The organism is Chitinophaga niastensis (genome assembly GCF_003014755.1).
Lineage (GTDB): Bacteria > Bacteroidota > Bacteroidia > Chitinophagales > Chitinophagaceae > Chitinophaga > Chitinophaga niastensis.
Genome location: NZ_PYAW01000004.1, coordinates 173,015 through 288,357 on the forward strand (window position 1 = coordinate 173,015; position 115,343 = coordinate 288,357).

At 44.6% G+C, this 115,343-nt stretch carries 95 protein-coding genes, 1 tRNA gene and 2 riboswitches (1 of these 98 cut by a window edge); of the genes, 58 read left to right on the forward strand and 38 right to left on the reverse strand.

What is annotated here, in order from left to right; all coding sequences use genetic code 11:
- Positions 1-1,216, reverse strand: the 5' portion of a protein-coding gene (locus CLV51_RS19605) for a hypothetical protein (RefSeq protein WP_106529780.1). It extends 401 nt beyond the left edge of the window; the window shows 1,216 of its 1,617 coding nt (coding positions 1-1,216); it begins with the start codon at positions 1,214-1,216; the stop codon falls past the left edge of the window.
- Positions 1,217-1,896: 680 nt separating this feature from the next.
- Here CLV51_RS19605 and CLV51_RS19615 point away from each other — a divergent pair.
- Complete coding sequence (locus CLV51_RS19615) at positions 1,897-2,985, forward strand: hypothetical protein (protein WP_106529782.1); 1,089 nt, start codon at positions 1,897-1,899, stop codon at positions 2,983-2,985.
- A gap of 1,354 nt (positions 2,986-4,339) precedes the next feature.
- On the opposite strand, the gene CLV51_RS19635 is transcribed toward CLV51_RS19615, so the two are convergent.
- The 3 genes from CLV51_RS19635 to CLV51_RS19645 all read right to left on the reverse strand — a co-directional run bounded on the left by CLV51_RS19635 (position 4,340) and on the right by CLV51_RS19645 (position 6,398).
- A complete protein-coding gene (locus CLV51_RS19635; protein WP_106529786.1) occupies positions 4,340-5,980 on the reverse strand; it encodes an AAA family ATPase in 1,641 nt (546 codons plus the stop codon).
- 92 nt (positions 5,981-6,072) lie between these two features.
- Positions 6,073-6,146 (reverse strand) — tRNA-Pro (locus CLV51_RS19640).
- Positions 6,147-6,233: 87 nt separating this feature from the next.
- Positions 6,234-6,398, reverse strand: a complete 165-nt coding sequence (locus CLV51_RS19645) for a phosphatidate cytidylyltransferase (protein ID WP_106530063.1) — start codon at positions 6,396-6,398, stop codon at positions 6,234-6,236.
- A gap of 105 nt (positions 6,399-6,503) precedes the next feature.
- Here CLV51_RS19645 and CLV51_RS19650 point away from each other — a divergent pair, with 105 nt between their 5' ends.
- The 6 genes from CLV51_RS19650 to CLV51_RS19675 all read left to right on the forward strand — a co-directional run bounded on the left by CLV51_RS19650 (position 6,504) and on the right by CLV51_RS19675 (position 17,585).
- Positions 6,504-7,115, forward strand: a complete 612-nt coding sequence (locus tag CLV51_RS19650; RefSeq protein WP_106529787.1) for an RNA polymerase sigma factor — start codon at positions 6,504-6,506, stop codon at positions 7,113-7,115.
- 67 nt (positions 7,116-7,182) lie between these two features.
- Complete coding sequence (locus tag CLV51_RS19655) at positions 7,183-8,217, forward strand: FecR family protein (protein ID WP_106529788.1); 1,035 nt, start codon at positions 7,183-7,185, stop codon at positions 8,215-8,217.
- 57 nt (positions 8,218-8,274) lie between these two features.
- Positions 8,275-11,829, forward strand: a complete 3,555-nt coding sequence (locus tag CLV51_RS19660) for a SusC/RagA family TonB-linked outer membrane protein (protein ID WP_106529789.1) — start codon at positions 8,275-8,277, stop codon at positions 11,827-11,829.
- Between the two features lie 27 nt (positions 11,830-11,856).
- On the forward strand, positions 11,857-13,671 hold the full coding sequence (locus CLV51_RS19665; RefSeq protein WP_106529790.1) for a RagB/SusD family nutrient uptake outer membrane protein: 1,815 nt from the start codon (positions 11,857-11,859) through the stop codon (positions 13,669-13,671).
- A gap of 66 nt (positions 13,672-13,737) precedes the next feature.
- Positions 13,738-16,347 carry a glycoside hydrolase family 2 protein gene (locus tag CLV51_RS19670; RefSeq protein ID WP_106529791.1) on the forward strand — a complete coding sequence of 870 codons (2,610 nt, stop codon included), beginning with the start codon at positions 13,738-13,740 and terminating at the stop codon, positions 16,345-16,347.
- Positions 16,344-17,585: an MFS transporter gene (locus CLV51_RS19675; RefSeq protein ID WP_245898853.1), complete on the forward strand. Its 1,242-nt coding sequence runs from the start codon at positions 16,344-16,346 to the stop codon at positions 17,583-17,585. Before CLV51_RS19670 ends, CLV51_RS19675 begins: the two co-directional genes overlap by 4 nt.
- Before the next feature lie 55 nt (positions 17,586-17,640).
- On the opposite strand, the gene CLV51_RS19680 is transcribed toward CLV51_RS19675, so the two are convergent.
- Both CLV51_RS19680 and CLV51_RS19685 read right to left on the reverse strand, forming a co-directional pair.
- Positions 17,641-18,366 carry a phytanoyl-CoA dioxygenase family protein gene (locus tag CLV51_RS19680; RefSeq protein WP_245898855.1) on the reverse strand — a complete coding sequence of 242 codons (726 nt, stop codon included), beginning with the start codon at positions 18,364-18,366 and terminating at the stop codon, positions 17,641-17,643.
- Positions 18,367-18,387: 21 nt separating this feature from the next.
- Positions 18,388-19,656, reverse strand: coding sequence for a hypothetical protein (locus tag CLV51_RS19685; RefSeq protein ID WP_106529793.1), 1,269 nt, complete (start codon positions 19,654-19,656; stop codon positions 18,388-18,390).
- Positions 19,657-19,796: 140 nt separating this feature from the next.
- Between CLV51_RS19685 and CLV51_RS19690 the strand changes: the two genes are divergently transcribed.
- On the forward strand, positions 19,797-20,864 hold the full coding sequence (locus CLV51_RS19690; RefSeq protein ID WP_106529794.1) for an NADH:flavin oxidoreductase/NADH oxidase: 1,068 nt from the start codon (positions 19,797-19,799) through the stop codon (positions 20,862-20,864).
- A 406-nt stretch (positions 20,865-21,270) separates the two neighbouring features.
- Here CLV51_RS19690 and mgrA read toward each other — a convergent pair whose 3' ends face one another.
- Together mgrA and CLV51_RS19700 are read right to left on the reverse strand one after the other, a co-directional pair.
- On the reverse strand, positions 21,271-22,263 hold the full coding sequence (mgrA, locus tag CLV51_RS19695) for an L-glyceraldehyde 3-phosphate reductase (RefSeq protein WP_106529795.1): 993 nt from the start codon (positions 22,261-22,263) through the stop codon (positions 21,271-21,273).
- A 116-nt stretch (positions 22,264-22,379) separates the two neighbouring features.
- Positions 22,380-23,288 (reverse strand): acyl-CoA desaturase, encoded by a 909-nt coding sequence (locus CLV51_RS19700; protein ID WP_106529796.1) that lies wholly within the window; start codon positions 23,286-23,288, stop codon positions 22,380-22,382.
- A 167-nt stretch (positions 23,289-23,455) separates the two neighbouring features.
- On the opposite strand from CLV51_RS19700, the gene CLV51_RS19705 reads away from it, so the two are divergent.
- Together CLV51_RS19705 and CLV51_RS19710 are read left to right on the forward strand one after the other, a co-directional pair.
- Complete coding sequence (locus CLV51_RS19705) at positions 23,456-24,034, forward strand: HdeD family acid-resistance protein (RefSeq protein ID WP_106529797.1); 579 nt, start codon at positions 23,456-23,458, stop codon at positions 24,032-24,034.
- Positions 24,035-24,223: 189 nt separating this feature from the next.
- Positions 24,224-26,836 carry a M1 family metallopeptidase gene (locus CLV51_RS19710; protein WP_158267076.1) on the forward strand — a complete coding sequence of 871 codons (2,613 nt, stop codon included), beginning with the start codon at positions 24,224-24,226 and terminating at the stop codon, positions 26,834-26,836.
- 53 nt (positions 26,837-26,889) lie between these two features.
- Here CLV51_RS19710 and CLV51_RS19715 read toward each other — a convergent pair whose 3' ends face one another.
- A complete protein-coding gene (locus CLV51_RS19715; protein WP_106529798.1) occupies positions 26,890-28,185 on the reverse strand; it encodes a cobyrinic acid a,c-diamide synthase CobB in 1,296 nt (431 codons plus the stop codon).
- A gap of 78 nt (positions 28,186-28,263) precedes the next feature.
- Here CLV51_RS19715 and CLV51_RS19720 point away from each other — a divergent pair, with 78 nt between their 5' ends.
- From CLV51_RS19720 to cbiB, 3 genes are read left to right on the forward strand one after another with little or no spacing between them, the layout of a single operon-like run.
- Positions 28,264-29,733, forward strand: a complete 1,470-nt coding sequence (locus CLV51_RS19720) for a cobyric acid synthase (RefSeq protein WP_106529799.1) — start codon at positions 28,264-28,266, stop codon at positions 29,731-29,733.
- Between the two features lie 12 nt (positions 29,734-29,745).
- Positions 29,746-30,768, forward strand: a complete 1,023-nt coding sequence (locus tag CLV51_RS19725) for a pyridoxal phosphate-dependent aminotransferase (protein WP_106529800.1) — start codon at positions 29,746-29,748, stop codon at positions 30,766-30,768.
- A complete protein-coding gene (gene cbiB, locus CLV51_RS19730; protein ID WP_106529801.1) occupies positions 30,753-31,697 on the forward strand; it encodes an adenosylcobinamide-phosphate synthase CbiB in 945 nt (314 codons plus the stop codon). The genes CLV51_RS19725 and cbiB overlap by 16 nt, the downstream gene beginning before the upstream one ends.
- Here the strand turns inward: cbiB and CLV51_RS19735 are convergent.
- The 3 genes from CLV51_RS19735 to CLV51_RS19745 form a co-directional block, all read right to left on the reverse strand.
- Complete coding sequence (locus CLV51_RS19735; protein ID WP_106529802.1) at positions 31,678-33,573, reverse strand: tetratricopeptide repeat-containing sensor histidine kinase; 1,896 nt, start codon at positions 33,571-33,573, stop codon at positions 31,678-31,680. The genes cbiB and CLV51_RS19735 overlap by 20 nt on opposite strands.
- A gap of 9 nt (positions 33,574-33,582) precedes the next feature.
- The gene (locus tag CLV51_RS19740) at positions 33,583-34,326 is read right to left on the reverse strand and encodes a LytR/AlgR family response regulator transcription factor (protein ID WP_158267077.1); all 744 of its coding nucleotides are present in this window, start codon (positions 34,324-34,326) and stop codon (positions 33,583-33,585) included.
- A gap of 135 nt (positions 34,327-34,461) precedes the next feature.
- Complete coding sequence (locus CLV51_RS19745) at positions 34,462-34,869, reverse strand: hypothetical protein (RefSeq protein ID WP_106529804.1); 408 nt, start codon at positions 34,867-34,869, stop codon at positions 34,462-34,464.
- A 192-nt stretch (positions 34,870-35,061) separates the two neighbouring features.
- Positions 35,062-35,252, forward strand: a riboswitch (cobalamin riboswitch).
- A 134-nt stretch (positions 35,253-35,386) separates the two neighbouring features.
- Here CLV51_RS19745 and CLV51_RS19750 point away from each other — a divergent pair.
- The 21 genes from CLV51_RS19750 to CLV51_RS19850 all read left to right on the forward strand — a co-directional run bounded on the left by CLV51_RS19750 (position 35,387) and on the right by CLV51_RS19850 (position 57,045).
- The gene (locus tag CLV51_RS19750; protein WP_106529805.1) at positions 35,387-35,698 is read left to right on the forward strand and encodes a (2Fe-2S) ferredoxin domain-containing protein; all 312 of its coding nucleotides are present in this window, start codon (positions 35,387-35,389) and stop codon (positions 35,696-35,698) included.
- A gap of 25 nt (positions 35,699-35,723) precedes the next feature.
- Positions 35,724-37,757: a TonB-dependent receptor gene (locus CLV51_RS19755; protein ID WP_106529806.1), complete on the forward strand. Its 2,034-nt coding sequence runs from the start codon at positions 35,724-35,726 to the stop codon at positions 37,755-37,757.
- A 1-nt stretch (position 37,758) separates the two neighbouring features.
- Entirely contained in the window at positions 37,759-38,598 is an 840-nt protein-coding gene (locus CLV51_RS19760; RefSeq protein ID WP_106529807.1) for an SDR family oxidoreductase, read from the forward strand.
- Positions 38,573-39,379, forward strand: a complete 807-nt coding sequence (cobA, locus tag CLV51_RS19765) for a uroporphyrinogen-III C-methyltransferase (protein ID WP_106529808.1) — start codon at positions 38,573-38,575, stop codon at positions 39,377-39,379. The genes CLV51_RS19760 and cobA overlap by 26 nt, the downstream gene beginning before the upstream one ends.
- Positions 39,336-40,268: a sirohydrochlorin chelatase gene (locus CLV51_RS19770; RefSeq protein ID WP_211302062.1), complete on the forward strand. Its 933-nt coding sequence runs from the start codon at positions 39,336-39,338 to the stop codon at positions 40,266-40,268. The genes cobA and CLV51_RS19770 overlap by 44 nt, the downstream gene beginning before the upstream one ends.
- Positions 40,265-40,978 (forward strand): precorrin-2 C(20)-methyltransferase, encoded by a 714-nt coding sequence (cobI, locus tag CLV51_RS19775; RefSeq protein WP_106529810.1) that lies wholly within the window; start codon positions 40,265-40,267, stop codon positions 40,976-40,978. Before CLV51_RS19770 ends, cobI begins: the two co-directional genes overlap by 4 nt.
- Positions 40,969-42,345: a precorrin-3B C(17)-methyltransferase gene (gene cobJ, locus CLV51_RS19780; protein ID WP_106529811.1), complete on the forward strand. Its 1,377-nt coding sequence runs from the start codon at positions 40,969-40,971 to the stop codon at positions 42,343-42,345. The genes cobI and cobJ overlap by 10 nt, the downstream gene beginning before the upstream one ends.
- A complete protein-coding gene (cbiE, locus tag CLV51_RS19785; RefSeq protein ID WP_106529812.1) occupies positions 42,342-43,538 on the forward strand; it encodes a precorrin-6y C5,15-methyltransferase (decarboxylating) subunit CbiE in 1,197 nt (398 codons plus the stop codon). The genes cobJ and cbiE overlap by 4 nt, the downstream gene beginning before the upstream one ends.
- Positions 43,535-45,397, forward strand: coding sequence for a precorrin-4 C(11)-methyltransferase (gene cobM, locus CLV51_RS19790; RefSeq protein ID WP_106529813.1), 1,863 nt, complete (start codon positions 43,535-43,537; stop codon positions 45,395-45,397). The genes cbiE and cobM overlap by 4 nt, the downstream gene beginning before the upstream one ends.
- Before the next feature lie 9 nt (positions 45,398-45,406).
- Positions 45,407-46,156, forward strand: a complete 750-nt coding sequence (gene cobK / locus CLV51_RS19795; RefSeq protein ID WP_106529814.1) for a precorrin-6A reductase — start codon at positions 45,407-45,409, stop codon at positions 46,154-46,156.
- Entirely contained in the window at positions 46,153-47,241 is a 1,089-nt protein-coding gene (locus CLV51_RS19800; protein ID WP_106529815.1) for a cobalt-precorrin-5B (C(1))-methyltransferase, read from the forward strand. The genes cobK and CLV51_RS19800 overlap by 4 nt, the downstream gene beginning before the upstream one ends.
- Before the next feature lie 12 nt (positions 47,242-47,253).
- Entirely contained in the window at positions 47,254-47,964 is a 711-nt protein-coding gene (locus tag CLV51_RS19805) for a hypothetical protein (protein ID WP_106529816.1), read from the forward strand.
- 18 nt (positions 47,965-47,982) lie between these two features.
- A complete protein-coding gene (locus tag CLV51_RS19810) occupies positions 47,983-48,636 on the forward strand; it encodes a hypothetical protein (RefSeq protein ID WP_106529817.1) in 654 nt (217 codons plus the stop codon).
- The gene (locus CLV51_RS19815; protein WP_106529818.1) at positions 48,636-49,583 is read left to right on the forward strand and encodes a magnesium chelatase ATPase subunit I; all 948 of its coding nucleotides are present in this window, start codon (positions 48,636-48,638) and stop codon (positions 49,581-49,583) included. Before CLV51_RS19810 ends, CLV51_RS19815 begins: the two co-directional genes overlap by 1 nt.
- Before the next feature lie 11 nt (positions 49,584-49,594).
- Positions 49,595-50,326, forward strand: coding sequence for a vWA domain-containing protein (locus CLV51_RS19820; protein ID WP_106529819.1), 732 nt, complete (start codon positions 49,595-49,597; stop codon positions 50,324-50,326).
- Between the two features lie 12 nt (positions 50,327-50,338).
- Positions 50,339-50,926, forward strand: coding sequence for a cob(I)yrinic acid a,c-diamide adenosyltransferase (locus tag CLV51_RS19825; RefSeq protein WP_106529820.1), 588 nt, complete (start codon positions 50,339-50,341; stop codon positions 50,924-50,926).
- Positions 50,927-50,966: 40 nt separating this feature from the next.
- Positions 50,967-51,995 (forward strand): cobalamin biosynthesis protein CobW, encoded by a 1,029-nt coding sequence (gene cobW, locus CLV51_RS19830; RefSeq protein ID WP_106529821.1) that lies wholly within the window; start codon positions 50,967-50,969, stop codon positions 51,993-51,995.
- Between the two features lie 239 nt (positions 51,996-52,234).
- On the forward strand, positions 52,235-55,978 hold the full coding sequence (cobN, locus tag CLV51_RS19835) for a cobaltochelatase subunit CobN (protein WP_106529822.1): 3,744 nt from the start codon (positions 52,235-52,237) through the stop codon (positions 55,976-55,978).
- 212 nt (positions 55,979-56,190) lie between these two features.
- Complete coding sequence (locus CLV51_RS19840; RefSeq protein ID WP_146151327.1) at positions 56,191-56,499, forward strand: hypothetical protein; 309 nt, start codon at positions 56,191-56,193, stop codon at positions 56,497-56,499.
- Positions 56,500-56,503: 4 nt separating this feature from the next.
- Positions 56,504-56,788: a DUF6881 domain-containing protein gene (locus tag CLV51_RS19845; protein WP_106529824.1), complete on the forward strand. Its 285-nt coding sequence runs from the start codon at positions 56,504-56,506 to the stop codon at positions 56,786-56,788.
- A 41-nt stretch (positions 56,789-56,829) separates the two neighbouring features.
- The gene (locus CLV51_RS19850) at positions 56,830-57,045 is read left to right on the forward strand and encodes a hypothetical protein (protein WP_106529825.1); all 216 of its coding nucleotides are present in this window, start codon (positions 56,830-56,832) and stop codon (positions 57,043-57,045) included.
- An 18-nt stretch (positions 57,046-57,063) separates the two neighbouring features.
- Here CLV51_RS19850 and CLV51_RS19855 read toward each other — a convergent pair whose 3' ends face one another.
- Positions 57,064-57,756: a uracil-DNA glycosylase family protein gene (locus CLV51_RS19855; RefSeq protein ID WP_106529826.1), complete on the reverse strand. Its 693-nt coding sequence runs from the start codon at positions 57,754-57,756 to the stop codon at positions 57,064-57,066.
- Positions 57,757-57,779: 23 nt separating this feature from the next.
- Complete coding sequence (locus CLV51_RS19860) at positions 57,780-59,891, reverse strand: ATP-binding protein (protein WP_106529827.1); 2,112 nt, start codon at positions 59,889-59,891, stop codon at positions 57,780-57,782.
- A 242-nt stretch (positions 59,892-60,133) separates the two neighbouring features.
- On the opposite strand from CLV51_RS19860, the gene CLV51_RS19865 reads away from it, so the two are divergent.
- The 3 genes from CLV51_RS19865 (at position 60,134) to CLV51_RS19875 (ending at position 64,095) form a co-directional block, all read left to right on the forward strand.
- The gene (locus CLV51_RS19865) at positions 60,134-61,393 is read left to right on the forward strand and encodes a YdcF family protein (protein WP_106529828.1); all 1,260 of its coding nucleotides are present in this window, start codon (positions 60,134-60,136) and stop codon (positions 61,391-61,393) included.
- A 55-nt stretch (positions 61,394-61,448) separates the two neighbouring features.
- Positions 61,449-62,393, forward strand: a complete 945-nt coding sequence (locus CLV51_RS19870; RefSeq protein ID WP_106529829.1) for an NAD-dependent epimerase/dehydratase family protein — start codon at positions 61,449-61,451, stop codon at positions 62,391-62,393.
- Between the two features lie 72 nt (positions 62,394-62,465).
- Positions 62,466-62,579: riboswitch (SAM riboswitch) on the forward strand.
- Positions 62,580-62,916: 337 nt separating this feature from the next.
- The gene (locus CLV51_RS19875; RefSeq protein WP_106529830.1) at positions 62,917-64,095 is read left to right on the forward strand and encodes a trans-sulfuration enzyme family protein; all 1,179 of its coding nucleotides are present in this window, start codon (positions 62,917-62,919) and stop codon (positions 64,093-64,095) included.
- Here the strand turns inward: CLV51_RS19875 and CLV51_RS19880 are convergent.
- Positions 64,046-65,257, reverse strand: a complete 1,212-nt coding sequence (locus CLV51_RS19880) for a dicarboxylate/amino acid:cation symporter (RefSeq protein ID WP_106529831.1) — start codon at positions 65,255-65,257, stop codon at positions 64,046-64,048. The two genes, CLV51_RS19875 and CLV51_RS19880, sit on opposite strands and share 50 nt — an antisense overlap.
- Positions 65,258-65,342: 85 nt before the next feature.
- Between CLV51_RS19880 and CLV51_RS19885 the strand changes: the two genes are divergently transcribed.
- Both CLV51_RS19885 and CLV51_RS19890 read left to right on the forward strand, forming a co-directional pair.
- A complete protein-coding gene (locus tag CLV51_RS19885; RefSeq protein WP_106529832.1) occupies positions 65,343-68,447 on the forward strand; it encodes a TIM-barrel domain-containing protein in 3,105 nt (1,034 codons plus the stop codon).
- A gap of 355 nt (positions 68,448-68,802) precedes the next feature.
- Positions 68,803-69,129 (forward strand): NirD/YgiW/YdeI family stress tolerance protein, encoded by a 327-nt coding sequence (locus CLV51_RS19890; RefSeq protein ID WP_106529833.1) that lies wholly within the window; start codon positions 68,803-68,805, stop codon positions 69,127-69,129.
- 9 nt (positions 69,130-69,138) lie between these two features.
- Here CLV51_RS19890 and CLV51_RS19895 read toward each other — a convergent pair whose 3' ends face one another.
- Entirely contained in the window at positions 69,139-70,116 is a 978-nt protein-coding gene (locus CLV51_RS19895) for a sulfite exporter TauE/SafE family protein (RefSeq protein WP_106529834.1), read from the reverse strand.
- A gap of 348 nt (positions 70,117-70,464) precedes the next feature.
- On the opposite strand from CLV51_RS19895, the gene CLV51_RS19900 reads away from it, so the two are divergent.
- Positions 70,465-71,757, forward strand: coding sequence for a hemolysin family protein (locus tag CLV51_RS19900; protein WP_106529835.1), 1,293 nt, complete (start codon positions 70,465-70,467; stop codon positions 71,755-71,757).
- 9 nt (positions 71,758-71,766) lie between these two features.
- Entirely contained in the window at positions 71,767-72,630 is an 864-nt protein-coding gene (locus tag CLV51_RS19905; protein ID WP_106529836.1) for a pirin family protein, read from the forward strand.
- 263 nt (positions 72,631-72,893) lie between these two features.
- On the opposite strand, the gene CLV51_RS19910 is transcribed toward CLV51_RS19905, so the two are convergent.
- Entirely contained in the window at positions 72,894-73,130 is a 237-nt protein-coding gene (locus CLV51_RS19910; protein ID WP_106529837.1) for a hypothetical protein, read from the reverse strand.
- Between the two features lie 285 nt (positions 73,131-73,415).
- On the opposite strand from CLV51_RS19910, the gene CLV51_RS19915 reads away from it, so the two are divergent.
- A complete protein-coding gene (locus CLV51_RS19915) occupies positions 73,416-73,595 on the forward strand; it encodes a hypothetical protein (protein ID WP_106529838.1) in 180 nt (59 codons plus the stop codon).
- 60 nt (positions 73,596-73,655) lie between these two features.
- Positions 73,656-74,270 carry a hypothetical protein gene (locus CLV51_RS19920; protein WP_106529839.1) on the forward strand — a complete coding sequence of 205 codons (615 nt, stop codon included), beginning with the start codon at positions 73,656-73,658 and terminating at the stop codon, positions 74,268-74,270.
- Positions 74,271-74,353: 83 nt separating this feature from the next.
- Here CLV51_RS19920 and CLV51_RS19925 read toward each other — a convergent pair whose 3' ends face one another.
- The 15 genes from CLV51_RS19925 to CLV51_RS19995 form a co-directional block, all read right to left on the reverse strand.
- Positions 74,354-75,946 (reverse strand): beta-N-acetylhexosaminidase, encoded by a 1,593-nt coding sequence (locus CLV51_RS19925; RefSeq protein ID WP_211302063.1) that lies wholly within the window; start codon positions 75,944-75,946, stop codon positions 74,354-74,356.
- Positions 75,947-76,014: 68 nt separating this feature from the next.
- Positions 76,015-78,939, reverse strand: coding sequence for a DUF4132 domain-containing protein (locus CLV51_RS19930; RefSeq protein ID WP_106529840.1), 2,925 nt, complete (start codon positions 78,937-78,939; stop codon positions 76,015-76,017).
- A 19-nt stretch (positions 78,940-78,958) separates the two neighbouring features.
- Positions 78,959-80,098 carry a VWA domain-containing protein gene (locus tag CLV51_RS19935; RefSeq protein ID WP_106529841.1) on the reverse strand — a complete coding sequence of 380 codons (1,140 nt, stop codon included), beginning with the start codon at positions 80,096-80,098 and terminating at the stop codon, positions 78,959-78,961.
- Complete coding sequence (locus CLV51_RS19940; protein ID WP_106529842.1) at positions 80,088-82,352, reverse strand: DUF5682 family protein; 2,265 nt, start codon at positions 82,350-82,352, stop codon at positions 80,088-80,090. The genes CLV51_RS19935 and CLV51_RS19940 overlap by 11 nt, the downstream gene beginning before the upstream one ends.
- A 91-nt stretch (positions 82,353-82,443) precedes the next feature.
- Positions 82,444-83,523 (reverse strand): ATP-binding protein, encoded by a 1,080-nt coding sequence (locus CLV51_RS19945; protein ID WP_106529843.1) that lies wholly within the window; start codon positions 83,521-83,523, stop codon positions 82,444-82,446.
- 95 nt (positions 83,524-83,618) lie between these two features.
- Positions 83,619-85,109, reverse strand: coding sequence for a DUF5691 domain-containing protein (locus CLV51_RS19950; protein WP_106529844.1), 1,491 nt, complete (start codon positions 85,107-85,109; stop codon positions 83,619-83,621).
- Entirely contained in the window at positions 85,109-86,422 is a 1,314-nt protein-coding gene (locus CLV51_RS19955) for an SWIM zinc finger family protein (RefSeq protein ID WP_106529845.1), read from the reverse strand. The genes CLV51_RS19950 and CLV51_RS19955 overlap by 1 nt, the downstream gene beginning before the upstream one ends.
- Before the next feature lie 131 nt (positions 86,423-86,553).
- Complete coding sequence (locus CLV51_RS19960) at positions 86,554-86,865, reverse strand: iron-sulfur cluster assembly protein (RefSeq protein WP_106529846.1); 312 nt, start codon at positions 86,863-86,865, stop codon at positions 86,554-86,556.
- Positions 86,862-87,290, reverse strand: a complete 429-nt coding sequence (locus CLV51_RS19965) for a SufE family protein (protein WP_106529847.1) — start codon at positions 87,288-87,290, stop codon at positions 86,862-86,864. The genes CLV51_RS19960 and CLV51_RS19965 overlap by 4 nt, the downstream gene beginning before the upstream one ends.
- Positions 87,291-87,300: 10 nt before the next feature.
- Complete coding sequence (locus tag CLV51_RS19970; protein ID WP_106529848.1) at positions 87,301-88,548, reverse strand: aminotransferase class V-fold PLP-dependent enzyme; 1,248 nt, start codon at positions 88,546-88,548, stop codon at positions 87,301-87,303.
- Between the two features lie 7 nt (positions 88,549-88,555).
- The gene (gene sufD / locus CLV51_RS19975) at positions 88,556-89,875 is read right to left on the reverse strand and encodes a Fe-S cluster assembly protein SufD (protein WP_106529849.1); all 1,320 of its coding nucleotides are present in this window, start codon (positions 89,873-89,875) and stop codon (positions 88,556-88,558) included.
- Positions 89,876-89,985: 110 nt separating this feature from the next.
- Entirely contained in the window at positions 89,986-90,750 is a 765-nt protein-coding gene (gene sufC, locus CLV51_RS19980; RefSeq protein ID WP_106529850.1) for a Fe-S cluster assembly ATPase SufC, read from the reverse strand.
- 43 nt (positions 90,751-90,793) lie between these two features.
- On the reverse strand, positions 90,794-92,239 hold the full coding sequence (gene sufB, locus CLV51_RS19985) for a Fe-S cluster assembly protein SufB (protein WP_106529851.1): 1,446 nt from the start codon (positions 92,237-92,239) through the stop codon (positions 90,794-90,796).
- A gap of 71 nt (positions 92,240-92,310) precedes the next feature.
- A complete protein-coding gene (locus tag CLV51_RS19990) occupies positions 92,311-92,637 on the reverse strand; it encodes a HesB/IscA family protein (RefSeq protein ID WP_106529852.1) in 327 nt (108 codons plus the stop codon).
- Positions 92,638-92,693: 56 nt separating this feature from the next.
- Positions 92,694-93,263, reverse strand: coding sequence for an NADPH-dependent FMN reductase (locus CLV51_RS19995; protein ID WP_106529853.1), 570 nt, complete (start codon positions 93,261-93,263; stop codon positions 92,694-92,696).
- A 137-nt stretch (positions 93,264-93,400) separates the two neighbouring features.
- Here CLV51_RS19995 and CLV51_RS20000 point away from each other — a divergent pair, with 137 nt between their 5' ends.
- Entirely contained in the window at positions 93,401-94,060 is a 660-nt protein-coding gene (locus tag CLV51_RS20000) for a helix-turn-helix transcriptional regulator (protein ID WP_106529854.1), read from the forward strand.
- 103 nt (positions 94,061-94,163) lie between these two features.
- Here CLV51_RS20000 and CLV51_RS20005 read toward each other — a convergent pair whose 3' ends face one another.
- The 3 genes from CLV51_RS20005 to CLV51_RS20015 form a co-directional block, all read right to left on the reverse strand.
- Complete coding sequence (locus tag CLV51_RS20005) at positions 94,164-94,580, reverse strand: EamA family transporter (protein ID WP_106529855.1); 417 nt, start codon at positions 94,578-94,580, stop codon at positions 94,164-94,166.
- A gap of 82 nt (positions 94,581-94,662) precedes the next feature.
- The gene (locus CLV51_RS20010) at positions 94,663-95,160 is read right to left on the reverse strand and encodes a GNAT family N-acetyltransferase (protein WP_245898858.1); all 498 of its coding nucleotides are present in this window, start codon (positions 95,158-95,160) and stop codon (positions 94,663-94,665) included.
- Positions 95,161-95,174: 14 nt separating this feature from the next.
- Positions 95,175-95,729: a GNAT family N-acetyltransferase gene (locus tag CLV51_RS20015; protein ID WP_106529856.1), complete on the reverse strand. Its 555-nt coding sequence runs from the start codon at positions 95,727-95,729 to the stop codon at positions 95,175-95,177.
- Between the two features lie 145 nt (positions 95,730-95,874).
- Between CLV51_RS20015 and CLV51_RS20020 the strand changes: the two genes are divergently transcribed.
- The 5 genes from CLV51_RS20020 to CLV51_RS20040 all read left to right on the forward strand — a co-directional run bounded on the left by CLV51_RS20020 (position 95,875) and on the right by CLV51_RS20040 (position 103,726).
- A complete protein-coding gene (locus tag CLV51_RS20020; RefSeq protein ID WP_106529857.1) occupies positions 95,875-96,558 on the forward strand; it encodes a response regulator transcription factor in 684 nt (227 codons plus the stop codon).
- Between the two features lie 96 nt (positions 96,559-96,654).
- Entirely contained in the window at positions 96,655-98,025 is a 1,371-nt protein-coding gene (locus CLV51_RS20025; RefSeq protein WP_106529858.1) for a sensor histidine kinase, read from the forward strand.
- Between the two features lie 70 nt (positions 98,026-98,095).
- Positions 98,096-99,400, forward strand: coding sequence for a TolC family protein (locus tag CLV51_RS20030; protein ID WP_106529859.1), 1,305 nt, complete (start codon positions 98,096-98,098; stop codon positions 99,398-99,400).
- Between the two features lie 19 nt (positions 99,401-99,419).
- A complete protein-coding gene (locus CLV51_RS20035; protein WP_106529860.1) occupies positions 99,420-100,529 on the forward strand; it encodes an efflux RND transporter periplasmic adaptor subunit in 1,110 nt (369 codons plus the stop codon).
- A gap of 41 nt (positions 100,530-100,570) precedes the next feature.
- Entirely contained in the window at positions 100,571-103,726 is a 3,156-nt protein-coding gene (locus CLV51_RS20040; RefSeq protein WP_106529861.1) for an efflux RND transporter permease subunit, read from the forward strand.
- Positions 103,727-103,784: 58 nt separating this feature from the next.
- Here the strand turns inward: CLV51_RS20040 and CLV51_RS20045 are convergent, their stop codons facing one another.
- Both CLV51_RS20045 and CLV51_RS20050 read right to left on the reverse strand, forming a co-directional pair.
- Positions 103,785-104,930, reverse strand: coding sequence for an AI-2E family transporter (locus CLV51_RS20045; RefSeq protein WP_106529862.1), 1,146 nt, complete (start codon positions 104,928-104,930; stop codon positions 103,785-103,787).
- Between the two features lie 207 nt (positions 104,931-105,137).
- Entirely contained in the window at positions 105,138-106,064 is a 927-nt protein-coding gene (locus CLV51_RS20050; protein WP_106529863.1) for a helix-turn-helix transcriptional regulator, read from the reverse strand.
- A 452-nt stretch (positions 106,065-106,516) separates the two neighbouring features.
- Here CLV51_RS20050 and CLV51_RS20055 point away from each other — a divergent pair, with 452 nt between their 5' ends.
- From CLV51_RS20055 to CLV51_RS20085, 7 genes are all read left to right on the forward strand, one after another.
- The gene (locus CLV51_RS20055) at positions 106,517-106,759 is read left to right on the forward strand and encodes a hypothetical protein (protein WP_146151328.1); all 243 of its coding nucleotides are present in this window, start codon (positions 106,517-106,519) and stop codon (positions 106,757-106,759) included.
- Between the two features lie 66 nt (positions 106,760-106,825).
- Positions 106,826-107,173 (forward strand): DsrE family protein, encoded by a 348-nt coding sequence (locus tag CLV51_RS20060; protein ID WP_106529865.1) that lies wholly within the window; start codon positions 106,826-106,828, stop codon positions 107,171-107,173.
- 166 nt (positions 107,174-107,339) lie between these two features.
- Positions 107,340-108,206, forward strand: a complete 867-nt coding sequence (gene porG, locus CLV51_RS20065; protein WP_158267078.1) for a type IX secretion system protein PorG — start codon at positions 107,340-107,342, stop codon at positions 108,204-108,206.
- 244 nt (positions 108,207-108,450) lie between these two features.
- Complete coding sequence (locus CLV51_RS28935; RefSeq protein ID WP_146151329.1) at positions 108,451-108,783, forward strand: hypothetical protein; 333 nt, start codon at positions 108,451-108,453, stop codon at positions 108,781-108,783.
- 61 nt (positions 108,784-108,844) lie between these two features.
- Positions 108,845-109,186: a hypothetical protein gene (locus tag CLV51_RS28940; protein ID WP_146151330.1), complete on the forward strand. Its 342-nt coding sequence runs from the start codon at positions 108,845-108,847 to the stop codon at positions 109,184-109,186.
- Positions 109,187-109,382: 196 nt separating this feature from the next.
- Positions 109,383-111,305, forward strand: coding sequence for a menaquinone biosynthesis decarboxylase (locus CLV51_RS20080; protein ID WP_106530067.1), 1,923 nt, complete (start codon positions 109,383-109,385; stop codon positions 111,303-111,305).
- On the forward strand, positions 111,277-111,774 hold the full coding sequence (locus CLV51_RS20085; protein WP_106529869.1) for a DUF6265 family protein: 498 nt from the start codon (positions 111,277-111,279) through the stop codon (positions 111,772-111,774). The genes CLV51_RS20080 and CLV51_RS20085 overlap by 29 nt, the downstream gene beginning before the upstream one ends.
- Positions 111,775-111,954: 180 nt before the next feature.
- Here CLV51_RS20085 and CLV51_RS20090 read toward each other — a convergent pair whose 3' ends face one another.
- Positions 111,955-113,538, reverse strand: coding sequence for a peptide chain release factor 3 (locus CLV51_RS20090; RefSeq protein ID WP_106529870.1), 1,584 nt, complete (start codon positions 113,536-113,538; stop codon positions 111,955-111,957).
- 102 nt (positions 113,539-113,640) lie between these two features.
- Here CLV51_RS20090 and CLV51_RS20095 point away from each other — a divergent pair, with 102 nt between their 5' ends.
- Positions 113,641-114,894, forward strand: a complete 1,254-nt coding sequence (locus CLV51_RS20095) for an ABC transporter permease (protein WP_106529871.1) — start codon at positions 113,641-113,643, stop codon at positions 114,892-114,894.
- Between the two features lie 116 nt (positions 114,895-115,010).
- Entirely contained in the window at positions 115,011-115,322 is a 312-nt protein-coding gene (locus CLV51_RS20100; RefSeq protein WP_106529872.1) for a hypothetical protein, read from the forward strand.
- Positions 115,323-115,343: the final 21 nt, after the last annotated feature.

Below are 115,343 nucleotides of genomic sequence, written 5' to 3' on the forward strand. Positions count from 1 at the left end.
TGGAAAAAAAGAGCCTGATAGGTAGATTGGATGATGTGTACTGGTAGTTCCTTTCCTCCTCAAGTAATTTTTTAATACTCGGTTCTTTATCTATCCAGTTTAAGATATATGCGGCGCTTTCGTAAGGAGAAAAGCAACCGATGGAGCGGGCGAGTTTTTCGCTATGGAAGATATATTCTTCTTTTGAGAAGTGCTGAATTGCTTTTTTTACATCCTTATGGTTATCTCTGATCATCTTGCACACTAGGGCAAAGCGAAAGCCCGGATCATTTGTTAGGATGAAAGATTCATGATAAGTAAGATCAAAAGGAAAGCCATCAGTTGGATTGATAGCAAGGTCGCATATTAACAGGAATAGCCCAACAAGGGGATCATCTGGTTTTACGGGGAATGGTTCGCCCAGTATATTGAGGAAAAGATTAAAGGCATCCACATATATTCCCGAAAGCAGACCAGCCTTGTTGAAGTCATTAAAATCTAATGTACCTGCGTTTGCCAGGTACAAATATTGTAACTGGGAGAATCTGGCCTGTCCTTCAAATATTGACCTTGTACCTAATGGTGGAATCGTATTGGATGAGCCGTAGTAAAAGCTTTCAACTTTGGCTTCCTTTAGTTTTTTGAATCCGTGTTCCCACTCCCTGATATTGGGTAAGAATGATAATTCCGGGTCAAATGTTGCCGCCAGTGTCCAAATGGAAGCACTCCACATCATATTATAGGAGTGTCCCCAACATTCAAAATAGGGATTGGTAGCGTATTTATTGATCTGGGTGGGTTCAAATGCTATTTGGCCAGCAAATTCTATATCATGCCAGTAATTAATGATGCTGTTGACGTTTTCATTTTGGTGTCCAAGTTGATCAAACTTTGCGATTGATTTAAAAGGGCCAAGTGTATTCAAAACATCTTTGAGTAGGGAATTTATAATATGGCCTTGGGCAGGAAACTTCAAACTGGATATTAATCCAAAGTTTGAACCGACATGTTGCCACCAATGAATGGTTTCATGTAAATAGGTAGAATAAGCCTGAATTTGGGTAGAAGTGATATCTCTTGATGAATTAGCTCCTGGTTGTACCTTACTTAATTCAAGGTGAATATCTTTTCTTAATCTTAACACAAATTGCATAGGGTTATAGCTGCCTTTTAATCCAGACAGCAACTCACCGGCATTTTCTGAGGTTAGCAACAAATCAGGGTTTAATGATATCATTTTTATTAGTAAGTGGGTTTATTTATAAAGATACTAAAACCAGCGCTTAATTTTTTTTCAACTATAAGCGGCAAATTCCAGGATGAATGATAATATCTACGTGAAGGTTATGTTCAGTTCCCTCACAAGGGCGGCCAAGATCCAATTATATAAGGAAGTAATCGGGGGAACATTTGATCAACTTATTATTTGTAATGCTGGAGCAACCGGGCAAGAGAAAATTAGAATTCCTCCATTCGTTGTCTGGAGATTAATTATCCGGTTTTTTAGTCTTGGTTTGTAATCTTCGCCTGTAAATTTTTGCCAGTACCAGTCACTTGCAAAGGTGAGTTATTTTTCGCGTAAATAATTCCTCAGAGGGATTTTTTCAACTATAGCATTGCGCATCTTGCTGCCATCTACGACGCAGAGTTCCTGTGTGATGAAATCATATACTTGTATGGCTGGAGATGAGGAACCTGGCAGTACAATAGGGAACCTCATTGACTGGCTGTTTTTACATGTCCCCCTTTCCACTTTTTTAACCATTTTATTGCGTTGAAGCCGTCGCTAGCAAATAGCAAATCAATTGGGAGGGAGCCGAGAGATACCTGTTTCTGTGCAGGTCCTTTTTACCTAATAAATACTATCTTTAGTTAATCACAATCCCAAAAGTTTCACAATCCCATTTAATCAGCCACATGAAAATCATTGACCTTCTCACTTCCACATTGGATGTATCGTTGCCGATTGTCAGTATGTCTTTTGGTATGTATGGTGCAATGACAGATACTAAACCGAAGGATGGTAAGCTTACCCCACAAGGCAGAATCGCCATTACGGGAATCGTATTAGCAGGGATATTTACCCTGGTCATTAAAGTCGGAGGGCTTTATCAAAAGATAGAGGTGCAAAACCAGGAAAAAATACAAGCCGCTCATATAGCTGATAGTTTAAGACAGCGTGATTCGCTGGAACAGGCTTTTAAAACACGGCTGGATATTAGCTTGCATCGTTCGGCAACATTAATAGGGCATTTAAGTGAACAAACGGATATCTCAATAAACCGGATGCAGGGTCTTGCCAAAGAGCAACAAAAGCTGGTCACTAATTCCATCCGCACGATAGAGCCATTGCAGCCTTTACGTATCTGTATCCGGTATACCCTGAATTCGGAACTACCGGAAGTAAAGGCTTATTTTGACCAGCTCATTGCGGGAAAGGCAAGCTTGATGTCTTCTCCTCCATCTGGGACAATCGTGAGCTCGCAGCTCGGCCACCCGGCAGAACCGGATCGGATGGAAATTAGGAAAATCGAAAACCCATACTTTCCTAAATTTGTTCAATTACGGAATGATTATGCGCTTCATATTACCGGAAGTCCGATCAACCTCGATCAGATAACTACGCTGCAATCCTTCAAAATCCGTTTAGACCCAAACAAACTTTTAGACCATCCGGAACTCCAGGATAAAATCAATAATTTTAATGCCGATGTGGACTTTAGGAAGAAAACGGTAACCATCATCTATTCAACAGATGTTTTTGCCTCTTTTGCGGATGGCCCCAAAAGCATGTTCAGCATCTATGACCTAGCAGGACATTATTTATCAGTACTTGGAAGCTTTCAAAAGGGGTATACTTTAAACGATGTCAGTTTTTATACTGGTGGCCGGTACTGGCATTTAACGAGGTTTGCCTTTGCCTCCGGAAATTATAAGGAACATGCCAATGCTACGCAAACATATAGATACTATACCCGAAAAATTACCGCCATTGAAATTAAATAGTCGAGGGTAGGTAAGCCTGACTCTGTCCATTGATTAAGCATTTAGGAGGCTTTGAACCATGTTTTAGAAATGAGGCAAAATGAGTATATTCAATTAGTGAATTTTAAAAGCAGTTTCAAAGAATTTGGAAGCTATTGTGGCATTATGAAAAATTACTGACAAAACACCCATGCCGTTAAGTTAAGGCAAATATGGGTGTTTTAACGGTTGCGGTAGGCATTCACAATGATTACATTGTGGGCTATCTGTGATTCCCTGATTGGAACCTGTATATTCGTGACTATAAATAATAGCCATTATGAAAAAAATCCTTTTACTCGTCTTCCTGATTACAATAACCATTTTCAGTCAGGCACAACGTAGGCATTATGGCGGGGGCCACCATACTACCAGCCATGGAGGTCACTTTGCTGGAGGTTCAGGTTCTTCCCACCGTGGTGGGCATTATAGGAATTCAAGTAGTTATAATAGATATGGTACTCACAAGGGCAGCAGAAGGTATTAACTCGAATTACATGGACATTATAGCTTAACGACATGGGTGTTTTAACTCTTTTATATTGAATATTTAAGTATTACATTTAGAGTATTATGGCAATTATTTTTTCTGCTGTAACACTTATACAAAAGATAGTTGAATCGAATAGGGGTCTCAGGAAACAGCTAACCGATATACTTGAAAAAATTACCAGTATCAATATTGAATCAGAAAAAGCTAAAGCGAACAGTGTTGGCTTCCCGGCAAATTATCAAGGATTATTAAACGATCAACAACGATTTTTTGTACGGCAAGCCGCATACCTAGCTAAATAAATCAGTAGATATGTAAGTCCTTATGAATGGAATATGGTTGCATGAGGATGGGTTACGATCGATGAAATAGAGGCGGCAGAAGAATGCTTTGAGAGAGCTATAAAGCGGTCTAAATCAGATGTTGACAAAGGTTTAACACTTAGGTCATTTGCGGGTCTTTTAACTGATGAGCGAAAATTTGAATTAGCAAATGAATATTATCAGAAAGCAATGGCCGCTTTCAAAGGAAACGCCGATCGAATGATATATTATAGGGTAATTATCTATGAACGATGGGCACAGATTTTCCCAAAGCAAGATGTAGAATATACAAATAAAATTGATCAGGTAATTAGGGAATGGAGCGGTCATTCTAATAAAAATAGGTCCGAAACTGAAATAAAAAGGGTTCGGGACACTTTGGTGGCTGCGGCTACTTAATTCAAAAGCTTTTTGGTCTGAAGGTTATATCCAATGTCAATGAAATAGCTGCTGCTGTTTAATTAGCTTCATCTTTATCTCTTCTGCCTGATTACGTTACGTAGGGCGATAAAGAGTGCTGTCAGGTATGCTCCTGATTTTTCAGAATTTCCTCGATTTTTTCCTTAAACCATTGCGTCTTTACCAGATCCTTAATGAAGTAACTGAATTTCTGTAAGTAAGCTTTATTGTAATGGCTTTTTATACTATAAAAAGGATAAAAAGTTTCCAGGTCATTGCTTTGTAAACCTTCAGTAATGGTATCAATACTCTTACTCTTTTTTACACCTTCCTCTTTTAATTCAGGATATGACTGACGTGCCACCTGTATGTCAGCAACAATTGGGATCAACTTTTTATTCTTTTGATCTACAATCTCCTGGATATACGCCGCCTTATCAAAGCCGATCCAATTTAATTCTGCAATATTATCCGGGTGGTAAATGTAATTTTCAAAAGCGTAATACTTTAGAATTTTAAGATTGGGGAATCTCTTTTGAATACTTACTATTTCTTCATCTGTGAGATAATCGCGATCTCTTAATCCCAATTTATTAGGATCTTCCTTTATTGTCATGAATACCTCACGACTATTTTGTGCAGGTAGAAAAAGGAAGCCATCTTCCCCTAAAGCCAGGTTGTAATGCTGGTCATTTTGATTTTCTACAGTAACCAGCCTATATCCTTTTAGTACATTTTTTATAATTTCTTTAGGCAATGCCACTTCATACACCTCCATTTTATCCTTGGGTTCTGGCAAAATGATTTGTGGAATGTCAAAATTCAGCAAATCCAGATCGATAAGTGCAGCATTTTCTGCATTCCTGGCAAAATCAATGAATCCTAATGCATGTGATGCCGTCCAGAGTTGCGAATTCTCCGGAACCCAGCCATTAGTAATTTCATTCAATAATCTGACTTGTAAGGAAGTGTTTAAATGGCAATCCATTTCGTCTATAAAGATGATCGCGTCTTCATAGAATGGTTTCCTTACAATAAAATTTAAAAGAAGTATCACTACCTGTTTTTCACCATGACTTAATAAATCATAGCTAATTCGTGATTCTCCTTTCTGAAATATTAATTGACCACTGCTTTGCGCGGTTGGATTCTGAAATGCAGCAATCTGAATAGTAGTGGTAGTATCACCACCTAAAATATTAATTAAAGATGTATTTAGCGGATCAATATAATCTTGGAAAATCTTCAACGTATCTGCGGATTCTCCTCTGAAAACTGGTGCCCTTAAAGCATTGTCAATTTCTTGTATGTAAAGATTTACATCGCTCGTAAAGCGTTCATCTGCATCAATAAAAGTAAGTGGACCGTCAGTATTATTCCTGGCAAAATCGAGATTAACCTGATTAGTTACTCTTGGCACAATCCGAATACTACTCCTACCAGTAAATTTTGATATTTTATTTCTTGAGCTATCACTAGATCTTCTTGATTTATCTACTATGCTAATTGAATTGCCATCGGAAAAATTAATACTAACTTCAGGCTTAAGGTTATTTTTTGCATAATAGTTTTCTAATGGAATAGGGCTATATGCATCATCCCGAAATTGCTTAACAACATAATCAAACGCATCAAAAACAGACGATTTGCCAGAACCATTTGAGCCAATTAATAATACCAACTTTGCTTCTTCTGGAATTCCGTCAATGGTTAAGTCTGTAAATCGCTTAAAGTTCTTAAGTTCAAGTTTAGTAATACGCATAATCCAAAAATAACTTATTTCATCCAACGATGGGTTGTTCTATGGTCCATATAAATAAAAAAAGCCATCTTACAATAAGATGGCTTTTTCAGTCGGGACGACAAGATTCGAACTTGCGACCTCTTGCACCCCATGCAAGCGCGCTACCGGGCTGCGCTACGTCCCGAATTACCGGTATATGTTTTCATTGATGGGATGCAAAAGTAGGTAATTATTTCTTTTTTCAAAATTTCTCGCAGCTTTTCTTTTAAAACTAATCCCGCTTCCCGCCACGTGTTGCCAAAAATATGATCAGGCCTACTATAACTACGATAAAGATTCCGGTCCATATACCAGCCTTGAAGATCCCGGCAATAATTGCACAACTACTCATGGAGAAAATAAGAAAAGATAACAACAGGTAAGTAAGGTGTTTCATAATGTGTTTTTTTATTACATAACCGATTCTGTACATCCGCACCAAAAAAAAATATTTGCAAGTATCAAAATAAATGACAAGCTTTAGTATTCAACCAACATATGTATGAATACAGGGAAAGCCTTCCAATCAGGCTTACACGTGGTAGCTTCCCATTCCTCACTTTGGGGACGCTTTTTACAGGGCGATCGCCATGCTTTTGCCGAAATATACGATGCACACATCGATGATCTCTTCCATTATGGGATGCACTTTTGCCAGGATAATGAAAGGGTGAAAGATTGTCTGCAGGACCTGTTCCAGGATCTTTGGATAACCAGGGATCACCTGACTGCTAATATACAAAACATCCGCTATTACCTCATCAGTAGCCTGCGCAGACGCCTGTTGCGCTCTTTGCGGAAGGATCGCCGCTATCAGCACCGCGAATCATGGGAAGCCTTTGAATTCGAATTTACATCCCCCCTGGAAAGCCAGTTAATCCTCGAAGAAACTGCGGAAGAACAAAAACGCTTGCTGCAACAAGCCCTTAGCAGCTTATCCCGCCGTCAGCGGGAGGCCATTTACCTGCGCTTCTTCCAAAACCTCAGCTATACTGAAGTAGCAGAAATCATGTCTATGCAGGTAGATTCTGTATACAATACCATCTCCAAAGCCATCAGCATCCTTAAAAAGAATATCTCTCTGCCGCTACTGTTGCTACTCCTGAGCAAATAAAAATATTTTTTAAAAAAAGTGATGAGATTTTCCCCGCTACCTGCTCTTTAATAAAAAGCTCATACACTTGGCAGCCAGTAACTATTTATCATTCACAGCCAGGGAGTTTGCGCTGGATGAGGACTTCCAGCAATGGGTACTACATCCGGAGGAAAAAAATGTGTTCTGGGAAAAGTGGCTCCGACAGTACCCGGAAATGGAACCGGTCATCAACGATGCCAGGCAACTCGTACATAGTATCCGCTTCAGGTCTTACAGCCTGTCTGCTACGGATAAGGAACAACTGTGGGATGCTGTGTGGCATGGCCTGGGAGAAGAAGACGAGCCTGCAACAGTAATACCTGTTTCCCGGTGGAAAGATGCCTGGAAGTATGCAGCAGCCGTGCTGTTGGGGATACTGTTATCCGGCGGTTGGTGGTGGATGCAGCAAACGAATAATAAACCGGTCATCTTCAGCACCTATACCCGGTTAGGTGAAACCAAATCAATGTGGCTGCCCGATAGCTCAGAAGTAACACTCAACGCTAATTCACGTTTACTGTATACCGAAACGGATCATGGTAAAAGAGAAGTGTGGTTGGATGGAGAAGCTTTTTTTCACGTAAAACATAAAACGGCTCAACAAAAATTTATTGTTCATACCTACGACAAATTAAGTGTGGAAGTAATAGGTACACAGTTTAATGTAAACAGTACAGGCAAAGAAATTGTGGTAGTACTGCAGCAGGGGAGTATCCTCCTGGATATCGGCGAGCCCCGCAAAGGTAAAGCTGCTGAACTTTACCTGGAATCCGGGGAAATGGTACGCTATAATAAACAGGATGGAGATTATACCAAAAAAAGAGTAGATGCTGCCCGTTATACTTCCTGGCACTCAGGACGACTCATCATGGATGATTTTACACTGACAGATGCAGCAGCTTTTATGCAGCAGGTATTCGGCAAAACATTGATCGTTCGTGATACACAACTCCTACATTATAAGGTATCAGGGTCAATGCCTATCATCTATCAACCCGACATAATGATGATGCAGCTTGGAAAGGTTTTCCGTATGCAATTCAACCAAAGAGGCGACGAAATATGGATCCAGCAAAAATAAAGATCGCCACTTACCAGTATAGAAAGTTTCATTATTAATCGTTAAAACCTGTTCAAGATGAAAAAGGGTTTACGTGTATTGCTAATGCACGCATTAGCGCTGTATTTCCTATCCCAATCGGTAACCGCGCAAGACCTGGTTACTATTAACAACCAAAAGATTCCCACTGACACTGACAACAGTGCTGACGTACAGCCAGATGAATCTTCCCTGAAAACAGTATTGCACCTGATTGAAGAACATTTCAGCGTGTCTATTGCCTATAAAAGCAACCTGGTAAAAAGCAAAAGAGTACAACTCTCCGTAGCTACCTGCCAGTCGCCGGAAGAAGCACTGGGCAAGGCATTGTCTCCCTTCAACCTGCATTATGAAAAAGTAAGAGAACACTTTTATATGGTAACAGAAAAGGAGGCAACACCCCCGCCTGTTACCACGCACGACATCAATCAGCAACAACATCCCGTAAAAGGTTTGGTGAAAGATGAAAAAGGTAATACGGTAGCGGGGGTTACTATCAAACTAACGGGAACGGCTATAGGAACCGTTACTACTGCTGATGGTACATATACACTCAATGTTCCCGGTAAAAGCGATGATCAGCTGGAAATTACCTTCATTGGTTATGAAACACAACGGCTGGTTGTTGGCGGAAGATCAGTGATCAACATCATCCTCAAAGAAGGCGCGAGCTCACTCAATGAAATTGTGGTAACAGGTTATACCACCCAAAGAAAGAAAGATCTGACAGGATCAGTAGCAGTAGTGGATATTCAGAATCTTGTTAAACAACCTTCTGCACAGATAACAGAACAATTGCAGGGACAAGCCTCCGGTGTTACCGTGATCGGCTCCGGTCAGCCAGGTGAATCACCACAGGTACGTATCCGCGGGGTAAATACCTTTGGTACCAACTCACCATTATACGTGGTGGATGGTGTACCTACTACCGATATCGCCGATATCAATCCCAATGATGTAGCCAGTTTACAGGTACTCAAAGATGCCGGTGCCGCCTCCATTTATGGTGCACGCGCGTCCAATGGTGTGATCATCATCACTACCCGCAGAGGTAAAGGAAAAATAAGTGTTACCTACGATGGCTACTACGGCCGTCAGTATCCTAAAAAAGGAAATGTATGGAATACACTGAACCCACAGGAAAGAGCAAACCTCCGCTGGCTGGCTTATAAAAACTCCGGTGCAGATCCCAGCGACGCTATTTATGGTAACGGAACTAAACCGGTATTGCCGGATTACCTGCTACCCGCTGGCGCCAAAGAAGGCGATCCGGCTACAGATCCTTCCAAATACTACGTAAATCCGGACTATACCGATATGACTGATTATGGTAAATTTAACCAGATCGTCCGGGCTAATAAAGCGGGTACCGACTGGTATCACGCAATATTCACACCAGCACCTATTACCAGTCACAACGTGGCGGTGAGTGGTGGTAGTGATAAAGGAAATTATCTTTTCTCCCTCAATTATTTTAATCAACAGGGAACATTACTCAATACTTATCTCAAGAGATATACCATCCGCTCTAATACACAATATAATATCCGTGATAATATCCGCGTAGGTGAAAATCTGGCTTTCAGCATGACAGATAATCCTTCTGTAGGTGAGCTTTCCAGCGATGCTGCTATTGGTCACGCTATGCGTGAGCAAACGATCATTCCTGTGTACGATATCAAAGGAAATTTCGCAGGTTCTGCTCCTCCTGATATGGGTGATGCTGCCAACCCGGTGGCTATCCAATATCGCACCCGTAATAACAAAGGATTGAACAGCCGTTTGTTTGGTAATGTGTATGGTGAAGTAGATTTCCTGAAATATTTTACGGTGCGTACCAGCTTCGGTGGTCAGATTTATTCCAACTGGAAACATTCCTTTATTTATCCGACTTATGAGAACAAGGAAAATGCCAGCGTAAACTCTTATACTGAAAGCGCATCTAACGGCCACGATTGGACCTGGACCAATACCCTGACCTTCCACAGGATTTTTAATAATACACATGACCTGAAAATACTGGCAGGTACAGAAGCGTACGATAACCGCACCCGTGAAGTAGGAGGTACTACCAAAGATTATTTCACCTTTGATCCAAATTTCCCGGACCTGTCTTCCGGAACCGGTACACAAACCAACTACAGCCTCCGCTCAGGAGATGCATTGTCTTCCATATTGGGTCGTGTAGATTATGGTTATAAAGATAAATACCTGATCAGCGGTACTATCCGCCGGGATGGTTCCTCCAAGTTGCTGAACAACCACTATGGTTGGTTCCCTGCGATAACAGGTGGCTGGCGCATATCCCAGGAAAATTTCATGAAAAGTCTTATCTGGATTACAGATCTGAAGATCCGTGGTGGCTGGGGTATTATGGGTAACCAGCTGAATCTGGGCGTTAACAACGGCTACTTCCTGTATGGTGGCAACCGTAACTCGTCCTATTATGACCTGAGTGGTACCAACAATGGACTTACGCCCGGTTTCGCCGGTACACAGATTGGTAACCCCAATGCTAAATGGGAAAGTGACATCAATGCAAACGTTGGTTTGGATGGTACTTTTCTCAATGGTCATCTTGATTTCTCGGCAGATTATTATCGTAAGGATATTAAAGACCTGCTGTATAATCCGGAGCTGCCAGGCCTTGCCGGTACTGCCTTACCACCTTACGTAAACATTGCCCGGATGAAAAATGAAGGCTTCGATTTCTCCGTAGGCTGGCACGCAGATCTTACCAAACAACTGAAACTAAACGTAACGGGTACACTGACAACCTATAAAAATAAGATCGTAAAGATTGCTGATGGCGTAGATTATTTTGATACAGATTCCCGCCGTTTTGATGGTAGTAATATCATCCGCAATGCGGTAGGACACCCGATATCTTCCTTCTTTGGCTATAAAGTAGTTGGCTTCTGGAATGATGCAGCAGAAATTGCCGCAGCAGATGCACAGGCACAAAAAGCGACCAATGATCCTACTGCTGTTTATCAGACAGACGAAGGAGTGGGACGTTTCCGCTACGCAGATGTATCCGGCGATGGCCAGGTTACTGCTGCCGATCGTACTTTCCTGGGCAATCCTAATCCGGATTTTTCTTATGGTATCAACATCGGTCTTACTTACAAAGGATTTGATTTCAGCATTTTCCTCTTTGGTGTGCATGGTAACCAGATCTGGAATAATGTACGCTGGTGGCGCGATTTCTACGCTTCGTTTGAAGGTGCAAAAAGCAAAACAGCCTTGTATGATTCCTGGACACCGGACCATAAAAATGCAAAAGTGCCTATCCAGGAAATTAATGGATACGCCAGCACCAGCGGTGTTCCAAATTCTTACATGGTGGAAAATGGTGCCTATCTGCGCGCTAAAAATATGCAGATCGGATACACACTGCCTGCAGGTGCACTCAGCAGATTGCATGTAGAAAAATTCCGGATCTACGTACAGGCAGCTAATCTGTTTACCATTACTAAATATTCTGGTCTTGATCCTGAAATTGGTGGTTCAAAGATTACCGATTTCGGTGTAGATGAAGGTGCTTATCCTAACCAGCGCCAGTTTCTTATCGGTGTTAATCTTGGTTTCTAATATATGCTCAATTAAAAACGTAGTATCATGAAATCACTCTATAATATATTACTTGGTTCGGCGGTTATAGCTTCCGCCATATTCAGCAGTTGCAGTAAAAGTTTCCTGGATCATCAGCCGCAGGCTGCACTGGATGAAGCACAGCTCACGAATAAAAAAGGTGTAGGTACCATGCTGGTAGGCGCTTATGGTGCGCTCGACGGACAGGACTTTGTAAACGCAGACATGGTAAATCTCTCCGGGGGAAGCGGCTTCATTGTTTCACCGGATAACTGGATATACGGCAGTGTATGCGGTGGTGATGCCCATAAAGGTAGTACCACGGATGATGCCAACCCTGCGCTGGTAATAGCCAAGTTTGGGGGTATTCCCAGTAATGGTTTCTTCAACGATAAATGGCGCGTGAATTACGAAGGTATCCGCCGTTGTAATTTTGTACTGCACCTGTTGACCAATGTACAGGATATGTCAAATCAGGAGAAGGCTAATGCTGCGGGAGAAGCCCGTTTTTTACGTGCACATTATTATGCTGATTTAAAGAAGATGTTTAATAATGTACCATGGGTAGATGAAACGAACACCAGTTTTTCCCAGCTGGACGTTGATCAGCTGAAGCAGCCCAATGATAAAGACATATGGCCGATGATTGAAGCAGATTTTAAGTTTGCATATCAAAATCTGAACGAAACACAGGCCGAAGTAGGCCGCGCAAACAAATGGGCTGCCGCTGCTTATCTGGCTAAAACATACCTGTATGAATCCAATTATACAGCAGCTTTGCCCCTCTTTGAAACAGTGATCCAAAATGGTGTAACTGCCAAGGGGCTTCATTTTGACCTGATGGATCACTACCATGATAATTACGATGCTGCTACTGAAAATAACCAGGAAGCGGTATTCTCTATCCAATACAGTGCTAACGATGGCTCTGGTGGTACTGCAAATGCCAACCAGGGAGAAATGCTGAATTACCCCTACAACGGCCCATTCAGCTGCTGTGGTTTTTATCAGCCATCCATGGACCTGGTTAATTCTTATCGCACAGATGCCAATGGGCTTCCTTTCCTGGATGATTATAATCAGCACGCACTTGTAAGTGATATGGGCGTTGCCAGCAGTGTTGCCTTTACATTGGATAACGGAAACCTTGATCCGCGTTTAGACTGGACAGTTGGTCGCAGAGGGATTCCTTACCTGGACTGGGGGCTGCATCCCGGCCAGGACTGGATCCGTAGTCAAACTACTGCCGGTCCGTATTCTCCCAAAAAGAATGTGTACATGCAGGCAACACAGGGTAAATATTATGATGGTAACGGATGGGCGCCCGGAAACGCGATCAACTATGTGCTGATCCGCTTTTCTGATGTACTGTTGATGGCCGCAGAATGCCAGGCGCAGGCAGGTAGTCTTGATATAGCCGAAAAATATGTAAACAGGGTGCGTCACCGCATGACCAACCCTGATGGATGGGTACATACCTATATAGATCCTGCTAATCCATTGTCTGGTAACACCAATACACCAGCTGCCAACTACGTGATTGGTGAATATCAGGCGGGTGCATTTACTACCCAGGGAAAGGCATACGGCTTAAAGGCAATTTACTTTGAACGTAAGCTGGAACTGGCTATGGAAGGGCATCGTTTCTTTGATCTCGTTCGCTGGAAATTAGCAGCTCCTGTGCTCAATAAATATTTCCAGTTTGAAGGCGCACTCATTAGTGATATTGTTGGCGGTAGTTTTACGGCTAATAAAAATGAATACTTCCCCATTCCACAGCGCCAGATAGACCTGAGCGTGAAAAATGGAAAATCCGTATTGATCCAGAATCCACATTATTAAGTAAGAAGAGAACTACGAATGCCTGACATTCGTAGTTCTCTTCTTACTTAAATAAAAAATAAGTTTATGAAACATGCCTGTTACCTGGTACTGTTAATGGGGCTTGCTTTGCCCGTAAGTGCACAACAGCAATGGCTTACAGATAAAAAGCCATTGGATAAAAACTGGCAGATTCAATCATCCGTTAAGGTTAGGGGAGATGGTAAAGAGATATCTTCTACCGCTTATGCACCGCAAAACTGGTACGCCGCCAAGGTACCTGGTACCGTGATGGCGGCTTTAGTAGATGATGGGGTATATAAAAATATCTTCTTTGATAACAATATGGAGAAGATCTCCGCAGATCCTTTCAAAGATCCCTGGTGGCACCGCACTACCTTTGAACTGCCGCCTATGGCTGCAGGACAGGTAGTACAACTGCTTTTCAACGGTATCAACTACCGCGCAGCCATCTGGGTAAACGGACAGGAGATAGCAGTGTCAGATTCCGTGAGAGGAGGTTTCCGCCGCTTTAAATTTGATATCAGCCATGTAGTACATGCCGGTACCAACGTGCTGGCGGTAAAGGTAACAGCGCCCGGCAAAGGAGAACCCACACTGGGTTTTGTAGACTGGAACCCGGCTCCTCCCGATAAAAATATGGGCATCTGGCGCGATGTACAACTGCTGCTTAGCGGACCGGTGGCTATTTCACAGCCTTTTGTGCAAACGCAGGTTGATACTGCTACATTAAAACGTGCAGCCATCACCGTTAGCACACTGCTGAGCAACCAAAGCAATAAAGCCGTTGCCGGTATCCTCGAAGGGCACATCGGACAAGATATTATCATCTCCAAAAAAATTGCTATTGCTCCTCATAGCAACCAACAAATCGTTTTTACACCGCGGGAATACCCACAGCTGAATATTAATAACCCACGCCTGTGGTGGACCCGTGACCTTGGTAAACCAGCACTATATCAGCTTCAGCTGCAATTCAAAACAGATAACACGGTAACGGATACACGTAACATGGCTTTTGGTATCCGGTCAGTGGCAGATTATATCAACGCATCCGGTCATCGTGGCTATATCCTCAACGGGAGAAAGCTGCTGATCCGTGGCGGCGGTTGGACGGATCCCATGCTACTTAATGCTACAGCAGATTACGAACGGGCAGGTATCGACTATGCTGTACACATGAACCTTAACACTATCCGTATGGAAGGTTTCTGGGGCAACAATCAGCACCTGTATGACCTGTGCGATGAAAAAGGAATTCTCCTCATGGTAGGCTGGAGCGCTGCCTGGGAATGGACTAATTATTTCGGTACCGAAGCAGATGATTTTGGTGGCATAGCTTCACCAGAACAACAGTTTGTAGCCGCACAATCCTGGAAGGATCAGATCATCTGGTTACGCAATCATCCTTCCGTATTTATATGGGTATACGGTAGTGATAAGCTGCCACGCCCTGCACTGGAACAGCAATACCTCGATATGCTCAAAACATACGATCCATCCCGGCCATCACTGAGTTCTGCGCATGATAATACCAGCAAACTCACTGGCCCTGCTGCGGTGAAAATGCGCGGACCTTATGACTATGTGCCACCGGATTACTGGTACATAGACGATAAAAACGGTGGCGCCTTTGGTTTTAATACAGAAACCGGTCCCGGCCCGGAAGTACCGTTGCTGGAGAGTTTACAGAAAATGATCCCTAAAGATTCCCTATGGCCTATTTCCGGTTCCTGGATGTACCACGCAGCGAGAGGAGAATTTCACAACCTGGACTATTATAACAACGCGATGGAAAAGCGTTTAGGCAAGGCCGTTAGTCTGGATGATTATCTGCGGAAAGCACAATATCTCAACTATGAAGGTATGCGTGCTATGCTGGAAGCTTTCACGGCCAACCGCCCCGCTGCTACAGGCATCATCCAGTGGATGTACAACGCTTCCTGGCCCAAACTATGGTGGCAGCTGTACGATTACTATCTGTTGCCAACCGGTGCTTTTTATGGCGCACGCAAAGCAGGGGAGCCCTTGCATATTGCCTATAACTACGGCATCAGGGGCGTAGACGTTATCAACAACACAGCAACTGCTGCCGGTTCGCTCAAAGCCACCATCCGCGTACTGGATGCCACCATGAATACTATCTACAAAGCAGATACACTCATCAATGATCTGTTGCCGCAGGATGCGGTGCATCTGCCTGCGTTGGCATCATCACCTGCTACCAACACCTGGTACCTGGATCTCCGTTTGCAGCAGGAGGGTAAAGAAATAAGCCGCAATTTCTATGTATTGTCATCCCGGCAGGATTTACTGGATATGCCTAAAACCAACTGGTATGTAACACCACAAACACAGTTTGCAGACCTCACGGCCTTGCAACAGCTGCCGCAGATAAAACTGAATATGCAATCAATGCTTAAAGAAAAAGGAGATACAACTTTTGCACAGGTCACCTTAAAAAATCCGGGAACACAACTGGCCTTTATGGTACACCTGGATATCCGCCGCCAGAGCGGAGAAGCAATAGTGCCGGTATTTTGGGTAGACAATGATTTTACCTTGTTACCGGGTGAAAGCCTGACTATTAATGGTTACGTACATACGAAAGATTTACAACAACAAGCTGCGATGATCTCTCTAAATGGCTGGAACATCGTACCAATTAAACAATGATGAAAACACGGAATTATTATATCGTAGGTTTAATTATGCTCACCTTCTTCGTGATTTCTTTTCTCACGAATGTGATAGGACCGCTGATACCTGATATCATCAAGGGTTTCAGCCTGAGCCTCACCCTGGTAGCATTATTGCCTTTTGCTTTTTTTATTGCCTACGGCGTAATGTCTATACCCGCTGGTATGCTCATAGAAAAGTACAAGGCAAAGAAGATGATGGTAGCCGCCTTTGTAGTAGCCTTTTTCGGGGCATTGCTCTTGTCTTTGTTCCCCAACTATTTAACGGCCGTCTTATCCCTCTTTTTAATTGGTTGTGGCATGGCGATGCTGCAGGTGGTCATCAATCCCTTATTGCGCACATCAGGCGGGGAGGAGCATTACGCCTTCAATTCCGTATTGGCACAGCTGATCTTCGGATTGGCTTCTTTTGTGAGTCCGCTTGTTTATTCGTACCTGGTAGTAAATATACAAAGTGGTACATTACATAAACTGAGTACCCTGGTACCACCTACTCTGCCCTGGATCTCTTTGTACTGGCTGTTTACATTGATCTGTCTGATGATGATAGTGATCATTGCCATCTCAAAATTTCCGAAGGTAGCACTTACACAAGAAGAGAAAGCAGGTGCCTTACAAACGCATATAGATTTGCTGAAGAAGCCGATAGTATTGCTTTATTTCTTCGCGATCTTTTGTTATGTAGGTACGGAGCAGGGTATTGCCAACTGGATCTCTCAGTTCCTTTCGGTGTATCATCATTATGATCCGCAAACCACCGGTGCTAATGCAGTGGCTTATTTCTGGGGACTAATGACAGCAGGTGGTGTACTTGGTTTGTTGTTACTGAAATTAATAGACAGCCGTAAAGTACTAATCGGCTTTACTTTGCTGGCTATCATCAGTTTTACAGTTGCTTTGTTTGGCAGCGGTGCATCCGCGCTCATTGCTTTTCCGATGGTAGGGTTCTTTGCATCGGTGATGTATCCTATTATATTTTCATTGTCACTCAACTCTGTAACTGAGCATCATGGCTCATTTTCAGGTATCCTTGTTACGGGTATCATAGGTGGCGCGGTTCTTCCCCTCATCGTAGGCTGGCTGGGTGATCACTGGGGATTGCGTACCGGTATGTGTTTCCTGTACCTGACGATGGGCTATATTTTAAGTATCGGTTTTTGGGCAAGACCAATTGTTACCAATAAGACATTGAGCTTTGGCGTGCGTGAAAGATGATTTTATTATAGGACTGGGAGGTAATTGCCGAAAGGGGCGTAAATATAATTTCCGCTTAATGCTCAGACCACTTCAGTCCTTCAGGCAACTGCCGGTTGGTGAATTCAATATGCACCACCCGGCGGCTATGCCCGTTGCTACTGCGCCCTGAGGCATGCATCAACAGCGGACGCATGATCATTATACCCCCTTTTTTTACACGGCAACTTACATCCGGTGAAGTACTGAAATCAATGGTTTCGGCGCGATAGATTCCTTTGAGATGAGAACCGGGAATCACTTTTAATGCACCATTAGTTTCATCGGTATCATCCAGGTGGATGCGAATGGTAAAGTTGCTTTCAAGTATATCCACTGGTGGCTGTACGGCATACTGATCCTGTTTTACGGTCCATGGGCCGTAATTGTCGATAGCTAGTTTTTTGTCAATGGAAATGGTCAGGTCCTGGTGCCAGGCCACAAACCAGTTGGATTGACCTGGTTTATCAAAATAAATAGACTTTACCGGAAAATAATCTGTGCCAAATATTTGTTGAATGAGCGTTTGCAAGCCGGGTGTAAACACATGTTTGTTTATGCCAGGTATTATTTTCAGCAACTGACGTATCGCAAACAGGTCACTCGTTTTCCTGAATGCCGGCCCTGAAGTATCTGCTGCTGCTATCGCGGCAATGATAGCAGCAATTTCGGAGGCACTAAAAACATTGTCTATCACTATAAATCCCCGTACTGCTAATTCCTCTTGATGTTTCAGTATAATGTCTTTATCCATGCTGTTCATCTCTACAAAAAATTAATTTATTTACTTGTTATAAGAATGTTCATTTATCCAATGAAAACCCCTGGTGACCAATATAAAATTATTCGCATCTTTTTTAAGTAAGGCTATGCTTACACTATCGGCACCAACTTTACCATTCAATGTCAGTGAGTCTTTCGCCGGAACAGTGTAATGTAATTGAATATTGTTGTTACCGCTCTGCCAGGATATATTTTTGTGGATAGTATCAAACTTCGCTTCTTCGCCATTTACATTATCCCTGATATCATGGGCAAATACATATCCTCCCCTGTCTATGTATATTTTTTTCCAGCGAAGAGAACTATCGGCGATGGGAGTTGCCTGGTAATTGTGATATACAATATTTTTAACTTCGTAGATGCCATATAAAGGAGGGATCGCATTATTTTTATTAAGTCGCTTTTGTGAAAATCTGATTCCACATATTTGTGTATAGAGTATTATTGCAACGGCGAAGTATTTCAAAGCAATATGTGTGATACGTTTCCATTTCCGTTGATAGATTGGATACCACGATGTTTGGGCCGGAACCGGTTTATTAAGGAAAAAGAAATTAATCAACCTGTTAAAATCCGGTAATGTAATAAAGAGCGCTATACAAAACAGGTGAGTGGAAAATAGTTTAACCGGTATGTCATAAAAAAAGTTCATGGCCATTATATTCACCATTATGGTCATACTTAGTAATGCGCCAAATAGTTTTGTACGGCGGAATAAAAGAAAGAATCCTCCAAAAAATTCTGCAAAGCCGATAAACAGATTATAGCCGGTAGAATGACCCATATAAACCCATGCCAGTCCCATAGGAGAACTTTGTCCCAGTGGTTGTTCCAGTTGAAAAAGCCATGGAAATGGAAATTGTGTTTTTGCAATTTTAGCCCCGCCATAGTTCATCATGCTAACGGCTAATGCGTAACGAAATATCACCATCAGCCAATACAATAGCTTATCATAATTTTTTCGTTTGTAATCAAAGGCCCACCAAATAATACTTAATGCCAATGCTAATATTGCCTGACAGAAAAGGGCGAGGTAATTGAAAGTGGTATCACCGCTGCCATTAGACCATACTGTAATTTTAAAGCCAGGGCTGACCAGCAGTCTTCCTACCCAGGTAACCGGGATATCCCATATGTGGTCTGATAGGGTATCAAATACTAATAATGGCATATTGAACAATACATATATGCCAAAATAAGTAGCAAAAAATCTGAAAAGTATCAGGCGGATTAAAGGCCAGTTCCGGGTTGTGTCAATGGAATTGTTCATAAGGGATTATTAATCTGAATGCGAATTAAATAAAATTTCACATCCGGGCAAGTTGTTTAGGATTTATTTAACAGGCAGTGATAAGTATATACTATCTCCCTATAAATCCTTAATTTTAAATCTATTAAAAGCAGGAAATTATGTCGCATCTGTTTAGTCCTTTAACATTGAGAGGGGTAGTATTACGTAATCGTATTGCGGTATCGCCGATGTGCGAATATTCTTCGCAGGATGGATTTGCAAACGACTGGCACCTGGTGCATCTTGGTAGCCGGGCGGTAGGAGGGGCAGGACTTGTGCTCACAGAAGCGGCAGCAGTATCGCCGGAAGGACGTATTTCACCACAGGACCTTGGCATCTGGAAAGAGGAACATATTCCCATGCTGCAAAGGATCACTGATTTTATAGCGGGGCAGGGCGCAGTGCCGGGTATCCAGCTGGCGCATGCCGGTAGAAAAGCAAGTACCCTAAGGCCCTGGGAAGGTAGCCGTGCAGTACCTATTTCAGAAGGTGGCTGGCAGGCAGTGGCGCCCAGCGCTATTCCTTTTAATGAGGTGTATCCTATGCCAGAAGCACTCACGGAAACGGGCATACGTAAAGTGCTCAATGATTTTAAAACAGCGGCCGAACGTGCACTGAAAGCAGGTTTTAAAGTGATAGAGTTACATGGGGCGCATGGTTATCTCCTGCATAGTTTTTTATCCCCGCTTAGTAATCAGCGTACCGACGAATACGGTGGTTCCTTTGAAAACAGAATACGGCTACTGGTACAAACAGTGGAAACAGTACGCACAGTATGGCCGGAACAATATCCGCTGCTGGTTCGTATATCCGTAACCGATTGGGCAGAAAATGGCTGGAACCCGGAAGAATCCGTGAAACTGGCTGCCATACTGAAAAATAAAGGAGTAGACCTGATAGATTGTTCTTCCGGAGGTTTGGCTGCACATCAGAAAATTCCTATAGGACCACTCTATCAAACACCTTTCGCCGAAAAAATACGTAAAGAAGCAGATATCGCCACCGGCGCGGTAGGCATGATCACCACTCCGCAGGAAGCAGCATCCGTTATTGCAGAAGGTCGTGCAGATATAGTGCTGCTGGCACGTGAATTATTGCGTGATCCTTATTTTCCGTTGCGTGCAGCACATGAGCTGGAAGCAGAAGTGAAGTGGCCTATACAATATGAGCGGGCAAAGAGGCGGTAAATTGTCTTTCTGCAGGATTAGGCTGATTACCCTGATTTTATTTTTTTGATTATTAAAAGATTAAAAAAGATTAGCGAGGATCTTAGCGGGTATAGTCTGAACCAGGATTTTTAGGATTGAATGGATTATCCTGATTGATGCCGAAGATTTTAGCGGAGATATTCGCTTATATCTTCCAAACAAAATAACATAACACCCATCAGGGTAATCCATTCAATCCTAAAAATCCTGGTTCAGACAATACCCGCTGAAATCTTCGCTAATCAGGATAATCATACCAATCACAAAAATCACAGTTCAGACTATACCCGCTAAGATCCTCGCTAATCTTTTTTAATCTTTTAATAATCAAAAAAATAAAATCAGGGCAATCAGCATAATCAGTCTAATCCTGCAGAAAGACAATTTACGCTAATATCGCTTCAATCTCCGTCAACTCTTCCTTAGCAAACGTTGTATTGTTCAGCGTTTCAAGGTTATTGTCCAGTTGTGCTACGGAGCTGGCGCCAATTAATACGGTGGTGATTCGTTTATCTTTTAAGATCCATGCAAGCGCCATTTGTGCGAGTGACTGTCCGCGTTTTTGAGCTATGGCATTGAGCTTTTTGATCTTCTCAATTTTTTCCGGGGTTACTTCGTTTTCCTGCAGAAAGCCACTGGGCTTACTGGCACGTGATCCGGCTGGGATGCCATTCAGATAACGATCTGTGAGCAGGCCCTGTGCCAGCGGAGAGAAGGGGATACAGCCAACACCATTGGCTTCCAGTACATCCAGTAAGCCATTCTCCACCCAACGCTCAAACATGCTGTATTTAGGCTGATGAATGAGACAAGGCGTGCCTAATGATTTTAATACTTCCACCGCTTGTTTTGTTTGTTCCGCAGTGTAGTTGGAAAGCCCTACGTACAAAGCTTTTCCCTGTTGTACGATGCTGTGCAGCGCGCCCATTGTTTCTTCAATCGGTGTTTCCGGATCAGGACGATGCGAATAAAATATATCTACATAATCCAGTTGCATGCGGCGCAAACTCTGATCCAGGCTGGATATGAGGTATTTTCTGGAGCCTTTATCACCATATGGGCCAGGCCACATCAGGTAACCGGCTTTAGTAGAAATGATCAGTTCATCCCGCAGATGACCGGTAAAGTCCTGCTTCAATACCCTGCCGAAATTCTCTTCTGCGCTGCCTGCCAGCGGACCGTAGTTGTTGGCCAGGTCAAAATGGGTGATACCTTTATCAAACGCATGACGAATAATACTACGTCCGTTCTCAAAATTATCTATGGAACCGAAGTTGTGCCATAGCCCCAATGAAATCATGGGCAGCTGCAAGCCGCTCTTCCCACAACGGTTGTAGGTCATGCTATTATATCTGTCCACAGCGGGTGTGTATTGCATGGAATTTTAGATTTAAGGGAACAAGATAAAAAAAATTACGAATTACAGATTATGGTAAATGAAAAAGGGAAATATACACGAATGTACATTTCCCTTTATATAAATTTTTACGGTAACTATTGCAGTTCCTCCATCGGAACGGCTTGTCTTACCTGGTTCAGTTTGTTGGTTGCTTTTAATTTTGCCGGAATAGGGCGTATTTCCCAAACGATCCCAAATAATCCCAGGGTTTTGATCACGTAATAGGTAATATCTATTTCCCACCAGTAAAAGCCTTGACGGGCGGCACTTTGATAGTAGTGGTGGTTATTATGCCAGCCTTCACCCAGTGTAATCAGCGCAAGAATAGCACTGTTGCGGGATTCATCGCCGGTATGATAACGTTTGTTACCAATTTTGTGCATCAGGGAATTGATGGTAAAGGTACCATGGTACAGCAGTACTGTACTCAGGAAGAACCCGATTAATACAGTGGATAAGCCGGCTGTCCAATCGAACCAACCAGTACCATTGACCTTATTACCTAAAAAATATACTGCTACCATTAATACCAGTGCAGGTACCATATGATATTTATTCAGCCAGAAAAGTTCTTTGGCTTTATGGTCCTTGATCAGGTCAAAACGGGTAGGCTTATATTCCGGGCCCATGATCCAGCCGATATGTGCATACCAGAAGCCGTAAACGTTGGCAGAGTGCGGATCTTCAGGTGTGTCGCTATGTTTATGGTGAATACGGTGATTGGCAGACCACCACAGTGCTCCTTTCTGTAAGCTGCTCTGCGCGCCACCTGCCAGGATAAACTGGAAGAACCGCGAGGTTTTAAACGCACGATGCGAGAAATAACGATGATATCCGGCCGTTACAAAAAACATACGGACCACATACAATACACCGCATAAAATCCAGTCAAATGCTGTAGTGCCTGTAAAAAATGCCAGTAGGGGCACAGCGTGTATGCCCAGGAAGTCTACTTGATGCCACCAGTTTGGTGGTACTCTGTCTTGCTTTATCGCCTTATTCATTCCACAAAGATAATTTCCGTCGTTAGGTAAATCTATGATTTAAATCATTCTGCGCAAAGTTACTGCTTTTCACTGTTTTTTAATGGAGATGTTATGCCGAACTTTTTGTAATAGGATGTGTTAGGAAGAACGTAGTGTCATTATTTTATAACATTAAAGTAATTTTTATGTCACAAATCATCTCTGCCATTCGTAATAATGTGAAATACTGGTGGCTGTATCTGCTCAATGGGATTATTTTTCTGATAGCCGGATGTATCGTTTTCGCCAATCCTTTCAGCAGTTATGTATTGCTCAGTATCTTTTTTAGTGTCACTTTATTTGTGACAGGGATTTTTGAAATTGCTTTCGCTGTCAGCAATCGTAGCGGTACTTACGGATGGGGATGGGCATTGGTTTCAGGAATCATTGATGTGGTTATCGGGTTTATCCTGATCCTTTATCCCGCTGTAAGTATGGCGGTGATTCCATTATTCCTGGCCTTCTGGTTTATGTTTAAAGGCATTAGCCTGATCGGTTTTTCCATTCAGCTGCAAACAGATAAAATACCTGGCTGGGGCTGGCTGTTAGTAGGGGGTATCGGATTAATTATTATCGCTATTTTTATTCTTGATAATCCCGCCCTTGGAGTGGTTGCAGTATTGGGTTTGGTGGCCGCCGCATTTTGGGGCACCGGTATTCTCAGTATAATTTTCTCCTTCCGCCTCAAACATGTGAAGAATGAGATGAAAGCACTGATGCCATAACTATTTGCCCTGGATTTTTTCCTGTTTAACAGGGCGCAAATATAAAAGCTAATGTCCGGGCTAACGGATAAGTATATATGAAAAGGATATTGATTTTAGACAACCAATCTGCCTATAATGGCTTTATGTTTTCCGCTTCAGGCTTTCTGCTTTTTATGTATATTAGGGCCTTCAAAATCTAATCGCTAGATGAAACTCAACAAAATCTACCCTATCGCGACCTTGCTACTATGTGGCCTGGTAAAGCAGGGGATGGCCCAAACTGCGTCAAAGTACGACCAGCACGAGGCTTTCGCCCCCTTGTTTTATCCTGCTCCGGGTAACGAATATCGCAGTGCCGGCGGCCAACCCGGACCTAAATACTGGCAGAACGCTGCTGATTACAAATTGAATGTTGCACTGGATACCGCGCAACACCGCATCAGTGGATCTGTGGTGATCACGTACAAAAACAACAGCCCGGACCAGTTGCCATTTGTATGGTTGCAGCTGGACCAGAACATTTACCGCGAAGATTCCCGTGGTACCGCAACAGTGGCTGCTACCGGTGATCGTTTTGCAAACCGCAATTTTTCCAAAGGTTTTGAGTTAAAGTCGGTAAGCCTGATCAGCAACGGTAAAACTATCGCCGCCAATTACCTGGTGAACGATACCCGTATGCAGATTAAACTGGCGGATGCGATGAAGACCGGCACCTCGGTGCAGATCAAAATAGACTACACTTATACAGTTCCGGAATATGGCACCGACCGCACCGGTCGTTTACATACCCGCAACGGATGGATATACGAAATTGCACAATGGTACCCACGTATGGCGGTGTATGATGATGTGCTGGGATGGAATAATATCCCTTACCTCGGTGCATCCGAATTTTACCTGGAATACGGCAACTTCGATTATAACATTACGGCGCCTGCCAACATGCTGCTCTACGGTTCCGGTGAACTGGTAAATGAAGCGCAGGTATTATCTCCTGCAGAAATAAGCAGACTGACCAAAGCACGCAACAGCGATAAAGCAGTTATTATCCGCGACAGCGCTGAAATCAATAAGAGTGCTGCAAAAGGTAACCGTACCTGGCACTTTGTATGTAAAAACTCCCGTGATGTGGCCTGGGCAGCTTCCGGCGCATTCATGTGGGATGCTGCGCGGATCAATCTTCCAGATGGAAAAAAATCACTCGCACAATCTTTATACCCCGTAGAAGTAGCAGGTCAGGGTGCATGGGGCAGGTCTACAGAGTTTGTGAAAGGTTGTATTGAACATTATTCCAAAGAATGGTTCGTATATACCTACCCGGTAGCTACCAACGTGGCAGGTATTGTAGGAGGAATGGAATATCCCGGTATCGTGTTCTGTTCCTCGATGTCTACCAAAGGTGGGCTCTGGGGCGTTACCAGTCACGAGTTCGGGCATAACTGGTTCCCGATGGTGGTAGGCTCCAACGAACGTAAATACGCCTGGATGGATGAAGGCTTCAACACATTCGTCAACGGACTGGCTAACCAGGCTTTTAATAAAGGCGAATTCAATTCTCCGCAAAGTGCACAAAGAATGGCTCCCATGGCATTTTCCAGCGGGGCAGAAGCCATCATGAACACCCCGGATGTAATTGGCCTGAATTATAATGGCGTGGCAGCATACTTCAAACCTGCTATGGGCCTTAATTTATTGCGCGACCATATCCTCGGACCAGAACGTTTTCAGTATGCCTTCCGTGAGTACATCAAACGCTGGGCATTTAAACATCCTACTCCATGGGATTTTTTCCGTAGTATGGAAAACGCCGGAGGAGAAGACCTGAGCTGGTTCTGGCGCGGATGGTTCTTTAATAACTGGAAACTGGATCAGGGAATTAAGAATGTACAATATGTTAAAAATGATCCTGCACAAGGTGCATTGATCACCATTCAAAACCTGGAACAGCTGCCAATGCCGGTTGTTATAGCGGTTAAAGAAGAAAATGGTAAAACAGATACTGTTCGCTTACCGGTAGAGATCTGGCAGCGCGGCAATACCTGGACATTCCATTATCCTTCTACCAGCAAGTTGAATAAGGTGGTGATTGATCCCGATGGTAGTTTCCCTGATATCAATCCTGCTAATAATACCTGGAAAGCAGAAGCCGGTAAACCAGTTCCTGCCGGTACCACAGCCGCAAGTGTATTAAATCAGTACCTCAATGCTATTGGTGGAACAGACAAACTGAATGCCGTAAAAGATTATTCTACGGAAGTGGAAGGAGATGCACAGGGCACGCAGATATCGTTTAAACACAAATTTAAACGACCTGATAAAGTATGGATGGAAGTATTCATTCCGATCATCAAATTAATGGCGAGGAAACTGGTTATTAATGGTGATTCAGTAGTTGTTTTTCGCAGTGGCAAACAATTACCGCTCTCTGCAACCGACAAAGCATTAGAGAAAGATAAAAATCAACCGTTCCCTGAGCTGTATTTTAATACTCCGGCCAACAGCGTAAAGCTGGAACTGGCGCCGTTGACAGAAGATATAAATGAAGTGCAAACTTATGTGGTGAGTATAGCTACACCTGCTGGTGCATTGTTCCGTAACTATTATGATACTAAAACCGGTTTAAAAGTCCGTTCCGTATCGTTAGTAGGACAGGAAGGTGCTGGCGGACAGGAAGCAGTAACTGATTATGCTGATTACCGCGATGTAAACGGTATAAAGGTGCCGTTTAAACTTAAAACTACTGCCGGTGGTTTTGATACAAATATGAAAGTGATAAAAGCAGAAATGAATACCGGGTTAAGTGACGATATTTTTAAATGATAGATAAAATGTAGCAGCATCTTCAGTGATAATTATTCACTGGAGATGCTTTTTTATATACCCAATACTTTTTTTAATCCCTTCACATTATCTCCAAAATAAAAATGCAGATAGCTGGCTAAAATATTATCTGTCTTAAACACAGGTGTAGCAAGCACTTCATCCCTTGCATTTAAAACACGTATACCCGATCCCGTTAGGGCTGTGTTTTTTTCGTATTGAGAATAATGAAATTCATGACCTTTCAGTAATACATCATCAATAAATACCTGCCGGTATCCCAGCGATAATTTTTTCTGCAGCATACTGGTGTGCACGGGCAATAAGTTAGCCATGGGAAAAATTGTTCCGCTTTCATCCGTGATAGCTGTACCAAGATACATCATGCCACCACATTCCGCCAGTATTTTGCCTTTATAGTGTTGTAGTTGCTGCAATAATGATGTGTTAGCGGCCAATGCCGGTAAATGTAATTCCGGATAACCACCCGGAAAATATAGCAGATCAGCCGCCGGAAGTACAGTGTCCTTTAATGGGCTGAAATACTGTATACTGCCCAGTTGCGATAATACGTTGATGTTCTCTTTGTAAACAAAATTAAATGCCTCATCCTGTGCAATAGCAATGCGCAAATCACCTGCAGGGCTGGCAGGGGATCTTGTATATACCGGAGCTGCGCGCTTAGTCAGTTCCAGTAATTCATCTACGTTTATATATTTTTCGAGATGATCGGCAGCATTATTGATAATACTGTTATAATCTGTTTCAGCAGAAATATGTAAGCCTAAATGACGGGAAGGAATTTTTATCTGCTCCTGCTCAGGTAAATAACCAAGCGCCGTAATACCTACGTCTGCAGCGGCTTCCTGCAAAATGCGGTAATGAGTGGGTGTGTTCACAAAATTAAAGATCACACCGGCTATAGTGAGGCCCGCATAAAAATGTTTATAGCCATATAACAAGGCTGCGGCAGAATAAGCCATGGCTTTGGCATTAACTACCAGTATCACCGGCACATCAAGAAACACCGACAGCTCCGCACTGCTGCCCTGCATTTTGTTGGCCCCGTCAAAGAGCCCCATAACACCTTCTATAATGCTTATAGCTGCGCCATCAGTATATTTTGCATATAGTTCACGCACGTGCGCATCGGGCATCATATACCTGTCGAGATTGATACTTTCATTGCCGGCAGCCAGCGTATGGTGTTTGGGGTCCAGGTAATCCGGCCCGCATTTGAAAGGCTGTACCCGTAAACCTTTGCGCTGCAGGGATCTCAGCACGGCCAGCGTGACGGTGGTTTTACCTGCACCACTATGCGGTGCTGCTATCAAAAATTGTGACTTCATGCGGAGCAAAGATAAGTGGATGAAATATTCTTTTGTGAAAGTTAAATATCTTCGTTCCCACTTAAAGACAAAACACCCATGAAACAACTGCGGCCGATTATGTTTGTAGGTACTGCCTCCGATGTAGGCAAGAGTGTGATCACTGCCGGATTCTGTCGCATTTTCAAACAGGATGGTTATACACCCGCTCCTTTTAAGGCACAGAATATGTCGCTTAACAGCTACGCTACGCCCGATGGACTGGAAATAGGCCGTGCACAGGCCGTGCAGGCGGAAGCCGCCGGAGTACCTTGTCATACAGATATGAACCCGGTGCTGCTGAAACCTACCAACGATAAAAGTTCTCAGCTGGTGCTGCACGGTAAACCTGCAGGCAACCAATCAGCCTGGGAATATTTCATGCAGAACGATAAACGGGAGTTATTTGAAGAAGTGAAAAAATCTTTCGATCGCCTGTCGGTACAATACAATCCTGTGGTGATGGAAGGGGCGGGGAGCATCTCCGAACTTAATCTCCGTCACCGCGATATCACCAACATGCGCATTGCGTTGCACGCTGATGCTGCGGTATACCTCATTGCGGATATCGACCGTGGCGGCATCTTCGGCAGTGTATATGGTACCATTGCCTTGCTGCCACCGGAAGAAAAAGCATTGATCAAAGGGATCATCATCAATAAATTCCGGGGCGACAGCCGTCTTTTTGAAGAAGGACGCAAACAGCTGGAATCCCTTACAGGCGTGCCTGTAACCGGTGTATTACCTTATTATCACGATATTCATATTGAAGAAGAGGACTCAGTGGCGTTGTCGCTCAAACATAAAAAACAAACGGCCGGTAAGGTGAATATTGCCGTAGTGCTGCTACGTCATATGTCTAATTTTACCGATTTTAATGCATTGGAAAAAGATGAACGCGTAAATGTTTTTTATACAGATAATCCTGCAGAACTGGCCGCAGCAGATATTATCATCCTGCCCGGCAGTAAAAATACGATCGACGATCTCATTGCTATCAAAAATAATGGCACCGCGCGTGCTATAACGGAAGCGCATAAACGGAATAAGGTAGTCATTGGAATTTGCGGCGGCTATCAGATGATGGGAGAACGCATCTCTGATCCGCATGGGGTAGAAGGCCCGGTAGGCAGTCTGCCCGGCCTGGGTATTCTCCCGGTAACAACTGTGCTGGCTACGGAAAAGGTAACGCAGCAACGTAGTTTTCGTTATCAGCAACACGATAAGATATGTGAAGGCTATGAAATTCATATGGGCGATACCGTTAGTGACCAGCCATCTCCCCTCAATAAATTAAACAACGGGCTGGCAGATGGCTATTTCCTTAACAGCAAATGCTGGGGTACCTACCTCCACGGCATCCTGGATAATGATGTAGTGGTAAACGACCTGCTGGCACAATGTGGTAAATCCGCTGTGGTAAAGGATTTCGACTATCGCAGTTTCAAAGAGCAACAATATAATAAACTGGCAACACATATTCGTGAACATCTGGATGTTTCAGCTGTTTATAAAGCACTGGAATTATAATATTATTGCATTATGATACAAGGACACGGAGACGATGGCTATCTGTTTAATCACCCCATCAAAGCAGATTTCAGCTCTAATGTATGGTACGGCGGGCTGCAGGAAGGACTGAAGGAACACCTGAAGGCCAAAGTAGGCGGCATAGATCACTACCCCGATGCAGGCGCTGTAAAACTACAGGCGATGCTGGAGAAGGAGGCTGCTTTACCACCTGGCAGCATCATGGTCACCAATGGCGGCACGGAGGCCATTTATCTGGTAGCGCAAGCCTTTACCGGTGCTACCACCACCGTGGTGGCGCCCACCTTTGCAGAGTATGCAGATGCAGGTAAATTGTACCGGCATCAGGTGCAATACCTGCTGTGGGATAAGCTTACACCCGATATTCATTTCAGCACAGACCTGGTATTTATTTGTAATCCTAACAATCCAACAGGGCATACGCTGGATGAACATGCCTTGCAGCAGTTGATCAATCATAATAAGCATACTGTATTCATCATTGACGAAGCTTATATACAGTTCACCCGCCATACAGGTAGCATGCTGCCGCACCTGCACCGTTTACCCAATGTACTGGTGTTACGTTCGCTCACTAAAACATGCTGCATTCCCGGGCTGCGACTGGGTTACATCGCTGGCCGGAAACAACTGCTGGACCGTGTACGAATGTATAAAATGCCCTGGTCTGTTAATAGCCTCGCTTTGGAGGCCGGTTATTATATCATGGAGCACCAGGCTGCATTTAAGTTGCCCCTGGATGCCTTGCTGGCAGATACTTTCCTGCTATGGGAAAGCATAAAAAAGATGCCGGAGTTTGCAGTGTATCCTACACATACCCATTACCTGTTGTTTGAAACACTGACGGGTACTGCTGCAGGACTCAAAGCCTGGCTGGTAGAAAGATATGGCATTCTTATCCGGGATGCATCCAACTTTTACGGGCTGGAACAAGGCCACTGCCGCGTGGCTTGCCGCAATGCGGCAGACAATACTTTACTCACTACTGCTCTGCACCAATGGACCCTGCATTGAAATTCGTATTACCGTTACTGTTAGGATATATCGCCGATCTTTTGTTGGGAGATCCGCGTAGCTGGCCGCACCCGGTAAAGGGCTACGGGCACCTCATTCATTACGGCACGCAATGGCTTAACAGGGGAACCGGGCGTTTCTGGAAAGGAGCAGCGCTGACTATTATTTTATGTACAGCAACATACTGTTTTTTTTATTTTATACAGAGATGGCTATGGCAGTGGCAGCCGGCTTATTATGCCTTCAGCACGATATTCGTTTTCTTTGCACTGGCCAACAAAAGCCTGCTACAGGAAGGACGGGAAGTTTTTGATACCCTGCATACACAAGGCCTGGAAGCTGGCCGTAAGCGGCTTTCATGGATAGTGGGGCGTGATACGTCACAATTGTCGCCAGACCAGATTCGCATTGCTGTCATGGAGTCTATGTCTGAAAACCTTAGTGATGGCGTCATTGCACCACTCTTTTTTTATGCTATCCTCGGTTTACCAGGCATGATGCTGTATAAAATGGTCAATACCCTGGACTCTATGATTGGCTATAAAAATGAGCGCTACCTGTACTTTGGACGCTTTGCCGCAAGACTGGATGATGTGGCCAATTATATTCCCGCACGCATCACGGCCTTACTGATGATTACCATTGCCGGCCGCCGCCGTGCCTGGCACTATGTGAAAAAATATGGACCGGCACATGCCAGCCCTAATTCGGGCTTCCCGGAAGCTGCACTGGCAGGCATTCTTGATTGTCGCTTTGGAGGACCTAATACTTATCACGGCAAGGTGGTGAACAAACCTTACATCGGAGAAAACGCGCGCCCTATTGCACATGAGGAATTTAAAAAGGTAACATTCATCAATCATGCGGTTACACTTGTGATGATCATACTGATTGTAATAATTAAATATTTTAGTGCTCCTGCTGCGTAGGTACAATCAACGTCACTTTCACACCGTTACCACCTTTCTCTTTTTTGTCAACAATTACCAGCGAGGCTAATTTGCCTGTCCGCTCACTCAGTATTTTAAGGCGCTCCTGTGTAATCGTACTGGAAAGGGAATTCTTCTCCCTGGTACTTTTTTCCTGCAATCCCTGACCATTATCTTCAATCACACAGTGGAGTAAATTGTTTTGCAATTGCAGGGTAATCGTGATCATGCCTTTATAGGGAAGGTTACGCATCCCATGCTGGATGGCGTTTTCAACAAAGGGCTGCAGTAACATCGGTGGAACAAAAATATCCATGTCCTCGCAGCCTTCAATGGGGTGGATCGCATAATCAAATACATTTCCAAAACGGATCGCTTGTAAGCTCAGGTAGTTTTCCAGGGCCTCTACTTCCTGGTGTAGTTGTACCAGGTTATGACGTGAACTTTCCAGGTTGATCCGTAATAACCGGGCAAATTTATTGAGGTATTTTACTGATTTTTCCTTTTCATCATGACGGATAAAACTTTGTAAAACAGCAAGGGTATTAAAAATAAAATGAGGCTCCATCTGGCTGCGCAACAGGCGTTGTTCCAGTTCTATGCTCAGTTTCTGTGATCGTAGTTTTCTTTGTCTGATCAGCACAATCGTCAATGCAACGCCCACCAGTAGCAGGATACCGAAGATGGCGAGGATAAACCGCTGTTGCCGGAGGATAATAGCCTGGTTCTGATACTGTCTGCTGATGTAAATGTTTTTGTGTTGCTGCTCTTTCAGTTCGTTGATGGCCTGCAGCTCCATTACTTTTTTAAGCTGTTGTTCTTCCATCTCTGTCAGAGCCATGTTGGTGGAGGAATCGAGATAGGCGATAGCGTTTTTATAATCACCGTTTTCGTAGTAGATATTATACAGGGTGCCGTAAGCCGAATTGAGGTTGCCTGCATTTTGTGGCTCCCGCGCCTTATTCAGGGCTTTATTCAGGTATAAAATAGCTTTGGGATAATCTTTTTCTTCGAGAAATATCTGGCCATAGTTTACATATTCTCTGAAAGTAACTTTATCCAGTCGTTCCTTAATAGCGAATGCTTTTACCATCAATGCGTGACCTTTATTTTTATCGCCATTCTTCTCGTATAGTACACCCAACGCAGCATACACGGTGGCCAGTCTTATTGAATCCGGTTGCTTTGATGCCAGTTGAAGGGCACTGTCTTCATATGCCATTGCCTGCTGGTATTTGTGTTGCCGTTCGGCTATCCGCGAAAGTTCTTCCATAAAGTAAGACTGACGGTAATAGTCTTCTTTGTTGTGGAATAGCGCAATGGCTTTATCAGTATAGGTTTTAGCTTTATCATAAACGCCGTAGCGGAAATGTACTTCTGCGGCAATTTCATAAACCCGCCACATATCCGGATAGAGGAATCGTTGTGAGATATCAATTAAAGCGTAAGTCCGGGAAAAAGTGCTGTCATCTACCTTCCTTTCAATGGCCAGGTGAATCATACCTATTTGCTGCAAGGCGATGAGATCAATGTAGCGGCTGGTATCAACAGGAGTGAGCCGAAGCATTTGCCGGAAGCTTTTGTTAGCTGCAGGCAAACTGTCTGCATACCAGTAATGAATACCTTCGAGGTAATAATACAGCCCTTTGGCTTTGTCGCCGGAGGCCAGTGCAACAGGTTTGAGCTGCTTCATTTTATCCTTCATGGCAGGGCCGTTCCACCTTGCGCCGGAATCTATCAGCTGTTGCAGTTCAACAACAATTGCAGGATCATTATTCCGGGCTGGTGCCGGTGCATGCTTATCCTGCCGGCTGCAGCTATACAGGCCGGAAATGATCATTGTCAATAAAATGAAAAGCCGGTATGGAAAATACATGTAGTATAATTAGTGATCGCCTGTAAGGAATTGTCTTACATACTCCCTTTTACGGGAAGATACCGGGATTTGAGTTCCATCTTTTAAAATCAATAAACCATCTTTCAGGAACCGGTCTATGAAATGATGATTTACTATATATGATTGATGGATCCTGATAAACCAGTTTTCGGGCAGCAACTCCTCATATTCTTTGATAGGGCGGGATACCGTTATTTTTCTTTTATCAGAAAGATGAAAGGTGGTATAACTGCCATCGCTCTGGCAATACAGTATTTCTTCAAAGGAAACTACCTGCAGGTATTGATGGGAGCGAAGGACAATGCGGTTATGCAGTCCCGGTTTTTTGTTATGCAGGTGGCTGCCGGTAACCTCCATTTGTACTTTGGCATTGGAAGGCCCTGCTGCTTTTAAACGAAGCAATGTTTCTGTGAGCTCATCTTCATCCACAGGTTTCAGCAGGTAATCATAAGCCCCAAACTTAATGGCTTTGATGGCGTGCTGGTTATAAGCAGTAATAAAAATTACCTTGAAATTCCTCTCCGGAAACTCCTGCAACAGTTCAAATCCTGTACCATCCGCGAGTTCAATGTCCAGCAGGAGTAGTTCCGGCTCTGTATTGGGAATAATCACCCTAGCTTCGGCAATACTGCCACAACTGCCCAACACAATAAAATCAGGATACCGTTTTATCAGCCATTCAAGATCTTTCCTGATGGCGGGTTCATCGTCAATTATCAGCGTACGGATCATAATTTTCATTTACAATTACCAATCATTATTTCATGGGCAAGGAATAAAACAGTGGTCTAAAAGTAAGGGATTTTCATAGTCTTCAAAATTGCTTTTTGAAGTGGCTATGGGTTGTAAACAGAGATGAGAGGCCGGCTATATACCATTGTTGGTGGTATTCACGAGAATATTTGCTTCATCCTCAAAAGATTTGAATGCATCTTTCCTGGTGGATTTGAAGACTACTTTTATAATTAAAACGCCTATAATAACAGGTATAACCCCACCAAAGCTGATGACAAGCCGCTGGAAAATAATGCTCAAGATGGCGGTAAACAAAGCAAAACCGGCCAGCATCCCGCCTAACAGCCAGTATACTGGTGGGGTAAAATCTACCTGCAAATAATTTTTTTTATATCGCAACAAAAATTTGAAATTATCATGCGGAATAATAATAGTGAGTGGGCTTAGGAATGGTTTTTTTAATTCCGCTTTAGGGAATTGCGTTTGTACCTCCGAAAATATTTGCTCCACACTTTTTGATTGTGAATTGGAAATATTCATTTTTATAGGTTTTGATAGCGTAATCATTGATAATACGGGCTGCAAAGTAGCCCGGGACGCTGAAGGGAGAGGGGAGTAATGTATATCCGTGCCCGGATTTTATATATTCGCGGGCAATCTTTGCAGCAACTCTATAGGGGCGGTATACCGGCAATAAAATATCTGCATTCAAAAATCCCTAAATCTTTTCTATCTTCGCCGCCGTTACCAGGTGTGTTTCTTTCAAATAAACACTTAAAAGGGAATCCGGTTAGAATCCGGAGCAGTACCCGCTGCTGTAAGTTCATACAAACGTTACTGACATCATAGCCACTGTTTTAACATACGGGAAGGCGTCAGTTAACGGAACGAGCCAGAAGACCTGCCAGGGAACATTGTATACGGTCTGCTTCCGGGTTAGGAGCAAGGACAGTCACTTCCGGATATGGTACCACCGGTTGTTCCTTCCTGTATCTTCCCACAGTATTTCCGTCATTTTTTATTTAATCGTTAACGGGCTTATTAACTGGATTAATCTATGGGCAAAGATCTACAAAAGGTAAAACGCATCGCGTTTATCTGTAACGGCAATTCCTGTCTTAATAAAGGCGCAGAAGATACTACTGTGCAGTTGCGTGCAGCTATTACAGCCAACGACCTGCACGATGAAGTGCATACCGTTCGCACCCGCTGCACCGGCCAGTGTGAACATGGTCCGGTGGTTTTTATACACCCTGATGGTACCTGGTACAAGGAAATGCTTGCCGAGCGCACCGCTAATCTTGTAAAATGTCACCTGCTGGAGAATATACCGGTAGAAGATGCCATATTTTTCCAGTCTAATAGCTAAAAGCTAACGGCCAAAAGCTCTATCCATGCGTACTTTTTATTTCTTTATACTATCCATATTTACGATTACTGCAAGCGCGCAACAAAAAAAAGCAACCGATTCTCTCCGGGTTACTAACCTGAAAGGAGTAGATATCAGTGCCGCTACCGGCAAAAGTGCCCATATGTTATCTAAAATAGATTTGCAGCTGCAACCCGTGAAATCCGCACAGGACCTGCTGCGTACAGTGCCGGGCTTGTTCATCGCGCAACATGCAGGTGGTGGTAAAGCCGAGCAGATCCTGGTGCGTGGCATTGATAATGATCATGGTACCGACTTCGGCATCTTTGTAGATGGCATTCCTGTAAACCTGCCCAACCATGCACACGGACAAGGATACGCCGATATGCACTTCCTCATTCCGGAAGTGATAGGTGGCGCTGCTTATTATAAAGGCCCTTACGAGGCCAGTCAGGGCGATTTTACCAATGCGGGTGCCGCTGTTTACACTTCGCTGTTTCGTCCGCAGGATCAGTTTGTAAAGCTAGAATACGGGCAGTTTAATACGGCCAGGGCAACTACTTTATTGAAACTGTTAGATAAACAACCGGCACCAGGTGTACACGATCAGAATGCCTATATCGCGGCCGACTATACCTATACCGATAGCTATTTTGATAATTCTCAAAAATTCAAACGGTTTAATCTTTTAGGGAGATATAATATTGCGGTGAATAAAAACAATACACTGTCACTGATCGCCTCCGGCTTTACCAGCAGCTGGAATGCATCCGGACAGGTACCGCTGCGGGCACTGGAGAGTGGCTATATGACCCGCTTTGGCTCCATTGATCCAAGTGAAGGGGGTAAAACTACCCGCATCAATGCTAACCTGTTATGGGATACAAAGATCAGTGAAAGATCTGCTTTAAAACAACAGGCTTACTATGTACGTAATCTCTTTGATCTGTGGTCCAATTTTACTTTTTATAAAGAAGATAGAATTAACGGAGATGAAATCAGACAATGGGAAAAGCGCGATATCATCGGCTATAAAAACACGTTCAATCATCAGGGACATCTCGGCATAGCGCAGCTGGAATCCGAAGCAGGGCTGGGCGTTCGTGTAGATATGGTTAACCTGGGACGTGATCATGTGAAAGAAAGGGCAATTTTATCCAATAACGATTCCAGCCATGTAACGGTAGCCAACTATTCGTTTTATATCAGCGAAACACTTCGCCTTACAAATGGTTGGAGCTTTAACCTCGGTCTCCGTAACGACCTGTTCACCTTTGACCTCCGCGACCATCTGGACCCGGCTAACAGCGGCAATAGCATTGCTTACAGAGTGAGTCCTAAATTCAATGTATATTACGATGTATCACCTGCTTTCGGATTGTTTGTAAAAATGGGAATGGGCTTTCACTCCAATTACGCGAATGTGGCTATTCGTAACGGACAGGAAAATGCAGTACCACGTTCTTATGGATCAGATATTGGTGCGAATCTCAAAATTGGCAGTAAAGCCATCATTACCGCCACCTGGTGGTGGTTACAAAGCGATGCGGAATACCGCTTTGTAGCAGATGACGGCAGTTATGAAAACATTGGCCGGGCTACACGTACAGGTGTTGACGTTGCCCTCAGATATCATGTGCTACATCCTTTATGGGCAGATGTGAATGTGAATTATGCGCGTCCCCGTTTAATGGATGCCGCTCCTAAAGAAAACTATATTCCCTTTGCACCTGTATTTACCAGTACCGGTGGCCTTACCTGGCAGCCTGCAAAAGGTATTAACGCCAGTTTGCGTTACCGCTACATGGGGCAGCGTCCGGCAATAGAAGATAACTCCGTTGAATCCAAAGCATATTTTTTAATGGATGCGGTATTGAAATATAATTACAAACGTTTCGAATTTGGTTTGTCTGCTGAAAACCTGTTAAACACCAAATGGGCCGAAGCACAGTTTTATGATGCATCACAACTGAAAGAAGAGAAGTCACCTGTCATGGATTTTCATATCACTCCGGGTACGCCCTTTAGCTTGAGAGGGAGTGTAACCGTTAAATTCTAGTATGAGTAACAAGGACACAAAAATCAGCATTTTGGGTTGCGGCTGGCTGGGGAAGCCGCTGGCACTGCATTTGAAAGAAGCCGGTTATCCTGTCACTGGTGCAAGAACCAGCATGGAAGGCGTCAACGAATTAAAAGCACTGGGGCTGGATGCTTACGTGGTAGTATTGGATGAAGAGGTAATAACCGGTCCGGATGCTTTCTGGGAGGCGGATATCCTGATCATCAATATTCCCCCGCGTAAAGAAAGAGGCCCTGAAGCACACGTAACAGAAATAGCATTGTTGCGCAGCTTCCTGGAAACAACCAGCATTCAAAAAGTGCTGTTTGTAAGCTCTACTTCTGTGTATGCCGATGTAAACGGATTGGTAACAGAAGTTAATAAGGAGATCCCGGAAACCCCTAATGGGGAAGCATTGCGGGCTGCTGAAAAGCTGCTGTTGGAGTCTTCGGTATTTGATACTACTGTGCTGCGTTTTGGCGGATTGATAGGCTACGACCGTGTACCCACTGAGCGCGCTTTGCAGGAAGGTAAGCGTATCAACGATTTGCCGATGAATGTGATCCATCGTGATGATTGTATAGGCGTAATTGAACGGGTAATAGAAAAAGATGTATGGGGAGAAGTGTTTAACGCCTGTGCCAGCGGACATCCGTTGCGCTACAATTATTACAAGACAGCTGCACAACATTTGGGGCTACAAATGCCCCGGAAATTGCCACCAACAGAAATGCCATATAAAATAGTTTCTTCCGGAAAACTGAAGAAAATATTAGACTATGAATTTATTTATGATGATCCTTTATTGATTTTCGATGCCGGAAAACGAGGTAATAAATAATAAAATGCTGCACCCGGTATGTATTGTAGGGGCGGGCCCGGGTGCGGCCGACTTACTAACGATAAGGGCTGCACGCTGTATAGAAGAGGCGGAGGTGATACTGTATGATAACCTCGTATCTGCTGAAATACTGGCCCTGTGCCGGCCACAGGCGGAACAGATTTATACAGGTAAGAAATACGGTGATGCAATAGATCCGCTTACGCGACAGGCGAATATTCATGAACTGATGGTGATACATGCGCAGGCAGGTAAAAAAGTGGTTCGCCTCAAATCCGGTGATCCCTTTATTTATGGCCGCGCAGCAGAAGAGCTGCGTTACCTGCAGGAACACCAGGTGCCTTATAAGGTAATTCCAGGGCTTACTGCGGGCATCGCAGCCGCCAGCTTATGCCATATTCCCTTAACAGAGCGTAATCGCAGCAATGCAGTATTATTCTGTACCGGGCATACGGCCAATTATGATTTCGAACAACTGGATGCACTGGCCAATATGCTCCGCACAGGCACGTCCCTGGTGATGTACATGGGATTGAGCAATATGCCGGCAGTACTCGAAAAGCTACAGCTGGCAGCAGGAAACGAAACTATTTATGTGACCGCCATATCACAGGTGTCCGGTGAACAGCAACAAACGGTAACGGCTACACTGTCCGAAATAGAAGCACAACTATTGCTGCATCCATTGCCGATGCCGGTAGTGTTTATTATCGGTAAACATGCTAAATCAATTACGAATGAAACAAGGCATTCTTATCTGCGGTCATGGCAGCAGGGATAAAGACGGTATCACACATTTTCAGACACTGGTGGAAAAGATGCGGCAACGCTATCCCGATAGGGTAGTGGATTACGGCTTCCTGGAATTTGCACATCCGGTATATGCAGCAGCGGTAGAAAGAATGTATCAGCAGGGAGTACGACATATCATTGCATTGCCCGCTATTTTATTTGCCGGCGGTCACGCAAAAAATGATATCCCGTATGAAATGAATACGCTGCAGCAACAGTATCCGGACCTGAAAATCACTATGGCCGGTCACCTTGGCATTACCGCGCCATTGCTGCAACTGGCACAGTTAATGGTGCAGGAAGCAGCAACACAAACGACTGCTTTCGCAAGAGAAGAGAGTTGTTTGCTGCTGGTTGGCCGTGGTACCAGCGATCCGGATGCCAATTCCGATGTAGCCAAACTTACCCGCATGTTGTGGGAAGGTATGGGTTTCGGATTTGCAACTACCGCTTATATCGGTGTTACAAAACCATTGCTGGCAGACGTGTTGCCGCTGCTGGAAAAATTACCTTTTAAAAAGATCATCGTGTTGCCGGTATTCCTGTTTACCGGCATCTTACTGAAACGTATATACGAACAAGTGGCGGAGTTTCAGCTGCATGCTGATAAAGAATATATCTGTACCACTCCCTTCGGTAGCCATGAATGGCTGTTACAGGCCATCGATGAACGTATCCGGGAGGCGGAAGCAGGCAATCCGAATATGAACTGTCAGCTGTGTAAGTATCGCACACAGATCATTGGCTTTGAAGAAGAACAGGGAAAGGAACAGGTAGGGCATCACCTGAATGTAAAAGGAATTTTGTTTGAAGAAGAAGTGAAACCAGGAGAGAAAAAAGGAATTATGACCACCGTAAAAAAAGTATTTGGCATTTGAGTATTCAGGGAAAAATATATGCAGTATCGTTAGGTCCGGGTGATCCGGAACTGATTACCCTCAAAGGCTGGAAGGCTTTGCAGCAGGCAGATAAGATCTATTATCCGGCTTCTTTACAGGCAGACGCAGTGCGCAGTTATTCCCTGTCGATACTGGAACATTATGCTTTGCCTGATAAAATATTGCAGCCGGTAGTACTGGAAATGTCGCATAACCGGGAGCATAACTTAAAAGCCTATACGAAAGCTTTTGAAGAGATCCGTACAGACGTGGAAAATGGCCTGCAGGTGGCCTTTGTAAGTGAAGGGGATATCTCTTTTTACAGCACCTTCATCTACATCCTGGAGCAGATCCGCGCACATCAGCTTCCACTGGAAATTATCGCCGGTGTACCTTCCTTTTTGCTGGCAACAGCTGCACATCAACAACCGCTGGCTTTATTGCAGGAGAAAATAGCCATTATTCCGTTGCTCAAAAGCCGGGAAGTATTGGAGGATCACTTACAAAAATTTGAAACCATCGTATTAATAAAAGTACGCGGTGCACTGGAATACATTGCACCACTGATAGCAGCAAATAAAGCGGTGATGTTATACGGAGAAAAACTGGGCACGCCCACGCAATATCTCAGTACAGACATCTCATCGCTGGAAACCCGCGAGCTGCCCTATTTTTCATTGATCATTTTAAAAAGTAACATATGCGCCTGAGCGTGATTGGTATTGGTCCGGGTGATGCTGCCTACATGTTGCCGGCAGCTCAACAGGCACTGGCAGATGCAGATATGGTGATAGGCTATCACTACTATTTTCAGTTTGTATCGCACCTGCTGAAGCCTGGCTGTGAATGTATCGGGAGAGAACTATCAGAAGAGGAAGCAAGGGCAGTATTGGCAGTAGAAAGCTGTGCAGCCGGTAAACATATTGCGGTGATCAGCTCCGGTGATGCCGGCGTATATGCCATGGCATCGCTGGTATATGAATATGCTGCAAAACAAAATCGGGAGGATATTGCACTGCAAACGATTCCGGGCATCAGTGCCTTCCAGGGCGCCGCAGCGCGACTGGGAGCACCTATTGGCCACGATTTCTGCTGCATATCCTTGTCAGATTTAATGACACCCTGGACAACTATTGAAAAACGTATCACCGGCGCTGCCATGGGTGATTTCGTGACTTCTTTATACAATCCGCGCAGCAATAAAAGGAATTGGCAACTATCGCGCTTAAAGGAAATATATCTGCTGCATCGCAGCGCGGAAACACCGGTAGCCATTGTGCGACAGGTGTCCCGTGAAGAAGAATCTATTCACCTCACTACTTTAGGAGCGCTGGATGTGACGATGGTAGACATGTTTTGCCTGGTGATGATCGGCAACTCACAAACCTATCGTTTCCGCAATTTCCTCATCACCCCACGCGGGTATCTTTCGCGCAAGCCTATTACAGGCGATGAGATCCAGCAGGAAAGCTTCCGGCAGATCAGCGAACAGCTGCAACGCGACGACTTATCACCTGCTGATCAGTGGGCAGCGATTCGTTGTATCCACAGCACAGCCGACTTTGAGTATGAGCAACTGTATTATGGTACAGACAACGCACTGGAAAAATGGCATACCTACCTGACCAACGGTGGTATAGTGATTACGGATGTAACCATGGTGCAATCCGGTATTACTAAAGCCTTTACACAGCGTTATGGAGTAGAAGTTAAATGTTACCTGAATGATGAACGCGTAGTGGCATTGGCAGCGGCCGAAAATTTGACCCGCAGCCAGGCGGGCATGCGACTGGCCATAGCGGCACATCCGAATGCACTGTTTGTAATCGGTAATGCACCTACGGCACTCCTGGAATTATGTGACCAGTATCAACAGGGTAATTGTCGCCCGGTTGGTGTGGTGGCTGCTCCGGTGGGTTTTGTGAATGTACTTGAATCTAAATTGAAATTAAAATATACAACGGGCATTCCTTCGGTTATCATTGAAGGCCGCAAAGGCGGCAGCAATGTGGCCGCTGCTATTGTGAATGCTGCCTTTACACTGGATACTATAACAGCTATGCATACACATAAATGAGCAGGCAATACATCGTCATAGGAGTAGCTAATACTGCAGCTGGTTGCTGCACTGCCGAAGCAATGGCCGTGTTGCCGCAATGCAAGGTGTTTTCCGGTGGTGAGCGGCACTATTCACTCGTAAAGCACCTGTTGCCGGAAATGCATACCTGGATCACGATTAAAGGCAATATGCCCGCGTTGTTTGCACAGTATGAACAGGCAGATAGCCCCCTGGTGGTATTTGCCAGCGGCGATCCGCTGTTTTACGGCATGGTACAAACCATCCATAAATACGATGCGGAGGCTAACGTGAAAGTATATCCGCATTTTAACAGCATACAACGATTATGCGCTAAAACCGGACAACCTTACGAGCGGGTGAAAAACACCTCCGTGCATGGCCGTAGCTGGCAGGAGCTGGATGCTGCCCTGATAAAAGGAGAACCGCTCATTGCAGTATTAACAGATGGAACCCGCTCTCCGCAAGCCATTGCACAACGCATGATCACCTACGGGTTTACTCAATACAATATAGTCGTAGGTGAGGACCTGGACGGCACAGCAGAAAACATATTCAATGGCTCCTTAACGGAAGCGGCTATACGAGATTTTCATCCGCTGAACTGTGTATTGTTGAAACAATGCAGCATACCGCAGCAACCGGGCTTTGGAATAGATGATCAGTTGTTCGAAGGCCTGCCGGGCCGCCCTAATATGATCACTAAAAAAGCGATTCGTCTCACGAGCTTGTCACGCCTGCAATTGCAGCATGCCACGGTCTGCTGGGATATTGGTTTCTGTACCGGCGCGGTAGCTATTGAAGCAAAACGTTTATTTCCACACCTGCAACTACTGGCTTTCGAAAAAAGAGAGGAGTGTAAAGGCATCATGGAAAGAAATATGCAGCAATTATCTGCTCCCGGCATTGAGGTATATATAGGCGATTTCTATGAACTGGATCACCTCACGCTGCCCGCACCGGACGCGGTATTCATTGGTGGTCATGGCAACCGGCTGCCAGACCTGGTACGTATCATAAATGCGTGTATGCGTAAGGGTGGGAGGATAGTAATGAATGCTGTACTGGAAAACAGTAGTGCACAATTTATACAGCTATCCGAAGAATTGCACTGGGAGCTGCTGCCGCTGGAAGTGCTCCAGGTTAATGTACACAATCCGATCACCGTATTAACAGCGATTAAAAAATCATGAAACAAACTTATCATACAGCCATTATCGCCAGCACCGACAGGGCGCTGATACTGGCACAACAGATCTGCAAAGAATTTCCGGAAGCGAAAACATTTTCTACCCGCACAGATGGCGGCGCATCAGTGGAAACGATTGCTACTATCAGCAGCTTTCTGGAAGAAAATTTCAACCACTATACTTCTTTTGTATTTATTGGTGCACTGGGTATTTGCGTACGCAGCATCGCACCCTATATCAAAGATAAAAATACAGATCCGGCTATCATTAACCTGGATGATCATGGCTTTTTCGTACAACCGGTACTGTCTGGTCATTTGGGCGGCGCCAATGCGCTGGCCCGGCAAGTGGCGCGGCTGCTGGGTGCACAGGCAGTTATCACTACTTCCAGCGACTTGCAGGATATCTGGGCATTGGATACGCTGTCTAAGCAGTACGGCTGGAAATCCGCTGCCACAAAGCCTTTGAATACTATCATTTCTTTGTTTGTCAATAATCGCCCGGTGGCCTTGCTGCTGGATGTGAAAGATAAAGGCACAGAATGGCTGTTGCAAACAAAGCCAGATTTTGTAAGTGTTTTTTATAAGATAGAAGAAATACCAATAGCACAGTTTGATCTGCTGATCGCTGTTACCTATCGTAAGTACGAGGTGGCTATTCCCACTTTATACTATCATCCAGCTGCACTGCATATGGGCATGGGTTGCAGTCGTGATATTGAAACAGACCTGCTGGAAGCTTCTGTGGCAGCACAGTTGGCGCAGCACGGCCTGGCGCAGGAATCAGTGAAAAGCATTGCTTCCATCGATATTAAACATGATGAAGTCGCATTCATGGCATTGGCCAATAAATGGCAGATCCCTTTTCATACTTATACAGCGGAAGCCCTCAATACCTGCGAGGTGGCCAATCCATCTGAAGTAGTAAAAAGTAAACTGGATGTATACAGCGTATCGGAAGCAGCATCGGCTTTGTCTTCCCGGAATTCTTCCTGGTTGCTGGAGAAACAAAAAGTAAAAGTTGCCTCCGGCAAAATGCACACCATTGCTGTAGCCCTGGAAGCCTCGCTGGAAAGGCGTGCGCAGATAGCTATTGTAGGTGCCGGCCCCGGTGATGCGGAATTGATTGCTGTAAAAGGGAAAGCATTATTACAGGCAGCAGACCTGATCTTATATGCCGGTAGCCTGGTGCCGGAAGAACAAACACATTACGCTAAAAGCGGCGCTGTTGTACAAAATTCTGCCGGCATGACGCTGGAAGAACAGATTGCCCTGATGGAAGAACATTACGCCAAAGGGCACCTGATTGTACGTTTGCAATCCGGCGATCCTTCCATCTATGGCGCTATTCAGGAGCAGATGACCATTTTTGATGAAAAGGGAATGGACTATTTCATAGTGCCGGGTATCTCTTCTTTTCAGGCAGCAGCTGCTGTATTGAAGTCGGAGTTTACAATTCCGGAAGTAGTGCAGTCTATCATCCTCACACGTGGCGAAGGAAATACACCACTGCCTGAAAATGAAAAGCTGCAGGAGATGGCCAAACACCGTGCTACTATGTGCATCTTTTTAAGTGCCACCATCGCTAAAAATGTACAGGCACAACTATTGGAGCACTACCCGCCGGAAACACCGGTAGCGGTATTGTACAGGGTAACGTGGAAGGACGAACGGATTTTTGTAGGGCAGTTGCATGAACTGGCAAGTATGGTGCGTACCAACAAATTAACACGCACCGCATTGATCATTGTAGGTACTGCCATTGGCGCCCGTAAAAATAGGTCGCACCTCTACAACCCTGACTGGAAGCATATCTTCCGTAATCAGAAAACGAATAATAAAAACGATAGCGATAAAAAATAAAATAATAAAATGATCCTTGTATTTGGTGGTACCACAGAAGGCAAACTGGTGATTTCGGCATTAGCCGAAACGGGTGCTCCATTCTGGTATTCGTCTAAAACCGCAATTGATGTATTGCTGCCGGTTAACGGACAATACCGCTATGGCGCCTTCACACCGGAAGCACTCACCACTTTTTGTACCACCCAACACATCACAACAATTATCCATGCCAGCCACCCTTTTGCTGCGGTGCTGCATACAACCATCGGTGATGTAAGTAAGCGTTTAGCCATTCCTGTTATACGGATGGAAAGGGACTATCCGGAAACTCAAACGCATCAGCTGGTGAGATATGCCGACAGCTACGAACAGGTACTGGAAGATCTCCACCAAGGAGGTTTTGAGCCGGTGCTCTCGCTCACCGGCGTACAAACTATTGTCCGCTGGGCGCCTTACTGGCAACACAAAAAAATGTATTGCCGCATCCTGCCAAGAGATACCTCTGTAGCCATTGCGCAGGAATGTGGTTTTCCGGAAACACAATTGTTGTTATCATTTCCCGGGAAAACGGTAGCAGAAGAGTTAGCAGTATTCCGGGAAACAGCCGCACAGGCGGTAGTTACCAAAGAAAGCGGAGAGAGTGGTTTTTTATCCATAAAGGTAGCCGCCGCCATTGAAGCAGGTATTCCATTGTATATTATCCGTCGGCCGGTATTACCCGCCCATTTTATCAGGGTAGATAATATAGCCGCACTCTTAAATCATTTGCAGGTATGAGTTTACTCCCCATACCCAAAGGTGAATTGCGTTGGGGCTATAGCACCGGCGCCTGCGCTACGGCCTGTACCAAAGCCGCTTTGCAGGCATTGATAGAGCAGGAAGATGTAGCTGCGGTAACCATCACTTTACCCGGTGGGGAAGAAGTATTATTTAAGATCCATCATTGCAGCTATACGGCTACTACCGCTACCTGTGCTACCTACAAGGATAGTGGCGATGATCCGGATGTGACCAATGGGGCAGAAATAGCCAGCAGCATAAGTTTCGGCGGAGATGCAACCGTGAATTTTTTACCGGGAGAAGGGGTGGGTATGGTAACATTACCAGGATTGTCTATTGGAGTTGGGGAACCGGCTATCAATCCGGTACCGCGACAAATGATGACACAGGTTATACAGGAGCTGCTGACGCATTATCATATCGACAAACGTGTAAGCGTAAGCGTTAGTGTTACCAACGGCGCTACATTGGCAGAAAAAACATTGAATGCACGCCTGGGAATTGTGAATGGGATTTCTATTCTGGGCACTACCGGTAAGGTGAAACCCTTTTCTGCTGCGGCTTACATTGCCAGTATAGAACAAGGTATTGATGTGGCGCTGGCCAATGGATTAAATACAGTGGTCATTAATTCCGGTGGCAGGAGCGAAAAAATATTGCGGCAACTGCATCCGGAACTGCCGGTGCTGGCCTTTGTACAATATGGCAACTGGATCGGTGAAACATTAGCAAAAATTAACAATACGCCCTTACATTCCTTTACCATTGGTATGATGTTGGGAAAAGCCGTGAAACTGGCCGGGGGCGCATTGAATACGCATAGTAAAGAGTCGTCGTGGGATAAGGGCTTTGTAGCAGCACTGGCGGCAACTGCCGGCTATGATCAGGAAAAATGTGACAGCATCCGGCAATTAAATATGGCCAGTCGCCTCACTGAATTATTTCCGTTCAATGCAGGTGAACCTTTTTATCCTACGCTGGCGGCCCAATGCCGCAGGGTGATAGCAGCGGCTATCAGGCCATTACCGTTTAAGATTGTATTGATTGATGCAACGGATCAGTATCTGTTGTTTGCGGACTAAAAACAAAAGCGCATGTATCCGTTACTGTTAGATTCATTATTGTTAGGTGTACAGCATTCCTTTGAGCCGGATCATATGGCAGCGGTATCTGTACTGGCTTCGGAGAAAAACAGGAATAAAACCGGCATCGGAAAACTGCTTTGGCGTTCCTCTCAGTGGGCTTTGGGTCATTCTGTTACATTGGTGCTGTTCAGCGCATTTGCTTTGCTGCTGAAATCTGCCATCCCATTTAATATGTCTGCCTGGGCAGAAATAGCAGTGGGCCCTATCATGGTATGGCTGGGTGTTTCGGCCATCCGTCGTAATCATCAGCTGAAGCAGCTGATGGCCGAACATAAAAAATTTGAAGCGCATGAGCATCTTACCAATGCATTACATATTCACGGAAAACAAGGAGAAGAAATAGCCATGAATCCACTCAGCCGCTCTTTTTGGGTAGGTATGCTGCATGGTCTGGCAGGTACTGGCGGCGCCTGTGCCATTGCACTCACCATGGCTGCAAAAGATACCATGACAGCTGTATGGATTATTGTATTACAAAGTGCAGGTATCATCTTCGCTATGACTACCTATAGTTGTGTGCTGGCGTTTTCTGTATCCCGCTTCATAGAGCGCAACCAGGTAGCGTTTAAAGTGATCAACGCCGTAGTGGGATTGTTTTCTATTGGGATCGGGTTGTTATGGATATATAATGCAGCGCAGGATTTGTTTTTTGATAAATGAAAATAACAATACAAACTTATGATTGTTCCTTTATTTGTTGATTCCTTCTTACTCGGTATCCAGCACTCTTTTGAGCCGGATCACGTAGCAGCCGTATCTGTACTGGCTACGGAAGACAATAAAAAACACCGGTTGCGGAAACTGATGTGGCGCTCTTCCCAATGGGCTTTGGGACATTCATTAACGCTGGTGCTGTTCGGCATATTCATACTTATTCTTAAATCTGCTATGTCGGCACATATTGCCGGCTATGTAGAATTTCTGATAGGGCCAATCATGATCTGGTTGGGCGTAACAGCCATTATGCGCAATTTCCCCAAAAAAGCTATTGCAACACATCCGCATCCACATACGCATATGCCGGAAGGCAACATGCTTAGTCGCTCTTTCTGGATCGGTATGATCCACGGCCTGGCAGGTACTGGCGGCGCTTGTACGCTGGCCTTTACTTTAGCTGCCAGTGATGCTTACACCGCCGTGGGTATCCTCGTGCTGCAAAGTGTGGGCATCATTATAGCAATGACTGGCTACAGCTGCCTCTTCGCATTATCTGTAACCCGGTTTTCCGGCAAATGGAAGCCTTCCGTAAAAGGCATTAATTACGCGGTAGGGGCGTTTTCCATTGTGATCGGTGTATACTGTTTATATGAATCTTTTAAGGAACTTTTCTGATGAAACCATATTACCCTTTTACAGCTATATGTGCGCAGGACACCTTTAAACTGGCGCTCTTGCTGGCTACCATCGATCCTACGTTAGGTGGGGTGTTGGTAATGGGAGATAAAGGCTCCGGCAAAACCACCACCGTGCGGGCACTGGCTAACCTGTTACATAACAGCGTACAGCCGTTCCCGTTTGTCAACCTGCCGGTAGGCGCTACGGAAGACCGTGTGCTGGGCAGTGTAGACCTCGAAGTACTCATTAATGAAAAAAGACAGGAAGTCCGCAAGGGCTTACTGGCTACCGCGCATCAGGGTGTGCTGTATATTGATGAAGTGAACCTGCTGAATGATTACATCATGGATGTATTATTGGATGCTGCCGCCAGCGGAGGCTACTACCTGGAAAGGGAAGGCCTTTCTGCGTGGCAGGATAGCCGCTTTATTCTCATAGGCACCATGAACCCGGAAGAAGGCGCCCTGCGCCCGCAACTGCTGGATCGTTTTGGTTTATGCGTTACCGTTAGTACACCAGTTGAACAATCAATACGTGCTAATATCATCCGGCGGCGGCTGGCCTTTGATACCGACCCGCAGCAGTTTGTACATGCCTATGCAGAAACGGAACGGGAGATGAACCGCATGGTAAACCTCGCCCGTACACTGTTACAACAGGTAGCTATTGCAGATGATATCTACAGCATGGTAGCTGACCTCTGCCTGCAACACCATGCAGAAGGGATGCGTGCGGATATCCTCATTGTAAAGGCTGCCCGTGCATACGCTGCCTTTCAAAATCGTTTGTCCGTTACCGTGAATGATATACATCACGTATCACCACTGGTACTGGCACACCGTACAAAGAAAAAAAGTCAGCCTGATCAGCAGCAAAGACAAAGAGAAAGTGCTCCTTCACCGGATCGGGGGGAATATCACACGGAAACCCGCAGCCGGATATAAACCCTTCCCCCTTGCAGGAATACCTGTTTCAGGCAAGCGCTGTAACAGCGCAGATGCCCCTGAAAGCGGGGCAAAAGGCTGCGCGTAAGGGAATGGCAGCCAGGTTGCCTGAAGCGGCTAAAATGATCACTTCCGGTGCAGGCGGACATACACTTACCCGTAACCTGGTGGCTACGGTAAAACATTACCTGGTGCATAACACCTTTGAACTGAAGTATACCAGCACACAGCATCGCAGTCAATTGCGCCTGTTATTGATTGTTGATACCAGCGCCTCTATGGCAGCAGACCAACAGATCAGTCTTGTTAAAGGCCTTATTGCTGATATGATGCAACGATACCAACACCGGCAGCCACAGATAAGCGTGATCGCATTATCGCATGGCCGCGCCGATATCATTGTTCCACCAACCAATGATGCCGCATTAGTGACGGATATACTGGCACAGTTATATACCGGTGGTAAAACCAATCTGACAGCGGGTTTTGAGCAGGTGCTACAAACCATAGACAGGCAACAGGGGTTGCACGATCATCAGCTGTATTTGTTTACCGACGGCAGGATCAACGCCGGCAACACACCGCAACCGTTTGAAGAAGCCATTACTTTTTTTCATACACATTTAAAACAGCTGGCAAAACAAACCAGTATCATCAATACAGAAACAGGATATCCTCGTTTAGGCATGGCCGTTACATTGGCCGAAAGATTAGGCTGTCATGTATTTGAACCGGAATATTAAAAAATCAGCATCATGAAAATATATACTAAAAAAGGGGACAAGGGTACCACTGCTTTGTTTGGTGGTTCACGCGTATTCAAAGATGATACCCGCGTAAATTGTTACGGCACCCTGGATGAAGTAAATTCTACCATCGGATTGCTGCGCTCAAAGCTGGGGAACGAACATCCCTGGCAGCTTAACCTGCATCGTATTCAGAAAGATATGATGGATATGATGTCGCACCTGGCACGTCCTTCCGACTGCAAAAAAGAAAACCCCAATCCCAAACCGGTAGATGGTGCTACCTTCTGCGAGGAATGGATTGATGAGCTGGAAGCAGCCATCACCAGCGCATCCGACTATTTCCTGCTACCCGGTGGAAATGAAATTTCCTCACTCTGCCATGTAGTCCGTACCCAAATGCGCCGCGGAGAAAGATTGCTGGTAACCTTAATGAAAGAAGATACGATCGAAGATTACATACCTGCTTACATCAACCGGTTATCGGACCTTTTCTTTATCCTGGCCCGTGCAGAAATGGATAAAGCAGGTGTGGCAGAAGAAAAATGGCAATTGTTTCTCTACAAAAGAAAAAAAACAGCTACGCCAAACGAATAAAAAATTCATCTCTACACTAATAACTAATTAAAATAATTCAATGAAAAAGGTACCTGTAACTATTATCACCGGCTTCCTGGGTTCCGGTAAAACAACCCTGATCAGCCACCTGCTGCGCAATAATCAAGGCCGCCGTTTGGCCGTGATTGTAAACGAATTTGGCGCCATGGGCATCGACGGTGACCTTATCCGCACCTGTTGCGAAAATGAAGAAGATATTGTAGAGCTCAACAACGGCTGTCTGTGCTGCACGGTGCAGGAAGAGTTTCTGCCCACTATGCTGCAACTGATGGACCGTAAGGAAAACATTGATCACATCATCATTGAAACTTCCGGTCTTGCTTTACCTAAACCGCTGCTGCATGCTTTCAACTGGCCTGATCTGAAACCACAAATCACAGTAGATGCAGTGATCACTGTAGTAGATGCCGTAGGACAAGCTACCGGTGAAATCTGTAACCGCGAGCTGGTACAGGCGCAACGGGAAGCAGATGATAGCCTGGATCATGAAACACCTATCGAAGAATTATTCGAAGATCAGCTCTCCTGCGCCGACCTGGTAGTGATGACCAAAGCCGATCTGATCAATGCAGAAGAATTTGAACAGGTGAAAAATATCATCAGCAAGGAATTACGTGCAGGCGTTAAGGTTATTGCAGCCACTAAAGGCGCTATTGACCCGGGCGTGTTGCTGGGCATCGGTGCTGCAGCAGAAAATGATGTAGATAACCGCCATTCCCACCATGAGGAAGATCATGCCAGTGGCCAGGATCATCACCATCATGATGAAGATATCCAATCATTTATAGTGGATATAACGGTACCGCATACACCGGAATCACTGGTGAAAAAGTGCACAGCGTTAGTATCTGCCCATGAGATCTATCGCATCAAAGGATTTATTGATGTTCCTGGCAAACCTATGCGCATGGTATTCCAGGGCGTTTCACACCGCTTTGATCACTACTTCGACCGTGCCTGGAGAACCAACGAAACCAGAAAAACATCGCTGGTAGTTATTGGCCACGAACTGGATGAAGCGGCAATTGCAGCGGCATTAAACGCGTAAAGGAAGGCCTTAGGCCTTTGTCTTTCTCATGATTAGACTGATTAAGATGATTTTTCTGATTTTATTTTCTTTTTAAAAATATCCAAATCAGATCTCAGCAGGATTAATGAAATGAGATTTGAATCATTATAAGTAAAAAATAAAATCAGAAAAATCATCTTAATCAGTCTAATCATGAGAAAGACAAAGGCCGAAGGCCTTCCCCTCCGCACTTTTATTTTACTTTAGCACCTCCTCCCATGCACCTGATCGCAACCATCCCCGGCGGCTGGAACCCTAACAACGAAGGCGTTTTTATGGTAGAACAGCAACCCGGCGATATCATATTTCTGTCTTCCGCAGACACCGAAATTCATGCATTGAATGCAGCGTTTCATACGCTGCAACAAAAGAACGCGGACATTCCCTCGCTTCGCATGGCTAACCTGGTATTTCTGAAGCAGGAATTATCTATCGATCATTATGTGGAAAATGTGATCAGGCATGCAAAGCTGGTAGTATGCCGTTTGCTGGGTGGTAAAGGCTACTATGCATATCTTGTGGAAACCCTGCGCCATTACTGCGATCAGTGGAACATTCCCGTATTGTTTTTACCTGGCTACGATGCCCCGGATCTGGAGCTGATGCAATCTTCTTCTGTAGATATAACGGTAACGGATATAGTATGGAAATATTTTTCTGCCGGCGGACCGCAAAACCTGCAGAGCTGCCTCCAATACCTATGGCATCACTTTTTACATCGCCCGGAAACATACGCCCCTCCGTCTTTTTTACCGGAACTGTTCATTGCGTTGCCAGGTCATGAAATGATGAACAGGGCCGCTTTTGCAGCGATTGCTGATGTTACGTTGCCATTAGTACCATTGATTGTCTACAAAACACATTATATCGCCGGCAATACAGCGCCGGTGCAGGTGCTGTGCCAGGAGCTGAAGGAACGCGGGTTACAGCCTATGCCGGTATATGTATCCAATTTGCGGGATACAGCTATGCTGGAAGAAGTATACCGGTTTATTACGGCAGATGAAACGGTATCACCTGCGGTAATCCTCAATACAACCAGCTTCTCCACCAAATCATTAAGTGATGATGAGGCGGAAGATCAGTTCATATTTACACGTTTAGGCGTTCCAGTTATACAGGCTATTTTTGCCTCCTGTACCCTCGAACAGTGGCAGGACGGCCTATTCGGATTACCACCTACTGATGTGGCCATCAATATTGCCTTGCCGGAAATGGATGGACGTATCATCGGCACCGCAGTTTCTTTTAAGGCCGATGATGGCCGTGATCCGCTGACAGATTCCAATATAGTAGCTTATAGGGCCTATGAGCCTGGTTGCAGCAGGGTAGTGGAGATGGCAGCAAACTGGATAAAGTTGCAGCAAACAGAAAATGCGGCAAAAAAAATTGCGCTGATCATGCCTAACTATCCTAACAAAGATAGCCGGTTGGCCAATGGAGTAGGGTTGGACACACCTGCCAGCATAACCGCTATTCTGGCGGCACTGCGGGGGCAGGCGTATCTAACTGGTACGTATATACCGGAAAATAGCGCAGCATTGATGGAGATGCTTACGCACTATATTACCAATGATACTAGTACTTTTTTTAATCGCCCTTACCAGGTATTCCTGGAAGAAGAAATTTTTATGCAGTGGTATGAAGGCATATCCGCTGAACTCAAAAACCGGGTAGAATCCCAGTGGGGGCAGCCCGCAGACGCTTCCTGTTACCAGGACGGACGTTTTGTATTACCGGGTTGTATGCTGGGAAACATCTTCGTAAGTATACAGCCTGCAAGAGGGTACAACAGTGACCCTAAAAGTATTTACCACAGCCCGGACCTGCCGCCAACTTTCGACTACCTCGCTTTCTATTGCTGGCTGCATCACGCTTTTAAAGCAGATGCAGTGGTACATACCGGCAAACATGGCAACCTGGAATGGTTACCTGGAAAAAGTGTAGCACTGAATCCGGACACTTGTTTCCCTGCTGCTTTGTTTCCGTCGTTGCCACATTTTTATCCGTTCATCATCAACGATCCCGGCGAGGGCACACAGGCCAAACGCCGTAATCATGCGGTGATCATTGATCACCTGGTACCACCCATGGCCAGGGCAGAAAGCTTTGGTGCATTAGCTAAGCTGGAACAACTGGTGGACGAATATTACGAGGCGGCGAGCCTGGATGTACGCCGTGCTACGCTGATACGCACCAGCATCCGTGAACTGGTGAAACAGGAGCATCTGCTCACCGATCTGCAAACGGATGGTAAAGATATTGATGAGCTGTTACTTAAACTGGACGCCTACCTCTGTGAACTAAAAGAATCCCAGATCCGCGACGGGCTCCATATTTTCGGACAGGTACCTGCCGGTGAACAGCTGTGTAGCTTACTGGTGGCTTTGCACCGCCTGCCAGGATATGGCGTACCAGGCATCACCCAGGCCATCGCAACAGATCTGCAATTCTCTTTTGATCCCATTAATTGCGAGTATGCTTCAACGTTAGACCGGGAGATAAATAATACTTTTTGCCGGACGATTGGGGATGGGGTAGAAGCCATGGAAGTCATGGCGATGGCTTATGTACAGCAAATTGTAGCAGGAATATTTCCGGCAGCCGGACCCGCCACCACCTATGTATTACAGCGCCTGCAACAGGATACCTTACCCCGCGTGGCGGCTACCACAGATGAAATCATCAACCTGCTAAAGGGTCTGTCCGGTCGTTATGTGCCATCCGGTGCTTCGGGGGCGCCCACCCGTGGCCGTGTAACCATTCTGCCTACCGGTCGCAATTTTTATTCTGTGGATGTACGCAGTATTCCCACTGAAACTGCCTGGCGCCTGGGACAAAAAAGTGCGCAGCTGCTGATAGACCGCTACCTGCAGGAACACGGGGAGTATCCAAAACGTATAGGCTTGTCCGTATGGGGCACTGCAACCATGCGTACCGGTGGTGATGACCTGGCGCAAGCCTTTGCCCTTATGGGTGTACGACCGGTATGGCAAAGTGTTGGCAGACGTGTAACAGACTTTGAGGTGATCTCTCTCATTGAACTGAGACGGCCTCGCATAGATGTTACCTTGCGCATCTCCGGCTTCTTCCGCGATGCTTTTCCGGATATGATCTCTCTCTTCAACGCCGTGGTAGCACGTTTAACGCAGTTAGAAGAATCTCCGGAAGATAACCCTATCCGTGCGCAGTACCTGCAGGAAAAAAATGACTGGGAGCAAAAAGGATTAGCACCTGAAAAAGCAGCCGAGTGGGCTTCTTACCGTGTATTCGGTTCCAAGCCAGGTGCATACGGGGCCGGCTTACAGGCACTCATCGATGAAAAAAACTGGACCACCCGTGAGGATCTTGCCCTTGTATATATGAACTGGAGCGCCTATGCTTATAATGGCCGCCAACAGGGTGTTTCGGCTTATGAGCCTTTTAAGCAGCGACTATCCAACATCCAGGTGGTCATGCATAACCAGGATAACCGGGAACACGATATCCTCGACTCTGACGACTACTACCAGTTTCATGGTGGTATGGCCAATGCTATTGAACAGGTTACCGGCACGCAGCCAGCCATGTATTTCGGCGACCATTCCCGCCCCGAAAATCCACGCGTAAAAACACTGAAAGAAGAATTACTCAAAGTATACCGCTCCCGCGTTATCAATGAAAAGTGGATGAGCGGCATGCGCCGTCATGGCTATAAAGGCGCCTTTGAAATGGCCGCCACTATGGACTATCTCTTTGCCTACAGTGCCACCACCGTCCTGGTAGATGATTTTATGTATGAAGGCATTACGCAGGCCTATTTATTTGATGATAATAACCGCGAGTTCCTGCAACAAACCAACCCCCATGCCTTACAGGATATGACCGCACGTATGCTGGAAGCCATGCAGCGCGGGCTATGGCAGCAACCGGCGGAAGAAACCAAAGAGCGGTTAACAGGCATGTTTTTACAGCAGGAATAATAATATAACACCCATCAGGGTAATCCTTTAAATCTGTTAAATCCTGGTTCAGACAACCTTCGCTCATCAGGATAATCATATTAATCATAATAATCACTGGTAAAAAAATTTGTTTACATATATTAAAATCACTATATTGTAGTACCTCTCTTTGCCAACAAGAGGCCAATAAACCTGGATATTTTTAATAAAACCTAAACCTAAACACAACCGTGAATCTGCTACTATTAAGTTTGCTTGCCGCCGTAGGAGTATGGCTGCTAATCTTCCTGTACAGAAGTAATAACCGCAAAAGATCAGAATTGCTCCTCCCTGTCAGACCCGCCAGTATTGTTAAAATCCATAGCTACAAATCCTTTGGTATTATTGCTACCGTAAGGTTCCAGTATGACTTAACACCGCAAATCGGAGATCGTTTGCACGAGGACGGGAATATCTATAAAATCACCGGTGTGGTATTTTCTGATTCAAAGCAGGAGCAGCCAAAAGAAACCTGGGACTGCAGGCTGGTTAAAATTTAAAGGTATGGAATACCTCAAAGTATCCTGGTTACATGAATTTGATGATGAACCAGCGATACTGTATAGTGAAATTGATGCGCAACGCTTCGAAAACCGGAAGATCGAAATTTATCCTGATGGTAGCTTTGGGATCGCAAATAGTAATTTTCATTTTGGCGGTACAGCCCTTTCAGATACAGTAATGCCAAACATAGAAGAGATAAGTGAAGATAAACTGTTCATCCCGGAGATGATTTCCCGCGAAGAATTTGAATTAATGTGGAACCGCTACTATTATTTTCTCTCCTGATCTACTGGCCCGCCATTTGCACAAGATCTGAAAAGGATTTTATGAACGCATTTATGATAAAAACACCGGGAGGTCGCTTTTATGTATGGCCTTATTCAACCGAACGCTTCATGGTAGACGTAAACGGAGAGGAGGTCATGATGGAAAAAGACGAAGACGGCCACGTACGCGCACCAGGAGCAACCGGCACCGGACACCGCTTAAACATGCGATTGCTTACCAGTATTGCCGACCAGATTGAGGCGCAAACAGCGTAAAAAGTCTACAACCTGTGGTTATTTGTGGGTCTCAAAAGCAGACAGGTACTTATCTATATACGCTTCTTTCGTTTTCGTTTTATACTGCATCACATAGCGGGGATGCTCCAGCGGAATCACTTCTTTGAAAAATTGCTCTTTTTCATTTAATGCCTGCAGAAAGGCGGCATTTTTGCCGGTACCCATACAGTAACAAACATCACGGCTGATATTCCATGTCAGCTGTTCACGTAAACTACTTACAATAAAATCATAAGCCGCTTTTGTCAAAGGGGCACTATCATAATAATTGTAATTCACTTCTTTATCACCCGGCTTTAGCGTTGTGAAACCAAGTGGGCAAACAGCACTGATATAAAATTGCTGATAGAATTTTTTCACACCACCATAAGCATCAATCACATCATATACAAAAACAGAAGAGGGTTCATGTGTTTTGAGCCCCTGTATCTCTATGCCACATTTCTCCGACATACGTTTAGTATCCGTGAAAGGCACGCCGGTAGCGCCTGAGCCAAGACGACCAGGATTGATGCCCATGATCAGCTGCCTTGGCTTTTTATCATCATAAAACTTTTTATAGAATTGGGTCATGATGTCCATGATGCCCGGCCCTTCTTTAAAAGGGTTCATGACACGTATACCTGTGGGCAGCTTGCCCGGAAAATGCAGGTGGCTGTTGAATGATATAATCTGATCCGCTATAGTCATCCTGCAATTTAATACAAACAGTGCTAAACCAGTTGTCTGTGTGCGGTGATCTTCTCCACGATATCTTCTTCGCGATAAGGCTTCATAATATAATCATTAAGGCCGGAACGGAGGTACAGGGCTATGTCATCTTCCAATATATTGCCGGTGATCGCAATAATTGTGATGGACGCCTTCTTTTTGTCGGGGAGTGCACGGATGATGCTGGTTAACACCATGCCGTCCATGCCGGGTAAATCAATGTCAGTCAGCAGGAAATCGAAAGATTCGCGTTCATACACTTCCAGCGCTTCTTCAGCGGAAGAAACAATGAGATAGGAAGCCTCCATTCTGTCCAGCATAAGGGCCAGTAATTTCTGATTGAGGATGCTGTCTTCCACTACTAATAATCTTATGCCTGCGGTTACGGAAGCGGCTGTAGGAGTATTACTCACGGGTACAATGATTTTTTTGGTGGCAGGTGATGGACTCATCAGCTGGTACCTGATTTCAAAATAAAAGGTAGTGCCTTTGCCAGGAAGACTCTCCACATGTATCTTGCCATTATGAAGATCGATGATCTTTTTGGAGATATGTAAACCTAATCCGCTGCCCTTCTGATAGTTATGATCTCCCTGGGAAAAAGGATCAAAAATCAAAGGTAGTTCTTTAGGGGAAATGCCAACACCAGTATCTTTTATATTTACCTGCAGCAGATTATTATCACGCATATGGGCGGTTACTGTAATGCTTCCTTTTTCAGTAAACTTAATAGCATTGGCCACCAGGTTGATCAGCACCTGTTTGAGCCGGAAGGCATCGCCAATAACAAGTAAGGTACTGGGGAAATAAATATTGGTGATCAACTGCAAAGATTTCATCTCTGCCTGTACCTGCAACGTATTGCTTACTTCTTCAATAGCAGTACGGGGCGCAAATTTTTCCTGCTTCAATACAGGCTCCACAGATTCCATACGGGTGTAGTCCAGCACATTGTTAACCACCTGTAATAACATCTCGGCAGAATTACGTATAGCCGATACCGTTTCAGCTGATTTTTCTTTTTCGAGCATGGCGGCATAGCCGAGTAACGACTGCACCGGTGTACGGATTTCATGGCTCATCGTAGCCACAAAATCACTCTTTTGCCTGGCGAATTTTTCGGCCTGTTGTTTGGCCCGCAACAAGGCCAGGTCATAGCGGTAAAGCCGTATAATGCCATAAATAATTATACCCGCTAAAAGCAGCAGCAATGGGATCTCCCAGTAACTATGCTCATCTATCCGGTAAAGAGAATGATCAATATCCTGGCTTAGTTGAGAACGTTTCTTATCCGATTCCTCTACTATATCCTGCTTCAGTGTGGCCAGGAGATTGAGCAGCCCGCTAAACAGGCGCTCATTGGCCATTACCAGGGCATACTCTTTTTTGTTGAGGTTATTATGACTATTGGTGGCGTCTTTGATAAACTGGTTATAAGCGTCCTGGATACGCCGCAACTGCGCATTGTTAAATGCTTTGCCGGAATTGTTATTGTCCGCACCATATTTTACAATCTTTACCTGCTGACTGGTTTGCACGCCGGACTTGTTGCTGATGGCGTCTTTTAATCGCCCAAACAACTTTTTCTTATGGCCGGTAGTGTTAGCGATTACAATAGTATCCACCTGCTGATGTTGCAGCCCAGGCATATTACTCAACTGTTGCAAGGGGAGTGGGGAAGCAGTAGTATCCCATACCTGCGACAATTGCAGTAAGGAATCCACAAATAACCGGGTTTGTAAAAAGACCTGCGCCTTATGTTCTTTGTCGGCCAGCAGCCCGTTTATTTGCTGTTGTTTTTCCCGGGATGCTATAGCTGTATCCAGGTGTGCTGCAATGCTTTTCAACTGCTGCACATAACTATTCAGGTAGTCATGGTCGTAGGTAAGCGTGTAGAAGCGGAAGTTATTATCTGCTGCATATAACAGCTGTACTGCCTGATCAATATGACCGGCATCGGTTTTAGTAGCTACCAGGTGTTTTACCCCTATGCTTAATTGATCTGCTGCACGTTTTCTCAGAAAAATAATCATGAAAAATGTCATGAGTATGATGACCATTGTAGTGAGCACAGCATAGCGTACAAAGGTTGTTCTTTCTTGGGTTCTATACATCGTTACACAAAATTGGATGTTGGCAGCTGCGGCTTATACCGCGTTGGCGGCGGTGAAAATAAGTGATTTTGTCTTTTGTAACTAATGGATAATCAATGTCAAAAGGAACTATAGGTATATGTTTTGGAATAAGTCATATATACATAACAGTTAAAAATGCATTATCTTTTTTTTAAATTTTTAACGATTAAAAAAGCGAATTAAAAGTTTTTCGTAACGTTGTACACATAACATCTTCCTTGATGCACTATTTGAAAAACTACCTGCTTTCGTTGTTCCTGCTGTTTATATTTCTTCCATCTGCCAAAAGCCAGTCGGCATACCTGGATCCTTCCTATAATTTTCTGACAAGTACCAGTTTTATCCAGGATAAGAACTTTTATTTTTTTACCCTGTTGGAAAAGATGCCTGCCGTAAACCGGTTGTTAGCAAAAGATGCTAATATGCAACGGCTGTTTAAAACATACCGGCAGCGTATAGCCCATCCCGTTACCAACGGAGACGTCAGCACACGCACATCTCCATTTTTATTTTCTGAAGAGATGATAAACCAGGTGGGTAATGACCTGCCACGTATGCTGCTACGCTACCCGCAGCAGATGGATGAGTTGGTAAAGACAATGCGCAGCAGTGGCCTGTTTCAGCTATATATCGGTACAAAAGACGAAGTATTGCTTTCACGTGCCTGGGAAGATGCCGCCAATGGGGTGAACTACATCATCAACGCTTATACAACCAACAAAGGGCTACGTTACCCAACAATAGATTCTGCTGCTTATTATGTGAAATCACCCGCCTACCAGGCAGCAGTAGGGCAACTTCTGAAAACACTGAGCGGAAAAGATAACAATACCAGTTTGTTCTTCCAGCCGTCGCTGGACCTGGCAATGGGACTGCTGCTGATAAATAAACGTGATGAGGCGGGCCGTTATGAGCCCTTGTCGGATACTAACCGTGAGGCCTATACGTACCTGAAAACAATCGACTGGGACAGATACACCTATACCACCATGCTCATTTTAGGTGCCAGTCCTGGTGGCAAAGAAACGATCAGCGAAGCAGGGAAGAACCGTTGCCACCTGGGGGCAGAAATGTTCCGCAAAGGAATGGCGCCCTGTATCATCGTTTCTGGTGGACATGTACGCCCGGTGGGCACACCTTACTCAGAGGCCATAGAAATGAAGAAGTACCTGGTAAATGAACTGAAAATACCGGCAGTGGCTGTAATGGTGGATCCTTACGCCCGGCATACCACCACTAACATACGTAACGCTGTACGTATGGCCTATCGCAATGGCATCCCTGTCAAAAGACGCATGATGTGTGTATCGGATGCCATGCACCTAAACTACGTTACCAGCCGCATGTTTGAACTGCGCTGTTTAAAGGAGTTGGGTTATGTGCCTGCGGCAGATATAAAACAGGCAGACCTCTACTTTATCACCTTCACACCGGACATCCGCTCCCTGCAGGCAGACGCCCGTGATCCGCTGGATCCGTGATCATACAATATTATCATCTCTTATTCGTCTTTATAATAAATACAATCAAAATTCTATGTCAGATTTATCTATCCAACCGCTATATACCATTCTTGGCGCAGGTGGTATTATTGCTAATGAATTGGCGCAGCAGCTTGTTAATAACAATAAACGGGTTCGCCTCGTTAGCCGCTCTCCTAAATCATTTGCAGGTATCACAGACCTGGTGCCGGCAGATATTACCGACTATGAACAAACAAAAAAGGCAGTCAGCGGCAGCGCTATTGTTTTCCTGACAGCCGGATTGCAATACAATAAAAAATTATGGGCAGTGGCATGGCCTAAGATCATGACTAATGTGATCAATGCCTGCAAGGAAGCCGGGGCTAAGCTCATCTTCTTCGATAACGTATATTCCTACGGGTTAGTAAAAGGTCCGATGAAAGAAGATACCCCTTATCATCCTTCCAGCAAAAAAGGAGAGATCCGTGCGGCTATTGCCACACAGCTGATGAATGAAGTGAAAGCCGGTAAGATCACCGCTACTATTGCCCGTGCAGCAGACTTCTACGGCCCCGGCGCCGATAAAACAGGGTTTCTCAATTTACTGATCATCGATAAATTTAAAAAGAACAGCACTGCCATGTGGCTCGGTAAAGATAATGTAACCCATAGTTACACTTTCACACCCGATGCCGGTAAAGGCCTGTACCTGCTGTCACAGGATGATACTTCCTGGAACCAGATCTGGCATCTGCCTACCTGCAATCCTGCCCCGGATGGTAAAGGTTATGTCAACATGATTGCAGCGCAAATGGGTACTAAGCCTAAATACGCGAAGCTGGGTGCTTTTATGATAACACTCGCCGGTCTTTTCGATAGCACTACTAAAGAAATGAAGGAAATGCTGTACCAGAGCAATTATCCGTATATCCTCGACTCTTCAAAATTTGAAAAACATTTTAATGTAAAGCCCACACCTTACGAAGAAGGTATCCGCTTAACCCTGGCAAAACAGTAGTCTACTTATTTAGTAGGAAAATAAATTTGGTAGTTAATTTTTCTGCTTTATCTTTGCACCAGTTCTTTAAATAGCTTATCAAGAAAGGAGGAGGGACATGGCCCGACGATACCTTAGCAACCATCACTGTGCAAACAGTGAAAGGTGCTGCATCCATCCCGATCAACAGATCAGGAAAGATAAGTCAGATTACAGGTTTTACTTTACATTATTATCAATATAATTAAAACTCATCTGGCTCCCGGATGAGTTTTTTTGTGCCCGGCTACGCCGGGTGTAAATTTTCTTATCCAGGATTAGACTGATTATGCTGATTACCCTGATTTTATTCTTTTGATTTTTTAAGATTTAAAAGATTGGCGAAGATTAATGCGGATATATTCGCTTAGGACTTCGCTAATCTTTTAAAAATCAAAAAAATAAAATCAGGGTAATCAGCATAATCAGCCTAATCCTGAGCAAGACAATCCCCCTTTCTGATAGGCTCCAATTATCACTTTTCATCAAACTAAAAACAAACAAGATGAGCACTATCACTGAACTGATCCATTCTATTCCCGTAGACCCGCAAACAGGCGCTATCGCGGTTCCTATCTATCAAACATCCACTTTTGTACAGGAAGCGCCGGGTGTAAATAAAGGATATGATTATGCACGGTCCAACAATCCTACCCGTGCAGCAGTAGAGAAAATTATTGCACAACTGGAAGGCGGTGCCACCGCATCTGCCTTCTCCAGCGGCCTCGCAGCCATTGATGCGGTGATAAAATTATTGAAGTCCGGCGATGAAATAGTAGCGGTAGATGATATCTACGGCGGCGCATTTCGCCTGTTCAACAAAGTATACGAGAAATTTGGTATCAAAGTTACCTATGTAGATACCTCCGATTTACAGGCAGTATTTAATGCCATCACGCCGGCTACCCGTTTGATATGGCTGGAAACGCCCACCAATCCTACACTGAAGATCTCTGATATTGCTGCCATTGGCCGCATCGCAAAAGCGCACAACTGTTTATTTTGTGTAGATAATACCTTCGCATCACCTGTACTGCAAAAACCGTTGGAACTGGGTGCGGATCTGGTGATACACAGCGCTACCAAGTATCTCGGCGGGCACAGCGACCTCATTGCAGGTGTGGTGATTGCTAAAACAGCACAACTCGGAGAAGAAATAAAGTTCTATCAAAATGCCTGCGGTGCTATCCTTTCACCGTTCGATAGTTTCCTGCTCATTCGTGGTATTGAAACATTGCATCTGCGTGTAAAACAACACGGCATCAATGCACAGGCACTGGCAGAATACCTGGAAAAACATCCGGCCGTTGGAAAAGTATTTTATCCCGGCTTGCCTTCACATCCAGGTCATGAGCTGGCAAAGCAGCAGAGCAAAGGATTTGGTGGCATCATCTCTTTCACTTTAAAAGAGGATACTGCTGAAGCAGCTACTGCATTTGTAACGTCTACCAATTATTTTAAACTGGCCGAAAGCCTCGGTGGTATCAAAAGTTTACTCTGCCATCCGGCTGCTATGACACATAAATCTATCCCCGCAGAAAAAAGAAGGGCAGCAGGTGTAAGCGATAGTCTCATCCGCCTGTCTGTTGGCCTGGAAGAAACAAACGATCTGCTGGCCGATCTGGAACAGGCTTTTACGAAGCTGCCGGTGCCCGCCCACGCAGAAAACGTGTTGTCAGCATAGCCGCTACCGTGTCTCCCGTCGCATTGAGTATGGTAGCCAACGGATCTACGAGGGTGCCAATAATCATTAGCGCCGGGAGCGCCGCTACCGGGAATCCATATATGCTCATCACCAGCAGTTCACCAATGTAGCCACCATTGGGAATACCGCCTTCTACAATACTCACTATAACGGTAACGCCCATAGCCATTAGAATGGTATCCACACTGTTAAAACCTTTACCAAACATGGCAAATACCACCGCCATTTTTATGATGGAGGAAATGCTGGACCCATCTTTATGCAGGGTAGCACCCAATGGTACTACCACACTGCCAATGTCCTGCGGCACACCCATGCGCTGCGCAGCTTCAAGGTTGGCAGGAATGGTGGCAATGCTGCTACCCGTACCCACAGCGGTAAGCGTGGGAATAATATTATTTTTCCAGTACGTTTTTATACCGTTAACACCACCGGCAACAAAAGCATAAAAACTGAATCCGAAGATGAAATAAAATATACCAAATCCATAATAAATACCCAGCGAATGTGCATAGGTGCCAAACAGCTGAGGCCCTACCGTGCCCACCTGGTAAGCAAAGTAAGCACCCAAACCTATAGGCCCCAGTTTCATGATCACAATCAGCAGGTCTTTCATGACTTCATTGCCCGAAAATAAAAAACGCCGGAAAGCCGCACCCCGCTCACCTGCACGCATGGCAGCAAATCCTGTGAGCACAGAAAAGATAATAAAGGGCAACATGTTTTTGCGCGACAATAACTCATAAAATTCGCTCACCGTCAGCAACCGCGTAATTTGATCTCCGAAGCTGCCCGGCTTATCTATATGCGCTGCTTCAGATAAAATTACCTGCTGATGAATAGGGAAGATCCATACCGCTACAATCGTCAGAAAAGCCGAGATGAGGATGGTACTCAGGAAAATCAGCGACATAATACCCAATATGCGTCCCAGCTTATGAGAAGCATCAATATGCGCGATCGCCGTTGCAATAGCAAAAAATACCAGCGGAATCACCGCTGTAAATAACAGGTTCAGGAAAATATCACCAATCGGCTTAATCAAGGCCACTTTTTCACCAAATATCAATCCGGCAATGCTGCCTGCTATAATGCCCGCCAGTAGCCAGAACATGCTACTATATGTCTTAAGGAATCCCATATATGAAATTTATACTATTACAATTTATACCGGAATTATCAATTCTGATCAGTAATTTTAGCGCTACGATATTTAAATGTGAACAATGAGAAAGATTTCGCTGCATTTTATGGCGATGGGAACCATGTTGGTTGTCCTGTTGACCACTGCTACCTTTTCGGCAGAAGCACAATACCGGCTGCGCTTTAACGGCGCCAGCAACTTTGTGGAACTGGACGGAAAAGACCTGCCACCTCCCTACACCGTGGAGTGCCTGGTAAGTCGTAATAAAGTGTCTACCTACTCTTCGCTGCTCACTGGCGATGATTATGAAAGCGGCATACGCCTGGAGCAATACAATAACACCAACAAAATTGGGCTTAGTAAAAAAGGCAAATTTGATGTGTTATTTGATTATGAGCTGCCGGTAGGAAAACTCACGCACCTGGCACTGGTAGCGGATAGCGCCCATACGTCCCTGTACATCGATGGTAAATTTATCCAGCGCATCGACAAAAGTATTTCCCTGCCCCTCACTCAAATAGGGCTGGATGCAGATGGTTTTGGTACACTTAACGCTACCGTAGATGAAATGCGTATGTGGGATAAGATGTTGTCGCCGGAAACGATTGCCCGTCTTGCTTTTAAAGGGGTGAACGATAAAGACCCGGAATATGCTCATCTCTTACATTACTACACTTTTGATGAAGGCAGCGGCAGCGTGGTAACAGACCACAAAGGTACCCTGCACGGGAAAATATTCCTCGCTACCTACGAAAAAGTATATCCGCTGGATATCGCCATCACCAATGTGGTAGCACCGCTCAACGGAAAAGATAAATTCTCCACAAAAGAACCGGTTACCATCCGTGTTACCAACCTGGGTACACAACCAGTAACGGAAGCCGTGCAGTTGCAGTACACACTGGGTTATGGTGCCCCCGCCAAAACTATTACCGTTCCTTTCAATGCCAATCCACTACCACCTTACGCCATCCGTGATGTGTTGCTGGAAACAGCCAACCTCGAAAGCAAAGGCATCTGGCCACTGGATGTAAAGGCCATATTGAAAGGAGATGAGAACACAGCTAACAATACTTTTGCCACGCATCTGCTGCTCAAAAAAGTACCACTCACCAATATCAAAAAAGTAACACAAGTGCCGGGTAAGTTGCAATTCGCACTGGGCAACGCTTTTGTGCAACTACAGTGGGTAGCCTCCGATATTTATCGCGTTCAGGTAAGCGCCGATGGTAAGTTTGAAGATGCCATGAAAAATGGTATTGTAGTATGGAACGGCGACCAACCGGTAAAATATCAGCTGAAAGATAAAAATACTTATTACGAAGTAACCACAGATAAAGTAACACTACACATCAATAAAGCCCCTTTTCGTATAGCCATGTACGATAAGACCGGCAAAAAGGTGATGGAAGAAACAGAACCGATCAGCTTAGGTGAACAGGCCACAGAAGCGCTTCACCGGGGGGATAAAGATTATTTCTATGGCGGTGGTATGCAAAATGGCAACTTCTCGCACCGCGACAGCATCGTAAATATCCGCAATAACTTCGGTAACTGGGGTACCAATACGACTTCTAACCCGGCTCCGTTTTTTGTGAGCACTGCAGGTTATGGCATCTTCAGAAATACGTTCAACAAAGGTACCTATGGCTTCAAAGACACAGTGTTGCTGCAACATGAAGGATACGAATACGATGCTTATTATTTCTATGGTCCTTCTATTAAATCAGTGCTGGAGCAGTATACACATGTAACAGGCCGTCCGTTTATGGTGCCGCGCTGGGGCCTTGAATTTGGCGATGCCGATTGTTACAACAAAAAAGGTGTTACCGGTGATGTCATCAAAAAAATAGCAGAAAAATACCGCGAAGAAAATATGCCTGGTGGCTGGATACTGCCTAATGATGGCTATGGCTGCGGTTATCAGGGATTGGATACCGTGGTTACGCGCCTGCATCAGCTGGGCTTCTACACCGGCTTATGGACAGAAAACGGTGTGCAGAAAATTAAAGAAGAAGTGAGTCAGTTTGGTACGCGCTGCATGAAACTGGATGTAGCCTGGGTAGGCCCTGGCTACAAATGGGGCCTGGACGGAAGTCGTGCTGCCTATAATGGCATTGAGCAAAACGCAGATGCCCGTGGTTTTATCTGGTGTGTAGCCGGCTGGGCAGGCACACAACGTTACTCCACCATCTGGAGCGGCGATCAGAGCGGTAATTGGGAATATATCCGTTTCCATATCCCATCTGTTATTGGCAGTGGTTTATCTGGTTTCAACTATGCCACCGGTGATGTGGATGGTATTTTTAGAGGCAGTGCAAAAACATATGTGCGTGATATGCAGTGGAAGTGCTTTACACCGGTATTTATGTCTATCAGTGGATGGGCAAAAACGGGTAAGCAGCCATGGGCGCAGGGAGAACCCTACACTTCCATCAACCGCAAATATATGCAGTTGAAGATGCGCCTCACCCCGTACATGTATTCCTATTGCCGCGAAGCGTATGAAAATGGTACGCCTGTTTGTCGCGCTATGGTACTGGAATATCCAAATGATACCACCACCTGGGGGCAATCTACCCAATACCAGTTCCTGAGTGGCGAATACCTGCTGGTAGCACCTGTTTACAAGGATGAAGAAAAACGCGACAGCATCTATTTGCCTGCCGGTAAGTGGATGGACTATGATAACGGTACCGCCTATACGGGCAATCAGTGGTTGAATAACTTCGCCGCTCCGCTGGAAAAGTTGCCGTTGTTTGTGAAGGAGGGCGCTATTATCCCTAAGTATCCGGCTATGCTGTACGATGCCCAGAAACCAAAAGACACCCTTACATTAGAAATTTATCCGGGGACTGATGGACATTTCAAATTATATGAAGATGATGGTGCTACACTGGCATATAAAAAGGATAACGCTTTTGCCTATACGAATATCAGTTCCAAAACGGCAGCTAACAACATTACCGTACAAATAGGTGCTGCTATAGGATCCTATAAAGGCCAGCTGCCTTCCCGCAGCATTAAGCTGGAAGTATACTGTACACAAAAGCCGCAATCCGTTACCCTGAATGGTAAGCCGCTGCCACACTGGACATATGACCCTGCTTATAAAAAAGGTTGTGTGTTTATTGATGCAGGTGTAGCAGATATAAGAAAGGGACAACAGATAATTATAAAACTGTGATTTTTGTGATTAAGATTATCCTGATGAGCGAAGATTTTTTTGTCTGAACTGTGATTTTTGTGATTAATATGATTATCCTGATGAGCGAAGATCTCAGCGGATATTGTCTGAACCAGGATTTTTAGGATTGAATGGATTACCCTGATGGGTGTTATGTTGTTTTTATTTGAGAGATTTACGCGATTATCTTCGCTAAGATCTTCGGCATCCATCAAGGTAATCCATTCAATCCTAAAAATCCTGGTTCAGACAAAAAAATCGCTCATCAGGATAATCATATTAATCACAAAAATCACAGTTCTAAACAATTTTACCCTGCGATTGTTTTACAAAGTAGCAAACCAATAAAACCATCATGAAAAGCTTGTTGCTCTGTTTGTTGCTTCCCTTCATTGCCTTCCAGCAACGTGACTACACGATAGGAGAGGTGATGAGAAATGCCCGGCAACTGCACAATGACAGCACTACCGTACAAATTACCGGATATATCACGAAGAAGCTACGGGGTAGCACCTATGTTTTTGAGGATAGAACCGCTGAAATAGAGGTAAATATTGATACCAGGCACCTTCCGCACAAACCTTTCAACGATAAAGATGCAGTGGTGATAAAGGCATGTGTGGAGTATGAAATCAACAAGCCTATTACCCTGAAGGTAAATCGCCCGGTGATCAATGATTAAGGGAGATGATTATAATATATGCGAAACGAAAGTATAGATACTCTTCATACTTACAATAATTACAATCACTGCCACCGCTATCATAATTGTTTTAGCAGATATTTTATTGGATACTTTAGCCGCTATGGGAGAAGCGATAGCACTGCCAACAACCAGTCCCAGTACAGCGTCCCAGTGCACATGATATAGCACCGTTACAAAAGTGAGGGAGCTGAGCATGGCAATAAAAAAGCGGGTAGCCTTTACCGTACCCAGGGAGAAACGGGGATGCCTGCCGCCGGCAATAAGAGATGATAATACGATAGAGCCCCAGCCACCGCCGCCAATGGCATCTATAAAGCCGCCACCAAAGCCCAGGAGGCCAATTCTTTTTATTTTTTTGGCCGGATGTTTCTTTCGGTGTGCCCTTATGGCTCGCAATAGGATCACCGTACCCAGGATCAGTGTATACAGGGATACCAGTGGTTTGGTATACTGCGCGTAATGTTCCAGAGATGACAACAGGTAGGCGCCAATCACCGCACCTGCAATACCGGGCAGGATCAGCAATTTGAAAAGCTTTTTATTGACATTCCCCATGCGCTGGTGCATCCAGCCCGCAATACCACAGCTGAGAATTTCTGAGATATGTACTGCTGTGCTGGCCGATGCCGGCGGTATGCCCATAGACAGCGAAAAGGTGGTGGAAGTGATGCCATATGACATGCCAATGGCACCGTCGATCATCGCAAAAATGAACCCAGCAATGAGGAAATAATAAAAGGTGGAGGGAACATCTTCCACATAATTACGAAACGCGGGCAACTGCCACCATAAGGCCGTAATAACTGCAGATAACAGCAGAATGCCTGCCAGCCAATATCTCCATCGCTTTTTTACGACGGTATCTTCAATAGCAACAACAGTGCTGTTTGTACTTGTAGTATGTGGCACAGCCACTGTGTTATCCCCTGATGTAGTTGCTGTTGCGGTAATTACTTTCTCCATTGCGTATGTTATGCCGGGCCTTAATTTACCACAAAATACATAAACTCTATGAAATAAGTAGACTAGTAAGAAAAAAATATGGATTGTCTTACTCAGGATTAAGCTGATTATACTGATTACCCTGATTTTTTTTTGAATTTTGAAAGATTAAAAAGATTATCGAAGATCGGAGCGGGTATCATTCGCTTTGATCTTCGATAATCTTTTTATAATCAGTATGAAAAAATCAGGGTAATCAGTATAATCAGCTTAATCCTGGGTAAGACAATCCCCTATTTCTTAAAATAGAAACAACGTATCAAAATTGATTTACCTATATTTGGCATTGCGAACCAATTTAACAACTACATGCTTTGGCAACTTTTCTGGACAATTATTTTAGTATTATTAAACGGATTTTTTGTTGCGGCAGAATTTGCCATTGTTAAAGTACGTTCTTCTCAGATCAACAGCAAAGGCAGTGTAGCCAGTAAAAGGGCTACCACAGCGGCTAAAAGCGTTTTGAGTAACCTCGATGGCTACCTGGCTGCAACACAATTGGGTATTACCCTGGCCTCTCTGGGCTTAGGCTGGGTGGGCGAATCAGTGATGACAGCCTACGTGTTGCAGTTTATGGATAGATTAAATATTCATATAACAGATGCCGCTACCCACTGGCTCTCTGTCACTATTGCATTTACGATCATTACCATACTGCATATTGTTTTCGGAGAACTGGCGCCCAAGTCAATGGCTATCCGCAAACCTTTGCCCACGGCGCTGGCAGTAGCCATTCCGCTACGGGTATTATTCGTTATTTTCCGCCCTTTTATCTGGATGCTCAACGGTTTGGCCGGAAGTATCCTGCGCCTGATAGGCATTAAGCCTGCCGGCGAATCGGAAATACACTCGGAAGAAGAGCTGAAGCTCATCATCTCCGAAAGCCAGGAAGGTGGCGCTATTGAGGAAACAGAGCGTGAACTGATCCAGAATGTGTTTGAATTTGACGATAGCCGTGTAAAAGAAATCCTCACCCATCGTAAAGATATTTCTGCACTTGATATCAACCTGCCTTTTGATCAGCTGGTAAATCAGGTGATCACGGATGGTTACTCCAGATACCCCGTGTATAGCGGCTCGCTGGATGAACTGAAAGGAGTGATCTATACCAAAGACCTCGTAAAAGGAGTCCATGAAAAAAATCTGACTAATATCAAGGATATCCTGAAGCCGGTATTTTATGTGCCCGATAGCATGAAAATTAAAGACCTGCTGCGTACTTTACAGGCCCAGCGCCTGCAAATGGCAGTGGTGACCAACGAATTCGGGGATACAGAAGGTATTGTGACCATGGAAGATATCCTGGAGGAACTGGTAGGAGATATACAGGATGAGCACGACCATGAGTCGCCCATCGTAGAACAAAAAGATGATAATACTTTCCTGGTAGATGCCCACGAATACCTGGCAGATATCAACGAATTATTACCTTACCCGCTACCTGAAAGTGAACATTACGAAACACTTTCGGGTTTAATAAACTACAGACACGGGAATATTCCCCGGGAAGGTGAAGTACTGATCATTGAAAATTATGAAGTGCTTATCCTGAAAATGTTCCGTAGTTCAGTTGAAAAAGCAAGACTGAAGCTGATCCGATAAAATATTTTTATGGAGAAGAAAATCCTGCATGTGCTCGAAGGAAGGGAAAAGCACATCACCGATACAGAAGTAGTGCGGCAGTCCTTGCCCACCATGCAATTCCGTTTCGCCAATCCTTTTATAGTGGTGCATCACATGCCCCCTAAGTATTTTGCACCCGGCTCTCCGGAAGACAGGCTGCATCCGCACCCGCACAGAGGCTTTGCACCGGTTACGTTTATGTTACAGGGACAAGGATTCCACCGCGATAACGCCGGTAATGCCATGACTGTTTCCGATGGCGATGTGCAATGGATGTTTGCAGGAAAAGGGATCCTGCACAGCGAGGGGCCTTCCGCTGAATTCCTGGAAAAAGGCGGCAACTACGAGTTGTTACAGCTGTGGTTCAATGTCCCCGCCGCACATAAATGGGAAGATCCGTACTATCAATACATTAAAGGGGCCGATATGCCGGTAGTGGCTATTGCAGATGGGGTACACCTAACCCTTGTCAGTGGCGATTATGAAAACAAAAAAGGACCCTTAAAAAATTTCACTCCCATTACAGCGATCTGGGGCAGCGTAGATGCAGGCAAAGAAGTAACGTTATCGGCTACACGTGGCTACTGGACCTTACTATATGTGGTGGATGGCAAAGTAAAAGTCAATGATACCGAAGTAACAGGTTATCATTTGGTAGTTTTTGATAAAGAAGATGATCAGGACGCAGTACATATTACTGCCCTCGAAAATACACGCCTGCTTTATCTTTGCGCCGAACCCATTAATGAACCCGTTGCTGCAAAAGATAATTTTGTAATGAATACAGCAGCAGAAACTGATCAGGCCATAGCCGATTACAAGAACGGGCTGTTTGGCAGTCTGGAACTGTGATTCATATGATTAGTCTGATTATCCTGATGAGCGAAGATTTTAGGGGGTGTTGTCTGAACCAGGATTTTTAGGATTCAATGGATTACCCTGATGGGCGTTATGTTATTTAATTTAGAAGATATATGCGAATACCTATGCTTAGATCTTCGGCACCCATCAGGGTAATCCATTGAATCCTAAAAATCCTGGTTCAGACAACACCCCCTAAAATCTTCGCTCATCAGGATAATCAAACTAATCATATGAATCACAGTTCAGAAATTTTATCGCATGGAATCTTTTTTCCACGTTGAATCTTTATCTTTCTTTTTCCAGTCTTTTTTCTTGCCATGTTTTACCGGCGAAACAGTATCCAGCATTTTATGTGGTATTGTGTCAATTTGCACTGCTTCATTATTGTTAAGCACTGCGGCTTTTAACTGGTTATCAGGCCTGCTCCTGAATAAGAATAGGATGGTTAGTATAAGTAGAATGCCAATTGTAGCAGGAAGGTTTTTCATAAAGTAAAGTTTTAATGGTGTAATATGTAATAGCTGTATTGCACATATCGTGCGTACTTCAGGATAGCATAGCAGCGTACGTTATAATAGATTGAGCATATTTTAGTTACGTGCTTGTTTCTCTGGTGGGAGGTGCAGAGGCTGATGTACATAGATTGTGGATTTTGTCCGTCAATGAGTGGAAGCCGGGAGACGTGCAAGCTGTGCAGTGTCTTGCGGAATGGGGAAGGGATTGAGGCACTGCTTTTGTGGCGCATTAGGTATTGTTCACCAAAAGATTATCTTATGAAAGGTACAAGAAGTGAAAACACGCGCCAAAGTAAACAGCAACCGTTGTCTAACATGCCGAAACCTGAAATCAGGGATAACCTGGATAGCAGGAAAAATGAAGAACAGGATGACAAGGGGCGGGATAGTACCCATAATCACAAAGATACGAAGGCTGACAAACACAAAAAGAAATAGTCAGTAGGCTTCAGGGCATAATCACCCTGAAGCCTTTTTAAAAATAATAAAATCAATAGCATGCATTGTAGAAACTATATCGTCACAGGATTTATTACAGCTGCTGTAATTGCCTCCTGTAATTTAGCACCCAAAAAAGATGCAACAGATAGTACAAAGGCGCCCATTAAGCCGGATACTACGCAACACAGCGTTCAGCGTGATACCACTTTCGGGGACCTGCATATTACAGCCATTGCCCGTGGAGACGCCAGCATGCGCAATCTCTTGATCGCTATTGGCAACAAGAAAGATTCTACCAGGGCAGACACCATCATTGAACGGGATATAAAAGGCCAGCTGGAAGCTGTCATGGTGGGAGATCTTGATAGAAATGGAAAGCCAGAACTTTATTGTTATATGTTATCAGAAGGTACCGGCAGATACGGAAATATATATGCCTACGATTTCAGCGGAGATAAAATTCTTCGTATCAGCACCAATGCAGTGGACACATTGGAACTACCGGCATACAGGGGACATGACTCTTTTTATATAAAAAATGAAAACCTGGTACGCACCTTCCCGGTATATCGCGAAGGCGCCCCGGATGCATTGACGGCAGATACCAGGATGATCGTCCGGTATGGCTTGCAAAAGAATGACGGTGGCTTTGAGCTGGTACAGATTAAATAAAGATATTTACAACAGATTAAAAACAAAACAGCATATCTCTACCGGAGATATGCTGTTTTGTTTTTAATGCTAAAAAGCAATAACTATTTATTATACTGAATACCTTCTTTGTCCCAGTGCGCATAGAAATATTGCAACGCCTGTTTAAACTGCTCAAAGTTCTTGTTGGCAGGCAATGTCCAGCCATCTTCCGCATAAGCTGCTAAACGTGGAAATACCTGGTGGTTCATGGCTTTTACGTCAGGAATCCATTCTCCCCACATCTGGCAGCCACTACCCAGGATTTTAGCATGGTACTTAGGGTCCAGTCCCGCTGGGATAGGGTCAAAGCTATACGCCTTTTCCAACGATATAGCATTGTAATCATAATCGAGGTAGGTAGCAGCATGATAGGAATTGATCACATCGTACCCTTTGGAAACCGCATCAGTAATAAGATTCAGCTCACCTTTCCAGAATTGAACAATGGTACCTGCAGCCAGTTTTTCTGTGGCAGATACATCCTTTGCATCTGTAAAATCATGCAGTTTGCTGCCCATGATTTCATTCCATCCCGCCATGCGACGGTTTTTACCCGACAGATAATGAGAGATGTCGTTGGTAAAAGCAATCTGCAGATCCGCCGGGGAAGCCAGGTGATGTGCTTTCATGTAGGCATTTACGCCGGCATCTGCTTTCCATTGGTCGTATTTTACCTCGTCTCCGCCAATGTGAATCACTTTGGAGGGGAACAGGGCAATTACTTCCTGCAATACGTCCTGTAAAAAGCTGATCACTTTAGGATTGGTTACGTTAAAAACGTCGTAATGCACCCCAAAATTGACCGGTACCCTGATTTGCTCATGTTTGGTGCCTAACCAGGGATAGGCGGCAATGGCGGCGCTGGAATGCCTTGGCATTTCTATTTCCGGAATGATGGTGATATGTCTGGCTGCAGCGTAATTGATAATTTCTTTAATTTGTTCCTGGGTGTAAAAGCCTTCATGTGGTTTTCCATCATAAACCTTGCTGTTCCAGGTGCCGGATTGGGTAGAGTCACGTTTGCTGCCCACCTGTGTCAACAACGGATATTTTTTGATTTCAATGCGCCAGCCCTGGTCATCTGTAAGGTGCCAGTGAAAAACGTTCATCTTCAGCAATGCCATTTCATCCAGCAGGTGTTTTACTGTTTCTTTGCCTTTGAAATAGCGGCCCTCATCCAGCATAAAAGCTCTCCAGCCAAAGCGGGGCTTGTCTTTCACGGAAATAGCACCAATCGTATAGTCACTGCCGTTAGCTGTTACCAGCTGGCGCAGGGATTGTATCCCGTAAAAAATACCCGTATTGGTAGCCGCCGTAATGATGATGTTACCAGGATTTACCTGTAGCAGGTAACCCTCTTCGCCCAGGTCTTTTTTCAGTTTCCCGTCCAGTGTTAAACGGATATAATTGTTTGGGGCAGCAGGTTTGAGGGAGAGTGCCAGACCGTAAGTTTCCTGTAACGCCTGTTGCAGGAGGTTAGCCTCTCCGGCGCTTTTGCCAGGTATGATGGCAGTAGCGCCGGATAAACTAAAGGTGCCGGATAATGTTTTTACTTCCGATGGTTGCGGAATAATACTGACTGCCAGCAGCCGGGTGGTTGTTACTGATAACAGGAGCATGAAAGCCACTGCCAGCAAAGAATGTGGTTTTAGCATAATAAGATTTTACTTGTTCACTCAGATAAGTGCGATAAAGTACAAATAAAATCCCGTGATTAATAATGCTACACCAACACCACCTTGTCCCGTGAAATGGCAATATCCGTCATCGCCTCTGAATAAAATACGGGCGGAACGCTTTGCAGTGGCAGCAAATAGTTGGCTGCATCTTTATCGGTACTTCTGACCCACTGTTGCTGCGTTTTTGTTTTATCAATAAAATAAAGCTTTCCAAGCTTATAACAGAAAGCATCATCTTTATAAATAACGCTTACCTCTATAATCACTTCCAGCTGATGCTCATCATCAGTTTTGTGATAGGCGTATACATATTTGCTATCACTGCCTTCGCTGAGCTTCCAGCCTTTTAGTTCCATGTGCTTGTTCAATACATCGCTTTCCAGGGAGATATCCTCGAAATCATGTACCAGTGTGGCATGGCTATGCAGGGGAGACAATGCAGCTACCAGTCTTTCCAGTTGTGGGAAGACCGGGATGATGGCCAGATCAACAAATTTTTGTTTCCATTGCTGCAGCGTGCCGGCATCCAGGTAGAGGGGATGCAATATGCGCACATGGGCATTTTCCGGAATCGTAATTTTTTCGCCTTCCACATTCACCAGCGTAGTATCTTCCTGGCAATGGAAACAGCCGGTCAGCTGCCCTTGTTCATCGTAGATACCCCACAATAAACGGGTGGCATAAACGAACATAACCGGGTTGTGAAGGAAGAAGCCTTGCCATTGTGCGGCACTCCATGCTCTTTGTGTTACCAGGAAATGTTCGAGTCGCGGTGATTGTGACTTTACTACCTCGGCCACTTCTTTGGTGATAGTTTTAAATGATTCTTTTATATCGCTGGAAGTGGCTGCAGGTATGGATTTTAACTTGCGGTTATTTTCGTTGAAGTAGGCTGGTTTGAAGTTGCTGTCAATAAATGCACCGTATACTTCTCCTTTTACTTCAAAATATTTAAACAGCCCTGTAAAGCCAAAGTCAGGTACGATGCGGTCTCCCAGCTCATGAATGCCAATGCCTATTTCAGCTGCGGCATGTTGTAATGCTACTAACGCTGCCGCACCTACGTTGGATTTGCGGATGCGGTATTTGCGCGACAGGAACTCCACTGCACGCAAAGCATTATCACTGCCATGGATGGCCAGTGCACCCACGCCATGCTCCGCCATTTTCAGGCGTTTGTCATCTATCCAGTGGTTGATGGCGATATGCAGTTTATCTGCCAGTACATCATCTCCCACCAGCGCCGCCAATGCCATCAGGTATTTATATTTTGCATCTCCACCTTTATCAGTATATATTTTAAAGAGATGAGCAGCAAAATCACCACTGCGGGATTTGTCGATCAAACGCAGCAGGGGACGGGCTTCTACATCAGAACGGATTTCTTTTATGCGCGACATGCGATACAACAGAAAACGCATCATATCTGTTGTCATAGCCGTACCGTTCAGCAAATAGAGTGGTGGTAGTGTAGTGTCATCCAGCCATGTTTCCAGTGGCCTGGATAACTTACCTCTTTTCTTCGCAAAGGATACCAGCTGAGCTACAGTGGCTGCATCATCGGTATCCGTGATGGTATCTCCCAGTGTTTCCAGCATCAGATCGCGGGCATCATCGTTGGTTTCTTTGTGCAGCGCCTGTTGCAGGAGTTTTTTGGCATCAATGGTATTGAGCCTGCATAAAATCTGTACCGCAGTTAAACGTTGATCAGCTTTTTTATGCAGCAGTAATTCTCCTGCTTTCTCCAGTGCCATCGGGTGTTCTGCCAGTATAACGGCAACGAGTGTACGAACTGATTTTAATTTGTGTAATGTATATGGCCAAAGCTGATCTATGTATAGTGCCGTGTTTAACTGTGTAAGTACAGGCAGCAGTATTTTTGCATCATAATCGTTTTCCAGGGCACGTAGCAACAGGGGAACAGCCCTGTCCTGCAGCTGATCTGTGAGTAACTGAAATACATCAGGATGAACATAGCGTTTCTCCACCAGGTAGTTATCCAGATAATTGATTGCCGGAAATTTATCCAGTTGTAATAATAACCGGATGGCCATCACGGCGGGTGGTGCCCACGAGCTGCTATCTCCTGGTACTTCAAACAGCCGTAAATCCTGGTTAGGAATGCCGGTGTTAGGCATATCCAGGTAATTGTAAGCAGCTTTCACCACTTGTTGGTTATATTTTTCCGGGAGATGATCAGCCAGGAGCTGATAGTTTGTGAGCGCGCCTGTATAATCGGGTAGGTTGACAAACCAGCCGGCAGTTTTTTCAATAACAGGTTCATACTTGCTCAGATTATTTTGCAGTAATATCCTGGAGAGCTCATAGTGATCTTTGTAATAACCCGATTTTGCCAGGATGTTTTCGAGGTATTCCATTTCCCGCTCCGGGTGTCCTTTGGACAGGAGGCGGAAGAACAGGGAGTTCCAGCCTTTTTTGTTCCAGGTTTGTATGTATGCGTCAATTACATGCCATTCGGCACTTTTGATCAGGTCCTGCAAAAACTTGCGCAGTGGCGTGAATTTCAAAGGTGCCAGGTCAAAATTGTTGCCATCGCCGGAATAGCTGATCAGCATAGAGCCTATTTCTTCTGGTGTGCATCCCCGTTGCTGCAGGAAGCTGGTGAAATAGCTGAACCGCAGCACTATGGAGGAGGAAGTACCTGGCGTATCCATCATCGGTACAATCGTGTGAAGAAAAGTTTCTCTACATGCCTCCCAGGTAACAGGTGGTGAAATGAGCTGTAATATCAGCCGGTCGTTTTCATCCCAATGATCCGGTAATTGAAGCCGGGAAATAAAAAAACACATTTGTTTTGCATCATGCGTATCGGTAAATACAGGCGCAGTAAAGGTTTGCCCAGTAAGGAAATCTACCCCGGACTGTATAATCGCTGCGATATCTTCATAGTCATTCAGTTGTTTCAGTTCTTCAACAATAGGTAGTATAGCTTCCTTCGTGTATGGCATAAGGTATAAATAGATTCAGTTATTTTTTCAGCACAATATCTTCTTTTGCGGCCCATTGGGCAACATCCTGTTTGCTCAATGCCATGGCCATCATGTCCGGGAATTTGTCCGGTGTACATGCAAATACCGGTATTCCAAGATTGGCGAGGAACTGCGCATTTTCATGATCATAGCCTGGTGCGCCTTCATCATTCAGCGCCAGCAGTACAATTACCTGTACACCTGCTGCGGCCAGATCTGTGAAGCGTTTGCGCATGTTTTGTTCATCACCGCCTTCAAACAGGTCAGTAATCAGCACCAGCACGGTGTCTGTTGGCCTGGTAATAATTTGTCCGCAGTATTTCAAGGCGGCGTTAATATCAGTACCACCACCCAGTTGTACGCCAAACAACAGTTCTACCGGGTCCTGCAGCTCTTCTGTAAGGTCTGCCACCACGGTATCAAAAACAACCATTTGTGTTTTAACAGCCGGGATAGCAGCCATTACGGCGCCAAAGATACCGGAATATACTACAGAGGTACCCATAGAGCCGCTCTGATCAAGGCATAACACCACATCTTTGAGGGCCGACCGCTTGCGGCCATAGCCAATCAGCGTTTCCGGGATAATGGTTTTGTAAGCCGGCTGGTAATGTTGCAGATTTTTTTGAATGGTCAGGTGCCAGTTGATTTCGTTGTGCCGTGGCCGCCGGTTGCGAACACTCCGGTTCAAACTGCCTGTGATAGCCTGTTGTGTGGGCTGCGACAGTTTCCCAATGAGTTCATCCACTACCTTTTTCACCACTTGTCGGGCAGTGTCTTTGGTTTTTTCAGGTATAACCTTACTCAGTGTCATCAGGGTGGCTACCAGGTGTACATCTGCGGCTACATTTTCCAGCATCTCTTTTTCAAGGAGCATCTGGGTGAGGTTGAGGCGCTTCAGTGCATCCTGCTGCATTACCTGCACTACAGACGTAGGGAAGTAGTTACGGATGTCGCCCAGCCACCGGCTTACGTTCGGAGAGGAGGGACCCAATCCGCCCTGCCTGGTGCTGTCATACAACGCTTCCAGTGTTTTGTCTATCTGCAGATCCGTTTTATTTAACGAATAAGCGGTGCCATCATTTTGCTCGCCTCCCAAAATCAGCCGCCATCTGCGTACCTGTTCTTCATGCGCCATCTGCTAATATTTTTGAGTCTCCCCATCCCAAAATTTGCATCACTACCGGAATGCCTTTGCTGGCGCGGTTTTCGTCGATGCCTACTGTTGTGCTACCGGATTTTTTGCCATTGCCCGCACCTGCGGATTTTACTTTATCGCCCAGTTTTTTTCGTTCCGGCGCGGTAAAGTTAGAAAAGGTGCGGCGTAATAACGGCAATACCTGTATGAAAAAATCATTTTCCAGTTGAGATACCCAGTTATGTACCATGTTCCAAAGCTCTTCGTCCAGCAGCAGGAGGGTACCGCTGCCTTTCAGGAAACCTTCCAGCCAGGCGGCTGCCTGCGCAGGCGGATTGGCTACGGACATGGCTACACTGAAAGCTTTTACCAGTGCATCGCCGGTAATTATTTTGCCGTCAAACAACAGGCGGGTAGCATAACCTCCTATCATGGATGCGGATTGTGCAGCACGGGAGATGATCAGCAGTGTTGCCTGCCATTCCCCGGTAAGTGCGGGGTCCTGTAACAGGTTGATGGCATCGTTCATCGCATAAAACAGCTCCAGCAGGGCCAGTGCAGCATCATCTGCCACGGCAGTACAGGCAGCAGGTAAACTGATGCAGATACGGCCTATCATGCTTTCCGCGATGCCGCTTACCAGCGCTGCATCCGTTTTACGTACGTTGCCGTACCGGCTGATATTTACTAGCGACGGGATCACTTCCATCAGCTGCAATACATCACCGGAAGCTGCGGCCAGGTTGTTGATCCGATGGATCAATACTTCCACTACTGCCGGCAATTCTGCCGGGATAGCAGATTCCAGCATCCTGCATACCTGCTGCAGCGTGCTGGTATTATTGGCGCTGCTGATCACGAAACTGGCAGTGGCTTCTGCTACCGTATTGCCCCAGCTACCTTTTTCAATCACATCTATGGAAAAAGAAGGGTCCCATTGCAGCCGCCATTGTTCCTTGAAGGTACCTTTGCCGGATACCTCCTGGCGGCGGCCCCAGCGGATCTCCAGCAATTGCAGCCGGTGCAGGAAAATACTTCTTTCCAGATCAGTGTCTTTACGGAGGTCGAGCAAATAATCTTTGAAGTCCGCTGTTTGCGGCATTCTGAGCTTCTTTTGCAGTTTTTCAATATCCGTTTGCAGGGGAGGCTTGGGTACTTCGATTGGAACAGTGCCCATGCGGTTGCGCACAATGAGCTCATCCCGGATAAGCTGCATCAGGATGTTTTCTCCGTTGCATAATACGCTGAGCGTAGCCTCATTTAATTCTTCCAGTCCCGGTCTGGAATAATGCCGCAGCGAAGCGAGGGCATTCGCTAATCTCACAGCTTCCATCACATGCGCTACGGAAGTATCTTTTTGCTGTTCCCTGAAAAGCTTTGCTATCAGTGCCATCCAGCGGGTACCGTCATCAGCGGGATGCTCCCATATATGCTCATACCATCCGGGCGAGGGGATGCCGGCCCCATAACCGCTTTCATAACTTAAACGGCTATACGTCCATGGTATCCAGGTGCATTCCACTTTGGCTTTGGGTAAACTCTTCAACAGGTCATTGTCTTCTTTTTGTTTGGGCATGTTGTTGAGTGCGGGGGCATGCCAGGCGCCACATATCACCGCAATACGCTGAAACATTTCTTTTTCTGCCAGCCGGATGCACTTGCGCATCCAGGCTTCCCGTAGCTGTTCCAGGTGGTCTTCTTTGCGGGGTAATTCCTCACGAAGGGCCTGCATGGCATCATTTACCGCTTCAAAAATCTGTGTTTGCTGCTGCCGGTATTCAAACATGTGTTCCCACCATCGCTCGCCATCTTCATACCCTGCGGCTTCTGCCAGGTGGGAGATAGGGTCACGGCGAACAACGAATACCGGAGCAGATCCGCTATCCGTGTTCTCAGGGGGCTGCTGATTGTTTTCATCAACAGTTGCCTCATGCTCCATCCCAAAAACATGCGCCAGGGGGAGGTCCATGAAACGCACGTGGATGCGCTGCCGGCGGGCATACAGGATGGCCTGCCATTCCGGGGAAAAGGCAGCAAACGGATAAAAACAGGCTTTCTGCGGGCTCTCCGGCTGATATGCAAGGATAGCTACCGGTGGCTGCAGGTTTTCATGACCGGCCCATTGCAGCAATGCATCTGCTTCCGGCGGACCTTCCACCAGCACAATATCTGGTTGGAGCTCCTCCAGAAAAGCTTTTACATTCCTTGCAGAACCAGGTCCATGGTGCCTGATGCCTAATATATGTACAGACATGTTTAGATCTTATTCAATAAAATAATTGTATTTAGCTGTTAGCATTTAGCGATTAGCTGTTAGTTTAATGCTAATCGCTAACAGCTAACAGCTATACCAGATCTCTGCAGGCGCGGTACACATCTTTCCACTCATCTCTCGTTTTTACTACTGTTTCCAGGTATTCCTGCCATACCAGTTTATCCTGCACCGGATCTTTTACCACAGCACCAATAATACCGGCGGCAAGGTCGGCTGCTTTAAGGGTACCATCGCCGAAATAGGCTGCCAGGGCCAATCCGCTGTTCACTACTGAAATAGCTTCTGCTGTACTCAGCGTAGCACCCGGCGATTTGAGCTTTGTTTTGCCGTCGAGGGTAACACCATTGCGGAGTTCACGGAAGATGGTAACAATACGCCGGATCTCTTCCAGGGCGGGCTTTTCGGCCGGGAGGTCCATGATCTTCTCAAAACTTTCCACCCTTCTTCTAACGATGTCAATTTCTTCTTCCATAGAATCAGGCATCGGGAGTATAACGGTATTGAACCTACGTTTTAACGCGCTGGATAATTCATTTACTCCTTTATCGCGGTTGTTGGCAGTGGCAATGACGTTAAAGCCCTTGGTAGCCTGTATTTCAGAATTTAATTCCGGTATGGGCAACGTTTTTTCCGATAAGATCGTGATGAGCGTATCCTGTACATCTGCACCAATACGCGTGAGCTCTTCGATACGTACTAACTTGCCATCCTGCATAGCCCGCATTACAGGAGTTTCTACCAATGCGTTTTTAGAAGGGCCTTCTGCCAGTAAGCGTGCATAGTTCCAGCCGTAGCGGATACTTTCTTCGCTGGTGCCGGCTGTTCCCTGGATGATCATGGTAGAATCGCCACTGATGCCCGCTGCGAGGTGTTCACTCACCCAGCTTTTAGCGGTGCCGGGTAAACCGTATAAAAGCAACGCACGATCTGTGGCCAGTGTGGCCACAGATATTTCCATGAGGCGCCTGCTGCCAATGTATTTAGGGGTTACTTCAAAACCATTTTTCAGTTTGCCGCCTATCAGATAGGTAACAACAGATTGAGGGGATAACAGCCAGTTATGCGGACGTTTTTCCTGGTCCTGCTTTTTCAGTTCTTCCAGCTCATGTGCAAAGAGTTGTTCTGCGTGGTAGCGTAAAATGTCTGACATGGTATGTTGATTGATATGTTTAATAATTGTCTGAACTGTGATTTATATGATTTTTATGATTCTCCTGATGAGCAAAGACCTTAGCGGATTTTAAATCAGTATAATCTTCGCTCATCAGGAGAATCATAAAAATCATATAAATCACTGGTTAGTTTTTTTACCTGCAAGAGGTTTAGCAGATGTGCTTTTATACTTTTCCAGTAATCAAAATAGTTGGCATTTTCCGTTGTATACTGATCCAGCTCTTTGGCAATGGCAACCGGAATAAAGCGGATACAGTTATTCATAAAAGCCTGATTATTGGTGAAAGGATTGTTAGCACAAAACCGCAGCACTTTATCCGCTAGTGTGATACTCCATTCTTCTTTGCGAAGTAATAGCTGCTGAAGGATGACATCCGGGTACTCATCAAAATATTTTTCGCTGTAAACATCCTGCTCAGCAGGTGGTAACAGCGGAATCAGGTCTATATGGAATATCTCACTGTAATGGGTACACGCTAATGCCCACTGTGAATCATGGAACCACAGGATAGCATTTACCAGCGCAGGAATAAATGGATTCAATACCGGCTGTTGCGCAAACAACGCCAATACTTCTTTCGGAGATCTGTTAAAATGTTTTTCCCATACAGCAGGATGTACGCTGCGGATCAGTTGATCCAGGATATATGCTTCATCCGTAATAGCTTTGCTGCTGCTGAGTTTTTCAATGCCGGATGCAAATATTTCATCTGCTATTTTTTCAGGAAAAACGCAGGTAACAGTATTATTATGGAGCTGTATTGCTGAAACCAGTACCTGCCGGTAGTTTTCATGTAATGTTGATCCGGTAATTTTTTTAAGGAGATAAATAGCCGCTTCTTTTACCTGTTTACTTTTTTCGGAGAGCAACGTTTCCAGCCAGTCGGCGTCTGTTATGCTGATGTTGATGCTGAGTGCGGCTATCAGCTCTTTTTTAACAGCAGCGTTTTCCTTTGGCCAGGTTTCCTGCAGCCAGTTTAAGGCCATAACGGGATCGGTACTACGTAGTTCCTGGAGTGCTTCAAAACGCTGTGCCGTAGTGCCGTTTTGCCAGGGCTCTTCTATACTTTCTGCTACAATAGAAAAGTTCCAGTCGGTGTTTAATTGACCGAGCCATTCTCCGCGTTGACCGCTTACTGCGGCAATCATTGTGCGCAGTGATTTGTTGCGGTAAGCTTTCTCCAGCATCCCTGGCAGCAGTACCAATGGAATCAGCAGATTGGCAGCTATACAGTATTCCAGCCATTGCTGCAGCAACTGCTGGCTGTCGGTTTCCAGCACCTGGTGCAATACCTGGATCGCCTGTGGTGTACAATATGCTTTGGTTTCTGCTGCGCAAACAGCGATGGGCGTCACGGTTGCTGTTTCCGGTTGCGCGCCGCTCTGCCTGTAATTATACATCACTGCCGCCAGCTGTAGTAGCTGATCTTCCCGATCCAGCGTGTTGGCAGCCAGTATTTTATCTGCTGCCTGTTGCAGTGGGCCACTGAGGCCCTGGCTGTTGGCGGCTTTTTTGGCGGTGCCCAGTAATGCGGTATTGATGATATTATTCCAGCGCTGCATTATAATATTTTGTATTCATTTTCATGCCATACGCCCATTGGTTCGTATTGCGTTTCCCGGCCGGTAACCGCCATATGCAGGGGCATGCCTCCGCTGAGGGCCAGTAACTTCCAGGTATGCCGGAACCCGTTGCGTATGCGCATCAGCTGCTGATGGCTGTCCTGCAGCCACCATTGTTCCTGGTGCCATACGAGCGTAAGATTGGCAATCGTATATACCTGGTCGTTATACACCGGTAATTGTGCGCTGATGGCTGTTTGGGCTGCCATTACTTCCTGCCAGCGGGCATAGCCCTGGAAAGAATGATTGGGAGCAGCAGCTATTTGACTTTTTATAAGTGCACGCAGCGGGGCCGCAGAAGGGTAGTATACCAGTTCCGCCTGTATGGTGCCTCCGGGTGTAAGTGCGAGCGTAGCTGTACCCTGGTTGCGTACATAAAATTGCAGTATTAAAGCCGTGCGTTGTGTGTTCACACCGTATAGCCAATACCGTTCTACTATAAGTTTATCTTCTTCTGTTGTTTGTTTACCTAACACCTGCCAGGTATCTGTAATTCCGGTTTGTTCTTTCAGCTCTTCCTGTGCCTGCGCAAACCCGATCAGGCTGCGGACGTCTGCCTGCAACGCAGCCGGTAATGTATCAATATGCTGGTATCCCTGTATAACGAGGTAAATGCGCAGCAGCTGGTCCATGAACGCTGTTTGCCATCCTTCCTGGTAGTAGTTGATCCCGCTTAATTCGCGCAGCATACCGGCTAGTCCGGGGGCCTGGGCATCTACCATGCGCCGGGTCATATTTTCCCAGAAGGCCCTGTCTTTTTCCGGTATGGCCATAATGCCGTTACGGATGATATCTTTTATCCAGCGTAATAATTCTTCCACGCCATCACTCACCTTTTGCTGCCGGGCTTGTAGGCGTTTAGTCTGTGCAGCGGTATCTACTGGTTTTTCCGGCGCTGCTGCCTGCTCCGCTTTTTTTTCTTCCTTTTCGGCACGTTTAGCCAGCCACTCACTTACCCATGCAGGAGGTGCCTGCACCGTAAACAGCTGTTGCTGCCGGGCATGTAGTAATAATAAACCCAAACCATGTTTACAGGGAAATTTACGACTGGGACAACTGCATTTGAATGCCATGTTGCCGGTATCTATCTGTGTTTGATAGGGTTTACTGCCGCTGCCCTGGCATTCACCCCATAACGCATTTTCACTGATGCCCTTGCTGACCCATTTAGCCGGATTGGCCAGGTCCTTCCCTGATTTACGGGAAGATTCGTCAGGCGCCATTGCAAGCACTTGTTCGTCGGATAGGTTCAACGGATTAACGATTTAGGCCACAAATTAAATAATTCCATAAAATAAAAAAGCCAAATATCAAATAACACTACGCAGTGTATTTGGTATTCGGCTTTTTTAAAAGTTATTTATTAAATAGCTATCCCACGATATTAAAGGAAACCTAATTCCAGTTTCGCTTCTTCACTCATCATCTCTCTTGTCCATGGCGGATCAAAGGTAAGATGTACATCTACATCAGATACACCTTCTATATTCCTTACTTTCTCATCTACCTCGCGGATAATATCACCTGCTACAGGGCAGCCAGGTGCAGTGAGGGTCATATCAATACCAATGCGGTTATTCTCCTTGATCTTGATGGCATATACCAGTCCCAGTTCCATAATGTTCACCGGAATTTCGGGATCAAATACGGTCCTGAGCTGTGCTTCTATCAATTCCTTTAATGTTGCTTCACTCATTGCTGGTTAATTTTTGCCTGATAAGCTATTGCGTACAATTTCATCTGTTTGAGCATGCTCAGCAACCCGTTGGAACGGGTAGGGGAGAGATGACTGCTTAAACCGATGGCATTAATGAAATAAATATCCGATGCTGCAATGTCCTGAGGTGTGTGACCAGAAAGAACATAAACCATTAAACTTACCAGTCCTTTGGTAATCACGGCATCACTGTCGCCGGTAAAAAACAGCTTACCGTCTTTTAGCTCGGTATGCAGCCATACGCGCGACTGACAGCCTTTGATGAGATTATCTGGTGTTTTATATTCTTCTGAGATGAGCGGCAATTCCTTACCCAGCTGGATGATATATTCATACTTATCTTCCCAGCTACCCATCACCGAAAAATCGGATATAATTTCTTCCTGTATTTCTTTAATCGTCATATTCACCAGTTTACAACAGCATGGAAGCAGCTCTCTTAACGCCTGCTACCAGTTTATCTATTTCTTCCATTGTATTATAAAAAGAGAGGGACGCACGAACGGTGCCGGGGATCTTAAACAAATCCATCAGCGGTTCTGTGCAATGATGCCCTGTTCTTACGGCTATACCTTGCTGGTCCAGCAGTTCTCCCATATCAAACGGATGAATGTTGTGTACCAGGAATGAAATAGCACCACTTCTGTTTGCTGCATCACCAATAAAACGAATACCGTCTATTTGGCGAAGCTCCTGCATCGCATAGGTCAGCAGCTGTTCTTCCCAGTGCTGTATTTTGTCGATGCCGGTTTTTTGCAGGTATTCAATGGCAGTACCCATGGCAATGGAACCTGCTATATTGGGTGTACCTGCTTCAAATTTATAAGGGAGTTCGTTATAGATCGTTTTGGCAAAGGTTACGGTCTTGATCATATCGCCACCACCCTGGTAAGGAGGCAGTTTCTGCAGCCATTCGGTAGTGCCGTACAGCACACCGGTGCCGGTAGGACCGTAAATTTTATGCCCGGAGAACGCGAGGAAATCCGGCTGCAGCGCCTGCACATCAATACTGATATGCTGAATAGCCTGAGCGGCATCTAACAGCACGGGTATATTTCGTGCATGCGCCAGCGTTATGATGTCCTGCACCGGGTTAATGGTACCCATGGTATTGGAAACATATGTTACTGCTACTATTTTCACCGAATCGTCCAGCATGGCTTCAAAGGCGTCCATCAGCAGTTCACCGCGCTCGTTGATAGGAATTACCTTCAGCGTGGCGCCACTCTCTTCACAGGCCATCTGCCAGGGCACTATATTGCTATGGTGTTCCATGGAAGAGATGATCACACTGTCACCGGCTTTCAGGAAACGGCGGCTCATGGTATTGGCTACCAGGTTGATACCGTCTGTAGTGCCTTTGGTGAAAATGATTTCATGGGAATGCGCTGCATTGATATAACCAGCCACAATGTGGCGGGCTTTCTCATATGCATCGGTGGCTACCTGGCTCAGGTGATGTACTCCCCGGTGCACATTGCTGTTGTAAACTTCGTAATAGCGGGCTTCTGCATCTATTACAACCTGCGGCTTCTGCGTGGTAGCCCCGTTATCCAGGTATACCAGCGGTTTGCCATGTACCTTCTGCTGCAGGATCGGGAAATCCTTTCTTATCTGCATTACATCCAGCCCGGCGGTTACTATGTTAGCAATATGTTCCATTGTCATTTTAGTTATTCATGATTTCTGCAATCTGCACTTGCAGGTAATGCTGCAGGGCAGGTACTTTCACAGCTTCCGTAATATCATGCGAGAAGGCATTTACCATCAGTGCTTTGGCTGCATCTTCACCAATACCACGGGAGCGCAGGTAAAACATTGATTCTTCGCTGAATTGACCAGCAGTAAAACCATGACTGCATTTTACATCATCGGCATATATTTCCAGCTGTGGCTGAGAGTTGATATCTGCTTTGCTGCCCAGCAACAGATTGTTGTTCTGCTGAAAGGCATTTGTTTTCTGCGCTTCCTGGTGTACCAGGATCCTGCCAGTAAATACACCGTTGGCGTTGTCCAGCAATACGCCTTTGTACAACTCATTGCTGTGACAATCAGGCTTGATGTGATCCATAAAAGTATGGTTATCTACATGCTGACTTTTGTTGGCAATATACAGGCCGTTCAGATTAGTTTCTGTGTGACTGCCATTTAATGCTACGGTCAGGTTGTTGCGCGTGAACGGTGTATTGGGCAGGGTGAAATTAAAATGATGATAACGGCTGTTGTTATGTTGCTGTGCCGCTGTAGTATGCACTTCACGGAAACTTTCTTCTCCCTGTTGTACATTGTAATGCCACAGTTCCGCATTTTCAGCGATCACGGTTTCCAGTACACTGTTAGCAAAAGCGACGGCCGTTGTTTCCGGATGAACAGAACTTTCGATAATGGTAGCCGTGGTATTTTTATTCAGTACCCACAAATGGCGGGGCTGTATAAAAGCATGGCGTTCACATGTGTATACGTTCACGATATGTACCGGTTTATCGATCACTGTATTGGCTGCCAGTTCAATGTACAGGCCATCAGCGAAGAGTGCGGTATTCAGCGTTGCCAGTGATTCATTCACCAGGTGATGCTGTTTGTTGAAGTAAGTAACAAAACCGGGAGCGTCTGTATGCGCACTCATAGCGCCTACAGTGATGCCTTTACCAACAGGTAATGCAGACTGATCTGCCTGCAGGTGGCCGTTTACCAGTACTATGCGGTAACAATCCAGTTCAGGGATCGCTGCTTTATCTATCGCTTCAGCAGCTACAGGGGTAGCTGTTGTCAATAATTCATAAGGAAACTCTTTCAGGTAGCGCTGAATATTGGTATAGCGCCATGCTTCCGTTTTAAGCGTAGGGAGTCCCAATGCTGTAAAGCGGTCCAGCGCCTCGCGGCGGATGTCATGCAATGTATCGGGAGCAAGGCTCGGGACCTGTGCCGACAGTGCGTTTACATCTTCTGTTAACGCCTGATAAAAAGGCAATATCATATCGCTTGTCATAATTATTTCTAACTATTTATCAGAATTACGAATTACGAATTGCGAATTACGGCGCTGCCGCATGATCTTCGCGAATAATCGTAATCCGACATTCGTAATTCGTAATTTTTTTATACGGATTCTTTCAAATGTAATTCTTCCTTCAGCCAGTCGTATCCTCTTTCTTCCAGCTCCAGTGCCAGTTCTTTGGTACCGGTTCTGATGATACGGCCGTCATACAATACATGCACAAAATCAGGGATGATATACTCCAGCAAACGTTGGTAGTGGGTAATTATCACAAAAGCTTTTTCTGCATCACGTAATTTGTTTACACCATTTGAAACAATACGCAGTGCATCGATATCCAGTCCGGAATCTGTTTCATCCAGGATCGCCAGCTGTGGGTTCAGCATAGCCAGTTGGAAAATTTCGTTACGTTTCTTTTCACCACCGCTGAAGCCTTCGTTCAGAGAACGGTTCATCAGGTTGGAATGAAAGTCTACCAGTTGTTGTTTTTCTTTTGTCAACTTCAGGAACTCTCTTGCTTCGAGGGCAGGGAGACCTTTATACGCCCTGATTTCATTCAGTGCCGTTTTCAGGAAGTTGAGGTTAGAAACACCTGGTATTTCTACCGGGTATTGAAAAGCGAGGAATACACCTTCACGGGCACGTTCTTCCGGAGCCATTTCCAGCAGATTTTTACCGTTAAACCATACTTCACCTTCGGTAACAGTATAGCTGTCGCGACCCGCCAAAACAGAAGCCAGTGAGCTTTTGCCGGAACCGTTAGGTCCCATAATAGCATGCATCTCTCCTTTGTTTATTTCGAGGTTAATGCCTTTCAGAATTTTTTTCCCTTCTACTTCTGCGTGCAGATTTTTAATCGTCAGCATGATTGTTTTATTTCGTTCTTTATGTAGTTAATTGGATAATGAATTATCCAACGCTTCCTTCAAGTGTGATAGATAATAGTTTCTGTGCTTCTACCGCAAACTCCATCGGTAGCTGGTTCAATACTTCCTTCACATAGCCGTTTACAATCAGGGCTACTGCTTTTTCGCTGTCGATACCGCGCTGATTCAGATAAAAAATCTGGTCTTCACCGATCTTCGAAGTGGTAGCTTCGTGTTCGATCATGGCAGTTTTGTTTCTGGATTCGATATACGGGAACGTATGAGAACCGCACTGGTTGCCAATCAGGAGAGAATCGCACTGGGTGAAGTTACGTGCATTGTCTGCGCGTGGTCCCACGGATACAAGCCCGCGGTAACTGTTGTCACCACGACCAGCAGAGATACCTTTTGAAATGATACGGCTTTTGGTGCCTTTACCAATATGGTGAATTTTGGTACCGGTATCAGCAATCTGTTTGTTACGGACAACTGCTACGGAGTAAAATTCGCCTTCAGAATAATCGCCCTGCAAAATTACGCTGGGATATTTCCAGGTAATAGCAGAACCGGTTTCTACCTGTGTCCAGGAGATCTTGCTGGCGTTGCCTTTGCAGATACCTCTCTTGGTAACGAAGTTGTAGATACCACCTTTACCGTCTTTATCACCAGGATACCAGTTTTGTACGGTAGAGTATTTTATTTCAGCATGTTCCATGGCTACCAGTTCTACTACGGCGGCATGCAGCTGATTTTCATCACGCATAGGAGCCGTACAGCCTTCCAGGTAACTTACATGGCTGTTATCGTCTGCAATGATCAGGGTACGTTCAAACTGGCCGGTGTTCTGTGCATTGATACGGAAGTAAGTGCTCAGTTCCATCGGGCAGCGTACGCCTTTAGGTATGTACACAAAAGAACCGTCGGAGAAAACCGCGGCATTCAGTGCAGCAAAAATGTTATCGGAATGGGGTACTACGCTACCCAGGTATTTTTTTACCAGGTCAGGATATTCCTGTACGGCTTCACCGAAAGAGCAGAAAATAACGCCCATTTCTTTCAGTTTGCCTTTAAAGGTAGTAGCTACGGAAACACTGTCAAATACAGCATCTACGGCTACACCGCTCAGGGCTTTCTGTTCGTTCAGCGGAATGCCGAGTTTTGCGAAGGTTGCCAGCAGTTCAGGATCTACTTCATCCAGACTGTTGAGTTGTTTCTTCTTACGCGGAGCAGCATAATAACAGAGTGACTGTAAATCAATCACCGGCATTTCAAAATGCTGCCACTTAGGAAACTGCATTTTCTTAAATGCGGCAAATCCTTTCAGGCGCCATTCGAGGAGCCATTCAGGTTCATTCTTTTTAGCCGAAATTAAACGGATGATATCTTCATTCAGCCCTGGAGGCGCCATATCCATTTCAATGTCGGTGCTAAAGCCAAACTCATACTCCTTATTGGCTATATCATCTATTATTTCGTTACTGTTGACCATATCAATTTTAAGGTTTTGAGCTTCCTGGATTTTTAGGTTTTGTCAAATCAAAAAATCCATAAATATCTCTTTTATACTGCAAAGCTTTCGCCGCAGCTACACGTCCTGGTTGCATTTGGATTATTAAAGTAGAGGCCCTTACCATTCAGTCCGTCTGAATAGTCCAGCTCTGTGCCGTACAGGTACAGCAAACTTTTCATTTGCACTACCACTTTCACGCCTCTGTCTTCAAATATCTGGTCGCCTTCTTCCTCTGTTGCTTCAAATTTCATTACATATTCGAGGCCGGAGCAGCCACCGCCTTTTACGCCTACACGTACAAAAGTACCTGGCGCATGATGTTCTTTTTCCATCAGCGCTTTGATATATTCCCCTGCTTTTTCTGAAACGGTTATCATATCAGCATTTGTTTTAAATATTTGTAACCGGTTGTCCGGTAATATTGTTTTACGACTTATCCTTCAATACCTGTTACTACATGCGATTTAGCCGCACACAGCAACTGTACCATCGTATCCAGCTTGTTTTTATAAAACGCAGTGAACCCGCGGGTTTGCGGGTCATAAAGGTTGTCTTTCAAGACAGGCAAAGAATATGGTAATACCCATGCCCTCAAAGCCTTAGCCACTGCATCCATGGCGTTAATGCCCTGCATGGCCTGGGTGCCGTCTGCCCAGGAGAGCAAAGCTACAACCTTTCCGGTTAAATATGGACGCTGGTACTTGCTTGTTAATTCCAGCCAATCGAGGCAGTTTTTCATAGCACCTGTCATACCACCATGATATAAAGGTGTCATCCATATATGAAGATCTGCTTTACAAAAGGCTTTACACATATTGGCTACTGCCTCTGGTGTTTGTCCGGCCTCATGTTGCGAGAAAAATGGAATCTGAGCATCACTCAGACTGAATATTTCAGGTGAAAAATTCTTTTCTTTTAATTGCTCCTCCAGGTATGTAGCCAGCCTGTTGGAGGTAGCATAAGGACGGTTATCAATCGAACCATTAAATATCAGGACGTTCATTAATATTTAACATTTAGAGATTTAAGTGATTGAGAGATTTTTGTTTGATGAATTACCTCTCAAAATCATCAAAACCCCAAAATCTTTTTTTTAGCTCCTACAAAATTACGACATTTGAGAATAAAACAAGTAATAACTTGGAAAATTATCCATCACGAACCAAGACTGCTGCCGACAGGTTTTTGACTTTGCTCAAGACCAGAGGCCCGTTGTCTGCTGCCGAACTGGCGGCCGAGCTGGGTATTACAGGGGAGGGAGCACGCCTGCAATTGCTGAAGTTAGCAGAAGAAGGACTGGTACATTCCGAAAGTACTTCCAAGGGAGTGGGCCGCCCTGTTTTAATATGGAGCCTCACCCAACTGGGCAACGCCCGTTTCCCGGATACACATACTGAACTTACTTTGCAACTTATTCAAACAATTAAGAATGTATTGGGTAAGGAAGCGCTCGATAATGTAGTTAACGCCCGCGAAAAAAATCAGCTGGAAAAATATAGCAGCGCACTGCAGGGAGTTACCGGCATTGAAAACAGACTGACCTCCTTCGCGGCCATCAGATCCGGAGAAGGTTACCTGGCAGAGTGGAAAAAAGAAGGGGATGCCTACTTGTTTATAGAAAACCACTGTCCCATCTGCTGCGCAGCTACGGAATGTGATAATATCTGCACCTCTGAAATGAGGACTTTCGTCAGCATACTGGGAGAGGATATGAATGTTACCCGCATGGAACATATCATCAACGGCGCCCGCCGTTGTGTTTATAAAATAGTACCTGTTTCGGCGGCTACCGCTATTTAACAATCCAATTTAATAAATTACGAATTACGAATTGCGAATTACGATCATTCGCAAAGATCTTCGCGAATAACCGTAATTCGCAATTCGTAATTTTCTATCTCTCTTACTTAAGAATCAATACCAGCGTACCTGATATGATCAGTAATGCACCTATTCCTGTTTTCCAGGTAATATCTTCATGCAGGAAAATAGCAGACAGAATAATAGTGAGCGCCACACTTAATTTATCCACCGGCGCTACCTGTGATACTTTTCCTATCTGCAACGCCCTGAAATAAAAGAGCCAGGAACAGCCGGTAGCCAGTCCGGAAAGCACCAGGAACAACAGACTGTGCCTGGAAATCGTCCCGAAACTTTTATACTCCCCCCTGGCAAATACGATAGCCCATACCATAATTAAAATGATAAATGTCCTGATAGCCGTAGCCAGATTAGAAGGAATGTCCGCTACACCTATCTTCGCGAAAATAGCTGTGAGCGCGGCAAAGCCGGCAGAGAGTAATGCATAGATCCACCACATAGCGTTGTATTTAATTAATGAAATTACGAATTACGAATTGCGGTTATTCGGGAAGATCTTCGGGTAGCATCGTAATTCGTAATTATTTTATTTTGTATCCTAATATCTTCAGACTTTTTTCTTCTCCATCCAATATGGCAATTTCCGGTAAATGTGCCCATTCTTTAAAACCCATATCAGTAAAGAGTTTCAGGCTGGGTATGTTGTGCGCAAAAATAAAGCCGAGCAGTGTTTGTATACCATATTGCGGACTTACATCTATGGCGTACTGTAATATTTTTTTGCCTAATCCTTTGCCACGGGCAGTTTCATCGAGATAGATACTTACTTCTACTGTGCCGTTATAGGCCGGCCGACCGTAAAAAGACTGAAAACTCATCCAGCCAACATTTGTTCCGTCGGCATCAATCATCCACAGCGGGCGGCGTTCTGCATTGTGTGCATGGAACCAGGCCAAACGGCTCTCTGTTGTTACCGGACTAGTATCGGCAGTAACCATCCTGCCAGCGATGGTGGTGTTATAGATGTCTACTATCCTTGGCAGGTCATTAATTTCAGCATGTCTGAATTGCAAATTCATTGTGTATGTAATAATTAATAAATGGTCTCTCTGTTATGTTCATGCCGCAAACGGCTGTATAATTGGGCATCTACGAATTTTCCTTTCTCAAAAAAAGCATCTCTTAAAAAACCTTCGTAGCTAAAGCCCAGCTGGACAAGGAGTTTGGAGGATGCTGTATTTTCCGGATCTACGAATGCTTCTATGCGGTTAAATTGTAATTCCTCGTAACCATATGCCAGCATTGCTGTTAGGGCTGCAGACATGATACCTTTACCCCAGTAAGCCGGTTCCAGGTCGTAACCTATTTCAGCTTTGAAATGTGTTTTGCTCCACCGGTGAAATCCACAGGTGCCAATTAATTCATCCCGTTCTGTAAGCGTAATGGCCCAGCGCATGCCTTCCTGGGTCTCCAGGCTTTCGCGGAAAAAAGAAATGATGTGAGTGGCTTCGCTGATATTGGAAAAGGAGTCTATGTCCATATACTTCGTTACCGCATCATTCGAAAAGTGCCTGAAGAGGGCGGCGGTATCTTTATCTTCGATAGGTCTTAGCACCAGTTCACCAGTGCTTAAAACGGGTACATGCATGATAAGGTTACCGGTTTAGGTTGAGGCAAAGCTAATTTATATTGGTAAATTGTTCTTATTGTAATTGATTTTAATCATCCTTTAATGCCAGTCCGTGTAAAACAGTACTATTTTTGCAAGGTCATTGCTTATAATTTTTCTTTATATGAAAATATTGGTTATTGAGGACGAAACCAAAGTGGGTGCCTTTATTAAAAGAGGATTGGAAGAACATCATCACCAGGTAGAAATACAGACTGAAGGCCCTGCCGGCCAGCAGGCAGCAATGGAGCAGGATTATGATCTGATCATTCTGGATATTATGTTACCGGGGATTAATGGGATTACTATCTGCAAAAACCTGCGTGCGCAGGAAATTCATACTCCTTTACTCATGCTGACGGCCCTGAATGCCACGCATGATATTGTAGATGGATTGAATGCCGGCGCAGATGATTATCTCGCTAAGCCTTTTCATTTCTCTGAGCTGGTAGCACGGGTGAATGCACTCTCCAGGCGAAAAAATCATTTCCGGCAGGAAAAAGCCATCCTCACGCTGGCAGACCTGCAATTAGATACCAACACCAAAACCGCCGCCAGAGAAGGACAGGAGATCACCCTCACCGCCAAAGAATACGCGTTGCTGGAACTGCTGCTTAAAAATACCGGCAAGGTATTATCACGTGCGCTCATCTCTGAAGCTGTATGGGGACTGGAGTTTGATACCGGTACCAATACCATTGATGTATATGTTAATTATCTCCGAAATAAAATAGAAAAGGGCTTTACAGGCGAAAAGCTGATCCATACCGTTGTTGGGATGGGCTATGTTATGAAAGTGAAAAGCTAGCTATTAGCAGTTAGCTATTAGTAGTTAGCATGTTTTGCTAAGAATAGATATATTTTAAATACACTAAAGGCTAAAAGCTAACAGCTAACAGCTATTATGAAGATCAGACACCGTTTATCTCTGCAGTTTACCCTGATTTCAGGTATTATTCTTACCGTTGTATTTGTACTGATTTACCTGTTATCCGCACAATATATTCAAAATAGCTTTTACAAGCTGCTGCAGATGCGTGCACTGGTAACTGCGCAGGTATACCTCGAGAAGGATGAGCTGACTAAAAAGAAGTTTCTTGAAATAGAAAAAAGTTACCGGGAACGTATTCCCGATGAATCCAGCAATATCTATGATCAGCGTAATCAGGCAGTTTTTATAGAGAAAACAAAGTACAACTGGCCGGTATCGCTCCTGGAAATCATCCGGAAGAAGGAGTTTTATCGCTTTGCTTTTGACGATGCAGCCGGATTGGGCATGTTCTATCCGGATAACCAGGGTGATTTTGTAGTGATTGTAACTGCCCGAAATACAACAGGGGTGCAGCAACTGCAATACCTCATGTGGATACTTATTGTAATGTTTTTTGTAGCGCTGCTGATCACCTTCCTTATGGGGCAATGGTATGCCAGTAGAGCATTACAGCCTATTAAGAGTATCAACAAACAGGTGAAGGATATCCGCTCCAACAACCTGCACCTGCGCGTACAGCATGGTCGTAATAAAGATGAAATAGACGAACTGGCTACCAACTTCAACGAGTTGCTGCAACACATGGAACAGGCATTTGATATGCAACGGTCCTTTGTTTCCAATGCATCACATGAATTGCGGACGCCGCTGACCACTATTATAGGGGAAATAGAAGTAACGCTGCAAAAAGACCGTACAAAAGAAGATTATGTTCAAACATTATGTACGGTGCTGGACGAATCTGAAAAGCTGAAGATCATTACTGATGGCCTGTTGCAGCTGACCCGGGTAGATGTGATCCTCACAGGTGCGAATACAGAAAATATACGACTGGATGAGTTGTTATGGGAGATACAGGAACACTGGCAGCAAAAAACACCCGCTTTAATTATCCAGGTACAAATGCTGGATATGCCACAGGATGCGGCACGGCTCTGTATCCGCGGTAATCGTTCTTTGTTGATGCTGGCGTTACATAATATTATCAGGAATGCTTTTAAATTTTCATATAACGAGGCCATTAGTTGCCGTCTTACCTACAGTAAGGCTGGTGTCATTCTTTCTGTAAGTGATAAGGGTATTGGCATAGCGCCTGCTGATCTGGAAAAAATATTTATGCCACTTTATCGTGCAGGCAATGCACATGCTTTCGAGGGCTATGGGATTGGTTTATCCATGTCTCAAAAAATATTACAGCTCCACAATGCAACCATTACAGTGAGTAGTGTGTTAGGCGAGGGGACAACGTTTAACATTTTTTTTACACCCGTTCATAAATTCTAATTTTGTTTTAACTTCATTCTAATATGTAGCTAATAGCCTATTGCCATCTTTGCAACGAAAATTAAGTTGTATGACGAATAGACTAATGTTACTTCCTTTTCTGGTACTGTTTGCCGCTTTATTCCGACTAACGGCATCGGCACAACGATTAGATACTTCTCCCATTTCTATGTCGCAGGACACGCTTCATCTTACCCTTGATAGCGCAGAAAATATGTTTTTAAGGCAAAACCTGTCGCTGTTAGCACAGCGGTATAATATTGATGCGCAAAAAGCGCTGATCATACAGGCACGGTTATACGCCAATCCAAACTTTACGGTAGAACATGGACTGTATAACACAGAAACGAAGAAGTTTTTCCCTGTTGGCAGTACCGGAGAAACATCTGCAGGATTATCACAATTAATTTACCTGGCCGGTAAACGTAATAAGCAGATAAAAATAGCAAAAGCCAACGCCAGGCTATCAGAATATGAATTCTATGATTTGTTGCGTACGCTGAAATTTACGCTACGCGATGATTTCTATAATATTTATTACCTGCAGCAATCTGCAAAAACCTATGAAGAGGAAATTCGTTCCCTGCAGGTAGTGGTGAATGCATTTGACGAACAAAAAGGAAAAGGTTATATCTCCGAAAAAGAAGCCATCAGGATCAAGGCACAGTTGTATAGTCTGAAAAGTGAGTATAAAGACCTGCTGGAACAGATAGAAGATCAGCAAAGTGAAATGAGACTGGTATTGCAGGTAAAACCGGTATACATAGATCCGCTGGTTAATACAGAGAGCGTGGCCTCCCTGAGCCCCATTAAATATCCGCTGGCAACACTGCTGGATTCTGCTTATAACCGCCGCAGCGACCTGATGATAGCGAGAGCCAATACTGATATCAGCAAACTGAATTATAACTATCAGAAAGCATTGGCTGTACCGGACATTACATTAAATGTGGCTTACGATCAGCAGGGGAGCTATATTAAAAACTACAATGCAGCAGGGCTGGGCATAGATCTTCCTGTATTCAACAGGAACCAGGGTAATATTAAATCAGCCAAAGCGATGATTGATTTTAATACTGCCACACAAAAAAGTGCAGAAGCTACAGTAGAAGAGCAGGTATTCAGGGGAGTGCAAAAAACATTGGCAGCAGATAAACTTTATCAAAATATTGATGCTTCTTTCTCTAAAGATTTCCAGCGATTAATGCATGAAGTATTGATCAACTATCAGAAAAGGAATATCACCATGTTGGATTTCCTTGATTTTTATGACTCTTATAAGCAGAATACACTGCAGTTAAACACGATCCAATACAGCCGTATCAAGGCCTTTGAAGAGCTCAATTTCGTTACGGGAACCAACTTTTTCAATTAAAGATAAATTTACAGATAGTATGCAAAATTTTATAAAGATAGGTTGCACAGGCAGTTTCATCTTTTTATTTGCCAGCACGGTTTTAATACAAAGCTGCGGTACACAACCAACTCAAAACGCTAACGAAAAGCAGAAGTACGTGATCCCGGATACGGTATTACACGCACTTAAAATAGATACTGTACAAAATAGCCCGCTGGTAAATGCCTTAACCCTTACCGGTAAAGTAACTGCGAACGACGATAATGTATCCAAAATTTTTCCGATGGTGAGCGGTAAGATCAAGGATATTAAAGTGATGCTGGGTGACTACGTAAATAAAGGCCAGACGCTGGCAGTGATGAGCAGCTCCGAGATGGCCGGCTTTGGCGCTGACCTGGTAAATGCAGAAGCAGGTGTAAAAGTGGCCAGGAAAAATATGGATGCCACACAGGATATGTATAACAGTGGTATCTCTTCACAGAAAGACCTGCTGTCGGCACAAACAGATTATCAGAAAGCACAATCAGAGCTAAATCGTGTTAACAAGGTGCTGAACATCAACGGTGGTAATACCGGTGGTGAATACATTATTAAAACACCTATCAGTGGTTTTGTAGTGGAAAAACTGGTAACCAATAACACCATGGTTCGCGCAGATAATTCCACTAACCTGTTTACCATCTCTGATCTGAAAAATGTTTGGATCATCGCCAATGTATATGAATCCAATATTGGTCAGGTACATCTGGGCGATAATGTGGAAGTTACTACGCTGTCTTATCCCGGAAAAGTATTTCACGGAAAAGTTGATAAAGTATTTAATGTACTGGACCCTACCAATAAGGTAATGAAAGTAAGGATCGTATTACAGAATGATGATTATGCACTTAAACCTGAAATGTTTGCCAGTGTGCGGGTTGTATACAAAGACGGCCAGGAGGCACTCAGTATCCCTTCGCAGGCATTAATATTTGACCACAGTCAGTACTATGTATTGGTATATGCCAGTAAATCAGATGTGAAAATAACGCCAGTCAAGGTGATTAGTGCTATCGGGGACAGAACATATATTTCCGCAGGTATAAATGCGGGTGATAAGATCATTGCTTCACAGGCCATCCTGATTTACGATGCATTGAATAATTAAGTGAAAGTTGCTAACAATCATCAGTACAATTATTTTTTTAGATGAATAAAATTCTCAAACAAATCATTGGCTTTTCGCTGAAGAATAAATATTTCATTTTCTTCGCTACCTTTTTATTGCTGGTGTCGGGCATCATCTGTTTTAAGAATATGCCCATAGAAGCTTTTCCGGATGTAACCAACACGGAGATCAGTATCATCACACAGTGGCCTGGCAGAAGTGCGGAAGAGGTAGAAAAATTCGTGACGATTCCGATAGAAATAGCCATGAACCCGGTGCAGAAAAAGACCAGTCTGCGTTCTACCAGCATATTTGGATTATCATATGTAAAATTAATTTTTGATGATAAGGTCACAGATAATGAAGCCAGGATTCAGGTAAATAACTTACTGGCCAATGCCAGTCTGCCAGACGGTATCAACCCCTCTGTGCAGCCACCTACCGGCCCTACCGGTGAGATTTTCCGGTATACCCTGAGAAGTACTTTCCGGGATGTACGGGAACTGAAAACTACGCAGGACTGGGTCATTGATCGTCAGATCAGATCAGTACCAGGTGTGGCTGATGTGGTAAGTTTTGGTGGCATGGTGAAGACCTACGAAATACGTGTGGATCCGGGTAAACTGACCAATCTCGGTATAACCCCGCTGGACGTGTATTCTGCGGTGGGTAAGAGTAATATTAATATTGGTGGTGATGTTATCGTTAAAAATAACCAGGCATACGTGGTACGTGGTATCGGGTTATTGAATGATATCAATGAAATTAAAAACATCATTGTAACAAATGTAAACGGGATCCCGGTACTGGTAAAGGATGTTGCGAATGTAGAATTATCCAGTCTTCCAAGATTGGGGCATGTTGGCAGATCTGATGCAATAGTAGATTCCAGTGGCCGTCGTAGAGTAACAGATGAAGAAGACGTAGTGCAGGCAATTATCATTATGCGGAAAGGTGAAAACCCTACGGAAGTGGTACAGGCGGTAAAGGAGAAAATTAAGAAACTCAATACAAGTGTACTGCCTGCAGATACGAAGATAGTACCGTTCTACGACAGGGAAGACCTGATCCATTATGCCACAGATACTGTGATGCATAACCTTGTAGAAGGTATCTTACTGGTTACTTTGTTGGTATCCCTATTCATGTTCAACTGGCGTACTACGCTGATTGTTTCTATTATCATTCCACTTTCCCTGTTGTTTGCTTTTATCTGTCTGCGTATAATGGGCATGTCAGCTAACCTGTTGTCCTTAGGAGCGGTGGATTTTGGGATCATCATTGACGGTGCCGTGGTAATGGTGGAAGGGCTCTTTGTCGTCCTTGATCACCAGGCCAGGGATGTCGGGATGGAGCGCTTCAACAAGATGGCGAAAATGGGATTGATCAGAAAGCATGGCGCACAGCTGGCCAAGGCGATCTTCTTTGCTAAAGTAATTATCATCACCGGTCTGTTACCCATTTTTGCTTTCCAGAAAGTAGAAGGAAAAATGTTCTCTCCACTGGCATATACCCTCGGTTTTGCTTTGTTGGGTGCATTAATCACCACTTTAACACTGGTGCCGGTATTAATTAATCTGTTGCTCAGGAAAAATGTGCATGAAAAGCATAACCCGTTCCTGCATGTGCTTACCGGCTTTATGCTCGGATGGTTTGGCTTTACATTTAAGCACAGGAAAACAGCCGTTTTTACTTCCTTTATCATTATCGGTTTAGGTTTATATTCTTTTAAATTTTTGGGAACAGAATTCCTGCCGGAGCTGAATGAAGGTTCCATCTGGTTGAGGGTGCAGCTGCCGTATAGTGTTTCACTGGATAAATCAGTAGAAACCTCCAAAACGGTGCGGTCTATGCTGATGGCTTTCCCCCAGGTGAAAAATATAGTATCGCAAACAGGTCGTCCGGATGATGGAACCGATGTTGCAGGGTTCTATAATAATGAGTTTGATGTAATGCTGTATCCGCAGGATAGCTGGAAACCACATATTACCAAAGAAGAGCTGATAGACCAGATGAATGATAAACTTGCTGTTATTCCAGGCGCATCGCTCAACTTCTCCCAGCCTATCATGGATAATATTGAAGAAGCAGTGTCCGGGGTGAAAGGCTCTATTTGTGTGAAGATATTTGGTGATTCATTGAATTACATGGAGGATAAGGTTACACAGGTACATGACATCCTCAAAACGGTAAGAGGTATTGAGGATCTGGGTGTAATCAAGAATATTGGTCAGCCGGAACTGAACATTGACCTGGATCAGCAAAAGATGGCATTATATGGCGTAGCTACTGCAGATGCCAATGCGGTGATAGAAATGGCTATTGGTGGAAAGGCAGCTACTACCTTATATGAAGGGATCAGAAAATTTGATATCCGTTTGCGCTTCCCTGAAGAATACCGTAAAACGGAAGATGATATCGGCAACCTGATGGTACCCACACAAAGTGGCTCTAAAGTGCCGGTAAAAGAAATCGCCAGCATTGTAATGAAAACAGGCCCCTGCCTGATCTTCCGTGATGCAAACGAACGTTATTCTGCGGTGAAATTCTCCGTGCGTGGTCGTGATATGGGTAGCACCATTGCAGAGGCACAGTCGAAGGTAGACAAAGTGCTCAAGCTGAAAAGTGGTTATTCTATGGTATGGCAGGGCGACTTTGAAAATGAACAGAGAGCTACACAGCGCTTGCAGCAGGTGGTGCCTATCAGTTTGATATTAATATTCATTCTGTTGTTTGTGATGTTCGGTAATTTTATGGATGCGGCACTGGTATTTCTCAATGTACCGTTTGCCATTGTGGGGGGCTTACTGGCCTTGCATATTACCGGCACCAATTTCAGTATATCCGCAGGTATTGGTTTTATTGCCTTGTTTGGGATTTGTATACAGGACGGGGTGTTATTGATAACAGTCTTTAAGCAAAACCTGGAGAAGATGCGGGGACAAAACAGTTCTTTGTATACGGCCATCAAGCTGGGTGTTAATTCAAGGATACGACCGGTGATGATGACTGCTTTAATGGCTGCGATAGGACTCTTTCCTGCTGCTATTTCCCACGGTATTGGGTCAGAAAGTTCCAGGCCGTTGGCGAGGGTAGTGATAGGGGGTATTTTGTGTGCGATGATTTTCTCGCTGATAATATTCCCACTGATTTTTGGATGGGCTTACCGGAAATTTGATACAAAACATCCGGAATAAACGGATTACAGACACATATAAAAAAAGAGAAGGAGTATAACTCCTTCTCTTTTTTTATTTATGCAGATGTTTCGTCATTATCTTTCTTCTTCACTTTTTTTACTTTTACTTTCCCTTCATCTCCCAGTAATACGGCCCATGGTTTCATCTCATCTATATTCTCACATATAATTTTCATAATGGCAATAGTAGGAATAGCCAGGAACATACCAGGTATGCCCCATAACATATTGCCCAATACTACTCCTATAATGGTGATGAGTGCATTGATCTTTACTTTGGAACCAACGATACTGGGAAATAGTACGTTGCTGTCCAGCAAATGCACCAGGAACAGCGCAATGCCTGCCTGTAAAGCCTGTATAGGTTCGCCGGTAGCTAAAGTAACCAGTATAATAAGGATGGCGGCGGTTAATATACCAATATAAGGAATGATATTAAATATAGCGGCCATTACTCCGAGGAGGATCGCGTATTTGATACCGAGAATTAAAAAGAGCGTGGTATTAAGAATTGCTACTATTACCATTTCTATCATCAGGCCACCTACGTAACTCTTAATGATAGAGCGGGTGCTGCCAATTACATGCAATAGTTTTTCGCGGTGTTCTTCCCGGAAAACTTTTATGAGGAAAGTTACCAGCAGCTTGCGGTAAAAGAGTATGAAGAAAGCGTATAGAAATACGAAAACAATAAATACCAGCATAGAAGAGAGGGAAAGAAACGTTTGGCTGATAAAGCTCGTAGCTGTTCCCAATGTGCCCATAAGGGCTTTCTCCAGGTAATTTAACTGGGTGCTGGAATTAATATGAAATTTAGCATGCACCCACTCCTGTGTGGAGGAGATAGTTGTTAAGAGTCTTTTTTGCAGTTCCGGAAAATCGGATACGAAAGATTCCATTTGTTTTCCGAGTAGCAGCATAATCAGGACGATAGCTATGATAAATAGCAATACGCTCAAAATGGCGGCCACGCCCCGGGGGAAGTGCCATTTTTCCAAATGATGTACAACAGGTAAAAGCATAATTGCTATCAGCATGGCAAACATCAGCGGAATAATAATGCCACTACCGATGTGTGCAATGTATACGACAAGTATGATGGATAATAAGGTAAATGTGAGTCTTGCGTTAAACGGCAGTTTAAACTCATTCATAGATTTAGTGGTTTTACCAAAGATATTAAAAATCAGTTTGTATGACATTAGAATTTCTATTATATAGCTGCACCGTGTCTTTCCCAGGATTAGACTGATTATGCTGATTACCCTGATTTTAATTTTATGATTATAAAAAGATTAGCGGAGAGCAAAGCGTACAATACCCGCTCTGCTCTCCGCTAATCTTTTTATAATCATAAAAATAAAATCAGGGTAATCAGCATAATCAGTCTAATCCTGGGAAAGACAATCTCAGTAATGTTTTTTTAGCAGCGGTATAAAGATCTCGCAGTAGTTAGGTCCTGCAAGTGAGATGAAGAAATGATTACCACTCATTTTAAAGATTCCTTCTTTACAGTTCCTGCTAATAAAATTATACATAGGAATGCCTGCAGTAGCGAAATCCATGGGTACAGGCAGTTTAAGATAACTGCCACCCGGCACGCGTTTTTTCATCAGGTAAGAAAAATTATCCCGTAGTTGCTGATGTGCAGCAGTGGCTGTAACCGGAATGCTGATCCCCGCAAACATGGATAATTTTTCATAGTCGGTAACAGGTACAGAGTCCAGCGTGCCCGTGATGATCCTGCTTTGTGGGAGATCAAAGAGGGTCAGCATTTTACGGAACATCGTATAATAGTGGTTCATTTTAGCAATCATTTCACCGATAGGATTTTGTCCGCGGGAGATGAAAGAGTAATAAAGGATACTATCAGGAAGGGTTATTTTTTCACAACGTTCATAGTTAAAGAAGTTACCGAATATGTCGCTGCCGGCAGCCACAGTAATGGATTCTGTGATCTGAAGCGTTCTTTTTTCGTTAGGTAATACCAGTATGCGCCGGAAATCTTTCGGGCTTTCCTTAAAATGTTGTTTGAATGCCTTACTGAAAGCTGCTGTGGTAGCATAACCACACAGTTCACTGATTTCGCTGATGTTGTATCCGCTGTGCCGGAGCAGGCCAGCAGCGAGTTCCAGCCGGTGTCGTTTTACATAATGCCAGAAAGGTTCTCCCATGTAGTCATTAAAGTTGTGATAAAAATAGGAATAGGAGATTCCCAACCGCTCAGCTACGTCTTTGATGTGAAAAGGATCGCTTACATGATCATCGGCAAAACATAAACCTTGTAATGCGAAATTTTCTAACTGTTCTTTGGTGAGGATGGAGGATTTAAACATACAGTTTTTTAATGATTTTTCATGGGATCAGATACATGCTGGCAACTCTAAAACGGGCATTAACAACGTACACACAATTACCAATTTAATTTTTTTTATGATAAATATTCATACAATTTTGTAAATAAATTTATAATATTGGTTATCAATATAATACAGTTGTACATATAGTTTATTTTTAAATAATATATTATATGAATGAGGTAAAAACTGTATGTTTTTCTGTTTTTATTAAAAAAAAGCTAGAATGGACAAATGAATCTGGAACTGATTAAATAACTTTAAAACAGGAGACCATCAAACAAACTATTCCGGGAAATTATTCATCCAAAACATTCAACATATTTTGTCCTATTGATCCTGTTATGGGGTTGCGTTAGCCACAACACCATTGCTTAAACCGATGAATCACCATGTGAAGCTAAAGGGTATTGTTTACCATATTTTCTTTTATGATAGCACTCATCGTTTTATTATCACTGCTTTTGTGCGTTGGCTGGATGTTATTACTCCGGCACCGGAAAGCTTTGCAGGCGGCGAATATCAGGCTTTTGCAACAGGACCAGAGAGAGTCTTCCTTATTATTTCAGCTAAGTGAGCTGAATGAAAAATACCATGTAATGGAGGATAAACTGCAAAAAACGCAGTATGAATTGTATAAGGAAAAACATAAAACAAACAGCAAATTAAAATAACATCCACCTAATATTTGATCCCGCTCCTTCTTTCTCTTTTGCCAATATTTAATTAGGGTTGTTACCATGCAGGTAGTTTTTCAGATCACATCCAATGCATTGGATGCACAAAGGGCTATGTTAGGTCAGCTTCATCATCTTCTTCAGTATTTCGACAACAAACAAGCCCGTATAGCCGTTGAAGTAGTCGTGCATGGAGATGCCTGGCATTTATTACTGGCCACCGGAAACCCCTTCGCTGAAAAGGTGCAGTCACTGCAGGAAAGGTCCGTGCAATTCCTTATTTGCCGTAATACGATGAATGCTCATCAGCTGGAAGTCAATCAGCTCCTGCCTTCCATAGAAATAGTGCCGGCGGCAATAGCCCACCTGGTAGAGCGACAGGCGGCAGGATGGTCTTATATAAGATGTTAGTTTAATTGTTTATTAGTTAATTGCTTTATTAGTTTATTTTTACATTTTTATAGGCTGTTTTGGTGGGTCATAAAAACTTATGATGTCTCTAAACCAAATAAAAATCTTAGAAAGAACGTTAAATTGGTGCACGATCAAAAGGACTAACCTCTTAAAATTTAATACATTGAAATTCACAAAATCTACCGGAATACTGTTGTTATTCATGGCAGTACCCTTTTTTACCTTTGCGCAGGACTGGCACGTAGGCGCTCTTCTCGGTATTACCAATTACAGTGGAGATCTTTCCCAAAAACGGGTTGACATGAGATACACCCGCCCTGCACTGGGTTTGCTGGTGAGAAGAGATATCAACCGTTACTTCACTGTACGCGCTGCCTTTACCTGGGGAATTGCTACAGGAGCTGATAGCACCAGTTCCGAAAAGGCACTGGTAGCAAGGAACCTGAGCTTCAGAACAAATATTTTTGAAGGGAGCCTGATAGGTGAGCTTAATTTTTTTGATATAGAAGAAAAGGGATTTACACCTTATATTTTTGCCGGTGTAGGTGGTTTCGGATTTGATCCTACTGCCAAAGACCAGTCGGGTAACAGGGTGCGTTTGCGCCCATTGGGCACAGAAGGACAGGGGTTACCACAGTATCCCAACAGAAAGCCATACGACCTGTTTTCTTTTTCTTTCCCTTTTGGCGCGGGTGTTAAAGCTATCCTTAATGATACCTGGACCTTGGGTTTTGAAATTGGTTTGCGTCCAACACTTACAGATTACCTGGATGATGTGAGTACTACTTATGTTGATAAAAATACTTTGCTGGCTTATCGCGGGCAGAAATCAGTGGATATGGCTTTTCGTGGTGATGAACTGAATGGAAAAAATACACCGGGTGTATACCCTGCAGATGGCGCTCAACGTGGCTCCTCTAAACATAAAGACTGGTACTCGTTTTCAGGCATTACTATCACCTATCGCCTTGGTGGCGGCGGAGGATGGGGCAAGCAAAAAGCTATGCGTTGTCCGGTACTAAGACCTTAGCCTGTTTTAAAAGACTGATCTTCAGATCTTCCGGTAAGTTATTTATAAATTTAATCCCGGCTTAATGCCGGGATTTTTTTATTGGCATAGTTGTTGGATTTATTTGTTTGAACAGGTAATACTTGCAGCCACCAGCTTATAACAAGCGCGAAGTATCACAAAATCGCGGAGAGAGTAATGAAACAATAGCCGTAAGAATAAGTTGGTGTGCAACTGCCTGTATAAATAACGAAAAAGAAGTGCCATGAAGAAGTTTTTATTTTTAGCTTCCGTGATGTTGATAGCAGGTAGTATAACAATTTTTGCACAACACAGACCACCTGCACCACCAAGGCCACCGGTACCCGGACATTTTCCACATCCTCCGGTTCCACCGCATCCGCCTTTTCCACCACCACATCCGCCAAGGCCGCATTTTGCGCATCCAGGACCACCGCATCATCCGCCAAGGCCTTACCCTTACAGGCATTATCATAAACATTACAGGCCTCACAGGCATCGCAGGTATGGTTATGTTGCTTATCCGGGAGTAGATTATGCGGTATCAAATGTTAGCTTTACGCTGTATCAGGGATAAGAAAATAATAACACCACAACTTTTATTTGCCAACCAATCTTGAACTAAAAAAACCGAAAAGATGAAAAAAGTATTGCTGATAATGCTGCTCATGGGTGGCACTGTGCTCACTACTTATGCACAAAGGGGATACGACAGAGGAGACCATGATCGTGGTCGTGGACATGGACACGGACGCTGGGAACGTGGTGACGATGATGATGACAGATGCGAACACCGTGAACGCAGACACTGGGACAGAGACAGAGATTGTCGCCGTGGCTGGGATGATGATTGCTACCGTCCAAGAAGAAGAGTAGTGTATGCAGAACCTGCTTACTACCCGGTTCCGGTTCCTGCACCTGTTTACTATCCATCCAGACCAAGAGCTGTATTCCACGCAGGCGTTACTATTGTGAACTGATAACTGAAAAATGGAATAAAAACGAAGCAACCGTCTCCCGGGACGGTTGCTTCGTTTTTATAAGCACCTGTTGCTGTAAGGAATAATCCTTCAGCAGCAGGGAAAAAGGAGCGCATATGAAATTACTATTGGCTACCACTTTTTAATGCGGTATGGTATGGTTACTTTTGTTGATTGGTTACTAAGAACATTCAACATGGCATATAAAAATCTCAGACATTTTATAGATACGCTGGAGCAGGCAGGAGAACTGATACGCATTAAAACTTATGTGGATCCTAAACTGGAAATAGCTGAAATCACAGACAGGATCAGCAAATCGGCTGATGGTGGTAAAGCGCTGTTGTTTGAAAATACGGGTTATGATTTTCCGGTACTCATCAATTCCATGGGCAGTTACAAGCGGATGTGCCTGGCGCTGGGAGTAAAGGAGCTGGATGATGTAGCCGGCGAAATTGAACAACTCTTTAAATTATTATCCAAACCCAAAGAAAGTATACTTGATAAACTGGCATTACTGCCCAAACTGGGACAGTTTGCCTCCTGGATGCCGAAGGTGGTTAGTGGCAAAGGTAGCTGCCAGGAAGTAGTGATGGCGCAACCAGACCTGGGCAAATTACCCGTAATGACCTGCTGGCCCAAAGATGGCGGCCCTTTTATAACCCTTCCTGTTATACATACCAAAGACCCGCTTACCGGTACCCGCAACGTAGGGATGTACCGCATGCAGGTATTTGAAAAAGATATGACGGGTATGCACTGGCATAAACATAAAGTATCTGCAAAACACTTTATGGAATACAAGAAGCTGAATAAGCGTATGCCCGTTGCCGTTGTACTGGGTGGTGATCCGGTATATACGTATTCGGCCACTGCGCCCCTCCCTGAAAATGTGGATGAGTACATGCTGGCTGGTTTTCTGCGTAAAAAGAAAGTAGAGCTGGTAAAATGTATTTCACAACCTGAAATTGAAGTACCCACCGATGCAGACTTTGTGATAGAAGGATATGTAGAACCATCCGAGGAGCTGATCTGGGAAGGGCCTTTTGGTGATCATACCGGCTATTATTCCCTGGCCGACTGGTATCCTAAATTTCATGTAACAGCCATTACGCATCGTAAAGACGCCGTGTATCCGTCAACGATAGTAGGCATTCCGCCGCAGGAAGATGCCTGGATTGGAAAAGCCACGGAACGTATATTCCTGGCACCTATTAAGATGACGCTGGTGCCTGAAATCATTGACATGGAAATGCCCGTGGAAGGCGTTTTTCATAACCTGGTGATCGCGCAGATCAAAAAAGATTATGCAGGTCAGGCGCAGAAAGTGATGAATGCGATGTGGGGCGCCGGACAAATGATGTTTAACAAGATACTGGTGGTAACGGATGAAGGCGTGAAGATCAATAATTACAAACAGCTGGCGCAGTATGTATTCCAGCACCTGAATCCGGCTACAGACATCTATCTGAGCCAGGGACCGATGGATGTACTGGATCATTCCTGTTCAAAAATGGGTTTCGGTGGTAAGATGTGTATTGACGGTACCAGGAAATACGAAGAAGAAACGGATACTGCCTACTTATCGGTGGCAGCACCTAAAACGCTTGATACAGCAGCTATTACGCAACAGTTCCCGGAAATAAAAGGCATCAACAGCAGTTTGCTGGCAATGGATATTTCCTGTATACTGGTAGCGGTGCAAAAGAGCCGCCCGTTTCATATCCGTGAATTAAATGAACAACTGTATACTTTGCCTGCATTGGCGGGTGTGAAGATGATCCTGTATGTAGAGCATACAGTGGATGTAAGTGATCTGGCATCTGCTTTATGGCGTTTCTGCAATAACCTGGACCCCAAGCGTGATAGCTTTGTGATCAATAAACCGGCAACACAACCCGGTAAATACATTGGTGGCATTGGTATGGATGGTACACTGAAAACCAGGCTGCTGGATAATTTTGAGCGCGACTGGCCTAATATCATTGTAGCTGATGATGAAACCATCCGTAAAATAGATGCTAAATGGGCTGAGTTGGGCGTAGGTCCTTTCCTGTCTTCCCCTTCACTGAAATATAAACAACAAATTTATGGCGAAGAAGCGGTGGTGCAGCAGTAGCTGTTTGCTCCTGTTCGTAATATTAGCCGGCAGCCTTCGGGTTGCCGGTCAGGCCAGTACAGCCGACTTCCGCTTTCTGGATAAACTGGCCGGTACCTGGAAGATGTCTACCCGCAAAAGCACGATCGTAGAAACCTGGAACCGGGTGAATGATTCTACCTGGTATGGGAAAACATGGCGTGTGGTGGGTGCTGATAGTGCCGTGCAGCAATCTATGCAGCTTACCCGCAGGGGCGATGATATTTATTTTATTCCTGCATATGAAGGCCGGCCAACGTTAGCGCCTATACGATTAAAACTGCGGGTATTAAAACAGATCGGTTTTGTTGCAGAAGACCTGCACAATGATTTCCCCCGGAAAATTACCTATCGTTTTAGAGATGCCCATCACCTGGATGCCCGTGTAGAAGGGGAGAGAGACGGTACTACAGAGGAATATATCTTTCAGTATTCTTTGGCGGTGGAGTAGATTTTTGTCTTTCTCAGGATTAGACTGATTATGCTGATTACCTGATTTTATTTTTTTTGATTATAAAAAGATTAGCGAAGAACAGAGCGGGTATTATACGCTTTGATCTTCGCTAATCTTTTTATAATCAAAAAAAATAAAATCAGGTAATCAGCATAATCAGTCTAATCCTGAGAAAGACTATTTATGTATCTCTGAAGTAAAACTAAATGTGATGTCCGGATTGTTTGTACGCTCTGTATTCAGGTACCACTCGGACTGTGCGAGGTATACCAGGTGTCCGTCTTTATCTTCCACTACGTTAGAGGATTTAAAGCGGATAAATTCTTCTACTTTATCTTTAGGACCGGTGATCCAGCAGGCTTTAAAGAAAGACAGTGAGTTAAACTGACATGCAGCGCCGTATTCCTGCAGCAGCCGGTATTGAATTACTTCAAATTGCAGATCACCAACGCAACCAATAATTTTCCGGTTACCACCGTGTTGGGTAAACAGCTGAGCCACACCTTCGTCTGTGAGCTGGCGGATACCTTTTTCCAGTTGTTTGGTTTTCATCGGATCCTTATTCACCAGTTCCTTAAACAGTTCAGGTGAAAAGCTTGGGATACCGGTCATGTAAAAGTTTTCACCTTCTGTGAGGGTATCACCGATCTTGAAGTTACCGGTATCAAATAAACCTACCACATCGCCGGGGTAAGCATCATCCACAATATTTTTTTCGCGGGCAAGGAAACTATAGGGATTACTGAACCTAACGTCTTTGTCTAAACGAACATGGTGGTAAAACTTATTTCTCTCAAACTTACCGGAACAAACGCGCAGGAACGCAATACGGTCGCGGTGACGTGGGTCCAGGTTGGCGTGTATTTTAAAGATAAATCCGCTGAATTTATCTTCATACACATCAATCTCACGGGTAGAGGCTGTGCGGTTACGTGGGATGGGTGCGATGTCCACGAAGGTATCGAGCAGGTCCTTCACCCCGAAGTTATTCACCGCACTACCAAAGAAAACCGGTGCTAGCTTACCTTGCAGGTATTCTTCATTATTGAATTTATCGTATACACCTTCGATCAGTTCCACGTCGCCGCGCAGCTGTGCTGCATCTTTGGCGTTGAAATGTTCGTCTATGTAGCTGCTGCTGAGGTCTTCCAAAGGTACTACATCTTCATCGGTAGCTTTTTTGTTGGGCTGGAAGGCCACCAGGCTTTTATCGTACAGGTTGTATACGCCTTTGAAATCGCTGCCCATATTGATTGGCCAGCTGAGAGGTCTTACACGGATGCTGAGTTTTTCTTCCAGTTCATCCAGCAGGTCGAACGGATATTTACCATCGCGGTCCATTTTATTTACAAAGATGATTACCGGTGTATCGCGCATGCGGCATACTTCCATCAATCTTTCTGTTTGTTCTTCCACCCCTTTCACGCAGTCGATCACCAGTACCACACTGTCTACTGCAGTCAGTGTACGGTAGGTATCTTCTGCAAAGTCCTTGTGACCGGGGGTATCCAACAGGTTGATGAGGATATCGCGGTATTCGAAGGTCATTACAGAAGTGGCTACAGAGATACCTCTTTGCCGTTCAATTTCCATGAAATCGGAAGTGGTGTGCTTCTTTATTTTATTGGACTTCACCGCACCGGCTGTTTGAATAGCACCGCCGAACAGGAGGAATTTCTCTGTTAGCGTGGTTTTACCGGCATCCGGGTGAGCGATGATAGCAAAGGATTTTCTTTTACTGATTTCGTTAGCGTACTTCATAAATATCCGAAAAATGGCAGCAAAGGTAACTAAATTTTTTGTCCGGCTATATTTCGTGTTTATTGGTGCTGTCCATGAATATAAATCCGCTAAATTTGAAATATGATTGCAACCCTTAAAATTTTATGGAATAGCTTCAGAATGGCGATGCAGGAGCTGCGGGTAAACAAGCTGCGCACTTTTTTATCGTTATTGGGTATTACCATTGGTATCTTCTGTATAATAGCGGTGTACGCCCTCACCTATAGTCTGGAACATAATATCAGAAAGGAGCTGGCGGATCTGGGAGATGATGTGGTATATGTCCAGAAATGGCCCTGGGGCGGGAATGGTGATTATCCCTGGTGGAAATATATGAATCGTCCGTTGCCGGAGTACAAAGACCTGAAACCTATACAAGATAAGGTGCAGAGCGCCAGCTATGCTTCTTTTAACTTTGAAGTAAGTGGTAAAAAGGTAGAATATGGGAATGACTATATGGATGGAGTGACCATGATGGCCGTGTCAAATGATTTTGATCAGATACAGGCCATGCAGATTACAAATGGTCGTTTCTTTGCCAACAGCGAAAGTAATAGTGGTGTAAACGTTGGTATACTGGGCGCTACGGTTTGGGATGGTCTTTTTCCTTCGCCGGAAGCGGCCATAGGTAAGGTGGTGAAGGTGGCTGGCCGGGATGTAAAGATTGTAGGCGTGCTGAAGAAAAAGGGGGAAAGCATGATTGGTGGACCCACTTTTGACAATGCTATCGTACTGCCTTATCGTTTTGCCCGTACAGTGGTGGATGAGCGCCGGTTTGCTGATCCATATATTTTAGTAAAGGCTAAGCCCAATGTATCCATGGAGCAGCTGAAAGATGAGCTGAGAGGCGTAATGCGTGCGTTGCACCGGTTGAAACCCAGAGAGGAAGACGATTTTGCATTAAATGAGATCAGTTCAGCCAATGACAGTCTGAATGCGATGTTTGGGGCTATTAACCTGGGAGGCGGCTTTATTGCCGGTTTTGCGCTGATTGTAGGTGCTTTTGGTATTGCCAATATAATGTTTGTAACGGTAAAGGAAAGAACCAGTATTATAGGGCTTAAGAAGGCTATTGGCGCGCGTCGCGGCATCATCCTGATGGAGTTTTTGCTCGAAGCGGTGTGCCTTTGTCTGATTGGGGGCACTCTTGGATTATTGCTGGTTTATGGACTGACAGTACTCATTAATATGTCTGGTTCCTTTGAGATGGTATTGTCGTTGGGGAATATTATCAAAGGGTTGAGTATATCTGCCGTGGTAGGCGTGCTGGCTGGCTTTATACCAGCTTATACCGCCAGTAAACTGGATCCGGTGGTAGCTATACGCAGTAATTAATTACGAATTACGAATTACGGATCAAAGCGAAGACTATTTATATGCGTAATTCGTAATTCTCACATTTAATGTAACTTTTGGCAATAGTACCCGTTTAAGATGCAAATAAACCTAATATGAATCTGAAGCAAAATTTAGTGGCACTCGCATTTATCTCCCTGGCAGCAGTATCCTGCAAAACCACACAAAGTAGTGCTGGTTGCAAGTTTGAGGGCGTTGTAAAGGATATGAGCGGATTGGACGGATGTGGTCTGTTGATAGAGTTGAAAGACGGTACCCGTTTACAGCCGGTAGAATTTGCCCATCCTGGTTTTACGCTGAAAGCCGGACAGGCAGTGAAACTGAACTATACTGAATTAAAGGACCGTATGTCTACCTGTATGGGTGGAAAGATGGCACGGATTGATTGTATAACAGCTATAAAATAATGAACAGCAATGATGCTGTAG

Excerpts from the sequence above, each read along its gene's own strand:
- CLV51_RS19965 (WP_106529847.1), bottom strand. The coding sequence starts at position 87,290 with ATGACGATTAAAGAAATACAGGAAGAAATTATATCCGATTTTTCGGTG.
- CLV51_RS19900 (WP_106529835.1), top strand. The coding sequence starts at position 70,465 with ATGCTTTGGCAACTTTTCTGGACAATTATTTTAGTATTATTAAACGGA.
- CLV51_RS19855 (WP_106529826.1), bottom strand. The coding sequence starts at position 57,756 with ATGACTATAGCGGATCAGATTATATCATTCAACAGCCACCTGCATTTT.
- CLV51_RS19815 (WP_106529818.1), top strand. The coding sequence starts at position 48,636 with ATGAAACCATATTACCCTTTTACAGCTATATGTGCGCAGGACACCTTT.
- CLV51_RS19845 (WP_106529824.1), top strand. The coding sequence starts at position 56,504 with ATGGAATACCTCAAAGTATCCTGGTTACATGAATTTGATGATGAACCA.
- CLV51_RS19615 (WP_106529782.1), top strand. The coding sequence starts at position 1,897 with ATGAAAATCATTGACCTTCTCACTTCCACATTGGATGTATCGTTGCCG.
- CLV51_RS20020 (WP_106529857.1), top strand. The coding sequence starts at position 95,875 with ATGAAAATATTGGTTATTGAGGACGAAACCAAAGTGGGTGCCTTTATT.
- CLV51_RS19895 (WP_106529834.1), bottom strand. The coding sequence starts at position 70,116 with ATGGAGAAAGTAATTACCGCAACAGCAACTACATCAGGGGATAACACA.
- CLV51_RS19945 (WP_106529843.1), bottom strand. The coding sequence starts at position 83,523 with ATGTCAGACATTTTACGCTACCACGCAGAACAACTCTTTGCACATGAG.
- CLV51_RS19720 (WP_106529799.1), top strand. The coding sequence starts at position 28,264 with ATGAAACAACTGCGGCCGATTATGTTTGTAGGTACTGCCTCCGATGTA.
- CLV51_RS20025 (WP_106529858.1), top strand. The coding sequence starts at position 96,655 with ATGAAGATCAGACACCGTTTATCTCTGCAGTTTACCCTGATTTCAGGT.
- CLV51_RS20050 (WP_106529863.1), bottom strand. The coding sequence starts at position 106,064 with ATGTTTAAATCCTCCATCCTCACCAAAGAACAGTTAGAAAATTTCGCA.
- CLV51_RS20100 (WP_106529872.1), top strand. The coding sequence starts at position 115,011 with ATGAATCTGAAGCAAAATTTAGTGGCACTCGCATTTATCTCCCTGGCA.
- cobK (WP_106529814.1), top strand. The coding sequence starts at position 45,407 with ATGATCCTTGTATTTGGTGGTACCACAGAAGGCAAACTGGTGATTTCG.
- CLV51_RS19635 (WP_106529786.1), bottom strand. The coding sequence starts at position 5,980 with ATGCGTATTACTAAACTTGAACTTAAGAACTTTAAGCGATTTACAGAC.
- CLV51_RS19650 (WP_106529787.1), top strand. The coding sequence starts at position 6,504 with ATGAATACAGGGAAAGCCTTCCAATCAGGCTTACACGTGGTAGCTTCC.
- CLV51_RS20010 (WP_245898858.1), bottom strand. The coding sequence starts at position 95,160 with ATGAATTTGCAATTCAGACATGCTGAAATTAATGACCTGCCAAGGATA.
- CLV51_RS19800 (WP_106529815.1), top strand. The coding sequence starts at position 46,153 with ATGAGTTTACTCCCCATACCCAAAGGTGAATTGCGTTGGGGCTATAGC.
- CLV51_RS19865 (WP_106529828.1), top strand. The coding sequence starts at position 60,134 with ATGCACTATTTGAAAAACTACCTGCTTTCGTTGTTCCTGCTGTTTATA.
- CLV51_RS19805 (WP_106529816.1), top strand. The coding sequence starts at position 47,254 with ATGTATCCGTTACTGTTAGATTCATTATTGTTAGGTGTACAGCATTCC.
- cobN (WP_106529822.1), top strand. The coding sequence starts at position 52,235 with ATGCACCTGATCGCAACCATCCCCGGCGGCTGGAACCCTAACAACGAA.
- sufC (WP_106529850.1), bottom strand. The coding sequence starts at position 90,750 with ATGCTGACGATTAAAAATCTGCACGCAGAAGTAGAAGGGAAAAAAATT.
- CLV51_RS20005 (WP_106529855.1), bottom strand. The coding sequence starts at position 94,580 with ATGTGGTGGATCTATGCATTACTCTCTGCCGGCTTTGCCGCGCTCACA.
- CLV51_RS19825 (WP_106529820.1), top strand. The coding sequence starts at position 50,339 with ATGAAAATATATACTAAAAAAGGGGACAAGGGTACCACTGCTTTGTTT.
- sufB (WP_106529851.1), bottom strand. The coding sequence starts at position 92,239 with ATGGTCAACAGTAACGAAATAATAGATGATATAGCCAATAAGGAGTAT.
- CLV51_RS19925 (WP_211302063.1), bottom strand. The coding sequence starts at position 75,946 with ATGCTAAAACCACATTCTTTGCTGGCAGTGGCTTTCATGCTCCTGTTA.
- CLV51_RS19735 (WP_106529802.1), bottom strand. The coding sequence starts at position 33,573 with ATGTATTTTCCATACCGGCTTTTCATTTTATTGACAATGATCATTTCC.
- CLV51_RS19670 (WP_106529791.1), top strand. The coding sequence starts at position 13,738 with ATGAAACATGCCTGTTACCTGGTACTGTTAATGGGGCTTGCTTTGCCC.
- CLV51_RS19685 (WP_106529793.1), bottom strand. The coding sequence starts at position 19,656 with ATGAACAATTCCATTGACACAACCCGGAACTGGCCTTTAATCCGCCTG.
- CLV51_RS19660 (WP_106529789.1), top strand. The coding sequence starts at position 8,275 with ATGAAAAAGGGTTTACGTGTATTGCTAATGCACGCATTAGCGCTGTAT.
- CLV51_RS19770 (WP_211302062.1), top strand. The coding sequence starts at position 39,336 with ATGAAACAAGGCATTCTTATCTGCGGTCATGGCAGCAGGGATAAAGAC.
- CLV51_RS19915 (WP_106529838.1), top strand. The coding sequence starts at position 73,416 with ATGAAAGGTACAAGAAGTGAAAACACGCGCCAAAGTAAACAGCAACCG.
- CLV51_RS19715 (WP_106529798.1), bottom strand. The coding sequence starts at position 28,185 with ATGAAGTCACAATTTTTGATAGCAGCACCGCATAGTGGTGCAGGTAAA.
- CLV51_RS20080 (WP_106530067.1), top strand. The coding sequence starts at position 109,383 with ATGGCATATAAAAATCTCAGACATTTTATAGATACGCTGGAGCAGGCA.
- CLV51_RS19950 (WP_106529844.1), bottom strand. The coding sequence starts at position 85,109 with ATGCAGCGCTGGAATAATATCATCAATACCGCATTACTGGGCACCGCC.
- CLV51_RS20055 (WP_146151328.1), top strand. The coding sequence starts at position 106,517 with ATGATAGCACTCATCGTTTTATTATCACTGCTTTTGTGCGTTGGCTGG.
- CLV51_RS19725 (WP_106529800.1), top strand. The coding sequence starts at position 29,746 with ATGATACAAGGACACGGAGACGATGGCTATCTGTTTAATCACCCCATC.
- CLV51_RS19675 (WP_245898853.1), top strand. The coding sequence starts at position 16,344 with ATGATGAAAACACGGAATTATTATATCGTAGGTTTAATTATGCTCACC.
- CLV51_RS19935 (WP_106529841.1), bottom strand. The coding sequence starts at position 80,098 with ATGGCGCATGAAGAACAGGTACGCAGATGGCGGCTGATTTTGGGAGGC.
- CLV51_RS20085 (WP_106529869.1), top strand. The coding sequence starts at position 111,277 with ATGGCGAAGAAGCGGTGGTGCAGCAGTAGCTGTTTGCTCCTGTTCGTA.
- CLV51_RS20015 (WP_106529856.1), bottom strand. The coding sequence starts at position 95,729 with ATGCATGTACCCGTTTTAAGCACTGGTGAACTGGTGCTAAGACCTATC.
- CLV51_RS19745 (WP_106529804.1), bottom strand. The coding sequence starts at position 34,869 with ATGAATATTTCCAATTCACAATCAAAAAGTGTGGAGCAAATATTTTCG.
- CLV51_RS20035 (WP_106529860.1), top strand. The coding sequence starts at position 99,420 with ATGCAAAATTTTATAAAGATAGGTTGCACAGGCAGTTTCATCTTTTTA.
- CLV51_RS19940 (WP_106529842.1), bottom strand. The coding sequence starts at position 82,352 with ATGTCTGTACATATATTAGGCATCAGGCACCATGGACCTGGTTCTGCA.
- cbiB (WP_106529801.1), top strand. The coding sequence starts at position 30,753 with ATGGACCCTGCATTGAAATTCGTATTACCGTTACTGTTAGGATATATC.
- CLV51_RS19850 (WP_106529825.1), top strand. The coding sequence starts at position 56,830 with ATGAACGCATTTATGATAAAAACACCGGGAGGTCGCTTTTATGTATGG.
- CLV51_RS19930 (WP_106529840.1), bottom strand. The coding sequence starts at position 78,939 with ATGCCATACACGAAGGAAGCTATACTACCTATTGTTGAAGAACTGAAA.
- cobM (WP_106529813.1), top strand. The coding sequence starts at position 43,535 with ATGAAACAAACTTATCATACAGCCATTATCGCCAGCACCGACAGGGCG.
- CLV51_RS19760 (WP_106529807.1), top strand. The coding sequence starts at position 37,759 with ATGAGTAACAAGGACACAAAAATCAGCATTTTGGGTTGCGGCTGGCTG.
- CLV51_RS19740 (WP_158267077.1), bottom strand. The coding sequence starts at position 34,326 with ATGATCCGTACGCTGATAATTGACGATGAACCCGCCATCAGGAAAGAT.
- CLV51_RS20060 (WP_106529865.1), top strand. The coding sequence starts at position 106,826 with ATGCAGGTAGTTTTTCAGATCACATCCAATGCATTGGATGCACAAAGG.
- sufD (WP_106529849.1), bottom strand. The coding sequence starts at position 89,875 with ATGACAAGCGATATGATATTGCCTTTTTATCAGGCGTTAACAGAAGAT.
- CLV51_RS19920 (WP_106529839.1), top strand. The coding sequence starts at position 73,656 with ATGCATTGTAGAAACTATATCGTCACAGGATTTATTACAGCTGCTGTA.
- CLV51_RS19680 (WP_245898855.1), bottom strand. The coding sequence starts at position 18,366 with ATGAACAGCATGGATAAAGACATTATACTGAAACATCAAGAGGAATTA.
- CLV51_RS19870 (WP_106529829.1), top strand. The coding sequence starts at position 61,449 with ATGTCAGATTTATCTATCCAACCGCTATATACCATTCTTGGCGCAGGT.
- CLV51_RS19970 (WP_106529848.1), bottom strand. The coding sequence starts at position 88,548 with ATGGAACATATTGCTAACATAGTAACCGCCGGGCTGGATGTAATGCAG.
- CLV51_RS20095 (WP_106529871.1), top strand. The coding sequence starts at position 113,641 with ATGATTGCAACCCTTAAAATTTTATGGAATAGCTTCAGAATGGCGATG.
- CLV51_RS19995 (WP_106529853.1), bottom strand. The coding sequence starts at position 93,263 with ATGAACGTCCTGATATTTAATGGTTCGATTGATAACCGTCCTTATGCT.
- CLV51_RS19960 (WP_106529846.1), bottom strand. The coding sequence starts at position 86,865 with ATGAGTGAAGCAACATTAAAGGAATTGATAGAAGCACAGCTCAGGACC.
- CLV51_RS19755 (WP_106529806.1), top strand. The coding sequence starts at position 35,724 with ATGCGTACTTTTTATTTCTTTATACTATCCATATTTACGATTACTGCA.
- cobA (WP_106529808.1), top strand. The coding sequence starts at position 38,573 with ATGCCGGAAAACGAGGTAATAAATAATAAAATGCTGCACCCGGTATGT.
- CLV51_RS19990 (WP_106529852.1), bottom strand. The coding sequence starts at position 92,637 with ATGATAACCGTTTCAGAAAAAGCAGGGGAATATATCAAAGCGCTGATG.
- CLV51_RS19905 (WP_106529836.1), top strand. The coding sequence starts at position 71,767 with ATGGAGAAGAAAATCCTGCATGTGCTCGAAGGAAGGGAAAAGCACATC.
- CLV51_RS19890 (WP_106529833.1), top strand. The coding sequence starts at position 68,803 with ATGAAAAGCTTGTTGCTCTGTTTGTTGCTTCCCTTCATTGCCTTCCAG.
- cobJ (WP_106529811.1), top strand. The coding sequence starts at position 40,969 with ATGCGCCTGAGCGTGATTGGTATTGGTCCGGGTGATGCTGCCTACATG.
- CLV51_RS20030 (WP_106529859.1), top strand. The coding sequence starts at position 98,096 with ATGACGAATAGACTAATGTTACTTCCTTTTCTGGTACTGTTTGCCGCT.
- CLV51_RS19700 (WP_106529796.1), bottom strand. The coding sequence starts at position 23,288 with ATGAATAAGGCGATAAAGCAAGACAGAGTACCACCAAACTGGTGGCAT.
- CLV51_RS20040 (WP_106529861.1), top strand. The coding sequence starts at position 100,571 with ATGAATAAAATTCTCAAACAAATCATTGGCTTTTCGCTGAAGAATAAA.
- CLV51_RS19645 (WP_106530063.1), bottom strand. The coding sequence starts at position 6,398 with ATGAAACACCTTACTTACCTGTTGTTATCTTTTCTTATTTTCTCCATG.
- CLV51_RS19880 (WP_106529831.1), bottom strand. The coding sequence starts at position 65,257 with ATGGGATTCCTTAAGACATATAGTAGCATGTTCTGGCTACTGGCGGGC.
- cbiE (WP_106529812.1), top strand. The coding sequence starts at position 42,342 with ATGAGCAGGCAATACATCGTCATAGGAGTAGCTAATACTGCAGCTGGT.
- CLV51_RS19705 (WP_106529797.1), top strand. The coding sequence starts at position 23,456 with ATGTCACAAATCATCTCTGCCATTCGTAATAATGTGAAATACTGGTGG.
- CLV51_RS19690 (WP_106529794.1), top strand. The coding sequence starts at position 19,797 with ATGTCGCATCTGTTTAGTCCTTTAACATTGAGAGGGGTAGTATTACGT.
- CLV51_RS19665 (WP_106529790.1), top strand. The coding sequence starts at position 11,857 with ATGAAATCACTCTATAATATATTACTTGGTTCGGCGGTTATAGCTTCC.
- cobW (WP_106529821.1), top strand. The coding sequence starts at position 50,967 with ATGAAAAAGGTACCTGTAACTATTATCACCGGCTTCCTGGGTTCCGGT.
- CLV51_RS28935 (WP_146151329.1), top strand. The coding sequence starts at position 108,451 with ATGAAGAAGTTTTTATTTTTAGCTTCCGTGATGTTGATAGCAGGTAGT.
- CLV51_RS19910 (WP_106529837.1), bottom strand. The coding sequence starts at position 73,130 with ATGAAAAACCTTCCTGCTACAATTGGCATTCTACTTATACTAACCATC.
- CLV51_RS19860 (WP_106529827.1), bottom strand. The coding sequence starts at position 59,891 with ATGTATAGAACCCAAGAAAGAACAACCTTTGTACGCTATGCTGTGCTC.
- CLV51_RS19875 (WP_106529830.1), top strand. The coding sequence starts at position 62,917 with ATGAGCACTATCACTGAACTGATCCATTCTATTCCCGTAGACCCGCAA.
- mgrA (WP_106529795.1), bottom strand. The coding sequence starts at position 22,263 with ATGCAATACACACCCGCTGTGGACAGATATAATAGCATGACCTACAAC.
- CLV51_RS19810 (WP_106529817.1), top strand. The coding sequence starts at position 47,983 with ATGATTGTTCCTTTATTTGTTGATTCCTTCTTACTCGGTATCCAGCAC.
- CLV51_RS19710 (WP_158267076.1), top strand. The coding sequence starts at position 24,224 with ATGAAACTCAACAAAATCTACCCTATCGCGACCTTGCTACTATGTGGC.
- CLV51_RS20090 (WP_106529870.1), bottom strand. The coding sequence starts at position 113,538 with ATGAAGTACGCTAACGAAATCAGTAAAAGAAAATCCTTTGCTATCATC.
- CLV51_RS20045 (WP_106529862.1), bottom strand. The coding sequence starts at position 104,930 with ATGTCATACAAACTGATTTTTAATATCTTTGGTAAAACCACTAAATCT.
- CLV51_RS28940 (WP_146151330.1), top strand. The coding sequence starts at position 108,845 with ATGAAAAAAGTATTGCTGATAATGCTGCTCATGGGTGGCACTGTGCTC.
- CLV51_RS19885 (WP_106529832.1), top strand. The coding sequence starts at position 65,343 with ATGAGAAAGATTTCGCTGCATTTTATGGCGATGGGAACCATGTTGGTT.
- CLV51_RS19750 (WP_106529805.1), top strand. The coding sequence starts at position 35,387 with ATGGGCAAAGATCTACAAAAGGTAAAACGCATCGCGTTTATCTGTAAC.